The sequence below is a fragment of the Methylobacterium sp. 1030 genome (assembly GCF_040544715.1).
Classification (GTDB): Bacteria; Pseudomonadota; Alphaproteobacteria; order Rhizobiales; family Beijerinckiaceae; genus Methylobacterium.
Genome location: NZ_JBEPKM010000003.1, coordinates 220,030 through 332,034, shown reverse-complemented (window position 1 = coordinate 332,034; position 112,005 = coordinate 220,030). Strand labels below are relative to the sequence as shown.

The following is a 112,005-nucleotide window of genomic DNA, read 5'->3' as shown; positions in this document are numbered from 1 at the left end:
AGGTGCTGGACGGTGCGCTCGACCTCAATCGCCGGACGCCCCATCGCGGCGGCGCGGGCGCTCACATCCTCGAGCTGCTCCAGCAGGGCGAGGAGATCACCGGCCACGGTCACAACTTCGCAGCGAGCGAGGCGGGTGACGGTCGGGCGCGGACGGAAGGGCAAGACGTTGCTCATCGCGGAGGGTTGTCGCCCGAAACGACCGGGATTCGCCAGGGGGAGGGGGCCGAACTCAACACGATTGGCCGGCCCTATCCGCCGCAATCCGGGTCTGTGGTGGATTTTCCGTGGCCGGCGCGCATCGGAGGCGGCAGAACGGATTTACATCTTGCGCGCGACCTTGACGGAGGCGCCTCCGCGCTGACCATGCCGCGAGACGTCCCGTGAGGGCCGCTCCGGCCGTGGCCGGTCGCGGGCCGGCCACGGCCCGCTTTCAGGATACGCGATGCGCTTGACCCTTCTCGCCCTCTCCGCGCTGACGCTCGGCGGCCTCTGCGCCTGCAGCACCAGCGACGGCCCGGATTCCCGCAGCGGCCTCGCCGAGACCTTCAACCTCGACAACTACCGGGCCTCGGGCAACACCAACGGCACCCAGACCCGCCGCGACGTGAACCGCGCCTACACCCAGCCGACGCTGCCGACGATCGGCAACCGCGGGATGTGAGGCGCGCGCGGCGCGTCACCGCTTGGTGAGTGCGTCCGCGAAGGTGGCGATCCGGTTGCGGGCGTAGACCGGCAGGCCGGCGCTGATCGAGTTGCCGGTGTTGAAGCTGGAATTGCCCATCAGCACCTGCGCGGGCAGCAGATTCTTGAGTACCGGCACGCGGGCGTACTCGGCCTTGCGGTCGAGGACGTCGCCCTTGATCGCCAGCGCCATATAGGTGGTGACCACCGTCTTGGTCGGGTCGTTCGGCATCGGCTGGAACACGGCCAGGAACTTGCCGAAGCGCAGGATCTGGTTGACCCAGAAGATCGTCTGCTCGAGGCCGCCGGTCACCGCGGTGTCGATCTTGGTCAGCGCCTTGAGACGGTCGCCCTGGTCCGGCCCGAGCACCCGCAGCTCGCTCTGGAACGAGACGAACTCGGCGATCTTCTTGGTCGAGCCTTCCTCGAGCTTGTTGGCGAGCTTCACGCCGAGCGGCAGCTTGCCCTCGAGGTCGTAGCGCGACTCGATGCAGGCGCCGGCGCCCTCGCACCACGGACGGTCGGGACGCTTGGCGAAGGCGGCGGCCGGGTCCTTGTTGGGCGTCACGTCGGCGACCGCCAGGGTGCGGTGCTTGATCGCCGGATCCATCTTCTGCACGAAGGCGAGGTTGGCGAAGGCCTGGAGGTCGATCGCCTCGGGCGGCCGTGAGACGACGAAGCGCCCCTCGGCGACGTAGACCTTCAGGGTCTCGTGCCGCGGCTTGGTCACGCCGTTCACCGTGACCGTGTAGTCCGGCTCCTTGTAGCCGGGATACGGGGCGAGCGCCGCCGCCTCGGCCGGCCGCGCCTTCAGCCAGTCGAGGTACGGGATCAGGCCGTTCTCCGGCGCCGATGGGTTGTCGCGATGGTCGGTGAACAGGATCTGGCCGGGCTTGATCGCGGCCGGATCGACGGCCGTGACCGAGGGCACCTCCTTGATCCGCTCGGGCCCCGGCGCCGGGGCGGTGTTGGCGGCGGGCGTCTGGGCGCGTGCCGGGAGGGCCGGGAGCGCGGCCGTGAGGGCGGCCGCCAGGGCCGCGGGAAGCTGCTGGCGCAACGGGATTCTCGTCTGTCGGGGAGGGCTGTCAGTAACCGGGGTCTTCGCCGAACAGGTAGTCGGGATCGCGGCGGCGCGGGCGGCGCGCGTCGTCGTCCCCGCCGAAGGGCGAGCGATTCGTCTGGCCCGGCCAGGGCTTGTAGGGATCCTGACCGTAGAGATCCACGTCGCCCTGCGCGCGGCGGCTGCGCGGCGCGGGACGCTCGCCGAACGGGTCGAGGAAGTCGGATCGCGGCCGCTCGCCGGTCATGTTGCCGTAGTAGTCGCCCGCGACGCTCGCGCCGTCGTCGCCGGCGAGGTCGCCGTCCTGCGCGTCGGGCCGCATGGCGTAGAGCGTCTCGCGCGGCACGAGGCGGTACTGAGTGTCCGCCATGCGCCCGTCGCCGCTGGTGCGGAAATGCTCGAGGAAGCCGCCGCCGGCGATCCGCACGCCGCTGCGCGGGTCGATCGGCAGGTCGGCGATGAACGGGCGCGCCTCGGGGGAGGGGCCCCGCAGCGGCGTCTTGGCGACACCGTTCGCCCAGGCCGCCTGCAGGATCGCCGAGGCGATCGGCACCGAGACGTGGCCGCCGGTCTGGCCGCGGCCGAGCGTCTTGCGGGTGCCGTCGGCGTTGTCGTAGCCGACCCAGACAACCACGCTGATCTCATTGGTCAGTCCGGCGAACCACGCGTCGTTCTCGTTCTCCGAGGTGCCGGTCTTGCCGGCCACGTAGGCCGAGACCTTCGCGAGCGCCGCGGCCGTGCCGTGCTGCGTCACGCCCTGCAGCATGGTCTTCAGCTGGTAGAAGGCCACGCGGTCCGCCGAGGCGATCCGCACCGGCTCCTTGGCGGCGTGCGTGTAGAGCGGCTTGCCGTCCCGCTCGACCGATTCGAGCGCGTAGGGCGCCGGGCGGGCGCCCTCGTTGGCCACCGCCGCGTAGAAGCCCGCGAGGTCGAGCATCCGCACCGGCTGCGCGCCGAGGACGAAGGGGTAGTAGGGCTCGCACTCGGCGTAGATCTGCGCCTCGAGGGCGATGTCGCAGACCCGCTTCAGGCTCGCCGGCGCCTTCGGGGCGATCCCGCCCTGGAGGAGCCGGGCGGTGACGAGGTTCTTGGAGAATTCCAGGCCGCGCCGCAGGGTCGTCGGCCCCGAGCCGCCGCCCTCGTAGTTCTTCGGCGACCAGGAATCGCCGGCCCCGCCGATCGGCGGCAGGGTCACGGCGGAATCCATCACCAGGGTGTTCGGCTGCAGGCCGGCGTTGAGCGCGGCGAGGTAGGTCAGCGGCTTCAGCGTCGAGCCGGGCTGGCGCACCGTCTGGGTGACCCGGTTGAGCTGGCTCAGCGGGTAGGAGAAGCCGCCGGCCATCGCGAGGATCCGGCCGGTCTGGTTCTCCAGCACCAGGGCCGCGCCCTGGACGGTCGGCCGGACCCGGAGCTGCGCGCGCGGGCCGCCCTTGCCGGCGCTGACCTTCACGCGGATCACGTCGTAGGGCTGCAGCTTGCCGCGGGCGATGCCGGGGTCGAGGGAGGCGGTGCGGCCATCGGCGAGGCCGACCTTCACGCCGCCGCGGCCGGTCTCCAGCACCACCGCCATCGGCCAGTGAACGTCGTAGAGGACCGGGCGGGCGCTCTCGAGCGCCAGCAGCCACGCCGGCTTCTTCTGCGGCACGGCCGCGACCCTCTCGCCGCGGCGCGGCTTCGCGGCCGGCCCGGCCTCCGGCCTGGCGTCGGATTTCGCGGTCTCCGGCCGCGCGCCGGTGACGGCGGGCGCGGCCGAGGCGGAGCCCTCCGGTGCCGGCGTCGCCGCCTGGATACGCCGGACGCTGTCGGCGAGGTTGAGTTCCGGCCCCGTGAAGGCCTGACGGCCGGTGCCGCGCTCGTAATTGGCGAGGCCGTCCTGCAAGGCGTCCTCGACGGCGCGCTGCAGCCCCGCGTTGATCGTCGAACGGACGGTCAGCGAGCCGGAGGTCAGCGAATCCACGCCCGCGAAGGTGCGGGCCTCGCGATTGAGGAAATCCACGACGTAGAAGCCGGAATCGCGGCGCGCGGTCTCGATCGGCTTCAGACCGAGATCGGACTTGATCGCCGCGCTCATCTCGGCCTCGGTGATCGTCCCCTCTTCCTTGAGGCGGGCGAGCACGTAGGCGCGCCGCTCCCGCGCGCGGTCGGGGTACTTGTCCGGGCTGTAGAAGTTCGGCCCCTTGGGCATGCCGGCGAGGAGCGCCGCTTCCGGCAGGGTCAGCTGCCCCACCGGCTTCCCGAAATAGCTCTGCGCGGCCATCTCGATACCGTAGGCGCCGCGGCCGAGATAGATGCCGTTGAGGTAGAGCCCCAGGATCTGCGGCTTCGTCAGGATGCGCTCCAGCCGCGACGCGACGATCATCTCGCGGATCTTGCGCTCGTAGGTGACGTCGTCGCCGACCGAGAGGTTCTTGACCACCTGCTGGGTGATGGTCGAGCCGCCCGCCGGCCGCCCCGGCGAGGCGAGGTTGGCGATGAAGGCGCGGATCACCCCGCGCTCGTCGATGCCGTGATGGGTCTCGAAGCGCTTGTCCTCGGCGGCGATGAAGGCCTTCTGGACGAGGTTCGGGACCGCCGTGATCGGCACCACGATGCGGCGGCCGTTCGGCTCCGACGCCTCGGCGAAGGGCTTGCCGGCGCCGTCGAGGATCCGGGTCATCCCCGGCAGGGCCTTGTCGCGCAGGGCCTCGGCGCTGGGCAGATCCTTGGTGGCGTTGTCGTAGAACTCGATCACCGCCTTCGCGTCGAAGGGCGAGTTCGCGGGGTTCTCGCCCTTGCAGAACTGCTTGTAGCTCGTGTTCAGCTCGGTCAGGTCGAGACCGTGCAGGATCTTCGGCGCGGCCGGACCGGCGACCGTGGACGGATCCTCCATCGCGGTGGTGATCAACTCGTCGAGATTGATGTCCTCGATGTCGAAGGCCTTGCGCATGTGGGCGCAGCCGTCGCGCAGCAGGCGCACCACCTCCGGGCCGTCCGTCGCGGGATCGAACTGCGTCCGGACCGCGTCCGGCCGTGTCGTGACTTGGCTGAGCGTCAGGGCGGTCGCGAACAGCTTGATCAGGATGGCGTTCATACGGGCCGGATTCGGGGGACGCGACGGGGCGAGCGCGGACCTTTCGGGAGCGCGCCTGAACAGGGCGTGCACAACGCGGCTGATTTAAGGAGACGCCGCACGGCAACGCTTTGGCCGACTCCCACGTTCGTGAGGCGCGACGACGCCGGGGGGTCCATGATCAACGACCTGTGGTACAAGAACGCGATCATCTACTGCCTGTCCGTCGGCACGTTCATGGACGCCAACGGCGACGGTATCGGCGATTTCGCCGGGCTGGAGCGCCGGCTGGACTACATCCAGGGCCTGGGCGCGACCGCGGTCTGGCTGATGCCGTTCCAGCCCTCGCCCAAGAAGGACGGCGGCTACGACATCGCCGACTATTACGGCGTCGATCCGGATTACGGCTCGCTCGGGGACTTCGTCGCCTTCACGCACGCCGCCAAGCAGCGGGGCCTGCGCGTCCTCATCGACCTCGTCGTCAACCACACCTCGGACCAGCATCCGTGGTTCCAGTCGGCCCGGTCCGACCCCAAATCGCCCTACCGCGACTGGTTCGTCTGGTCGAAGGAGCGCCCCGCGAGCGCCGACGAGGGCATGGTCTTCCCGGGCGTTCAGGAAACCACCTGGACCTACGACACCAAGGCCAAGGCCTGGTACTTCCACCGCTTCTTCAACTTCCAGCCGGATCTCAACACCGCCAATCCGGAGGTGCTGGCCGAGATCCTGAAGATCATGGGCTTCTGGATCCAGCTCGGCGTGTCCGGCTTCCGCATGGACGCGGTGCCGTTCGTCATCGCCGAGAAGGGCGCCGATGTCGGCGGCAAGCCCCGCGAGCAGTTCGAGATGCTGCGCGACCTGCGCGAGTTCCTGCAGTGGCGCCAGGGCGACGCGATCATCTTGGCCGAGGCCAACATCCTGCCGAAGCAGGACCTCGATTATTTCGGCGACGACGCCGACCGCATGCACATGATGTTCAACTTCCAGGTCAATCAGGCGACCTTCTACGCCCTGGCGGCCCACGATGCGCGGCCCCTCGTCAAGGCGATCGAGCGGACGAAGCCGCGCCCGCTCTCCTGCCAGTGGGGCATCTTCCTGCGGAACCACGACGAGCTCGATCTGGGACGCCTCACCGACAAGCAGCGCCAGAGCGTGTTCGACGCCTTCGGACCCGAGAAGGGGATGCAGCTCTACGACCGCGGCATCCGCCGCCGCTTCGCGCCGATGCTGGCCGGCGATCCCCGCCGGATCCGCCTCGCCTACTCGCTGATGTTCACCCTCCCGGGAACGCCGGTGCTGCGCTACGGCGACGAGATCGGCATGGGCGACGAGCTGGCTCTGCCGGAGCGCGACTGCGCCCGCACGCCGATGCAGTGGACGAGCGAGCACCAGGGCGGGTTCTCGACGGCCAAGCGCACCGTGCTGCCGCTGATCGACCACGGCCCCTACGGCTACGCGCACGTGAACGTCGCCGACCAGCGCCACGAGGAGGGCTCGCTGCTCAACTGGATGCAGAGCATGATCCGGCAGCGCAAGGAGGCGCCGGAGATCGGCTGGGGCGACGTCGTCGCGATGGAGACCGGGCGCCCGTCGGTCCTGGCGCTGCGCTACGCGTGGCGCGGCAATGCCATCCTGTGCGTCCACAATCTCGCGCCGGAGCCCGTCGAGGTCGCGATGGCGTCGGGATCCGAGGATCGCGAGCACGACATCCTCGTCGACCTGCTTACCGGCGCCCGCAGCGAGGTCAAGGACGACGGCCGCCACTGCCTGTTCCTGGAGGGATACGGCTACCACTGGTTCCGCGTCGGCGGGCTCGACGCGCTGCTGAAGCGGCGGCCGACGTGAGGAACACCGGGGCCCGGCTCGCCCTCGGCCGGCCGACACGGTAGGACAGGCCGGAACGAGGTGGGACATGGCCCGGACGAAGCATCATCCCCCGGACGCGACGATCGCTGACGTCCTGCCGGATCTCGCCGACGGCGAGGCCTACCTGCGCCAGGTCCTGAGCACCATGCGGATGTGCCAGAAGCATCACGGCGACGCCTGGGTGCGGATCGGCGTGACCGGCCGTTCCCCGACGCCGTCCTACCGGATCGACCGGCCGGACGAGACGGCGCCCGGCGACGGTGCCGTCGAGGCGGGCAGAGCCCTGTTCGGCGCCTATGGCGGGCGGTCCCACGACCGGTTCACCCAGGTCAACGCCGCGGAGACCCGCTGGAGCTCGCGGGCGCTCGGCATGGCCGAGATGCTGGCGCTTCACGACAGCCTGCGCCGCCCCAGGGGCGACGCGGCCTGAGCGTGCCGCGCAGGGTGCCGCCCACCCGCGTTCTACGCTAAACTGGGGCGGAGGGCGTCCGGAGCGGCGCCACCAACACGCGGGACGACATGCCAGGTACGCCACGCGCCGGGATCATCCCGGTCACGCCCTTCCAGCAGAATTGCACCCTGATCTGGGATGACGCCACCAAGGTCGGCGCCGTCGTCGATCCCGGCGGCGACCTCGATCGGATCGAGGCGGCGATCCGCGAGCAGGGCGTCACCGTCGAGAAGATCCTGCTGACCCACGGCCACGTCGACCACGCCGCCGGCGCCGACGAGCTGCGCGAGCGCCTCGGCGTGCCGATCGAGGGCCCGCATCAGGCCGACAAGTTCCTGCTCGATTCCCTGCCCGAGACGGCGGCCAATTACGGCCTCGGCGCCGCCCGGCCGGTCACGCCCGACCGGTGGCTCGACGAGGGCGACGCCGTGACGGTCGGCGGGCTCGGCTTCGACATCCTCCACTGCCCCGGCCACTCGCCCGGCAGCGTCGTGTTCGTGAGCCGGGACGCGCGCTTCGCCCTCGTCGGCGACGTGGTGTTCAAGGGCTCGGTCGGCCGCACCGACCTGCCCGGCGGCAACCACGAGCAGCTCATCCGCGCCATCAAGGACAAGGTCCTGCCGCTGGGCGACGAGGTCGCCTTCATCCCCGGCCACGGACCGACCAGCACTCTCGGCGCGGAGCGCGTGTCCAACCCCTTCCTGCAGGATTGACGCGCATGGACAGGCGCCGCATCGGCCGCTCCGACCTGACGGTCGCGCCGTTCTGCCTCGGCGGCAACGTCTTCGGCTGGACGGCCGACGAGGCCGCGTCCTTCGCGATCCTCGACCGGTTCGTGGAGAGCGGCTTCGACTTCATCGACACCGCCGACGTCTACTCGCGCTGGGCCCCCGGCCATGTCGGCGGGGAGTCCGAGACGGTGATCGGCAAGTGGCTCGCGGCCCGTCCGGGCGCGCGCGACCGGATCGTCCTGGCGACCAAGGTCGGCATGGACCTCGGCGAGGCCGGCCAGGGCCTCTCGGCGGCCCATATCGAGCGGGCCTGCGAGGCCTCGCTGCAACGCCTCGGGGTCGACCGGATCGACCTGTACCAGTCGCATCTCGACGACGCGGCGGTGCCCCTCGAGGAGACCCTGAGGGCGCACGAGCGCCTGATCGCGGCCGGCAAGGTCCGGGCGATCGGCGCCTCGAACTACACCGCGGCCCGGCTCGCGGAGGCGCTGGCGGTCTCGGCCTCCGCGGGCCTGCCGCGCTACGAGTGCTTGCAGCCCGATTACAGCCTCGCCCAGCGCGGCTACGAGGCCGAGCTTGAGCCGCTCTGCCGGGCGGAGCAGATCGGCGTGATCGGCTACTTCTCCCTGGCGGCCGGCTTCCTGACCGGCAAGTACCGCAGTGCCGACGACGCGGCGGGACGCCCGCGGGAGAACCGGGTCGCCAAGTACCTGAACCCCCGCGGCCTCGCGCTGCTCGACGTCCTCGATTCGGTCGCGCAGGCCCACGGCGCGAGTCCGGCCCAGGTCGCGCTCGCCTGGATCATCGCCCGCCCCGGCATCACCGCGCCCATCGCGAGCGCGACCTCCGTGGCGCAGCTCGACGAGCTGCTCGGCGCCGTCCGGCTGACGCTCGCACCCGGGGCGATCGACCGCCTGGATGCGGCGAGCGCGGGCGGCATCGAGGGCTAACGCAGCGTTAAGCGACGGGCGTCACAAAAGCGACGGGACGGGCCCGCCGCGGACCCGTAAAATCGTGCAATCTCAACGCGGAACCCCTATATCAGGCGGACCAAGCGAGAGTTCAGGCGCGGGCGCCCGAGGGCGCATCTGCCACCGACGCGATCAGGCCCGCCTGCCGAGGAAGTTCATGGCCGACACCCCCCAGACCGAGCCCGCCGATTACGGCGCGGAATCCATCCGCGTGCTGAAGGGCCTCGACGCCGTCCGCAAGCGGCCCGGCATGTATATCGGCGACACCGACGACGGCTCCGGCCTCCACCACATGGTGTACGAGGTCGTGGACAACGCCATCGACGAGGCCCTGGCCGGCCACGCCGACCTCGTCACCGTGACGCTCAACGCCGACGGTTCCTGCACGGTCTCCGACAACGGGCGCGGAATCCCGGTGGACATCCACAAGGAGGAGGGCGTCTCGGCGGCCGAGGTCATCATGACCCAGCTGCACGCCGGCGGGAAGTTCGACCAGAATTCGTACAAGGTCTCCGGCGGCCTGCACGGCGTGGGCGTCTCGGTGGTGAACGCCCTGTCGTCGTGGCTGCGCCTGCGCATCTGGCGCAACGACAAGGAGCACGCGATGGAGTTCCGCCACGGCGACGCCGTGGCGCCCCTGGAGATCATCGGGCCCGGAAACGGAAGGCGCGGCACGGAAGTCACCTTCCTGCCGTCGACCGACACCTTCACGATGATCGAGTTCGACTACGGCACGCTGGAGAAGCGCCTGCGCGAGCTCGCCTTCCTCAATTCTGGCGTCCGCATCGTCCTGACCGACGCCCGCCACGCCGAGAAGAAGCGCGAGGAGCTGTACTACGAGGGCGGCATCGAGGCCTTCGTCCGGTACCTCGACCGCTCCCGCAAGCCAATCGACGGGATGACGAGTCCCGTCGTCGTCAGCTCCGAGCGCGATGGAATTCGCGTCGAGGTCGCGTTCTGGTGGAACGACTCGTTCAACGAGACGGTCCTGCCCTTCACCAACAACATCCCGCAGCGCGACGGCGGCACCCACATGGCCGGTTTCCGCGCCGCCCTGACGCGCCAGATCACCGGCTACGCCGAGTCCAGCGGCGTCGCCAAGCGGGAGAAAGTCTCGCTGACCGGCGAGGATTGTCGCGAGGGGCTCACCGCGGTCATCTCGGTGCAGGTGCCGGACCCGAAATTCTCGTCGCAGACCAAGGACAAGCTCGTCTCGTCCGAGGTGCGCCCGGCCGTGGAGAACGTGCTCAACGAGGGCCTGTCCACGTGGCTCGAGGAGAATCCGAGCCAGGCGCGGTCGGTGATGGGCAAGGTGGTGCTGGCGGCCTCCGCCCGCGAGGCCGCCCGCAAGGCGCGCGAGACCGTGACCCGCAAGGGCGCGCTCGACATCGCCTCGCTGCCCGGCAAGCTCGCCGACTGCCAGGAGCGCGACCCGACCAAGTGCGAGATCCTGCTGGTGGAGGGCGATTCCGCCGGCGGCTCGGCCAAGCAGGGCCGCGACCGGACCTTCCAGGCCGTGCTGCCCCTGCGCGGCAAGATCCTCAACGTCGAGCGCGTGCGCGCGGACCGGATGCTGTCCTCCGCGGAGATCGGCACCCTGATCACGGCGCTGGGCGCCGGGATCGGGCGCTCCTCCACGGACCGGGAGGGCTTCAACCCGGAGAAGTTGCGCTACCACCGCATCATCATCATGACCGACGCGGACGTGGACGGCTCGCACATCCGCACTCTGCTGCTCACCTTCTTCTTCCGGCAGATGCCGGAGCTGATCGAGCGCGGCCACCTCTACATCGCGCAGCCGCCGCTCTACAAAGCCGAGCGCGGGCGCCGGGCGATCTACCTGAAGGACGAGCGCGCCCTCGAGGATTACCTGATCGACCAGGGCACCGACGGCGCAATCCTGCGACTCTCCACCGGCGCGGAATTCGCCGGGGCGCAGCTCAAGAGCCTCGTCGAGGAGGCCCGGACGTTCCGGAGCATCCTGCAGGGCCTGCACACGCGCTACGACCGCTCCGTGGTCGAGCAGGCGGTGCTGGCCGGCGCCTTCGATGCCGAGGCGGCGTCGCGGGCGGGTGAGGCCGAGGTCCTGGCCGACATGACCGCCCGCCGGCTCGACGCGATCGCCGACGAGATCGAGCGGGGCTGGCAGGGCGAGTCGTTCGAGGGCGGCTATCGCCTCAGCCGGACGCTCCGGGGCGTTCGCCAGGTCTCGACCCTCGACGCCGGCCTGATCACCTCGCAGGAGGCCCGGCGCCTCTCCGAGCGGGCCGATGCCTTCCGGGAGATCTACGGCGAGCCGGCCACGCTGATGCGGAAGTCCGACGAGACGGTTCTGCACGGGCCCGTAGCGCTCTTCGAGGCCGTGATGGCCTTCGGCCGCAAGGGCCTTCAGCTCCAGCGGTACAAGGGCCTCGGCGAGATGACCGCCCAGCAGCTCTGGGAGACCACGCTCGACCGCGACGTCCGCTCACTGCTGCAGGTCAAGGTCAAGGACGTCACCGATGCCGACGACCTGTTCGTGAAGCTGATGGGCGACGTGGTCGAGCCCCGGCGCGAGTTCATCCAGGAGAACGCGCTGAGCGTCGCGAACCTGGACGTGTGACGCATACCGCTGCGGGCCGCGCGCCCGCGCGTTCTAGTCCGCTCCGACGACCGCGAAGGGATCGATCAGCCCGCACCGGATGCAGCAGTAGACGAGTTCCACGTCCGAGCTGACGCCGAGCTTCGATTTGATGGCGTAGTGATAGTTCGCGACGGTCTTGGGCGAGAGGCTGAGATCGGCCGCGATCGCGTCCGTGTGCCGTGCGTCGAGGATCATCCGCAGGATCTCGAATTCCCGAGGCGACAGCTGGTCGATCGGCGACGTCTCCTCCGCCAGCCGGCTCGCGGCCAGCAGGTGCGAGATCTCCGCGCACAGGGTCAGCTTGTTGGCGAACACGCTTCGCACCGCTTCGATGAGGAGATCCGAAGCGCTGCTCTTGGTAATGTAGCCGCGGGCGCCGGCGCGTATGGCCTGGAGCGCGTAGCTCACCGCGGCATGCACGCTGAAGACGAGGATGCGGGCGCTCGGATCCACCTGCCGGATCTGCCGGATGGCGTCGATCCCACCGCGGCCGGGCATGCTGATGTCCATTATGACGACGTCCGGCTCCACCATGCGGTAGGCGCGATAGGCCTCCGCGCCGTCCCCGGCCTCGGCGGCGACCTCCATGTCGGGCTGCCGCTCCAGGAGCCGCCGATAGCCCTCCCGCACGACGGCGTGATCGTCGACGAGCATCACGCGTATGCGCCGTTTGGTCATGACACCTCGTCGCCCGCGAGCGCGGCGTGAAAGCGGACCCGCAAGCGGAACCCGCCGCCCGGGGCCGTTTCCGTCACGATCTGCCCGCCGAGCGCGTGGACGCGATCGCGCATGCCGAGCAGGCCGAGACCGGAATGCGGGCGCTCCAGCGCCTCCACGGGGGCGCCGCTCCCGTCGTCCGTGAGGATCAGCTGGACCTCGGCGCCGCCGTCGGTCTCCGCGACGTTCAGCGCGATCGCGACGGTGCGCGCGGCCGCGTGGCGGACGGCGTTGGTGAGGCCTTCCTGGACGATCCGGTAGATATGGGCCGCCGCGTCGGAGGGCAGGCGATCGGCCTGCGCGTCGGCCGCGAGCGTGACGTGGATCCGGCCCCCGGCGCGCTGCGCCTGGGCGGCGATCAGACTCCGGAGCGCGACCCGCAGCCCGAGATCGTCGATCTCGGGCGGCCTGAGTGCGGCGAGGGTACTCCGGAGCGCGCGCACGGCGTCCGACGCCATGGTGGCGAGTTCGGCACTCTCGGCCACGACCGAAGGCGACGAGGAGCGCGCGCCCTCCTGGATCGACCGGGCGAGAAGGCTCAACGCCGTCAGACGCTGCGCGACGTCGTCGTGCAGTTCGAGCGACAGCCACCGCCGCTCCTGCTCCTGGGCATCGATCAGCCGGCGCGCGAGCTCGGCACGTTCCCGCGTGGCGACTTGGAGATGGCTGGCGAGCTGATTGAAGACCGTCGCGATGCGTCGGAGCTCGCGCAGGCGGAGGCTGGGCAGACGCCACGCGAGGTCGCCCTTCGCGACGCGATCGATACCGATCAGGATCTCGTTGGCGGGACGCAGCGCGTGCGCCACCGCGCCGTAGACCAGCACGCACAGGACGACGGTCATGGCCGCGAGAGCGCCGGACACCTGCGTCAGCACGATCCACGCCGACCCGACGACCGCGTCGGGATCGAAGTCCGCTTCGACGATCCCGATCCGCGACCCCTGATGCTCGAGCGGCAGGCTGACGGTGGATCCGGCGAAGAAGAGGAACCGGTAGAGCGTCGCGAACCAGTCGGGTGCGGCGCGCGCGTGCGCCTCGACGCCCAAGCAGCTCGACCGTGTCGGACCGGCCTCCGCCGGGATCAGCTGCACGCACTGGCCCGGTTGCAGAGCGTACCGGGTGATGATCTCCCAATCCGGGAAGCGTTGGGGAATGTCGGCTGCCCGCTCGATTCGCAGGAGCTGGAGGCGGAGCTGCTTATGCACCTCATCGGCCGTCTCGGCGTTCCGCTGTCGGGTCTTCGCCGCGACGTCGTGCATCGCGTAGGCGGCCGCTCCGGCAGCGCAGAGGATCGCGATCAGCGCGATGCGTCCGACGAGGGCCCATTTGAGATCCAGCTCGCGCGCGTCCCAGACGGCCAGGACCTGCTTGAGCCTGAAGGGTGTCACCCGTGTTCTCCCGAAAGGCCGAGAGTACGCGAGCGCGCGACCGTCTTGGAAGGGTCTCCGGCAAGGTCGTGCGATTTGCCCGGGTCGGTACGGGCGTTCTGCCGTAGCGGGTCCGAAGGCGCGCGGTCTAACAGGACGGACCCTGTCGCGAGCGCCGCCGACGGTAGAGTGGGCTCGGCGTCAGCGGACAGGTTCGATCCGGGCTCGCCCCAGCGCCGATCTGGAGATTGTCGATGCGTTTGCGCCAGAGCTGCTGTCTCGTCCTCTTCCTCGCATGCCTCGCGCCGGACGCGCGCGCGGGCGAGATGGTCATGGTCACCGGTGACGAAGCCGTCCAGTGGCGCGCCGCGCCGCCCTCCCTCCCGAAGGGCAGCGAGATCAGCATCATCGCCGGCGATCCGGACAAGCCCGGACCGTTCACGCTCAGGCTCCGGTTCCCGCCGAACTACGTCATCGCTCCGCACACGCACGCGACCGACGAGAGCGTGACCTTGCTGTCCGGCACACTCGTCCACGACATGGGGAAGACGATCGACGCGAGCCGGGGTCAGTCTCTCCGGCCGGGTGCCTTCCTGTATCTGCCGGCCGAGATGCCCCACGCGCTGTGGACGACGCGCGACCCGGCCGTGATCCAGGTCTCGGGAACAGGGCCCTTCGGGCTCGACTACATCAATCCCTCCGACGATCCGAGGAAGACGCGCTCGGACAAGTGATCGTCCACGGGGGTACGATCCGCGCGCGACAGTCGCTCCGACCCGCCGCAGACGCTCTCGAGAGGCCTGATCGCGCGCGGCGCGCCGATATGGCGACGCCGCCGGTCATCGAGGCGAACGACCTGTCCCACCCGGCCGACGTGACGGCGAACGCGGCCCGCGCCGACCTCTGCCGCGCCCGCGGCAGCGCGCGGGCGTTCCGCCCGTCCGGCGCGGCGAGGGCGGACTGAATCCGTGCTGCCGCGGTCACCGACCGGCTCCAGGGCTGCACCGCCCGAGCGGGCCGCGACGTTCGGACGGTCTTCGACGCCTCGATCCTGCCCCGCGCGGCCGCCGGCGACAGCCAGGCGCCGTGCGGGGTGATCGGCGGACGGGCCACCGGCATGCTGGAGCGGGCGCGCGGCCTGTAACAATCGTCGCCGCCGTGAGCACGCCCGCGGGCGGAGCCCATGATCTTCCTCCGCTCTCGCAGTGTAAGCCTTGCTAATCGGCCCTCGACACGCGCATAAGCCCCAGCTCGACGGCCGGAGAGATGCAGTCGTGAGCACGCCGCACACGCTCGTTCGGTTTCTGAAGGCCAACGCGTTCTTCGCTGAGCTTGGTCCGGAGGCGATCGAGACCATTGCCGGGCTCTGCACGACGCGCAGCCTCGCGCGACACGAGATCCTCTTCCAGAAGGGCGATCCGGGCGATGCCCTCTACGCCGTGCGGCGCGGGCAGATCCGGATCGGGGCCGGCTCCGACGACGGGCGCGCGGTCACCCTCAACCTGCTCGGGCCGGGCGACGTCTTCGGCGAGATCGCCTTCCTCGACGGCCATCCACGGACCGCCGAGGCCGTGGCGCTCGAGCCGGCCGACCTGTTCGTCGTCGAGGGGCGGGCCTTCCTCAAACTGCTCCACGGCGATCCCGCCCTGGCGGTCCGGATCATCGGCCTGCTGTGCCAGCGCCTGCGCTGGATGAGCGCGCGCATGGAGGAGGCGACGCTGCTGCCGCTCGACATGCGCCTCGCCCGGCGCCTGATCATGCTGTCGGAGGATTACGGCGCCGAGATCCAGGTGACGCAGCAGGAACTCGCGGCCTTCGTCGGCGCGGCGCGGGAGAGCGTGAACCGCGTCCTGCAGGACTGGCAGAGATCGGGCCTCATCGATCTCGGCCGCGCGCGCGTCACCGTGCGGGCCTCACACCGGCTCGTCGCGCTGGGCGCGCGGGCGCAGACATGATCGGGGCGACAGGGCTTCACCGCATGAGAACGACAGCGCGCCTGGCGGCCACGGCCGCCCTCACCATCGCGGCGTCGAGCGCCGCAGCGCAGACGCGATGTACGGAGACGACGCGCTTCGATCCGCCCTTGCGGATCCTGCACTGCGCCGACGGCCTGACGCTCGAAACCGAGCGCGCGGGCAGCCTGCGCCCTGTGGGACCCGACGGTGACGGACATCTCAAGGGCGCCGAGATCGGCGGCAACGCGGTCTTCGTCACCATCCCGGCGAGCCGCCGCGTCCGCCGCGACGGCTTCCAGATCCTCACCCCCCACGCGGTGGCCTCGGTGCGGGGCACGGTCTACGCCGTCGACGTGACGCGGGCGCGCACCTCCGTCTTCGTGGCCCAGGGACGGGTCGACGTCGCCCGGCGCACCGACCCGCAGGTCGCCGTCACGCTCGGGCCGGGCGAGGGGGTCGACGTCGATGACGGCCGCGACCCTCTGGAGGTCCGGCGCTGGCCCCAGGAGCGCGTCAGGAGTCTGCTCGAGCGGTTCGGGCGTTGAGCGAGGCCGGTCGGCCGGCGGCTCCGACGCCCGACCGGACCTTCCGGCTGGCGCGGCGCGTCTTCCTGCTCGCCGCGTCGCTCGGCGCGCTCGCCTGGGGCGCCTGGCTCGGCCATCTCCATCTCACCGGGCGCGCGACGCCCCTCGATCGTTTGGAATCCGCCCTCACGGACCTGCGCCTGCGGCTCGCCGGCCCGCGCACGCCGCCCGCCAACCTCACCGTGGTGGCGGTCGACGACGCGACGGTGCGGCGCGAAGGCGGCTTCCCGGTCTCGCGGACCACGATGGCGCGGATCGTCGAGCGGGTGGCGGAGGCCCGCCCGCGCGTGATCGCCGTCGACGTGCTCTTCCTCGAGGCGGGGCGGCAGCCGGAGGCGGACAGCGCGCTCGCCGTCGCCCTCGGGAAGACCACAGCGATCCTGGCTTCGGCTGCGGTCTTCGACGGGAGCGCCAGCGAGGACGGCATCCCGTTCGCCACCGCGCTCCACCGGCCGTCGCCGAAGCTCGGCGAAGACGTCGCGTCCGGTGTCGTCAACGTCGCCGAGGACGCGTCCGGCGTACCCCGCCATCTCCCCCTGGTCGTGCGCACGGCCGACGGCGTCGCCGCGTCCTTCGTGCTGCGCGCGGCCGCCCTGGCGGCGCGCAACGACCCCGTGCTCAGCAAGGGGCGCGTCCAGATCGGCGACCGCGCCCTGTCGCTGGACCTCGGCTACCACCTTCCGCTGCGCCCCTACGGTCCGCGACGCACGATCGCGACGGTGAGCGCGGCCGCCCTCCTCGACGGGACGGCGCCGGCCGCGGCGCTCTCGGACGGCATCGTCGTGATCGGCGTCACCGCGCTCGGCGGCGGCGACACCTTCGCCACCGCGTTCGATCCCGTCTTGCCCGGCGTCGAACTCCTCGCTACCGGCATCGCCCACCTCACCACGGGGGACGCCCTCGTCCGGGACGCCGGCGTGCGGCAGCGAGACGCCGCGGCCTCGGTCCTCCTGGCGGTCGGGTCCGCGCTCGCCATCGCGGTGCTGCCGCCGGGCCCGGGCCTGATCCTGGTCCTGCTCGCGACGGCAGGATGGCTCGCCGCGGGCGCCGTCGCGTTCGCCCACGGCATCTGGCTGAGCGCCGCCCTGCCGCTCGCGGCCGTGGGACTGCCGGCGCTGGTCTGCGCGGTCGGCCGCCAGACGCTCGAGCGCCGCCAGAGCGCGCGCGTGGCGCGGTCCGAGCAGGTGCTGCGGCGGATGCAGCCTGCCGCCCTGGCCGAGCGGCTCGCGCGCGACCCGGGTTACCTCGCCGAGCCGATCGCGCGCGACATCCCCGTGCTGTTCGTCGACCTCACCGGCTTCACGCGCCGGAGCGAGCAGCTCGGCCCGGCGCGGACGCGGGCGATGCTCAAGACGTTCCACGATCTCGTCGACGAAGCGGTGACCCTGCGCGGGGGCGTCGTGGTGAACTTCATGGGCGACGGCGCCATGATCCTGTTCGGCGCCCTCGATCCGGACCCGGACCAGGCGGCGCACGCCGTCCAGGCCGCGGAGGAACTCATCGTCCGCACGCGCGCCTGGATCGCGGACAGCCCGGTCCTGCACGGATCCGGGCCGGCCCTCGATCTGCGCATCGGCGCGCATTACGGGCCGGTGATCCTCTCGCGCCTCGGCAGCGACACCAACCAGCACATCACCGCGACGGGCGACACGGTCAACGTGGCGAGCCGCCTGCTGGCGGTCGCGGCGGACGCCCACGCTCGCCTGGCACTCAGCGCCGAGCTGGCGCAGGCGGCCGGGCTCGAGCGGTCGGAGGGAGGATTCGAGAGCCGGACCGCGGCGATCCGCGGCCGCAGCCAGCCCCTTGAGGTCTGGCTGCGCCACCCGCGCGCGACGACGTCCTAGCCGCTCCCCCGAGCGCGTCGCTGACCGGCCGGAGGATCACACTGAAACTGTGACCCGGGTCACAGTCCACCCCGGGCTCTCCGGTGCATCGTCCCCGTATCGCAACGGGAGACATCTCATGACGATCACCTCGACGAAGACCGCGATCCTGTCCTGTCTCGCCCTCGCCGCCCTGGCGACCGTGCCCGGACGAGCCGAAGCGCGCGGCTTCGGGCAAGGAAGCTTCGGGCACCATGGCGGCTTCCATCACGGCTTCCACCACGGGGGCTTCCATCACGGCTTCCATCACCGCTTCGGCGGCCATGGCTGGTGGAGCCCGGCGGGCGGATACGCCGCGGGCGGCTTTTTCGGCGACTGTCGCCTGTTCTTCAGCCCGGTGTGGGGCCGCTACGAGCGGGCCTGCCGATGAACCGTCACGCCGTGGGAGCAGCGGCCAAGCCGATCGGCAGGCGACGGGATGACGACGCGCATCCGGCCGCCCCGGGACGGCCGGACACCTTCGGACCGCTGCTCCGATGATCGCGCCAGTCGGGACTCCGGAGGAGCATCGCTTATGCATCATCACGGCCTGCGCATTCTGCTCGTCGACGATGACGCGGAGGTTCAGCGTGTCGTCTCCGGATACCTCGACGGGCACGGGGTCGACGTCGTCCCGGCGTCGACGCGGGCCGAGGCGCGCGGAGAGCTCGCGGATCCGTCGCAGTTCAACCTCGTGGTGCTCAATCTTCGCCCGGGCGCGGAGAACGGCCTCGACCTGCTGCGGGACCTGCGCGCGGTGAGCGATGTTCCCGTCATCCTGACGACGGCCCATCGCTGCGAGGAGTTCGACCGCGTGCTCGGCCTCGAACTCGGCGCCGACGACTACATCGTCAAACCCTACGGCCTGCGCGAATTCCTGGCGCGCGTGCGCGTCGTCCTCCGCCGCGTCGCGGCGCAGGCCTCGTCCCGTCCGGCGGAGGCGCCGTGCCGGCGCTTCGACGGCTGGGTCCTGAACCGCCGACGCCGGCGTCTGATCAATCCCGACGGAAAAGAGGTCGTCCTGGGCAAGCGCGACTACGCGCTCCTGGCGGCGTTCCTCGACGCACCTCAGCGTCCGCTCACGCGCGAGTACCTGCTCCAGGTCACCCGCGTCCACGACGACGTCTTCGATCGCTGCATCGACGTGCAGATCCTGCGGCTGCGCCGGAAGATCGAGCGCAGGCCCAGCGACCCGAAGCTCATCGTGACCGAGCGCGGGGTCGGCTACGTCTTCGCCGCCGCGGTCGAGAGCACGTCCCACTAGGGCCGTCGCGAGCGGCGACCCCGGTGGAGACAGGGGTGCACGGCCCGCGCCCCCCTGTGAGCGACGAGCCGCGAAGGCGCGCGTCAGCCCTTCACCAGCTTGCACGTGCTCTCGGAGAGCGGCTGGAACGCCTGGTCGCCCGGGATCGTCTTCAGGATCTTGTAGAAGTCCCAGGGCCCCGTCGATTCCGCCGGGGACTTCACCTGGGCGAGGTACATGTCGTGGACCATGCGGCCGTCCGGGCGCAGCGTGGCGTTGCGGGCGAAGAAGTCCTGGATCGGCAGCTCGCGCATCTTGGCCATCACCTTCAGGCCGTCATCCGTGCCGGCGGCTTCGGCCGCCTTCAGGAAGTGGAGAACCGCCGAGTAGTCGCCGGCCTGGACCATGGTCGGCATCCGGCCGCCCATCCGCTCGCCGAAGCGCCGCGCGAAGGCGCGCGTCTGGTCGTCCATGTCCCAGTAGAAGCCCGTCGTCAGGATCATGCCCTGCGCCGCCGGCAATCCGACGGAGTAGATGTCGGTCAGGAAGATGTTGAGCCCGCCCAGCCTCTGGCCACCCTGCAGGATGCCGAACTCGCTTGCCTGCTTGATGGTGTTGATCGTGTCGGCACCGGCGTTGGCCATGCCGATGATCTTCGCGCCCGACGCTTGTGCCTGCAGCAGGTAGGATGAGAAATCCGGATTGGGGAACGGGTGCTTGACCGACCCGAGCACCGTGCCGCCCTTGGCCTTCACGACCCGGGTGACCTGCGCCTCCAGATCGTGCCCGAAGGTGTAGTCGGCCGTGATGAAGAACCACGTGTTCTTCGGATCGTCCGCCAGCGCCGCGGCGGTGCCGGCCGCGAGCGAGTGGGTATCCCACGACCAGTGGGCGCCGGTCGGCGAGCACGCGGCGTTGGTCAGTGCCATGGAGCCGGCGCCGGAGTTGATGTCGATCTTGCCCTTGCTGCGCGCGACCTCGCGCACCGCCAGCCCGGCGACCGAGGAATTGGTGTCGAAGATGGCGTCGACGCCCTCGGTATCGAACCACCGGCGCGCGATCGACGAGGCGATGTCCGCCTTGTTCTGGTGATCGGCGAAGACGAGCTCGACCTTCCGACCGTTGATCGGACGTCCGAAATCCTCGACCGCGAGCTGCGCGGCCGTCACCGAGCCGCGGCCGGCCAGATCCGAGTATCCGCCGGACATGTCGCTCAGGATGCCGATCTTGATGCCGCCATCCGCGTACTGCGCGGAGGCGGGCAGGGCGGTGAGGGCAGCGGCGCCGAACGCGGCGGCCGCCACCCAAGGACGACGGATCATTGTTTCCTCCCAATCTCTTGTTCTTCAGCGGCTGCCCCGTACCGGAAGGCCGCCTGTCCTTCGAAACCGCGTTCCCTCGGTCTCAGAGATAGCTGCGGCCGTCCAGGTAGGCCTTGCGCCAGCGCCGGATCTCGACGCGCTCGAAGAGCCCGACCTTGTAGAACGGGTCCGCGTAGATGAGCGCCTCGGCCTCCGCGCGGGTCTCGACGTCGACGACGTAGAGGCCGCCGCCGGCGTCGCTCCCGTCGTCGTTCAGCTTCGCGCCGCAGGCCAGGAGCCGGTCCTTGATCCGGTCGAGGTAGACGAGATGCTCCGCGCGGTTCGCCCTGCGGACGTCCAGGCTCCCGGCCTTGTCGAAGGTCTCGATCATGTAAGGCATGGCGGTGGTCCGGTCAGTTGGCCGCGATCGCGGAGGGATGCTGCGCCAGCGGCGTCACGCTGATCGCCATATACGGGTAGAGCGGCAGCGAACTCAGGACTTCGTGGAGTTCATCGTTTCCCGCCACGTCGAAGACACTGTAATTGGCGTACTGCCCGGCGATGCGCCAGAGATGCCGCCATCGGCCATCTTGCTGGAGCTTCTGGGCGTAGGCCTTCTCCTCGGCCTTCAGGCGAGCCGCCTCCTCCTTCGGGAGGGACGCCGGAATGTTGACCTGCATGTGGACCATGTAGAGCATGACGTCGAACCTCTGCCGCCGGTCGTGCCGGGGCGTTTGACCTGCGGTCTGCTGCGTCGCGAAGCGCCGGACGACGCCGAGACGCGGCCGAGACCGGCGCGGGGCTGCCGTACGCGCCGCGGCGCCCGATGGCCAGACCGGATCAGGCATCGGCAAGGATCAGGTCGGCGGCCTTCTCGGCGATCATGAACACCGCGGCCTGCGTGTTGCCGGAGACGATGCGCGGCATGATCGAGGCGTCGGCCACCCGAAGGCCGGCCACGCCGCGCACGCGCAGGCTGGGATCCGTCACCGAATCCGGATCGTCGCCCATGCGGCACGTGCCGCAGATGTGGTAGATCGTCTGGCCGTCGCGGCGCGCGAAATCGAGCCAGTCCGCGTCGGTCCGGCAGTCCGGACCGGGGTTGAGCTCGGCCCCGCGGAAGCGCTCCATCGGCGCCTGCGCGACGATGGCGCGGGCGATCTTCATGCCCTCGACCATCGCCCGGCGATCCTCCGCGGTGGCGAGGAAGTTCGGGCGGATGGCGGGCGGCGCGAGCGGGTCGGGCGACGCGGCGTGGATCGTCCCGCGCGATTCCGGTCGCAACTGCGTGACGCCGATCGTCATGCCGGGCAGGCGGTCGAGCTTGCGCTCGGCGGCGTTGGCGTAGCTCGCGTGCATGAAGAAGTACTGCACGTCGGGCCCGTCGAGCCCCGGCCGGGTGCGCACGAAGCCGTGGGCGAGACCGGTCCCCAGCGCCAGGATGCCCTGCCGCGTCGCGAGGTAGCGCGCCGCCGCGAGGCCGAGGCGCAGGCCGCGGGTCTGCTCGTTCAGCGTCACCGGCAGGCGCACGCGCCAGTTCATGCGCGTGCAGTAATGGTCCATGTAGTTGGCGCCGACGCCGGGGAGGGCGCGCCGCACGGCGACGCCGAGCCCTCCGAGGATCGCCGGATCGCCGAGGCCGGACAGTTCCAGGATCTGCGGGGTCTGGGCCGCACCCGCGGCGAGGATCACTTCCCCGCGGAAGCGGAAGAGCCGCTCGCGGCCGCCGACCAGAGCGGCGACGCCGCTCGCCCGACCCGCGTCGAAGGTCAGCCGCAGGACGTGCGCGTCGGTCACGACGGCGAGGTTCGGGCGGGCCAGGGCCGGCCGCAGATAGGCATCGGCGGCGCTGACCCGCCGGCCGCGCCGCTGGTTCACTTGGTAGTAGCCGAAGCCGTCCTGGCTCTCCGCGTTGTAGTCGGGATTGCGCGGGTAGCCTGCCGCCTGCGCGGCGGCGATGAAGGCCTCCGCGATCGCAGGACGTTCGGCCACTTCCGTCAGCGGCAGCGGACCGCCGCGGGCGCGCAACGGTTCGCGGCCGCCCTCGTAATCCTCGAGCCTGCGGAAATAGGGGAGCACGTCCGAGAATCCCCAGCCGCGGCACCCGGCCTGCGCCCAGGCATCGTAATCCTGCGGCTGTCCGCGCACGTAGATCATGCCGTTGATCAGCGTCGACCCGCCGAGGCCCTTGCCCCGCGGGACCGCGATCACCCGGCCGCCGGTCGCCGCCTCGGGCTCGGTCCGGAACCGCCAGTTGTAGGATGGGTGCTGGAGCAGGCGGCTGAAGCCCGCCGGGATCGCGACCCAGGGGCTGCGCGCCCGTCCCCCCGCCTCGAGGAGCAGGACCCGGTGCGTCCCGGACTCGGTCAGGCGGTTGGCCAGGACGCAGCCCGCGGTGCCGCCGCCCACGATCACGTAGTCGAACGCGCCGGCCGCGACGGCGTCGATGTCGGTCGGTCCCACGGTGCGCCCCAAGCTCAGTCCCCGGTTCCCGCCTCAGAGGGCGCCCATGTGGCGGGCCATCAGGGCGATCTGACACTCCAGCATCGGCAGGCCCTTCTGGACGCGGCAGCCCGCCCTCAGCGCGGCGGCGAGCAGCGGCGTAATCTCCGGATCCATGATCGCCTCGGCGACGAACTGGCCGGCGTGGAGGGCGCCCAGGTCGAAGGGGGCGGCGTCCTGCGGGCGCATCCCGAGCGACGTGCCGTTGACGAGGAGATCGTGCTCCGCCTGGACGCCTTCGGCCGCGACCGCCAGCCCGGGATAGGCGGCGCGCAGGCGCTCCGCCAGCGCTTGGGCGCGGTCGGCGGTGCGGTTCAGGATCGTCAGGCGGGCGACACCGGCCTCGGCGAGCGCGAAGGCGATGGCGCTCGCCGCGCCGCCGGCCCCCGCCAGCGCCGCGCTCCGGCCGCGCGGCTCCAGGCCCGAGGCGCGCAGCGCCTCGACGAAGCCGATCCCGTCGAGCATCGTGCCGACCATGCGCCCGTCCGCCTCCCGCCGAACGCAGTTGACCGCCCCGATCTGCTCGGCCTCCCGGGTGAGGGCGTCGCACAGGCCGGTCATCGCGGTCTTGTGCGGGACCGTGGCGATGAAGCCGCCGAAATTGCGCAGGTGCCGCAGCCCGTCCATCACGGCGGCGAGGCCGTCCGCCGTCACGTGCAGCGGGACGAGGACGCCGTCCACGCTGTGGCGGGCGAAGAGCGCCCCCATCACCTCGGGCGCCTTCACGTGGTAGATCGGGTCCGCCAGGATCCCGTAGACCCGGGTCCGCCCGGTGATCCCGGCCGCGGTGACCGCGCTGCTCATGGCCGTCCTCCCGTCCATCGCCTGTCCGACCGGTCCCGGCTCACGTCATGTAGAGGCCGCCGGCGACGTCGACGGTCTGGCCGGTGACGAAGCTGGCCTCGGCGGAGGTCAGGTAGAGGGCGAGATCCGCGACTTCCTCGGGGGCGCCGAGCCGGCCCATCGGGGTCAGGCGCACCTGCTCGTCGTTGACGGCGCGGCCCACCGCCCGGACCATCGGGGTCTCGATCCGCCCCGGCGCGATCGCGTTGACGCGGATGCCGAACGGGCCGAGCTCGGCCGCGAGGTGCTTGGTGAGCCCGATCAGGCCGGCCTTCGAGGCCGCGTAGTGGCAGGCGACGATCGGGGAGTGGGTCTTGGCCGCCACCGACGACATGTTGACGATCCAGCCGCGCCCGGCCGGGCACATCGCGGGCGCCAGCGCGCGGACGGTGTTGAACGCCCCCGTCAGGTTGACCGCGACGACGCGGCTCCACTCCGCCGGGTCCATCTCCCAGACCCGGTGGGCCGCCCCGTCGTGCTTGGGCGAGATGCCGGCGTTGTTGACCACCGTGTCGAACGCGCCGCCCATCGCGGCGGCGGCCTCCGACAGGGCCGCCTCGACGGCCGCGTAGTCGGCGACGTCGAGGCGCAGCGGCAGGGCGCGACCGTCTCCGCCCTCGATCGCCGCGACGGTCGCCGCGACGTCGTCCGGGTTCACGTCGGCCACGCCCACCAGGGCGCCCCGCGCGCCGAACCCCTCCGCGATCGCCCGGCCGATCCCGCGGCCGGCCCCCGTGACGAGGACGCGCCGTCCGGCGTGGCTCGCGCGCCGGACGATCGCCTCGGGGTTCGTCTGCCGCTCGGTCATCTCAGATCCCCAGATAGGCGCGTCGGACGTGGTCGTTGTCGAGCAGGGCCGCGGACGCGTCGGCGAGGACGATCTCGCCGTTCTCCAGAACGTAGCCCCGGTCGGCCACCTGCAGCGTGTGGAACACGTTCTGCTCGACGATCAGGACGGTGGCGCCGGTCTTCACGATCCGGTCCACCACCGCGAAGACCTGCGCCACCACGATCGGGGCGAGGCCCAGCGAGGGCTCGTCGAACATCAGGAGCTTGGGACGGGCCATCATCCCGCGGGCGATGGCCACCATCTGCTGCTCGCCGCCCGAGAGGGAGCCGGCATTCTGGTCGAGGCGCTCGCGCACCCGCGGGAACAGGTCGAGCACGTCCGCGAGCGTCTCCGACTGGCGCTCGCGCGCCGCGCGGCGGTAGGCGCCCATCAGCAGGTTCTCCCGCACCGTCATCTCGGGGAAGAGCTGGCGCCCCTCCGGGATCAGGGTGACGCCGCGCGCCACCATCTCGTGGCCCGAGAGCCGGGTGACGTCCTCGTCCTCGAACAGGATCCGGCCGCGGGTGGGCTTCACCAGGCCCGCGATGGTCCGCAGCGTCGTCGTCTTGCCGGCCCCGTTCGCGCCGACGATCGTCACCACCTCGCCGGCGCGCACCTCGAGCGAGACGGCGTGCAGGATGCTGGTCGCGCCGTAACCGGCATCCACGCGCTCAAGCGTGAGCATGGGCGAACTCCTTGCCGAGATACGCCTCGATCACGGCTGCGTCGCGCACCACGTCCTGCGGGCTACCCTGGGCGATGATCTGCCCGGAACTCAGGACGATCACCCGGTCGGAGAGCGCCATCACCGCCTGCATGACGTGCTCGATCGCGATGATGCTGACGCCGGTGTCGCGGATCGACAGCATCAGGTCGATGGCGCGGCGCACGTCGGTCTGGTTGATGCCGGCCATGACCTCGTCGAGCAGAAGCACGCGCGGGCGCATCGCCATCACGCGGGCGACCTCGAGCCGCTTGAGGCCGCCGATGGTGAGGCCGCGCGCCTCGCTCCCGAGCCAGGGCGCGAGCCCCATCCGCTCGGCGGTCTCGCGCGCGACCGCCCGGGCCTCGCGGACGTCGCTGTGGCGGTGGAACGCGCCGACCATGATGTTCTCCTCCACCGTCATGGCCGCGAAGGGCTGCACGATCTGGAAGGTGCGGCCGACGCCGAGCGTCGCGAAATCCGACGGCCGGCCCGGCCGGTGCCACGTCCCGTCCGGCGCGCGGACGCTCACCGTTCCGGCATCGGGCTTGAGGAAGCCCGAGATCATGTTGAAGACGGTGGTCTTGCCCGCCCCGTTGGGGCCGATCAGGCCGAGGATCTCGCCCTCCCGGAGCGTGAAGCCGACATCGTTGGTGACGTGCAGGCCGCCGAAGCGCTTCTGCAGGCCCTCGACCCGGATCAGGTCCGCGCCGACGGGCGGCCGCTCCGGGGCCCGCGGAACGGCCGGAACCGACGCCGCCTGTGCGCCGCGGCCGCCCGCGCGGGCCCGCGCGAAGCGGGACACGAGGCCCATCAGCCCGTTGGGCAGGAACAGGACGACGAGCACCAGAACGAGGCCGTAGACGAGGCCGTGGAGCCCCAGGGCCTGTGCCCCGAGCCAGCCGCGGGCCAGCTCGGTGATCGGCACGAGGAGCAGCGCGCCGAGGAGCGGCCCGAACACCGTGCCGAGTCCGCCGATCAGCGCGAACATCGCGATCTGGATCGACAGGGTCAGCGAGAACATCGCCGCCGGCTCGATGAAGGTCAGGTACATGGCGTGGAAGGTGCCGACCATCGCGGTGAGCGCCCCCGACACCGCCACGGCGACGAGCCGCACCCGCACCGTGCGCACGCCCGCGGCGCGCGCGGCCGATTCCCGCTCGCGGGTGGCGACGAGATAGAAGCCGATCCGGTGGCTGCGCATCCACCACGCGACCGCCAGGGTCAGCAGGAGGAGCCCGAAGGCGATGGCCAGCGGCGGCCAGCGGTCCCGGAACACCATCCACGTCCAGCCGAACTTCAGCGGGATCATCAGACCGGTGGCGCCGCCGGTCAGGTCCCGGAAATGCAGCGCCAGGACGCGGAAGACTTCGAGGAAGGCGATGGTCGCCAGCGAGAAGAACGGCCCGTGCAGCCGGAAGCACGGGTAGCTGATCGCCAGCGCCACCAGCACGGCGAGGGCGGCGCCGGCCACCATGCCGATCCACGGGCTGATCCCGGCGCCGACGAGCAGCATCCCGCAATAGGCGCCGAGACCGTAGAAGATGCCGTGGCCGAGGGAGAGCTGGCCGGCGTAGCCGCCGACGATGTTCCAGGCGGTCGAGAGCGCGGCGAAGACACAGATCGTGATGAAGACGTGGTAGATGAACGGGTTGCCGACCGCGACCGGCACCGCCACCAGGGCCGCGAGGACGAGCGCCAGCGCTGCCGCGCCCCGGCGCGGGAAGGCGGACGATGCGGCGGACGGTGCGGCGGACGGTGCGGCTGTCGGGGCCGCGGACGGTGCTGTGGCGAGCGGGATATCGGTCATCGCGGGCTCCCTCACGGCGAGACGTGGGACAGCCGCAGCTGCCGCCCGAAGAGGCCCGAGGGCTTCAGGATCAGGATCGCCAGGAACACGCCGAAGACCGCGACCTCGCGCATGTCGGCGCCGACGTAGAAGCCCGTGACGCTGTCGATCAGGCCGATCAGGATCGCCCCGACGAAGGCGCCGCGGATGGAGCCGAGGCCGCCGAGCACGACGACCACGAAGGCGATCAGCACGAAGTAGGTGCCGCTGTTGGGCGAGGTCGGGTAGAGCGGCGCGATCAGCACCGCCGCCACCCCGACGCAGGCCGCGCCGATGCCGAACGTCAGGGCGTAGATCCGGTCGACGTCGATGCCCATCAGCTCGGCCGCCGCGCGGTTCTGGGCGACCGCGCGGATCGCCCGGCCCGTGCGGGTGCGCGCCAGGAACATCTGGAGCCCCGCCACCAGCACGATCGCGGAGCCGAGGATCACCACCTGCCCGAGCAGCACCCGGACCGGGCCGATCTCCAGCGGCTGGCGCAGGCCCGACGGCGGCGTGTTGGCGATGTCGGCCCCGAAGACGAGGAGGGCGAGGTTGATCAGCACCGTCGACAGGCCCACCGTGGCGAAGATCTGGATGTGATGGTCGCCAGCGGCGAGCAGGGGCTGGATCAGGAACCGCTGGGTGAGGGCGCCCAGCAGGAACAGGACCGGCACGACGAGGATCACCGCCGCGAAGGGGTGCAGCCCGAGCCCGGTCACCGCGAGATAGGTCAGGTACATCCCGACCATCAGGAACTCGCCGTGGGCGAAGTTCACGACCTTCACGATGCCGAAGATCAGGGTCAGCCCGACGCTGACGATCGCGAACAGGCCGCCCAGCATCACCCCGTTGGCGAGCACTTGGAGGAAGACGTCCATCCCCAATCTCCGTGGACCTGCATGACGGCGGCGCTGTTACCTTCGGAGACCTGCGGTTACTTGCGCATCTCCATGGGCGCGACGGCGGCGCTGTCGGGATAGACCGTGACGAGCTTGCCGCCCTGCCACTGCATGCCCATCATCGCGGCGCGCTCGTTCTGGTTGTTCTTGCCGAACTTGAACCCGTAGCCGACCGCGGTGACGCCGTCCTTCACGTCGATGGCCTGGACGGCCTTGACGATGGTGTCGGGCTCGAAGCCCTTCGCCTTGCCGATGGCCTCGAGGATGAGCTTGGCGCCGACGTAGTTGTTCAGGGAGTGCCCGGAGCGCGGGGCGCTCCCGTACTTCTTCTGATAGGCCGCGACGAAGTTCTCGATACCGGGCGTGTACTTCGTGTTGACGAGGTACTGTGTGAAATCCGTGTCGAGCACGCCCTCGATGACCTTGTGGCCGACCGCGTCGGCGGTGGGCTGCATCGAGTAGCCGCCGCCGCCGCCGATGATGGCGCCCGGCTTGAAGCCCGCCTCGTTGGCCTGCTGCAGGAACAGCACGGAATCGTTCTGGTAGGACGTCTGGAGCAGGACGTCGATGCCGCGCCCCTTCAGGTCGAGGACGAGGGAGGACATGTCGACCGTCGAGGCGGGATAGCCCTGCGCGGTCACCACGTTGAGCTTGGCCTGGGCGGCGAACTTCTTCTGGAAGCCCGCCACAGAGGTGCCGTAGCTCGAATCCTCGTAGATGATGCCGATCTTCAGGTCCTCGGGCTTCTTGCCGAGCCCGGCGGCGACCTTGTTGACGATCATCTCCACCGCGAGCTTGGCCATGTCCTCGGCCGTCGGGTTGGTGCGGTAGAGGTATTGCAGCCCGCGCCCGGTGACCTCCTCGGCCACCGCGCCGAGCTCGAAATACGGGATGCCGGACAGCTCGGCCACCTGGCTCGCGGCGATGGAGCGGGCGGACGAGTAGGAGCCGAAGATCGCCGCCACCTTCTCCAGGGAGATGAGGCGGCGTGCCTCGCCGATCGCCTGGTTGTTGTCGACGGCGTCGCCGCGGGCGAGCACCACCTTCTGCCCCTGGACGCCGCCGGCGGCGTTGATCTCGTCGACGGCGATCTCGACGCCGCGGGCGCTCTCCTCGCCGAGCAGGGCGAGCTGCCCGCTGAACGGGAAGAGCGCGCCGAACTTCACGTCGGCGGCTCGGGCCGTCGTCGGTCCCGCCGCCTGGGCCGCGGCGCCCAGCACGAGGGCGGCGGCGAGTGCACGCGCCAGAACTCTCATCGTTTCCTCCCGTGTCAGTCGTCGACCCGGCGCTTCGCGCGCCTTTCGGTCGGGTCAATCGTCGGCGTCAGTAGGCGAGGGCGTCCTTGCCCTCGAAGCTGGTGATCGGCGGGTAGGCGCGCTGGTCGGTGATCACGTCGATCACCGTCACGGCGCCGCCGGCGAGCGCGTCGCGCAGCGCCGGTGCGAGATCCTCGGGGCGCTCGACCCGCGTCCCGGCACAGCCGCAGGCCCGCGCGATGGCGGCGTGGTCGACCGCCTCGAAGTCGCAGACGTCGGTGAAGTCGCCGAACAGGCTCAGCTCCGCGTGCTTCTGGTAACCGAGGATCTGGTTGTTCAGGACGACGACGGTGACCGGCAGCCGCATCCGCCGCGCCGTCTCCAGCTCCGACCAGACGTGGCCGAAGCCGCCGTCGCCGGTCACGCAGATCACGGGCGCGTCCGGGCGGGCGGCCTTGGCGCCGAGGGCGAAGGGCAGGCCCCAGCCGAGGCCCGCGATGCCGCGCGGCGTCAGGAAGCGCTGGCCGGCCTTCCGCGCCGTCAGGAAGTTGGCGATCCAGATCGAGGCGTAGCTCGCGTCGGCGACGACGACGGTCTCGGCGGTCGTCACCGCGTCGATCTCCGCCATGATCCGCTCCGGCCGGATCGGCGCGGCCTCCATGTCGACGAGGCGGGCCATGTCGCCGGCCTGGGCCTCGCGTGCGCGGGCGATCGTGTCGGCGAGCGGCGCGCGGCGGCCCTCCAATCCCGCGAGGTCGCGCTGCCGGAGCGCCTCGGCGAGGGCGGCGAGGGTCAGCTTGGCGTCGCCGACGAGGCGCAGGGCCTCGTAGTTGCGGCCGACCTCGCCCCCGTCGACGTCGAGATGGATGAAACGGGCGTCCGCCGGGTAGAGCGACCAGCTGTCGGTGCCGTTCTGGTTGGTGCGATTGCCGACGAGGAGGACGACGTCGGCCTCCGTGACGAGGCTGCGCAGGTGGGACGAGCGCGCCCGCGGCGCCATGAAGTACCCGACGACACCGACGGAGAGCGGGTCGGTCTCGGCGACGGCCCCCTTGCCCATCACCGTGGTGGCGACCGGCAGTCCGAGACCCTGCAGGGCGGCGAGTTCCGGGTAGGCCCCGGAGGAATGGACGCCGCCGCCCGCGATCACGAGGGGACGCCGCGCGCCGGCGATCAGGTCCGCGGCCTCGGCGATCCGGGCCGGGTCGGCGACCGTGCGGTCGAGGGGGTAGGTGCCCAGGCTCGCCGACCGGCGCGGCGCGGCGGCCTCGAAGTCCGGCCGCTCGTCGAGGAGGTCCAGGGGCACCAGCAGCACCGCCGGCCCGGGCCGCCCGGAGGCCGCGGCCGCGAAGGCCATGTCGACGTAGTCGTCGATGCGCTCGGCGACCGCGACCCGGCGGACCCACTTGGCGACGCCCGCGAACAGGGCGAGGTGGTCCAGTTCCTGGAAGGCGTTCCGGTCGGTGAAGCGGCGGTTGACGTCCTGGACGATCGCCACGACCGGAATCGAGGCCTTCAGGGCTTCCGCGAGGCCCGGCACCAGCAGGGTCGCGGCGGGCCCGTTCTGGGCCGCGACCACCGCGACCCGGCCGGAGATCCGCGCGTAGGCGTCGGCCATGGCGGCGCCCGCGTTCTCGGTGCGGTAGCCGATCTGGCGGATGCCGTGGTGCGGCGCGGCCAGGAACAGCGCCGAGGGGATGCTCTGGCCGAACACGTCGCGGACGCCGTGCCGGTGGAGCGCGGCCGCGAGGGCGTGGGCACCGGTCATGTTGGCGCGCTCGGACATCTCGGACATCAGCGGCTCCCCTGCGCGGCGTCGCCCATCGACAGGACGATCTTCCCGATATGCTGGCCCGCATCCATGCGGGCATGGGCCTCCGCGACCCGCTCGAACGGGAACACGGAATCGATCGGCGGCCGCGCGCGGCCCGCCGCGAGCAGCGGCAGGACGTGCTCGGCGAGGGCCTCGGCGAGGCGCGCCTTCAGGGCCACCGGCCGGGCGCGCAGCGTCGAGCCCGTGAGCGTCACCCGCTTCATCAGCAGCGGCTGGAAGTCGATCTCCGCCACCCGCGAGCCCTGCTGGAAGGCGATCTGCGCGATGCGCCCGTCGACCGCCACGGCATCGAGGTTGCGGGCGATGTAGGGGCCGCCGACCATGTCGAGGATCACGTCGGGCCCGCTCCCGCCGGTGGCGGCCCTGGCCGCGGCGACGAAATCCTCCCGCCGATAATCGATGGCCGCGTCCGCGCCGAGCGTCAGGCAGGCCGCGCATTTCTCGGGCGAGCCCGCGGTGACGATCACCCGGGCGCCCCGGGCCTTCGCCAGCAGGATCGCCGTGGTGCCGATACCCGAGGAGCCGCCGTGGATCAGGAGGCTCTCGCCCGCCTGCAGCCGGGCGCGCTCGAACACGTTGCTCCAGACGGTGAAGTAGGTCTCGGGGATCGCCCCCGCCTCGACCGCCGGGAGGCCCTCCGGCACGGGCAGAGCGACCGCCTCGTCGACGACGGCCCACTCGGCGTAGGCGCCGCTATGGACCAGCGCCATCACCCGGTCCCCGATCCGGAAGCGGCCCGCGCCGGGCCCGAGCGCCTCGACGATCCCGGCGAGTTCGAGCCCGAGCACGTCCGAGGCGCCGGAGGGCGGCGGGTAGCGGCCCTCGCGCTGCATCACGTCCGGACGGTTGATGCCCGCGGCCTCGACGCGCACGAGCACCTGGCCCTGGCCCGGCTCCGGGCGCGGACGCTCGACGATCCGGAGGACGTCGGGACCGCCCTGTCCGTCGGCGATCACGGCTCGCATGCCCATGCTCATCGCTCCGTTTCCCGGCTCGCCGCCGCTTCCGGGAGAAGCAGCACCTTCATGGCCTGCCGGCTGCGCGCCAGCTCGAACGCCGCCCCGGCTTCCGCGAGGGGGCGTCGGTGGGTGATCAGCGCCTCCAGCGTCCCGGCATGCGCCGCGAGGAGCGCGAGCGCGGCGTCGAAGGCGCGCGCCGTCGTGTCGTGGGCCGCGCGCAGCTGCTTCTTGCTGCGCACGAAACCCGTCAGGTCGAGGTCGAGGGAGCCGGAATGGATGCCGGCCACCACCATCACGCCGCCCGAGCGCAGGACGGCCAACCCGTCACTGACCGACCGGGCGGAACCGGTCGCCTCGATCACCCGGTCGGCCTCCCCGTCGAAGGCGCGCCGGACGGCGTCGTCCAGGCCGATGTCGGCGAGATCGACCGTGTGGCGGATGCCGATCCGCCGGGCGAGGTCGAGGCGCGCGGCGTCGTCGAGCCCGGCGAGCAGCACGTCCGCGCCCCGCTGCTGTGCCACGAAGGCGATGCAGAGGCCGATCGGGCCCGGCCCGAGCACCGCCACGCGGTCGCCGGGACCGACCTCCGCGACGTCCACCGCGTTGACCGCGACCGCCAGCGGCTCGGCCAGGGCCGCGACGGTCAGCGGCAACCCGTCCGGCAGGCGGCGGCAATTGTCGGCCGGGACGACGACCTGATCGGCGAAGGCCCCGTCGGCGTGCAGGCCGACGATGCGGCGGCCCTGGCAATCCTGCGGCCGCGCGGCGGCGCAGGCCGCGCAGGCGCCGCACGGCACCGTCGGCCAGCAGGTGACCCGGTCGCCGACCGCGAGCGCGGTCACGCCGTCCCCCACCGCCCGGACCGTCCCGGAGAACTCGTGACCGAGAGTGACCGGCATGAACGCGGTCATGAACCCGTAGCCCGGGGTCCACTCGAAGGCGTGGATGTCGCTGCCGCAGATGCCGGCCGCGGCGACCGCGACGGTGACGCGTCCCGTGCCCGGGGCAGCGGGCGCATCGACGTGGACGAGGTCCGCCCCGAAGGCGGCGGTCGCCTTGCGCAACGCAAGCATTTCCGTCCCCTGTCTCCCGCCGAGCCTGCCGGCCCGGCGGCCTGCCTCGCGGCACGTGCCGTCGACGCTAGACGTAATTTGTTATAACAAACATCGGACGAAGGGGAGGAATATGTCAAGCGCTTCGGCGTCCGAACCGGAAACAGGCGATATCGTGCCGGACTGGGTCCGTCCGATCGTCAAGGAGAGCCTGAGCGAGCGGGCCTACCGCGAGCTGCGCGTCGCGCTGATGCGCGGGCAGTTGCGACCCGACACGCGCCTGCGGCTCCGGCCGATGTCGGCCCGGTTCGGCATCAGCGCGACCCCCATGCGCGAGGCCCTTCTCAGGCTCGTCGCCGAGAAGGCCCTCGCCCTCGACGCGCGCGGCAGCGTCGTCGTGCCCCGCCTGACCCTGGATCAGCTCTTGGAGATCCGGGCGATCCGCACCGATCTCGAGGGGCGTGCCGCCGCCGCTGGGGCAGCTAGCCGCGCGGCCGAGGTCGACGACCTCGAGGCGATCCACGCGCAGATCTCGCACTGTCACGCGAGCCGCGACTTCGCGCGGGCGGTGAACCTCAACACCGAGTTTCATCTGACGCTGTGCAGGCTCGGGCAGATGCCGATCCTGTACGAGATCGTGGAGTTGCTGTGGGTGCGCTGCGGCCCGATCCTGTCGCACCTCTACGATGACGGCGTCCCCGACTGGGAGCCGCACCCCCATCGCCGCATCATCGACGCCCTGCGCCGCGGTGACCCGGAGGCGGCCCGGGATGCCGTGCGCGAGGACATCGAGCGCGGTGGGAGCGGCCTGTTCGCGCATGTCCGCGCGACCGCCACAGGGTGATGACCGGCTCGCGGAGAGTCCACGAGCGATCGATCGATGGCCGAAGCACGAGCCGACCTCGGCGGCCACGGCCCTAAAGGCGCCGGCGTCGATTGGCCCGCGGTTGCGGAACGCCGGAGCTCGATTATCGTGCGCCCATGCGCGCCGATCTCGCCGTCCTCGCTCTGGTCTTCGCCGCCACGGGCGCGCGCGCCCAGCAGCAGCTTCCGACGGTCCCGGAATTGCTGACGGCCGAGGCGAACGCCGCACGCGCCTGCGAGAGCACCGGCGATCCCGCCATCACGCGTGAGCAGTGTCAGCTGCGCGATCGGCTGAGCGGACGCCTGGCGCAGGCGGGCTATTGCTGGGGCCGCAAGGGGCAGGCGGACGAGAAGAAGGAATGGCACGCCTGCCAGCCGGACTCGATCTACGAGGATGATATCGAGGCCGTGCAGCGCTGAGCGGCAGGCTTCGTCGTCGAACGCGGCTCCGCCACCCGAAGGTCTGTACGCCGAGCTACAGCAGGACACCGTTCCGCAGAACCGACGGCGCTGTGCGCGAGTCGTAGCTGTGGTGCTGCGCGGCGTTCACAGAGCCGCCGGCATCGAACTGGACGCATACCTGAGCGCCCGGGCTTTAACCTCCATCAGAGGAACAGAATTAGCATTGCTCGCACGAGCGAACCGATGAACAAATCTTGATCTCAATAAAATTGTCCATTTTTCCGAGAAAACAGACCTTACGTGGTGAAAACTCCACGGTATCGCCGTCTCGAAGTACACAAAATTTCTTGAAACGCTCATGCAGAGTGTTAGACCGCCATCGTTGCTCGAGACTCCGACTACGATACGGTCGCCATCGATGATTCACACGATCAAAGGTAGGCTTTTCGCGCTTCTCGGGGTGCTGGGTACACTCCTCGTAGGATCAGCAGCGCTCAGCAATTACGCGCTCTACAAAGATTTCCGGGGCCTCGAATCGATCTACGCCGACAGGGTCATGCCGCTCAGCCAGTTCGGCGCGATGCGCGATGCCTTCGATGCCATGCTGACCGCGACGCGGGATTTCGAGTTCCACGCGATTCAGGCGGCCGAAGCCGTGACGATCCTCGATCGCCAGCTGGCACGGGCGAAGGAAGCCTGGTCCGCCTACCTGACCACGTACCTCACGCCCGAGGAGGCACAACTCGTCGCGAGCCTGACGACGCAATTCGATCGGGACGTGGCGATCGTCACCGACCTCGTCCGCGCCTTGACGAAGGGGGACCTCAACGCTGTGACCGCGACCCGGATCGATCTGCTCCGCGCGATGGGTCCGACGACGGCGACCATCGGCGAGTTGTCCGACCTGCAGGTCCGCGAGGCCCGCGCCGAGTTCGAACGCGCGGACGCGATGGCGCGGCGCCTGCGAAACCTGCTCTTCGCGACACTCGCCGGGGCCGCGCTCGCGGTCGGGTACGGCATCCGCGTGATCCTCGTCCAAGTCACCCGCCCGATCGCGCGGACCACGGCGACGATGACCCGTCTCGCCGCGGGCGACCTCGACGTGCGGATCGACGGCGCGGACCGCGGCGACGAGATCGGCGCGATGCTCAAGGCTGTCCAGATCTTCAAGGACGCGCTCGTCGCGAAGCGCGCGACGGATGCTGCCGCCGCCAACGAGGCGGCCGCGAAGGCGCGCCGCGCCGAGACGTTGGACAGCGCCACCGCGGCGTTCCGTGCCCGGATGGATCGCCTGACCGAGGCGCTGTCCGCCAGCGCCTCGTCGATGGAAGCCGCCGCCGCGACGATGGACCGGAGCGCCGGCGAGACCGCGACGCAGCTGCTCCAGGTGTCCTCGGCGGCCGAGCAGACAGCGGTCAACGTTCAGACCGTCGCGGCGGCCGGCGAGGAACTGGCGACGTCGATCGGGTCCATCAACGGCCAGATCACGCGCTCCTCGGACATGGCCCGGCGCGCGGCCACTGAGGCGTCGGAGACGAACACCCTCGTGATGAGCCTCGCCGACGGCGCCGAGCGGATCGGGACCGTGGTCAGCCTGATCGCCGGGATCGCCGCGCAGACGAACCTGCTCGCGCTGAATGCCACCATCGAGGCGGCCCGCGCCGGGGAGGCGGGACGCGGCTTCGCCGTCGTCGCCACCGAGGTCAAGGCGCTGGCGGCGCAGACCGTCCGGGCGACCGAGACAATCTCCGAGCAGGTCGCGACCATTCAGAAGGAGACCCACCGCGCGGTCGACGTCATCCAGGCGATCACCGCCGCTGTCCTGGACCTTCGGACCATCGCCACGGGCGTCGCGGCCGCGATGGAGGAGCAGGAGGCGGTGACGCAGGAGATCGTGCGGAACGTCAGCCAGGCCGCCGACGGCACCCAGGCGGTCACGGTCACGATCGGGCGCATCACGCAGGCCGCGGGCGAGACCGGCCGGACCGCGGCCGCGGCCCTGGACGCGGCCACCGCCCTGTCGCGACAGTCGGAGACCCTGAACGCGGCGGTCGCGGAGTACCTGGCGGCAGTGCGGGCCGCCTGAGGCGACACGCTCAGCGGCCGGGCGATCCGGGAAGCGGTGGCAGCCGCATCAGGGGCTCGCCGACCCGCAGGATCGATCCGACGGCGAGCCCGGGGCAGAGCGCGAAGCCCGGAGGCGTCAGCACCACGATGGTGGAGCCGTGCTCGAACCAGCCCATCTCGGCGCCCTTCGCGAGGCGCGCCGCGGTGGGCAGGGTCCGTCCGCCCGTCTCGCGCAGGGCGAGACCCTCGGGCAGGAAGCCGAGCCGCAGCCCGGCAACGAGGATGGCCGCCACCGGCACCAGCGTCACCGCGTGGCCGCCCTCCGCGAGGCGCAGGCGCAGGACGGCGCGCTCGTTCCGGCAGAACAGCGCCTCGACGCGTTTCAGGGCGATCGGGTTCACGTTCCAGGTGTCGCCCCAGATATGCCGCACCGACTCGACCCGCAGGTCGTGCGGCGCGTGGAATCGGTGATACATCCCGGCCGTCAGGCGCAGGGTGGCGTAGCTGCCGCCCTCGTGGGCGCGCGCCAGCGCGACGTCCCCGCCGAGCAGGTCGGCGAGCGGGTAGGACAGGCCCTTGATCTGGAACAGGCGTCCGGCCTCGACGCGCCCATGGGCCCCGAGGATCGCGTCGCTGGGGCTCGTGAGCACGGCCGGATCGTCCGCGATCGGCCGGGCACCGGGGCGCAGGACCCGCACGAAGGCGGCGTGGAGGCTGGGGAAGCGTGTCTCCCGCGCGTCGCGGAGGTCGACGTCGCAGAACAGCCGCCAGGTCGCGATCGAGAGGTCGCGGATCAGCGGCTGCTCGATCCGGCTGAACCAGCCCATGAAGCGGGTGGCGAGACGGCGCGGCAGCCGGTTCGTCAGCAGGAAGTTGAGATCCTCCTGCGCCCCGACACGCGCCAGGACCGTCCGCAGCCGGGATCCGGAAACCGTCATCATGCCGTGAACCGCCTCCGGTAGGGCGCGGGGCGATGTCCGCGCTCCTCGTCACCCTGTCCGCCACCACCGTCGCCGCGGTGCTCGCCCTGCCGCGGGCGGCCGAGCGCCTGCAGCTCTCCCGGGCGAAGCATCGCTCGCTCACCGGCCACGCCCGCATGGCCCGGCGCGTCGCCGGGCTGATCCCGAACTACGCCTACTCGGAGCGCGCCTTCTTCCGGTCGGACGATCCGGACGAGGCAGTGGCGCGCCGGCGCGAGGCCGGCTTCGCGCGGCTCTCCGACCTGTTCCGGGCGCGCTTCGCCCGGACACGCGCCGAGACCGAGGCGGTCCGCGACGGGCTCTCGGATCTCCAGTTCACCGGGCTCTACCGGGTGCCGTTCCAGTACGCCCGGCACGTGCGCGCCCATCTCGGCACCGGCGCCTTCGCGGCCGCCGCCGCCGGCGTCACCGTCACGGACCTCGACGGCAACGTCTTCTACGACCTCGCCGGCTCCTACGGCGTGAACCTGTTCGGCGTCGACTTCTATCGGGCCTGCCTGGAGGAGGGCGCGGCGCGGGTCTCGGCCCTCGGTCCCGTGCTCGGGCCGCTCCACCCGGTCGTCACCGGCAACGTCGCGCGGCTGAAGGCGATCTCGGGCCTCGACGAGGTCTCGTTCCACATGTCCGGGACCGAGGCGGTGATGCAGGCCGTGCGGCTCGCCCGCTACCACACCGGCCGCCGCCGGATCGTCCGCCTGTGCGGCGCCTATCACGGCTGGTGGGGCGAGGTGCAGCCGGGCATCGGCAACCCGGTCCCGACCCGCGACACGCTCACCCTGGCCGACATGTCCGAACGGACGCTGCGGGTGCTCGCCGGCCGCCGCGACGTCGCCTGCGTCCTGGTCAACCCGCTCCAGGCGATGCACCCGAATGCCGGCGCGCCGGCCGATTCCGCGCTGGTCGACAGCGGCCGCAGGGCGTCCTTCGACCGCGCCGCCTACACCAAGTGGCTCCACGACCTCCGGGCGGTGTGCAGTGCCCGCGGCATCGTGCTGATCCTCGACGAGGTCTTCCTCGGCTTCCGGCTCGCCCGCGGCGGCGCGCAGGCGTATTTCGGCCTGCGCGCCGACATGGTCACCTACGGCAAGACCCTGGGGGGCGGCCTGCCGGTCGGCGTCCTCTGCGGGCGCGCCGACCTGATGCGCCGGTACAGGGAGGACCGGCCCGTCGACATCTGCTTCGCGCGGGGCACCTTCAACGCCCATCCCTACGTGATGGGAGCGATGGGCGCGTTCCTCGACCGGCTGGACAGCCCGGCGGTGGCCGCACTCTACGCCGACCTCGACGCGACCTGGGACGCGCGCGCACGTCACCTGAACGCCCGGCTGGCGGAGGCCGGCCTGCCGGTGCGGGTCGCCAACATGTCGACGGTGTGGACGGTCCTGTACACCGAGCCGTCGCGCTACAACTGGATGCTGCAATTCTACCTGCGCGCCGAGGGGCTGGCCCTGTCGTGGGTCGGGACCGGCCGGATGATCTTCAGCCTCGCGTACGACGACGCGGCCTTCGAGGCCGTGGCGACGCGCTTCGAGGCGGCGGCGCGGGCCATGCGGGCGGACGGCTGGTGGGACGGCGGCGCGCCGAGCGACAGGGCGATCCGCCGGTCGATCCTGCGGGAGGTCGCGGCCATCCGTCTGGGCGGCCTCGGGGCCCGCCTGGGCCTGCGGGCACCGGATCAGGGTTGATCCGGCGCGCCGGGGAACGGGCCCGGCGCGCGCCCCCCGCTCAGGCGCCGCGCTCGTGCGGCTCCCGCTCCTCGACCAGCTCGCCGTGCAGCAGGGCCAGCGGCGCCTTGTGGTAGAGCTTGATGTCGTGGAACGGGTCGGTGAGGATCTTGGTCACCCAGACGAGGCCGGTCTGGACGTCGCGCTGGACGAAGAGCTGCACCATCCGGAACAGCAGGCCGGCGAGCGCCAGCCACAGCCAGATCCAGCCGACGTTGCGGATCAGGTCCGCGGTGCTCTGGTGCGGCGCGATCAGGCCGAACAGGCTCGGGTCGAAGTAGAGCGGCAGGGGCGACAGGGCCCAGATCGCCAGGAGCACGACCTTCCGCTGCAGGTTGTAGCCGACCTTGATCTCCTCCTTGTGCTCGTGGGTCGCGTCGTTGACGTGGTCGTAGCCCTTGGGCTCGAAGAACAGGTGGCCGGCCTGCCGCGAGGTCATCGCCACCAGCCAGCCGATCAGGGCCGCCGTGGCCGGATCCCTGAACGCCAGGGCGTAGGCGACCAGGAAGCTGATCGCGCTCACCACGTGCAAGCTCTGATTGACGCGGTTGTGGTGATAGTAGCGGTGGTCGTCCCAGCGCTGAACGCGCAGTGCCTCCCGAAAACTCGCCATGATGTGGGTCCCCGATCGATGGTGGTGGGTTGGTCGAAGCTGATGCGCGTTCAGGCGGCGCGCTTGCGCAGGCGCAGCAGGGAGAAGTGGCCGAGCGGCGGGAGCGCCCGGCGCTCGACGATCTCCACCGGCGCGCCGGCGGCCCAGGCCGCGTAGCGCTCCCAGGCGAACTCGGTCCGCCATCCGAGGCGGCTCGTCACCGGAGCGAGGGTGCGCTCCACCGCGCGCCGCAGGCCGGCCTCGGCGCCGATCCGCGTGGTGATCACGATCTCGCCGCCGGGGCGCAGCACCCGGGCGAACTCGTCCAGCGCCGCCTCGGGATTGGGGACAGCCGTGACGACGTACTGCGCCACCACCACGTCGAAGGCGGCGTCCGGGAAGTCGAGCTGCTCGGCGTCCATGACGGCGAGGCGCTCCACGTTGCGCAGACGCAGCCGCGCCACGCGCTGACGCGCCTTCTCGAGCATGGGGGCCGAGATATCGATGCCGACGATGCTGCGGGCGCGCCTGTAGGCCGGCAGCGACAGGCCGGTGCCGACGCCGACTTCCAGGATGCGGCCGCCGATCCGTTCGGCGGCGGCCGCCGCCAGGGTACGGCCCTGCGCGAAGACGGGCCCGAAGACCAGATCGTAGACCGGGGCCCAGCGGCCGTAGGCCTTGGCGACGCCGTCGCGGTCGAGATCGGGCCCGAGCGTGCCCGCGCGCGAGGAACCGGTGTCGTGCATTCCGAGGGCCATGGGCGTCCTGTCTCGTTGTCGGCTAGGTCGGCCCGACGGCTCGCCTCGACCGTGGGCTGCAGGTCTGAGGCAGGCGTTCACCAGCTCAGTTCGCGTCACCGCGCGTCCGTCGGTCAGACCAAGATCCAGCCAAGGGCTCGCGCTTGTCCGCCTCGAGAGCGCCGAGCGGCGTCGCGACAAGGCAGGGGGCGGTCACAATGGGCGAGGGAGGCGGGATCTCGATCGTGCCACGCCGCCCGGATCATCAACGACCCCACCCCGCCTCTCCGCAGAAGTCTTTCCGCCGGCAAAGCTATGTCGTTCGTTTGACAAGCTTGTGACATGTCCGTCAAACACGCCAACGGCCATTCCATTTGCTGGCAAAATACTGATGTGCCACGCGTCACATCTATGCACGAGGGGTGATATGCGACCCTTCGAGCTACCTGATCTTGCCCGGTGACGAACGCCTCGGCCGCGCATCGGCCGCGCGTCGGCTTCTCGCACACGCGGTGTTCACGATGCTCCGAAGACCCTGCCGTTGCGGTCTCGTCGCAGATCCCGAGATGCGCGATGATTTGAGGGCGGGAAGCCTGCAGGTCGCGCCTTCGACATTTTCTCGCCCTGATATCGACGAGATGTGACCCGGTATCCCCAGCAGGACAGGGCGCGACGACGCGCCGAAGGAGTGTTTCGCGTGATCGAGAATTTGCGGCGTCAGACCATCGCGGTCGCGGCCTTCGCCGGGATCGCTCTCAGCGCCGGGCAGGCGCAGGCCGCGCAGTGCGGCAACACCGCGGCCGGCTTCGATGCGTGGAAGCGGCAATTCGCCGAGGAGGCGCGCGGCCGGGCCAGCGCGGCCAGCCTCGCGGCGCTGCAGAACACAACCTACTCGACCGCCACCATCTCGGCGGACCGGGGGCAGCACAGCTTCAAGCTGTCGCTGGAGCAGTTTCTCGCCAAGCGCGGCGGCCCGACCATCGTCAAGCGGGGCCGCGCGCTGAAGCAGCAGAACGCGGCCCTCTTCGACTCGATCGAGCAGCGCTACGGCGTTCCGCCGGGCCCGCTCCTGGCGATCTGGGGCATGGAGACCGGCTTCGGCGCGGTGCGCGGCAACGTCAACACGCTCTCCGCGGTGGCGACGCTCGCCTACGATTGCCGGCGTTCCGAATACTTCACGGACCAGCTCTACGCTGCGCTGACCCTGGTCGATCGCGGGCTCCTGACACCGAATACCCGCGGCGCGGCGCACGGTGAGGTCGGGCACACCCAGTTCCTGCCGAAGAACGTGCTGGCCTACGGCACCGGCGACCTCAACAACGTCGGCGCCGCCCTGTCGTCCACGGCCAATTTCCTCAAGGCGCATGGCTGGCGGGCCGGCGCCGGCTACCAGCCCGGCGAGCCGAACTTCGCGGCGATCCAGGGCTGGAACGCGGCGCCGGTCTACGAGAAAGCGATCGCCATTCTCGGGCGCCAGATCGACAACAATTAGCAGTATCTCGGCCTCGAATAGACCGAGACGTATTGCGAGAACTGCGGCGGCGCGCCCGAAAATGGTCCCGATCGAGCCAAGATCGACCATCGCATCGCCCCAGAAAAGCCGGCCCGACCCCGCTGTCTCACGCTGAGCGGGGCCGGTCCGCCCGCCGCGGATCCGTATCCTGTGCGGAAGGCGGCAGCCGGCAAGCCCCGCCTCGCGACGAGGAGCATGGGCAACCGCGATGGCTGTCGAATCCGTGCCGCTGGACGGCCTCAAGACCCGGAACGCGCGCAGCACTTGGCTCGCGCCCCTGACGGTGCTCACCGGCGCGGTGACGCTCGCCGCCCTCGGGGGCAGCGTCCTGCATCGCGCCCCGGTCCCGATAACCGGCATCGAGAACGCCCGGACGGAAGCGCCGGTGCCCGCACCGTCCGCGGAGGACAGGGCCGAGACCGCCGCCGCCGAGCCGGAGGCCGCCGAATCGCCCGAGCCCGGTCGCGACGCCCTCGGCAATTCGCAGTCACGATGGGCCTGGAATCAGATCGCCCCACCCTCGCTGACGCCCGAACCCGTCCCCGAAAGCGCCGATGCCGGCGCCGACGCGCAGCCCGGAACGCAGGTCACCGAGACACCGCTCAGCGCGATGGTGGTCCCGCTGCCGATCCCCCGTCCGCCCGAGTTCCGCGGGCCCGCGGGCACCGCACTCGCCCGGCGGTCCGACCGGCGCATGGCGCGCCGCGAGATGCCGCAGGCGGCTCAGCCTATCCCCCAACCCGAAGAGCGCTCGTTCATCGAGAAGCTGTTCGGCATCGAGCGCGGACCGGCGCTGGCCTACACGGCGCTCGAGAGCAAGCCGGCTGACGTCGCGCCGCCGCAGCAGCGCGTCTCGCCGCCGCTGGCCCCGGCCCGGGATCCGGGCCCCTCGGCCGGCATCGCGGTCTACAACATCGCAGCCCGGACCGTGACCCTTCCGAACGGCGAGCGCCTGGAGGCGCATTCCGGCCTGGGCGAGGGGCTGGACGAGCCGCGCCTCGTCAACGTCCGGATGCGCGGCCCGACTCCGCCCGGCACCTACGATCTCACCGAGCGCGAACGGCCCTTCCACGGCGTGCGGGCGATCCGCCTCACGCCGGTCGGCGGCAACGAGGCGGTCTACGGCCGTGTCGGCCTGCTGGCACACACCTATATGCTGGGCCCGCGCGGCGACTCGAACGGCTGCGTATCGTTCCGCGACTACGACCGGTTCCTCCAGGCCTTCCTGCGCGGCGAGGTTCAGCGGCTGGTGGTCGTCAGCGGCACGCAGGACCCGCTGCCGAGCCTCGCCGCCGGCACGGTCACGACCCGCATGGCCCGCAACGGCGGCTGACGACGGCTCGCCCGCGGCAACGGCCGCAAGCGCGCAGACGGTCTACCAGCACTGCTCGCGCGGCGCTTGGAACGCGCCGTGCCGGCCCGCAGAACGCGGTGGCGGCGCGTTCCGGCGCCGCGACACGCGAGTCCCCGGTCCAGACCATGCCCGCACAACGATCGGCCGCCGCGGCCGTCCGAATCCTCCTGGCGCTCTCCGGTGTCCTGGCGGCCGACTTGGCCTGGAGCGCCTCCGCGCCGGACCGCGTCGGCGCGGCGGTGGTCGGGGCGCGCTTGGCGGACCGGATCGTCGGCACCTGGGAACTCGTCTCCTACAAGGTCGAGGACAAGGAGACCGGCACGCTCGTCGACGCCATGGGCGGCACGCCGCGCGGTCGCGTCATCTTCACCAAGGACGGCTGGGTCGCCTTCAACCTCGAGGGCAGCGCCCGCACGCCGGCGACCACCGACGCCGAGCGGGCCGCGCTGATGAAGACCCTCGTCGCCTATATCGGCCGCTACCGGATCGAGGGTGACCAGTGGGTCACCAGCGTGCAGACCGCGTGGGCGCCCGAATGGGTCGGCACCGAGCAGCGCCGCACCATCCATATCGACGGCGACTACGCCGACGTCACGACTCCCTGGCGCGTGATGCCCAACTGGGATGACGGCCGCCTGTCGCGCAGTATCATCCGGTTCAAGCACATCCCGTAGCGGCGCGCCTTCGCCACGCCGTCGCGTCGAGCGACGGACCGGGCGACGGACCGGGCGACGGATCGGGCGACCGATCGCGGCCAGTCTATCGGCGGGTCGCCGCCATGCGCGCCGGTCGTCGCGACGGACTGACAGGATGGCGGCGATTGCAACCCTGGCAGTAATTGTCCTTTCAGGCCCCGTCCTCTATGAGGCCACCATCAATCTGCTGAGCCAAGCCAGCCAGCATCTTCCCGCCCACCCGGCAATCGCGCCACCGCGCGAGCGAGGTCTTGAACCGGTGATCCGTTCTCCGGCGAGATCGCGCGCCTAGGCGGAGGGAAGGCCTCTGCGTCGCGCGAGCGCGCCCCGTCGTCCCACGATCCGTGCGGCTCGGGGACGACGGACGCGATGCGGGCCAGGGCAGGACCGTCGTGCCGGGTTGAGCGAGACCGCGAGCGTGCCGCGACGGGAACGGGGAAACGATCCGGAAGGCCGGACGGGCGGGATTCGCGCCCGTCGCATCGAGTGTCTTCCGTACGCGCGGCGGCCGATCGGGCCGTGCGGTACGCAAAAGCGGGATCTGCCCATGCGTGGCGACGACGAGACCCAACACCGGCGCGACCGCCGGGCCGCGGACGTGCTGCCCCTGAGCCGGCGGCGGCTCCTCGGCACGGCCGCCACCGGCCTAGCGCTGGCGGCCCTGCCGGGCGCGCTGGCCCTGGCCGAGGGCGCGGACAGCAAGGTCGACGTGCTGCTGATCGGCGGCGGGATCATGAGCGCGACGCTGGGCGTCTGGCTGAACGCGCTGGAGCCGAACTGGTCGATCCAGATGGTCGAACGGCTGGATCAGGTCGCCCTCGAGAGCTCGAACGGCTGGAACAACGCCGGCACAGGACACTCGGCCCTGGCGGAGCTGAACTACACGCCCGAAAAGAAGAACGGGCAGATCGAGATCGCCAAGGCGGTGGAGATCAACGAGGCGTTCCAGGTGACCCGGCAGTTCCTAGCCCATCAGGTCAGGACCGGCGTGATGACGGACCCGCGCGCCTTCATCAACTACACGCCCCACATGAGCTTCGTCTGGGGCGACGACAACATCGCCTACCTGAAGAAGCGCTGGGAGGCCCTGAAGGCGAGCCCGCTCTTCGCCGGCATGGAGTACTCGGAGGATCCCGAGCAGCTCCGCAAGTGGGTGCCGCTGATGATGGAGGGCCGCGACCCGAAGCAGAAGGTCGCCGCGACTTGGTCGCCGCTCGGGACCGACTGCGAGTGGGGCGAGGTGACCCGCCAGTACGTCGCCCACCTGAAGAAGCAGCCGAGCTTCAACCTCCGGCTCTCCACCGAGGTCGAGAGCATCACCAAGAACGGCGACGGCTCGTGGCGGGTGACCGCCAAGAACCTGAAGGACGGGACGCGCCGGACGACCGACGCCAAGTTCGTGTTCATCGGCGCGGGCGGCGGTGCCCTGCACCTCCTGCAGAAATCCGGTATCCCCGAGGGCGACGAGTATGCCGGTTTCCCGGTGGGCGGCTCGTTCCTGATCAACGACAATCCCGACGTCGCCACGCTCCATCTTGCCAAGGCGTACGGCAAGGCGTCCGTGGGCTCCCCGCCGATGTCGGTGCCGCATCTCGACACCCGCGTGATCAACGGCAAGCGCGTGATCCTCTTCGGGCCGTTCGCGACCTTCTCGACCAAGTTCCTGAAGGAGGGCTCGTACTTCGACCTCCTCAGCTCCACGACCACCAGCAACATCTGGCCGATGATGAAGGTCGGCGTCGACGAGTTCCCGCTGGTCGAGTACCTGGCGGGGCAGCTGATGCTGTCGGACGACGACCGGATCGCGGCGCTGCGCGAGTACTTCCCGAAGGCCAAGAAGGAGGAGTGGCGCCTCTGGCAGGCGGGGCAGCGCGTGCAGATCATCAAGCGCGACCCGAACAAGGGCGGCGTGCTGAAGCTCGGCACCGAGATCGTCAACGCCAGGGACGGCAGCATCGCGGCGCTCCTCGGCGCCTCGCCCGGCGCCTCCACGGCGGCGCCGATCATGCTGCAGGTGCTGGAGAAGGTCTTCGCCCAGAAGGTCGCCACGCCGGAATGGCAGGCGAAGATCCGGGAGATCGTGCCGAGCTACGGCACGAAGCTCAACGACGATCCCGACCGTGTCGCGCGCGAATGGACTGACACGAGCGCGCAGCTCCAGCTCCCGACCCCGCCGCAGATCGACCGGGCCGTGCTGAAGCCGGTCTCGACCGGCAGCACCGTGCTGAACAGCAGCGCCACGCCGGTGAAGGAGCCGGTCCACGACCTCGCGCCGTGAGCGGCGCATCCCGGGGCGCCGACGGTCGCGCGCCCCGGGAGCGCGTCGGCGCTCAGAGCCCGACCCGACCCAGAGCCGGCAGCTTGAGACCGGGCCGGCGCAGGTCGATCCCGGCGACGCCGCCGAGCAGGTTCAGCTCCAGGCCCTCGACCCAGCCGAGGGTTACCCCGGCATAGCCACCGAGGTTGATGCGGATCCCGGTCCGCGACGGCGTCAGGCCGATCCAGCGCCCGTCATAGGGGAAGTCCTTGCCGATCGCGGTGGTGGGCAGGCTCTCGCGGATCTCCGGCACCGCCGCCATGACGGCGGCCACGAAGGTGTTCGAGTTCGGGCCGGGCCACACGACGTAGTCGCCGGGCCGGCTGAACCGGTACTCGGCCACGGCCTGCCGGATCCGCGGCAGCATCGCCTCCGCCTCGGCGCCGTCGGCCGCGAACACCACCGTCGGCGGGTTCCCGAACCAGCGTCCGTCCGGCACGAACCGGTCGACCCAGATCGGCTGGCCCCAGGCGGTGTAGTCGAACCGGCTGTAGGCGCGGGCGCCGCGCTCCTTGACGACGATCCAGCTATGCGTGGCCACGATGCCGCGCCAGCTCACGGTCCGCGCCGAGAAGATGCGCAGCACGGCGCCGGGATGCGCGTCCGCGCGCGGCAGCAGGCCGGCGCTGGACCGATCCGCCAGACGCCAGTCGCCGCTCGCCCGCGTCGCGTAGAGCAGGGCGGAGATCGCCACCGGCACGAGGAAGAGCGCGGCGAGCGCGAGGAGGGCGATCCTGAACAGGGTCACGGGCGGTCCGGGGGGGAGGGCGGGATAGAATCCGCATGTAGGAAGAGCCCGCATCCGCGAAACTGCGACCGACGCGCCCCGGGGCTGCGCGCGCGTCAGGGTGGGGAGGCGACGGCGTCCAGCAGCAGCGTCGCGGCGAGGAGATCGGCGCAGCCGCCGGGGCTCAGGCGCGCGGCTACGAAGGCGCGGTGGATCGCCGCCGCGCGCGCGCGCCAGTCGGGGGCCGCGATGCCTCCGGCGTCGAGAAAGGTCGCGGCGGCCGCGCGCGCGCCGACGAGGCCGTCGGCACCGCCGCGGTGCAGGAGGTTCGTGTCGTCGACGACCGCCAGGAGGGCGAAGAAGCAGTGCACGCGGGCCGCCTCGGCATCGTGGGGGGCGCACGATCGGCCGACGCGGAGAGCGGGCAGGGCGACGGCGCGGATGGTCGGAAAGCCCGCCGCGGCCTCGGCGCTGGCGCCACCGACGCCGAAGCGCCGCGCCGCGCGGCCGCCGTGGCTGACGGCCGAGACCGGCGCCCGGGTGATCGCTGTCCCCCAGAGATGACCGACCGCCTCCGCCAGCCCTTCGGCGCTCGCGCGCTCCGCACCGGGCCCCACGCCCCGCGCTCCCGCCGCGGCACAGATCAGCCCCAGCGAGAAGATGGCGCCCCGATGCGCGTTGACGCCGCCGGTCGCCCGCATCATCGCGGTCTCGGCGGCCAGACCGATTGCCCGGAGTTCCGCCATTCCCGCATCGCGGGCGCCCGCCGCGACCAGTTCCGCGAAGAACGGCCGGAGCGCCGCCGCGCTCCGGCGGAGCGTCTCCGCATCCATGTCGTCGTGGCTGCCGGAATCGACCGGGCTCACGAGGCCGGGCTTGGGCCAGGTCTCCAGTTCGCCGATGAGCGCCGCGTGCGCGAGAGCCGCGACGCGTTCGGCCCAGGGCGCGGCGGCGTTGCTCCGGTCCGCGCCCGGCGCGATGAGGCTCTGATCGTCGCGCAGGGTCGAAGCTCCCCAAGGGTTCGCCGGCGTGGCCGAAGCGGCGTCGGGCGGCCCGAGATATACCGGATGGCCGTGCCGGCACAGACGCGGCGTTCTCCGAGCCGGTTCGACTGTCCTGCCCTAGAAGGATCCGACGAAGCGCTCGGGCAGCGTCCAGAGGTCGGGCGCCTGGATCGCGCTCTTGCGCTCGATCGCGTCGGCGAACAGCCGCTTCGTGGTCTCGAAATGGGCCTCACCCGGACGCATCTGAACGGGGCGGCGCGGGACGCGACCGATATCGGCCTTCACGAAGGCCAGGAACTCCGTCGGGTCGATGGCGTGGTGGGAGTTCGGGATGCCGATCGGCGCGGCCGCATTCCGCTTCTGCTGACGCCTGAAGAGGATGTCGTGGTCCAGATACGCCAGGTGGAACAGGAACAGGTCGCGGAAATCGGGGCGGTGATCCTGGATCAGGCAGTGGAAGCCGACGTGCCAGTCGACCCGCTCCGACACGATGGTCGCCTTGCACAGGGTGGATATCGGCCGGATGTAGCCCCGCTGGCCGGAAATCGGCGCCGCGACGTCGATAGGAGCCTCGTCCCCGACGTGCATGACGTCGGCCCCGAACAGATCGAGGATGGGGGGCAGCGGCCGCGCCGCGATGTAATCGGAGAGAGTAGACGATACGTCCGGATCGGGGAGGATCAGCTCGTCGCTATCCGCATAGAGAACATATTTGAAGCCGATGAACAGCGATGCGCAGAAATCCCTGACCGTGTGGGCGCGCTCCCACTCGTTCAGGGGCAACCGCGGCAACCGGACGACGTTCGCGCGCAGTCCGGTCGTCGAGCCGTCGTCGGAACCGTGGTCGAGGATATAACAGTTTTCAGCCCCGACTTGTCGCTCGTAGTGCTTCAGCCAGAGCGGAAGCATGGTCTTCTCGTTGTAGGCCATCGTGACGGCGGCGAGCGGCCTCTTGTGCAACGGTATTCCTTCCCGCCAACGCGGCATTCACCGCGCGTCTACAGCGCATTCGCGAAGCGTTTGATCGGAGCTTAGTGGCAATGGATCGTGCGCAGCAACTCCTGAGGTCGTTGACCAAGGACGCCCGCATCGTGGAGATTGGCCCGAGCTTCAGCCCGCTCGCGCCGAAGCGCGACGGCTGGAACACATTCGTCATCGATCACGCGCCGCGCTCGGAGCTCATCGAGAAGTATCACGACCAGACGGTCGACCGCATCGAGGAGGTCGATTTCGTCTGGACAGGCGGCTCGATCGCGGACGCGGTCCCGGTCGACCAGCACGGCACCTTCGACGCGTTCATCGCCAGCCACGTCATCGAGCACACGACCGACATCGTGACCTTCCTGCGCGCCGCCGAGACGCTGCTTCGGCCGGACGGCGTGGTGATCCTGGCCGTGCCCGACAAGCGCAAATGCTTCGATTTCTACCGTTCCCTCACCGGGACGGCGGACGCGGTCGCGGCGTTCCTGGAGAAGCGGAACCGGCACACGGTCCGGACCCACATCGACTACGCCCTGAACATGGCGCTGAAGGACAACGGCACGGTCGGCGCTTGGTCGGGCCAGGACACGCGGCCGGCCATTCCCGCGAATCCGCTCACCGACGAGCCGCAGTGGCTCGGCGCCGCGCAACTGCCCTACTACGCCGACGCCCATGCCTGGGTGTTCGTGCCGGCGAGCTTCAATCTGATGATCCTGGAGCTGGCGCAGCTCGGCTACATCGATCTGCGCGTCGAGGATTTCCTCGACCGGGACGCGACGGAATTCTTCGTGTGGCTCCGCAAGGGACGCCAGCAGCTGGCGCCGGACGAGATCCGCGAGCAGCGCACCGCGCTGATGCAGCGCGCCATCGTTGAGCTGGCGGAACAGGTGCAGCAACTGCCCGAGACGTCCTTCGTCGAGATGGCCTCGGCGCGGGCGCTGCGGGATCAGCTCCTCAAGGCGACCTACCGGACCGAGGCGCTCCGCACCGTGCTGGCGGCGCTGCGGGCCAGCATCGGCCGTTTCGGGCTGGATCGGGCCAAGTTCAAGCGCCTGATCGGCGCAGCGAGCCAGAAGGTTCCGGGGAACCTCTCGGCGGCGGTCCAGCACAAGATCCTGCTGACCGAGGCGACCAAGATCCTCGACGGCATCACGAATTCTGCGGTCGAGACCGACGACCGGGATCCCGCCGTTATCGACGGCGCCGTCTTGGTGGCGCCGCTCGGCGCGGCCCAGTTCGGGGATCCGCTGCTTGCCGCCGAACTGGAGCGCGAGCGCCAGCGCGCCCGGGCCGTCCGCATGGTGCTGGACGCCGTGCTCGGAAGTCTGCGCGGCCGCGCCCTCGACAAGAAGCGGTTCCGGGACCTCGTCACGCAGGCGGCCGCGCGGACGCCGAATGACGGCCCCGAATCGGCGCGCCACGCGGTGCTGTCCGAGGAATCGCGGCGGGTCCTCGGCCTGCCGGTCGCCTGAGGCAGGCCTCGGCACCGACCGCGCCGTGGCGCGAGCGGGGCCCGGCGCGCCCGGAGCGGGCCCGGCCGGCCGTCACGCCGCAGACGCGACCGCCGGGGAGATGCGCTTGCGGGCCTTCTTGTCCTCGGTGCTGCTGACGAAGGCCTGCGCCTCCTCCTTGCGCTCGAAGACGTGCGGCGCGACCCCGCGCTTGTTCAGGGCCTCCTCCATCTTGAGGCGCAGGAAGGCGCTGGTCGCGTAGCGGGTCGTGGTCGCGTAGTAGTTCGCCTGCAGGTACTGGACCATGCCGGCGTAGTCGTCGACCAAGTTCTCGTTGAGCCGGAAGCCGTCGTGATTGATCACGGCGTTGACCCGCTGGCCCGCCTTCCGGCAGGCCTCGACGATGGTCATGCGCAGCTCGTCCATGTCGCCCTTCACCCGGCAGTACCAGCCTTCCAGGTTGACGAAGAGGATGTTGCGCTCGCCGTCGTAGCTGACGCGGGACTTCAGATCGAGGTTGAGCAGATCCGAGATCAGCTCCATCGGCTCCTCGCGGAAGATGCGCGGATCCATTGGCACCGGATTGCGCACGACGGGGGCGAAATCCATGTGGGCAAGGATGTCGCGCTCGATGTCGATCCCCGGCGCGACCTCGATCAGCTCCAAGCCCTCCGGAGTCAGCTGGAAGACGCAGCGCTCGGTCACGTAGAGGACCGGCTGCGACCGCTCGACCGCGTAGGGGCCCGAGAAGGTGTTCTGCTGGACCTGGGTGACGAACTTGCGGGCCCTGCCCTCATTCACGATGCGCACCTGACCGTCGGACACCGCGATCTCGAGACCGCCGGCCGTGAACGTCCCGGCGAACACGACGGTGCGGGCGTTCTGCGAGATGTTGATGAAGCCGCCGCAGCCGTTCAGCTTGCCGCCGAACCGCGAGGTGTTGACGTTGCCGGCCGCGTCGCACTCGGCCATGCCCAGGCAGGTCATGTCGAGGCCGCCGCCGTCGTAGAAGTCGAACATCTGGTTCTGGTCGATGATGCAGTCGGCGTTCGTGGCCGCGCCGAAGCTCGAACCGGACGCCAGCACCCCGCCGACCGCGCCCGCCTCGGTGGTGAGGGTGATGTAGGGGGTGATCTTCTCCTCGTTGGCGACCGACGAGATGCCCTCGGGCGCGCCGACGCCGAGATTGACCACGCCGTTCGGCGGCAGCTCGAAGGCGGCGCGGCGCGCGATGATCTTGCGCTCGTTGAGCGCCATCCGCTTGATGCCGGTGACCGGGACCCGGATCTCGCCGGCGAGCGCCGCGTCGTGCATCACGCCGTAGTTCATCCGGTGCATCTCGGGCTCGGCGACCACCACGCAGTCGACGAGGATGCCGGGCACGCGCACGTCCTTCGGCAGGAGGTAGCCGTCGTCGACGATGCGCTCGACCTGGGCGATGACGATGCCGCCGTTGTTGCGGGCCGCCATGGCCTGGGCGAGGCAGTCCAGGGTCAGCGCCTCCTTCTCGTAGGATAGGTTGCCCGACGGATCGGCCGAGGTGGCCCGGATGAAGGCCACGTCGATCTTGGTCGCCGTGTAGAACAGCCACTCCTCGCCATCGACCTCGACGAGCTTGACGATGTCCTCGGTGGTCAGTTCGTTGACCTTGGCGCCCCCGTGGCGCGGGTCGACGTAGGTCTTCAGGCCGACCTTCGAGAACAGGCCCGGCTGACCCGCCGCGCAGGCCCGGTAGAGCTGGGAGATCACGCCCTGGGGCAGGTTGTAGCCGCGGATCAGGTTGTCCTGCGCGGCCTTGGCGACCTTGGGCATGCGGCCGAAATTGGCCGCGATGACCCGCGTGAGGAGGCCGTCATGGTGAAGGCGGCCGGTGCCGAGCCCTTTGCTGTCGCCGGCGCCGGCCGTCATGATCAGGGTGAGGCCGCGGGGTGATCCGGTCTCGACGAACCGCTTCTCGAGGGCGGCGTGCAGGGCCTCCGGGATGCAGCTCTGGACGAACCCCGTGGTGGTCACGACGTCGTTCTCGCGGATCAGCGCGATCGCCTCTTCCGCCGAGATGACCTTGTTCTTCCTCATGGAGCCCGTGATCCTCCCCGGCACGTGGAGGAGCGGCCGGCCGTGATGCCCGTCGCCTCCGACTGTGCCATGCGCCGCCCCCGTGGTGCCGGGACGTCTCGGCCCCGGAGATCGGCTGAGTTTTGAATACGATCGTTATTGCACCGCATCAATATTTGCGGCATCGCACGAGGGCACATGCCGGCGCTGTGACAGTACTCCGAAAATGAGAGCCGGCGCTCCTGAAAAACTCTTCGGTCCACGATCAGAAAAATTGCGCGCATCGCGGGGCCGTCGGCCGCCTGTGCTCCGCCGCACGCGATTTCCATGGTCCGCGTGCGCCGCCTCACCGCGGCGTCCCGGGATCCGGTGTCTCTCGGTCTGGACACGACAGGAGGCGATCATGAACCGAGATCCGAGAGCCCGGAGCAGGCAGGCCGACGGCGAGGCCCGGACGGCGGAGTCCGACCGCGAGAATGATGCCCGCGCACGCGCGGCGGTGGTGGATGCCTGGCGCCGGGCACTGCTCCGGATGCGCGAGCGGCGCGCGACCGAGGACCGCACCGATCCGGGCCATTGAGGCCCGGGGAGAGCCGAGCGGACCGGTCCGGCGCCCGGCGGCGACGCGGGGCCGGCGGTCCGGATCGGGCCCCGACGTCGCCCGAATGGGGACGGGGACCGACCCTTTTTCTCTACTTGGCGCGACGCGGCGGGAGCGGCACAGCGTGAGCAACGAACGGGGAGTATGTGAGCCGATGGACGACGACGTCGCAGACGGCATGGACGGCGGCGACGCGAGTTCCGCGGCGGCTCAGGAGGCGAACGGGATCGCCTTCCTGCTGGCGAGCGCCGCCTACCTGACGCTCGCAGACGCGCATCTGCGGCGGGAAGGTCCGGAGGGGCTCGCCCTGATGGACGAGATCGAGGACCGGATCACGGAGGCCCTGCGGAGCTTCGTCGAGGAGACGTCCTACGAGGATGCGCGGCCGGACATCCTCCAGCACGCGACCCGCAAGGTCCGCGCCCTCCTCGAAGCGGGGCGCTCGCTGGCGCCGGAGATGCGGCGATTCCAGTGAGCACCGGCCCGGGCCGGACCGCGTGGCGGCGCGCTCGGGCCGGCGGGGCTCAGGCGCCCGGCGGTGAGGGCTTCGCGAAGCCGATATCGGCCGCGACACCGGCGAGCCGGTCGGGATCGCGCTCCTTGCGCTCGCTGTAGCGGTCCACGAGGTAATCGGCGCATCCGCGGGTCAGCAGCGTGAACTTCATGAGTTCCTCGCACACGTCGACGACCCGGTCGTAGAGCGGCCCGGGCCTCATACGGCCCGCCTCGTCGAACTCCCGGTAGGCCATCGGCACCGAGGACTGGTTGGGGATCGTGATCATCCGCATCCAGCGGCCGAGGAGGCGCAGGGCGTTCACGGCGTTGAAGCTCTGGGACCCGCCCGAGACCTGCATCACCGCGAGGGTCCGGCCCTGCGTCGGGCGCAGACTCCCCTCGGACAGGGGCAGCCAGTCGATCTGGCTCTTCATCACGCCGGTGAGCGCGCCGTGCCGCTCGGGCGAGACCCAGACCTGCCCCTCGGACCAGGCCGAGAGGGCGCGGATCTCCCGCACCTTCGGATGGTCGGCGGTCGCGTCGTCGGGCAGCGGCAGGCCGTCGGCGTGGTAGATGCGGACCTCGCCGCCCATCGCCTCCAGGAGCCGCGCGGCCTCATAGGCCAGGAACCGGCTGAAGGAGCGCTCGCGGAGCGACCCGTACAGGATCAGGAAGCGCGGCGCGTGCGCGAGCGGGGTCCCCCGACCGGCCCCGTCGGTCGGCGTTGCGAATTGCGCCGCGCTGAGATTCGGCAGGCCGTCACGGACCGAAGGGGCAGGGGCCGGGCTCTTGCTCACCGGGACGCTTTCTCATACGTTCAAACAACCGTTTGAAGATTGTCGGGAAAATGGACGACGCGCAAGCCCTGGCGGCCTTCGCGGCCCTGGCGCAGGAGCACAGGCTGCGGCTGGTGCGGGCGCTGGTGAGAGCCGGTCCGGAAGGCCTCGCCTCCGGGACGCTGGCCGGAGGCGGTCGGCGTGTCGGCCGCCACGGTGTCGCATCACCTGAAGGAACTGAGCCGCGCCGGGCTGGTCGGTTCGCGGCGCGACGGTCGCTCCATCCTCTACAGTGCCGCCTACCCGGTGCTGGCCGATCTGATCGCGTTCCTGATGCGCGATTGCTGCCAGGGCCGCGCGGAGATCTGCACGCCGGCGGCGGAGACCCTGGCCGCCTGCCTCAGCCCCTCGGGAGATGCAGCACATGTCTGAGCCGTTCGACGTCGTGATCTACCACAATCCGGCCTGCGGCACGTCGCGCAACACCCTCGCGATGATCCGTAACGCCGGGATCGAGCCCCACGTGATCGAGTATCTCAAGACGCCGCCGGCCCGCGCGCTGCTGCTGCAGCTCCTCGACCGCGCCGGGCTGTCGGTGCGCGACGTGCTCCGGGAGAAGGGCACGCCCTACGCCGAGCTCGACCTCGGCAACCCGGACCTGACCGACGGGCAGTTGCTCGACGCCGTCGCGGCGCATCCGGTCCTGCTCAACCGGCCGCTCGTGGTCACGCCGAAGGGCGTACGCCTGTGCCGCCCCTCGGAGGCGGTGCTGGATCTCCTGCCGCCGCAGCGGGGCGGGTTCGTGAAGGAGGACGGCGAGCCGGTAATCGACGAGCAGGGCCGCCGTGTCGCCACGGCCTGAGCGCCCGCGGGCCGTGGCGGCGGCGGTCCGGACATGAGCGAAGCCAGCCGCTGGCCGGTGATCGCCGCACTCGGCGTCGTGGAGATCCTCGCCTGGGGCTCGTCGTTCTACCTGCCGGCGGTGATGGCGGCCCCCATCGCCGAGAGCACCGGCTGGCCCCTCGCCTGGGTGGTCGGCGGACTGGCCTTCGGCCTCCTCGTCGCGGCCCTCGCCTCGCCGCATGTCGGGGCGGCGATCCACCGGCACGGCGGGCGGCCGGTCCTCGCCCTCGCGGCGCTGCTCCTCGCCGCCGGGCTGACCGTCGTGGCCGTGGCGCCGAACCTGCCGATCTATCTCGCCGGCTGGCTGATCCTCGGCGCCGGCATGGGCTGCGGCCTGTATGACCCCGCCTTCGCGACCCTCGGGCGGCTCTACGGCGCGGCCGCGCGGCCGGCCATCACCACGCTGACCCTCTGGGGCGGGTTCGCCAGCACCGTGTGCTGGCCGCTCTCGGCCTTCCTGGTGGCCCATGTCGGCTGGCGGGGCGCCTGCCTCACCTATGCCTGCCTGCACCTCGCGGTGACGCTGCCGCTCATCCTAGCGATGATCCCGCACGCGCCGGCACTCCCGGTCTCCGACGGGCCACAGGAGGCGGGGTCCGCGCCGCTATCGTCCCGGGAGCGCCGCGCGTTCCTGCTGTTCGCGGGGGTGCTGGTCCTCGGCGGCGCGATCATGTCCCAGGTCTCGGTCCACCTGCTCACCCTGCTGCAGGCGCGCGGCGGGTCGCTCGCCGCCGCCGTCTCGTACGGGGCGCTGATCGGGCCCGCGCAGGTGAGCGCCCGCGTCGCCGAGATCTCCCTCAAGGGCCGCCACCACCCGCTCTGGACACTGACGGCCGCCTTCGGCCTGATCGCCCTCGGGCTGTGGCTCCTCGCGGCCGGGCTGCCGGGCGTGGCGCTCTGGCTGGTGCTCTACGCGGGCGGCAACGGGATCTACTCGATCGCCCGCGGCACGGTCCCGCTCGCCCTGTTCGGCCCCGTGCGCTACCCGCTGGTGGTCGGCCGCCTCGCCCGGCCGGCCCTGGCCGCCCAGGCCCTGGCGCCGCCGGCTGGGGCCGTCGTGCTCACCCATGTCGGGCCGGGGGCCCTGTGGTGGGTGCTCCTCGCGCTGGCGCTCGCCGCCCTGGGCCTGATCGGGGCGCTGTGGCGCGCGCGGTGACGGCGGGCCGGTAGGATCAGCGGATGCCGCCGTCGCGCAGGCGGTACCAGGCGATGATCGCCGAGACGTACAGCCGGTTCAGCCCGTGGAGCGGCAGCGGCCTGATCGGCGTCAGCGGCAGGGGCAGGTTGCCGGCATCTCCGGTCGCGATGTAGGCGGCCATCGCCCGGCCCATCGCCGACTGGAGGCCGACGCCCCGGCCCTGGCAGCCGATATCGATGAGGAGCCCGGGGGCTGGCTCGTGGAGATGGGGCAGGTAGTCCCGGGTGATCGCGACGCGGCCGCACCAGCGATGGTCGAAGGCGATCCCGTCGAGCTGGGGGAAGAGCTTGCCGACGATCCGCTCGAGATGGGCCCAGTCGGCGGGGTCGCGCGGCTCCCGGAACGGACCGCGGCCGCCCATCAGCAGGCGTCCGGTATGGTCGAGGCGGAAGTAGAGCAGGAGCTTGCGCGTGTCCGAGGAGACGTGGCCTTCGGGCAGGATCGAGCGCCGCAGGTTGTCGGTCAGCGGCACCGTGGCGACCTGGAACGAGTTCGCCGCGATCACCGTCCGCGCGAGGTTCGGCCACAGGCCGCCCGTGTAGCCGTTGGTGCACAGCACGACCCGGCCGGTCGTCACCCGCTCGCCCTGGGCCGTGGTGACGGTCCAGCCCGATCCGGTCCGTTCGAGGCCGGTGACCGGGGATCCGCCGTGGATCGTGGCGCCGGCCTTCTGGGCGGCCCGGGCGAGGCCGCGGGCGTAGCTCAGGGGCTGGATCGCCCCGCCGCGGCCGTCGAGCCAGCCGCCGAGATAGCGGTCGGTCCCCAGCAGCTGCTCGGTCTCGGCCCTGTCGAGGACGCGGGTGGGCGCACCGAGATCCGCCCACTGGGCCGCCCGCTTGGCGACCTCGGCGAGCCCGGCCTCGGTGTGGGCGCCCTGGATCCAGCCGGCGCGGGAATGCGGCACGTCCATCCCGTGCCGGGCGATGAGGTCGAACACGACGTCGGCGGTCCCGCCGGCGAAGCGCGCGAGCCGCTCGCCGCGCTCCCGACCGAACCGCGCCACGAGGTCGGCGGGATCGTATTTCAGGCCCGGGATGACCTGGCCGCCGTTGCGACCGGACCCGCCGTAGCCGACCTCCTGCGCCTCGAGCACAACGGGTCGGATGCCGCGCTCGGCGAGATGCAGGGCGGTGGACAGGCCGCAGAACCCGCCGCCGACGATCACCACCTCGGCCAGGCCGGATCGGGCCAGCGGCGGCGTGTCCGGCGCGGGCGCCGCCGTCGTGGCCCAGAGCGAGGGTGCGAGCGGGAACGGTTCGGCCACGGCGTGTCCTAGAGCGGGTGCAGCACGCGCTGCAGGAAGTCCCGGGTACGCGGATTCTGCGGCCGGTTGAGGACCTCGGCGGCCGGCCCCTGCTCGACGAGACGGCCGCCGTCGAGGAAGAGGACCCGGTCGGCGACCTCGCGGGCGAAGCCGATCTCGTGGGTGACCACGAGCATCGTCATACCCTCGTCGGCGAGGGCGCGCATGACCTTCAGCACGTCGCCGACGAGCTCGGGATCGAGGGCCGAGGTCGGCTCGTCGAACAGGATCGCCTCCGGCCGCATGGCGAGCGCCCGGGCGATCGCGACGCGCTGCTGCTGCCCGCCGGAGAGCTCGTTCGGCCGGGCGTGCTCCTTGCCCGAGAGCCCGACCCGGGCGAGCAGGGCGCGCGCCCGCTCCTCGGCCTCGCCCCGGGGCTCGCCCTTCACGTGGATCGGCCCCTCGACGACGTTCTCGAGCGCCGTCCGGTTGGCGAACAGGTTGAAGCGCTGGAAGACCATGGAGACCCGAGTGCGGATCGCCTTGATGCCGCGCTTGTCCCGGTCGACCCGCTGCCCGTCGACGCGGATCTCGCCGCCGTCGTAGGCCTCGAGCCCGTTGATGCAGCGCAGGAGGGTCGACTTGCCGGATCCCGAGGGCCCGATGATGCAGACGACCTCGCCCTTGGTGACCTCGGCCGAGACGCCCTTGATCACCTCCAGCGCGCCGTAATGCTTGCGGACGTCCTCCAGCACGATCATCGATGCCGTCCCTTCGCCTCGAAGTGGCGGACCAGCAGGATCAGCGGCAGGCTCAGCGCGAGGTACATCAGCGCCACCAGCGTGTAGACGCTGGTGTTCTTGAAGGTCGACGAGGCGATCAGCTTTCCCTGGAGCGCCAATTCGGCGACCGTGATGGTCGAGGCCTGCGACGAGTCCTTGAGCATCATGATCATGATGTTGCCGTAGGGCGGCAGCGCAATCCGGATCGCCTGCGGCAGGATCACCCGCCGCATGGTCATGCTCCAGCCCATGCCGATCGACAGCGCCGCCTCGACCTGGCCGCGATCCACCGCCTCGATGCCGGCGCGGAAGTTCTCGGCCTGATAGGCCGAGTAGGCGATGCCGAGCCCGATGATCGCCGCCTGGACCGCGGTGAGCGACAGGCCGAAATCGGGCATCACGAAGTAGATGTAGAACAGCTGCACGATGATCGGGATGCCGCGCAGGATGTTGATCATCACCGCGCTGAAGCCCGACAGGATCGCGATGCCGGAGACCCGCATCACCGCCCAGACCAGCCCGAGCAGCGTCGAGACCACCAGGGACGCGATCGTGATCAGGATCGTGAGCTGCACGCCCTGCAGCAGGATCGGCAGGTAGTCCTGGGCGTCGGCGAGGAACTCGCGCATGAAGGTCAGGACCGGTCGGCCGACGGCGGCAGACCCCACTTGGTCAGGATCGCCTGGAGCGTCCCGTCGGCCTTCAGCTTGGCGAGCGCCTTGTCGATCTTGGCGAGGAGCTCGGTGTCGGTCTTGCGGACGCTGAGGCCGACCGAGGCGACGACGGTCGGCTTGAAGGTCTCGACGAGGCGGACGCCGGGAAACAGGCCCTGCTTGACGTAGTAGGCGAGGATCGGCGCGTCGGCGAAGCCGGCCTTCAGCCGCCCGGAATTGACGTCCCGGATGATGTCGGGGATCGCGTCGTAGATCTTCACCTCGTTGAAGAGGCCCGACTTCTTCAGCGGCTCGACGAAGGCGGTGCCGACCTGGGCGCCCACCGTCTCGCCCTTCAGGTCAGCGAAGGACGTGTAGTCCTTCATGTCGGTCTTCGGGACGATCAGCCCCTCGCCGTAGCTGTAGACGGGCGCCGAGAACGACACGACCTCCTTGCGCTGCGGCGTGATGAACATCGCCGCCGCGATGATATCGATCTTCGAGGCGGTGAGCGCCGGGATCAGCGTCGAGAATTGCAGCGGCTCGACCGCGACCGTGAAACCCGCCTCCTTGCTGACCGCGTTGACGAGGTCGACCATCACGCCTTGAATGCTGTTCGTCTTGGTATCGAGGAAGGTGAAGGGCAGGCCGGTGGGCGTCGATCCCACCTTCAGGGCCTGCGCGCCGACGGGGGCGCCGAGGACGCCGAGGAGCAGCGCCGACGACAGACACAGCTTGGCCAACCGTCTTCCCATGGTGCCGCTCCCGTGCAGTGCCCGGGTCACGCGGCGGAAGCCGGGCCCGATTTCATTCTCGTGAAGAATACCGCACGTTTTCGGTATCGACGCAAGCGACTTTCACGTGCATGAAGAAGCGCACGAGAGGCAGGCTGGCGTGACGGTGAGCATCCCCCGAGGCGAGGCAACGGGTCCGGAACCGGTCGACCGGGCTGTGGGTCAGCGCCTGCGCGGCCTGCGTCGCGCGCGCGGACTCTCGCTGGAGGCGGTGGCGTCCAGCACGGGCCTGTCGATCGGCTTCATCAGCCAGGTCGAGCGGGGCCTGTCGTCGCCGTCCCTGCGAGTCCTGGCGCTGCTCGCCGACACGCTGCAGATCGGGATCGGCGGCCTGTTCGAAGCGGGGCCGGACGCGCCCGACCCGGATCCCATCGTCGTGTTCCGGAAGGACCGGCCGGAACTTCAGCTCTGGCGGGCCGGCATCACCAAGCAGCTCCTGACCCCGCCAGGGGGTACGCAGGGGATGAGCCTGTTCCACATGGTGCTGAAGCCCGGCGCGAGCACCGGCGACGAGCCCTTCAGCCACGACGGCGAGGAAGCCGGCCTCGTCCTCGCGGGGCGCCTCACCCTGATCGTCGAGGCGCGGACGCTCCAGCTCGCGGAGGGCGACAGCTTCCGCTTCGAGAGCCGGCGGCCGCACCGCTTCAGCAATCCCGACCCGCGCAGCCAGACCACCGTCCTGTGGGTCAACGTCCTCGGATCACCGGCGACGACGTGAGCGGGGCGCGGCGCGTCAGTTGCTCAGGCGCACGCTCGCGAGCGTGGTGCTGAAAAGCTTCAGCATGGCGGCGGTGATGTCACCGTTCGTGGTCACCGGAAAATACATGCCGTCGGACGCGCAGGCCTGCAGGGCCGGCCCGATCTTCGACTCGTACGGCCTGACGTAGCTGTTGTAGAAATCGTTATCGTAGATCGGCAGGTACTGCGTGTAGATGATCCCGATCTTGACGTTCTTGTTCTTGAGATTCGTGCAGGTCGAGGGACTCAGCGGCCCGATGAAGCGGTTGCTCTGGATCTGGAAACCCGCGCTCTGGTTGGTGACGCTGCCGCCGGTGTCCTCGACGCCGTCGGTGACCATGAACAGGAACCGGATCGGCTTGTCCGGAGTCAGCCCGTCGCCGCTGGCCGGGATCGTCGCGTTCATCTTCGCGATGGCCCGCTCGAAATCGGTCTGATTGTCGGACTGATTGTAGTAGGCGTAGGCGATATCGATATTCGGGGTCGCGGTCTTGATATTGTTCAAGGTCGGCGTCATCGCCTGCAGCCGCGTCTGCGTCACCGAATCGTTGAAGGTCCACATCTCCATCTGGAACTGTTGCGGCAGCAACATGCTGACATTCGCCTGATCGACGAGCGCCGAGACCGCGTCCCTCAGAACCTGGATGCGGAGCTTGATGTTGTTCCGCGACGCCACATGGTAGAAGTCGTTCTGATCGTCGCCGATGATGTTGCCCTTGTTGTCGAAGGTGTGCTGGTGGCAGGCGAACGCGCACCCGTTGGTCGCGCGCTTCATGTTGCTCACGTCGGCATCGGTCGCCGCGAGCCCCATCGACGGCGAGTTGTCGAGCAGCAGGTAGTAGTTGATGTACTGCGAAGTGTTGCGGGTCGCCGAGGACGTGCCGCTGATGGGCATGGCCGGGATCTGCATCATCGATGCCAGGCTGGTCTTGACCGTCGCCGTGTAGGTGGCGGTGAGGCTCAGCGTCTTCGCGCTGTTCACCGGCGCGCCGGGGACGAACGAGGTCACCGTGACGCCCGGAACCTTGGCGGCCTCGGCGCGGAACTGCGTCTCCATGTTCTGCAAGGTCGTCGCCGGGATCGTGTTGGTCTTCTGCGACATCACCGCGAGCACGGCGCCGTCGAGGGCGGTGTCGAGCTGGGTCTTCGCGGCGTTGCGGCGCCCGTAATCGATCGCCGCCGCCGTGGCGAACATGACCGGCAGCGTCACGAGCGCGAACGTCAGCGCGACTTGACCGGAGCGCGCCCGCGGAAACGCCGCGACGGCCAGCCTGAGAGCGCGGTTCAACCGGATGCGGAACACCGACACGGGCCTTCCCTCGACCATTAGTTGTAGACCGGGCAGGCGGTGCCGCCCGGCATGACGATCTCGCTGGGGGTGCGCTCGGACCACGGGATCTGCCGCGTGAAGGTCAATCCGCGGCCGCCGAAGATCCAGCGGTACAGGGCACTCCCGATGATCGGGGTGTAGGGCATCGTGACTTCCGCCAGGATGTAGCGGGCCCCGTCGAACTGATAGGCGGCCGGCGTGGCGGGGAGTCCGTTGCTCCCGTTGGCCTGGTTGGCCGGGCGCTTCGTGGCGTTCTGCGGCCAGCTGGAGCAGACGAAGCCCTTGAGCGACCCGTTGACCGTTTCCACGCCCATCGCGTTGACCACGATCTGCAGGCCGGACGCGTCCAGCGGGCGCAGGATCGCGGTCGCTGCGCTGGTGATCTTCGTCATCCCGTCCTGCGTCGCCAGAGCCATCCCGTTCTGGGTCGCCAGAGCGTTGTCCACCCGTCCGGACAGATCGCCCAGCGTGCGCGCGAACAGGGTCAGCTTCCGGGTCGCGTCGACGACGCGCGTCAGCTCGGCGGTCCCGAAATACAGGACGATCAGCAGGGGCAGGACGAGCGCGAACTCGACGGCGGCGATCCCGCGCTCATCGCGGCGGAAGCGGCTCAGGCCGATCGGCAGGCCGCCCATCACGAGCACCCCGACGGTGCGGTGTAGGGTTCCACCTTGAACACCGTCGCGGCCTGCAGCACCCGCCGCTTGTTCGGCAGGTTGGGCACGGCGGCACCGAGCAGCGGGAAGAAGACCGGGATGTCGACCGCGGCCTGCACGATCACGATGGCTGAGTTCCCGGCGCAGGCGTAGCTGGCGAAGTTCGGGTTCCAGTCGCTCGCACCGCTGGCGTTGGTCGCGACCGGCGAGACCGGGGTGGCGGACCCGTAATCGGCCACCTTCATCACGCTGACCCGGACGTTGGCGCAGGTGAAGATCGTGACCCGGGGCGTGCCGTTCGGCTGCGTGCAGATCGCCGTCCGGAAGCGGCTCATCAACGTCGCGGGGTCGGTTGTGCCGGCGTTCGTCGTCTGGAACGTGCCCGTGTAGATCTGCCGACTGGCGTCGGACACCGCCTGCTGGAGGATCTCCTGCTCCCAGAACACGATCCCGTTCTCGAGGCAGGCCCCGACCAGCGCGAAGAACGGCAGGGCCACCAGGGCGAACTCCACGGCCGTCGCGCCTCCGCGTGCCCGCGCGAAGCGCGCGGCCCGTTCCCGGAGGTCGAGCAAGCGCGACGCCGCTCGGATTGCCCTGCTCACATCCCAACTCGAAATCGGAACCACCGAGCTCGAGAGAGCATCAAAAGCTTACTTTTCTCCGCGCATCACTGCTCAAAGTCGAGCCGTTCACGCACATGTGCTACCGAGCGGGCGCCGGAATAGTTCGTTAGCATCAACCAACAGTTGAGAGCGCCGCTGTTCCAGCCCTCATCGGTAACGCGGCGAGATCGCACTCTTCGGCCAGGCGGAGATCGTCGCGTCGACGTCGCGCGAAGCGGTCGACAAGACGAAGCGCGGGTTCGGCGCACGTTCGGCGTGCTTTGACGTGTGGATGACGTGGAAATAGGATATTGCACAGTCACGATCGGCCGGAGTGGCACAGAATCGCGTCGAGATAAGTGCCATTAAGCGCGGCTTAAGAGGTCGCCGATAGTTTCACCGGCCAATATAAACCGCATGGCGATTACCGATCATGGCCCGCGCTCTGCCGGACGTTGCCTCCATCGAAGAGGGTGTTGGGCTCCTCCGGACCCAGCTCCTGTCGATCTCCGACGCGATCGCGCGCACGCGCCAGGAGATCGCCGACCTCCGGCAGGAGCAGGAGACGAGCCGCGCGCGGGACGAGCTCCTCGCCGTGGTGCAGGGCACCGAGGACGCCACCAACGCGATCCTGACGGCTTCGGAGAAGGTGGATACGCTCGCGCGCGGCATCGTGAGACGGTCGGGCGAGGACGCCAACCGGGCCGACGCCCAGGCCATCCAGATCGAGATGCAGACGATCTTCGAATCCTGCAATTTCCAGGACCTCACCGGCCAGCGGATCTCGAAGGTCGTGCGCACGATCGTCCTCGTCGAGGAGCGGATCGGCGAGATGCTGCGCGTCTGGTCCGGTCCCGGCGACCCGCCGTCGCGGCCGAATCCGACGGCCGACACGCGCAGCGAGGAGGCGGCCCTGCTCAACGGCCCCGTCCTGCCCGGCGACGCCTCGGTATCGCAGGACACGGTCGACGCGATGTTCCCGTAAGGCGCGGTCCGGAAGGCGTGCCGATGGGCCGGATACTCCTCATCACGGACGATCCCGCACGCAGCCAGGGCCTGGCCCAGGACCTGTCCGATGGCCTGTCCTGTGAGCTCCACGATCTGCGCGCCGCGGAATTGCCCCTCGGCGGCGCGACCGCGATCGTCACCGACGTGCACGATCTGGGCGCGAGCTCCGTCGAGCGTCTCCGCCGCCGTCTCGCGGAGGTCCGGCACGGCGCTCCGCTGACCGTCCTGCTCCACACCGACAGCCCGCGAACCCGGCTGCTCGGCGTCGCCCTCGGCGCGACCCACACGCTGTGCGCGCCCTTCGACACGGATCGCCTGCGGGAGACGCTGGGGGCGCCGCGCGCGGCCGCGCGCCTCGCGACCTTCGCGGACGAGCCCCTGCCGGCCTGCGCCGTGCGGACGGCCGCGGCGGTGCGCGGATTCTATGCCTCGGTGTTCGTGCCCGACCAGCCGATCACGCCCGGCGTCATCGACAACGGAACCCAGGCCATCGACCTCGCGATCCGGGACACCGGGATCCGCGACTGGGTCCGGGCGGTCCGCCAGTTCGACGACGCCACGCACCAGCACTGCCTGCTGGTCGCCGGTCTGGCGGCGGCCTTCGCGGCGAGCCTCGGCCTCGGCGAGCAGGAGCGCCACCGCCTGACCAAGGCGGCCCTGCTGCACGACGTCGGCAAGATCCACATCCCGGCCGCCATCCTCAACAAGCCGGGCCGGCTCGACGACGCCGAGCTGGCCGTCATGCGGCTGCATCCGGAGAAGGGCTACAGCATGCTCGTCGATCAGGGCTTCGAGCAGCAGATGCTGCACGTCGTCCGGTCGCACCACGAGATGCTCGACGGGTCGGGCTATCCGGACCGGCTCAAGGGGGAGGAGATCCCCGACCTCGTCCGCCTCGTCACCGTCTGCGACATCCACGCGGCCCTGATCGAGCAGCGGCCCTACAAGCAGCCCATGGCGAGCGAGGCGGCCTACGCGATCCTGGAGGGCATGGCGGGGCGGCTCGACCCCGCGATCGTCGGCGCGTTCCGGCCGGTCGTCGCCGCCTTTGCGCCCCACACCCTCGACGCGGCCTGACAGCGTTCGGCGGCGTCGGGCCGCGGCTCCGTCGCGTTCCTTCGGCCGCGTTCCTTCGGCATGCGAGAGCCGCGCCGCGGTGGGATCCGCGGCGCGGCGTGCGTTTTCCACCGTCACGGCGTCGCGCGCTGCGCCGTGCGCGGCCCGCGACGCCGCGGGCTCACTCGGCCGGCTGGAGAGCCGGCGCGGGCGGAAGCGGCGCCATGGTCTGGCCGGACAGGGCCGCGGCGAGCTTGGCCTCGTCGACCTCGTTCTCCCAGCGCGCCACCACGATGCAGGCCACCGCGTTGCCGATGAAGTTGGTCAGCGCGCGGCACTCCGACATGAAGCGGTCGACGCCGAGGATCAGTGCCATGCCGACCACCGGCACGGAGGGCACCACGGCGAGCGTCGCCGCCAGGGTGATGAAGCCCGAGCCGGTGACGCCGGCGGCGCCCTTGGACGACAGCATGGCGACGAGCAGCAGCAGCGCCTGCTCACCGTAGCTCAGCGGCGTGTCGGTCGCCTGCGCGATGAACAGCGCCGCCATGGTCATGTAGATGTTGGTGCCGTCGAGGTTGAACGAGTAGCCCGTGGGCACCACGAGGCCGACGACCGGCTTCGAGCAGCCGGCCCGCTCCATCTTCTCCAGCAGCGAGGGCAGTGCCGACTCGGAGGACGACGTGCCGAGCACGAGGAGCAGCTCTTCCTTGATGTAACGGATGAGCTTGATGATCGAGAAGCCGTTGTAGCGGGCGACCGCCCCGAGCACGACCAGCACGAAGATCGCCGACGTCAGGTAGAAGGCGCCGACGAGGTAGGCGAGGTTGGCCAGCGAGCTGATCCCGTACTTGCCGATCGTGAACGCCATCGCGCCGAAGGCGCCGATCGGGGCGACCTTCATGATGATGTTGACGACGCCGAAGATCGCCTCGGACAGGACCTTGATGATGTCGAGCACCGGCTTGCCGCGGTCGCCCAGGAAGGCGAGGCCGAAGCCGAACAGCACCGAGAAGAACAGCACCTGCAGGATCTCACCGCCCGCGAAGGCGCCGACCGCCGTCGTGGGAATGATGTTCATCAGGAAGTCGACGATGCTCTGCTCCTTCGCCTTGCCGGCGTAGGTGGCGACCGCCTTCGGATCGAGCGACTTCGGATCGATGTGCAGGCCGTTGCCCGGCTGGAGCACGTTGGCGACGACGAGGCCGACGATCAGCGCCAGCGTCGAGAACGTCAGGAAGTAGATCAGCGCCTTGCCGCCGACCCGACCGACCTTCTCGAGGTTGGTCATCCCGGCGATGCCGGAGACGACGGTCAGGAAGATCACCGGCGCGATGATCATCTTGACGAGCTTGATGAAGGCGTCGCCCAGCGGCTTCAACTCGGCGCCGAGCTGCGGGTAGAAATGGCCGAGCAGGATGCCGATCGCGACGGCGACCAGGACCTGGAAGTACAGGGTCCGGTACAGCGGCTTCGATTTGGCGGGCGGATGCGGGGCGGTGAGTGGTGACGGTACGGCAGCCATCGGGCGTTCTCCCTGTCTCGGGTTTCGGGCGGGGCGGCTCGCGTCGGGGTGTCCCGGCGGTGTCCGCGCTTGCTGTTGGCCTTCCGGCGCGCAGCCGTTCTCTGACGACATGGCTGCGTTTCGCGACGAGAATGGCAACCGGCATGCCAATTGACCGACGGCCGCTACATTTCTTTAACGACTTGCAGAAGATAGCTTTTTTCAAGCAGGCTCCCGGCAGGGCCGCGGGTGGTCTTGCGGATTCCCGCACGCCGCCGGCCGGGACGGTCCGGATCTCCGCACTGGCCCGCCGTCGGTGAGCGGGCACTCGCCCTCCGGTCACCGCCCGCCTTCGCGCCGGGGTGTCGCCGTCGTGGTCGGGCTCTGCGCGATCCTCGTGACGGCGTGGCTCGCCGGGCGCGCCGCGGAGCGCTGGGCCCTCTCGGACCTGCGGCGCGGCGCCCGTTCGGCGATCGGCCTTCAGGTCGGCGTCCTGCTCGCGGAGATGCAGAAGCAGGCGTCCCTGCCGCTGGCGCTCGCGGCCGACCCCGAGGTTGCCGCCGCGGTCGGTCCCGATCCCGGGCGCGACCTCCTCGACCGTGTCGACCGGCGGCTCGCCCAGGTCGCCGCCGCCACGGGTTCGGCGGTCATCTACATCATCCGCGCCGACGGACTCACGGTCGCGGCGAGCAACGCGGGCGAGGATCGCAGCTTCGTCGGCCGGGACTACGGGTTCCGCCCGTATTTCAAGCAGGCCCTGGCCGGCGGCGCCGGCTCCCAGTTCGCCCTCGGGACGGTCAGCGGCCGGCCGGGCCTGTACCTCGCGCGCCGGATCGGGGCCGGGAGCGGCGTCGTCGTGGTGAAGGTCGAGTTCGACGCCGTCGAGTCGGCGTGGCGGGCCGCCCGCGAGGTCACCTTCGTCACCGACGCCCGTGGCATCGTCCTCGTCACCAGCGAGCCGGGCTGGCGCTTCGACTCGCTCAACGCCGTCGACGCGGCCGAACGCGCCCGGATCGAGGCGGGACAGGAATTCGGCAACGCCCGCCTGGAGCGCCTGCCGCTCCATCCGGTCGCGGGCGAGCCGGACGTGGTGCGGGTCGGGCGCGGGTCGCTGCCGGCCTGGAGCGCGATCCTGTCGCAGGCGCCCGTACCGGGCACGGACTGGCAGCTGCGGACGCTGACGCCGCTCGGCACCGCCGTCGAGCGGGAACGCCTGCAGGCCTGGATCATCGCGGCCCTCGTCACGGCATTCGCCGGGTACGGGATCTTCGCGCTCACCGATCGCGGCCGCCGGACCCGGGCGCGGCTCGCCGAGGCCGCGGCGCGCCGGGCGGAGCTGGAATCGAGCGTCGAGGCGCGGACGCGGGCGCTGCGGGAGACCAATGCCCAGCTGCGCGCCGAGATCGCGGAGCGGCAGCGCGCCGAGGCCGAGCGCGAGCGCCTCGGCCGCGAACTGGCGCAGGCCGGCCGGCTCGCGGCGCTGGGCCAGTTCGCGGCCAGCATGGCCCACGAGATCAACCAGCCGCTGGCGGCGATCCGCTCCTACGCGGACAATGCCGCGATCCTGATCCGCCGCGGGCGGGGCGAGGACGCGGCCGAGAATGCCGCCGCCATCGGGCGGCTCACCGACCGCATCGCCGGCCTCACCCGGCAACTCAAGGGCTTCGCCCGCCGCGCCTCGCCGCGGCGGGAACCGGTTTCCCTGCGTGAGGTGGTGGCGAACGCGCTGGAGCTCGTGGCGGCGCGCGCCGCCGCGCTGCACGTCCCGCTGGAGGCGGACCGGCCCGCCCCGGATCTGCGCGTCCTCGGGGACGGCCCGCGGCTGGAGCAGGTCCTGGTCAACCTGCTGCAGAACGCCGTCGACGCCGTGGCGGGTCGGGCCGAGGCCCGCGTCAGCCTGCACCTCGTCGAGGGCGACGAGCGCGTCGCGATCGAGGTGACCGATACCGGGCCCGGGATCCCCGCGGAGGTGCGCGGCCAGATCTTCGACGCCTTCTTCACGACCAAGGCGGACGGCCTCGGCCTGGGCCTCGCCATATCCCGCGGGATCGTGGAGGATTGCGGCGGGAACCTGATCCTGGCCGGCGGCGACGGCGCCGGGACGGTCTTCCGGATGGAGATGATCCGGGCGGCGGACGCGGTCCCGAACGTGGGCAAGCCCGTGGGAGCGACACCGTGAGCGGACCGGCGGACGCGCAGGCGGGGACCGAGCGCGTCGTCTTCATCGACGACGAGGCCGACGTGCGCCGGGCCAACGGCCAGAGCCTGGAGCTCGAGGGTTTCGCCGTCGAGGCCTTCGCGGCCGCCGAGCCGGCGCTCGCGGCGATCCTGGCCGCGCCGCCCGGCGTGGTGGTCACCGACGTGCGGCTGCCGGGGCTCGACGGCGTCGCCCTCCTGACGCGGCTGCGCCGGGTCGACCCCGACCTGCCGGTGATCCTGATCACCGGCCACGGGGACATCCGCATGGCGGTGGCCGCCATGCAGGACGGGGCCTACGACTTCCTGGCCAAGCCCTATCCCGCCGAGGCGCTCGTCGTGTCCGTGCGCCGGGCGCTGGAGCGGCGGCGGCTCGTGATCGAGAACCGGGCGCTGCGGGCCCGGCTCGACGCGGCGATCGAGGAGGATCCGGCTTTCCTCGGGACCTCCCCGGAGATCGTGGGCCTGCGCGCCCTGGTGCGCGAGGTGGCGCAGGCCGACGTCGACGTGCTGGTTTTCGGCGAGACCGGGTCCGGCAAGGAGGTCGTGGCCGGCGCCCTGCACCGGTGGAGCCGCCGCGCGGAGCGAAACCTCGTGGCCATGAATTGCGGGGCGCTGCCCGACAGCGTCGTGGAGAGCGAGCTGTTCGGGCACGAGGCCGGCGCCTTCACCGGGGCCCTCAAGCGCCGGGTCGGCCGCATCGAGCACGCGCAGGGCGGCACGCTCTTCCTCGACGAGATCGAGAGCATGCCGCTGCCGCTGCAGGTCAAGCTCCTCCGCGTGCTCCAGGAGCGCACCGTGGAACCGCTCGGCACCAACGAGGTGCGCCCGGTCGACATGCGCGTGGTCGCCGCCACGAAGGTCGATCTCGGGCAGGCGGCCGCGCAGGGCACCTTCCGCGACGACCTCTATCACCGGCTCAACGTCATCACGATCGCGATCCCGCCCCTGCGCGACCGCGGGGAGGACGTGCTGCTGCTGTTCCAGCACTTCCTGCGCCGGGCCGCGGAGAAGTTCGGGCGCCCGGTGCCGCCCGTCACGCCGGCGATCCGCGAGCACCTGCGCCGCCACGCCTGGCCCGGCAACGTCCGCGAGCTCGGCCATTTCGCCGAGCGCTGCGCGCTGGGCCTCGCGGCGGCGGCGCAGCCCGCGGCCGAGAGGGCCGCCGCCAGCCTCACCGATCAGGTCGATCGCTTCGAGCGGCAGCTGATCCGCGACGAGCTGATCATGGCCGGCGGCGATGTCCGCGCCGCCGCGGAAGCCCTCGGCCTGCCGCGCAAGACCCTCTACGACAAGATGGCCCGGCACGGTCTGACCCCGGGCGACTACCGCTAGGGCCGTCGCCCGGCCCGTCCCGAGCCACCGCCGGTGCCGGCGCGATCACGGGAGCGCCGCGACGGCGACCTGCCGAAAAGGGGTACGCGGGCCGGTGCGGAAACTGCTTAGCGTAGCGGACGGATCCCCCCGCCGAGCCGCCCATGCCCCGCTTCTTCATCGACCTGCACGACGGAACCGAGCTCGTCCGCGACAAGGACGGCTACGACCTGCCCGGTCTCGAAGCCGCCCGGTCGCAGGCCGTGAAGATCATGACGCGGATCGCGCAGGGGCTCTCCGACCGGCCCGGGCGCCAGGATTACATCGCGGCGGTCCGCGACGACACGGGCGTGGTGCGGATGCGCTTCCGCGTGTCGCTCGATGCCGGCCCCGTCGGCTGACGTGCCGAGACGCCGAGCGGCCCCGGCGCGCGCGCGGCCGGGACAGGTCCACCTGGCGTTCGCGTCGATTTGGCGTAGGCTGGCGTTCCCTAGCCGAGGAGGGACGACATGGGTCTGATCGCCTTCATCCTGATTGGTGGCCCCTGGGTGGCGGCAACGGCGTGGCTCTGGCACCAAGCCGGGGGCGCGGAGGCATGGCGCAACGCCGTCCACGGCACCGTGCCTGGCAGGCAGTGACGCGGCCCGCGTCCACCGTACGCCTCCGACGCTCCTGACGGGCGCGGCTCTCCGGATCCGGTCCGCGGTATCACCGCCGACACGACCGGGGGCGGCCACGCTGTCGACCGCGCTGCGAGCCGGGGCGAGATCGCGTCCCGCGCTGCGCGGCGGCTCAGAGCCGGCTCGGCGCTCGGGTGCCCGCGCCCGACACCCCGCTCACGCCCGCGCTGCTCGAACGGGCCGCCGTGCCACCGTCCAGCCCCCGGACGAGCAAGCTCAGCGCCAGGAGGGCGAGAAGAAGGCCCGCGGCCGTGTTCATCCGATTCAGGACCTGGCTGGTCACGCAGCGCCGGAGCAGGGACACCGCGGTGTTGAGCACAACCCACCAGCCGAACGAGCCGACGAAGACACCGGCCGCCAGGACCGGGAACGGTGCGGTCCCGCGCTCGAGGAAGGCCGGCATCGCGGCCAGGAACAGCACGGGGGTGACCGGATTCGTCAGGGCCAGCACGACCGCGCTGCCGTAGCTCACCGCCAGGGTGTCGCAGCACGCGCGGCCCTCCTGCAGCACCGAGACGCTGCGAAGCACCCGGACCGCGAGGGCGAGAAGCACCGCCTCCGAGATCAGGGAGAGAACGGCGCCGTTCGACCACACCGCGGCGAGCTCCGCGCCCCAGCGCATGACGAGACCCCCGTATGTCAGGTGCACGGTGGCGACACCGAGCCCGGTGGCGAGGCCGGTCGACAGGCCGCCTGACAGCGTTCGCTGAACGCACAGCAAGCTCGTCGGCCCGATCGGCGCGGCGATGGACAGACCGAGACTCGCGCCGGTGAGCAGTGCCGTGGCGACGACGCTCATGGCACCGGGAATCCGGTCAGTCGTCTTCCGCGCGGTCGAGGGGCGAGGCGGCCGCCCGGGACCCCGCGGCCGCCCTGTCGGTGCCCGGGCACCCGATGTGATCGCGCTCCACGGCGGACGACGCTTGGGCACACGCGATGTCCGGCATGTCGTTCAGCTCGTCGGCGCGGGCGCCGGCGCAGAACAAGACGACCACGGCGGTGGCGACGACTGTTTTCATGGCTGTTCCTCCCTCGCGTCGACACACTAGGGAGGGCGGGAACCCTGGCATCCTCTGTTCGGCGGATGGCGCTGCCAGCGCCGCGCCGCGCTCGCCGCCGGCGTCCCGGTCGGGCGACAAAGCACCGTGGCGCCAGGCACTTACACAGCCGCGCCGGCGCTCCGGGCGGCCGTGTCGACGCCGCGTGTCCGGGGCCGGGGGGCGGTGAGTCCGTCGAAACGGCCCTCGGCGCACCGTCCCTGCCGGACGGCATCCTCTGTTTGAAGGATGCAAATGTCGGTTTTGGACTGATATTGGTATTACCGCGGTCAGAAGAATCGTCGCGGGACGTGCCAATGCGGGAAGCGCTTATCGACCGGATCTACGAGGCTGCGGGCACGCCGGAACTCTGGCCCGACGTCCTCCAGTCCATCGGCGATATGGCGAACTCGGACGGCGCTGTGCTCACGGTGCTCCCGCCCGTCGGGACCTCCCGCTGGATCGCCTCACCGGCCCTGGAGCAGCGCCTCGGTCACCAGACCGGCGCGGGGCGCAGCAGCGGTCGGATGGCGCCGTGGCGCACCGACGCCCAGGCGGGCTTCACGCGCGACGTCGACCTCGTGCCGGCCTCCTACGAAGGCTGGCCCCGCGAAGGCGACAGGCCGTTCTGGCAGGTGGGCACAACGATTCCCCTTTCGACAGGCGACATCGCGATCGTCACCGCCGAACGGCGGGCTCAAACCGGCCCCCATGAGGCCTCCGTCCTGCCCGGACTTGACGCCTTGCGACCACACCTCGTGCGCGCCTGCGAGCTCAGCGCCCAGTTCAGCTGCGAGCGCGGCCGCGTCACGACCGCGACGCTCAGCCAGATCGGACTCCCCGCCGCCGTTCTGTCGGCCTCGGGTCGGGTGCTGACCATGAATGCCCGGCTGCAGGAGCGGGAGGAGGTCCTGCCCCCCGGCCAGCACGGCGGCCAGCTCTTCAAGAGCCTGATCAACAGCAAGCTGCTGCAGGACGCGATCGGCAACGTCGTTGGCGGCCGGCGCCCGGCGCAGACCATGCCGGTGCGCAGCTACTCTGATCACCGTCCTCAGATCGCTCATGTCATGCGCCTGAAGCAGCGCCCCGGCGACGTCTTCGGTGCCTCGGCGGTGCTCCTCGTTCTCGTGCATGTCGGCGCGCGGGCGGTTCCGGACGACGGCCTGCTGAACATGCTGTTCGACCTGACCCCGGCGGAGGCGCGGTTGCTCCAGGCGCTCGCCGGAGGCTTGCGTCTGCAGAGCTACGCCGAGAGCGTCGGCGTCCAGACAAGCACCGTCCGCACCCAGCTCAACTCGATCTTCAACAAGACCGGAACGAAGCGGCAGGCCGATTTGCTGAGCATCGTCACGTCGCTCGCGCTCTTCAGCGGGCAGACGACGAAGCGCCTGGGCGCGGCGTGACTCACATATCGGCGTCGCGGAGGAAGGCGGCCAGCACCTGCGCGGTCGGAAAGGCCTCGAAAGCCCCGAACTGGCAGGTCGTGAGCGCACCGCAGGCCGCGGCCTGCCGCAGGATCGCGTCGAGGGGCTCTCCCGCGAGCAGGCCCGCGATAAGCCCGGCCGTGAACGCGTCCCCCGCGCCGACCGTGTCGACCGCCGCGACCGCGAAGGCCGGCTGGCGGAGGGGGGACAGTCCGGGGCGGAACGCCACCGCGCCGCGCTCTCCCAGGGTCACGATCAGCAGTCCGAGGCCTCCGGAGAGCAGGGCGGCGATCCCCGGCGTCGCTTCCGTGGCGTCCGCGATGGCGTCGGGAGTCCCCAGGCCGAGGTCGGCGGCCTCGACCGCGTTGACGACGAGGATCGCGGTATCGGCCAGGATCGCCGGGTCGATGGGGCGCATCGGGGAGGGATTCAGCAGCGTGGGGATGCCCGCCTGCCGAGCGAGCGCGAACGCCGCTCGGATCGAGGCGTCCGGCGATTCGAACGTCGCCGCCACGAGGTCCGCTCGCTCGAGGCGGGCGGCGACGGCTCGGACGTCCTCCGCACCGAGGGCGAGGTTGGCCCCGAGGCAGACCGCGAGACAGTTCTCGCCGGCCGCGTCGACGAACGCGACGCCGGCGCCCGTCGAGCCGGCATGCGGCACCAGCATGTCCTCGGCGAATCCGACCCGCGCGAAGGTGGCGCGGACCATAGGGGAGAACACGTCCGTGCCGACGGCGAAGAGTCCGTCCACCTCGACGCCGAGCTGGTGCGCGGCGAGCGCGAGGTTGAAGCCCTTGCCGCCAGGCTCGGCGAGGAAGGCCAAGCCATCGAGGGACTCGCCCGCCTGCGGCAGCCGCGCGACCTTGACCGAGCAGGCGATCACGAAGCTTCCGACGACGAACAGGCGCATGGAGCGCTCCGAACCTGTACACTGCGAATAGCTGTACCGGAGGCCGATCGGACGTGCGCCCCAAAAATCGGACGATCAAGGGTGATGTCGAGGCGGACCTCGCGGAGGGCGAGCGTCCCTCCGTGCTCTCTCTCCTCCGCCTGCGCGCCGACACGGCGATGCCGCTGTACCGGCAGATCGAGGGTCAGCTACGCGAACTGATCCTGTCGGGCTCGCTGCCGCCGGGCGTCACCTTGCCGGCCGAGCGCCAGCTCGCCGACAGCCTCGGGGTCAGCCGCGTGACGGTCCAACGCGCCTATGCCGAACTCAGCGACAACGAGCTGCTCGTCCCGCGCGGGCGCTGCGGCTTCCTCGTGCGCCGTCCCCCCGAGCCCGTGCGCCCGGGTATGGACCGGCTCAAGGGCTTCACGGAGGAGATGCGGGAGCTGGGGAAGATCCCATCCTCGCGCATCCTCGATCGGGCGGTCACCGAGGACCGCTCGATCGCATCGATCTTCGGCCTGCCCTCGACGGCCCCGTTCCTGCGTCTGACGCGCGTTCGCTCCGGCGACGGCGTGCCGATGTCGCGCGAGGTCGCCTGGTACAACATCCGCGCCGTGCCCGCCCTCGAGACCGGCGACCTCTCCGGTTCCGTCTACGCCTTCCTGAGCGGGCACCCGGGCGGCCGCCTCGTGCGCTGCGAGCAGACGGTGGAGGCGACCATGCCGACGGCTGACGAGTGCGAGATCTTCGCCTTCGAACAGCCCCTCCCGTGCCTGCTGATCAAGCGCCACAGCTACAATCAGGACTCGGTGATGATCGAGTACGTGGAAGGCCTGTTCCGAGGCGATGCCTATCGCTATCGGCTGAATCTGCGCGCGTAGTAGGCCCGGCTGACCGAACCGGACTCGCTTCCGTACGGTGCGCGCGACGGGCTGGGCGATGCCCCGCTCGAACCGCTTCCGGTCCGCGCCGGGGACCCGCCTCCTTCAGGAAAGAGCTCTCCACGCTCGCCGGGCAAGGCGATTCCGCCAAGGCCGCCATCCGTCGCCCACCGCCGCCACGGCACGGGAGCGACGGCCGAGCTTCGCCGTTTTAACGGACGAGAACGCTCCGATGCCTCGCGTGGAACAGCGAGAAGCGCCGTGGTACACCTGATGTCTCGCGAGCGATCAGCCGGCGCAGCCAGCCATCCCGCTTCGGTCCGGAGCACACGATGAGCGAGTCCTCGACGGCGCCGACCCTGGCGACCCTGGCGACAGCCCGGGCCGGCCGGACGCAGCGTCGGCTCGCGGTCGCCGTCAGCCTCCTGTTCGGGGCGGTCACCCTCGCGCTGCTGCCGTTCGCCAACCGCCCGATGCCGCCGATGCCGGGCTTCGTGCCCGTCTACCAATCGGCGCTGATCGTGGTCTACGGCCTGACCACGTACCTGTTCCTCACGCAGTACCGCCGCATCGGCTCGGCGCCGCTGCTCGTGCTCGGGGCCGGCAGCCTCTACGTGACGCTCGTCGTCTTCCTGCAGATGCTGTCGTTCCCGAACGTCCTCGCGCAGGGTCGGCTCCTCGGCGACGGGCCGGACACCACGACGTGGCTCTGGACCTTCTGGCATCTCGGGCCGCCGCTCTTCGCGCTGCCCTACGCGCTCCTGGAGGGCGACGAGCGTCCGCCGCAGGCCCCGCGCGGAAAGGCCGGACGGATCGGCTGGGCCACCGTCGCCGGGACCGTCGCGGCCGCCGCGCTCACCGGCGTGGTGGCCGTCCGCTACGTCCACCTCCTGCCGAAATGCGTCGAGGGCGACGATTACTGGCTGCTCACCACCTCGGGCATCGGGCCGGGCGTGGTCGCCCTGACCGTCATCGCGCTGGCCGTGCTGTGGTGGAAGACCCGCCTGCGGACCGTGCTCCAGCTCTGGCTGGCCGTGTCGCTTCTGCTGCTCGTCTTCGACAACATGGTCACGCTTCCGGGCGCCGCCCGCGGCACGGTCGGCTGGTTCGCGGGCCGGATGGAAGCCCTGGTGGCCGGCTTCATCCTGCTCGGCGTCTACCTGCGCGAGGTCGACTTCCTGTACGCGCAGGCCGCGGCCGCCGCCGAGGACCGGGAGGCCCGGCGGGCGGAGCTGCAGCGTGCCCGCGACAACCTCGCCCTGGCGCTGGAAGCGGCCGAGATGGGCGACTGGGAGCTCGACCTCCGTGGCAACACGGCGCGCCGGTCGCCGAGGCACGACGCGATCTTCGGCCACAGCGCTCCGGTCGCGGCATGGGACGTCGGGACCTTCGTCGATCACGTCGTCCCCGAGGACCGAGACGCCGTGCGGGCGGCGTTCGATGCCGCCATCGGGACGGGCCGCCTCGACATCGACTGCCACATCCGGAGGGCCGAGGACGGGGCCGCCCGCTCGGTCACGATGCGGGGCAAGGTCTACCGCGACGGGAGCGGCCAGCCCCGGTCCATGGCGGGCGTCGTGATGGACACGACGCGCCAGCGCGAGGCCGAGGAACGCCTGAACCAGGCTCAGAAGATGGAGGCCATCGGCCAGTTGACCGGGGGCGTGGCGCACGACTTCAACAACCTGCTGACCATCATCGTCGGCAACCTCGACATGATCGTGCGCAAGCCCGACAACCCGCAGCGCGTCGAGAGGCTGGCCACGTCGGCGATGACGGCGGCGCGGCGCGGGGCCGAGGTCACCGAGAAGCTGCTGTCGTTCTCCCGGCGCCAGGTGCTCCGGCCCGAGACCGTCAACCCCAACCGGCTGCTCAAGGACTTCCAGGCCCTGCTGAAGCGGGCCGTCGGCGAGACCGTCGAGATCCGGTTCGACCTCGACGCGGTCCTCGATCCGGTCCGGCTCGATCCGGGACAGTTCGAGAGTGCGGTGCTGAACCTCGCGGTCAACGCCCGGGACGCGATGCCGGACGGCGGCGTCCTGACGGTCAAGACCTGCAACGGGCACCTCGATGCCGCGGAGATTCCCGACCGGCCCGACCTGCGGCCGGGCGCGTACGTGCTCGTCTCGGTCACCGACACGGGCCAGGGCATGGACGCCGCCACGCGCAGCCGCGCCTTCGAGCCGTTCTTCACGACCAAGGATGTCGGCAAGGGAACGGGCCTCGGCCTCAGCCAAGTCTACGGGTTCGTGCGGCAGGCCGGAGGGCACGCGCAGATCAAGAGCGAGCCCGGCGCCGGCACCTCCATCGAGCTCTACCTGCCGCGCTCGGCCGAGAGGGCCGTCGAGGCCCGGCCGGACAACACCCTCCCGCTGCGGCGGGCGGCCTCCGGCGAGGTGGTGCTCGTGGTCGAGGACGAGCCGGCGGTGCTGGAGATGGCGGTCGAGAGCCTGGGCGAGCTCGGTTACCGGACCCTGACCGCGACCCGGGCCTCGGAGGCCCTGGAGCGGCTGGGCGGCCCCGAGCGCATCGATATCCTGTTCTCGGACGTCGTCATGCCCGGTGGCATGAACGGCGTGCAGCTCTCGGTCGAGGCCCGGCGCCTGCGTCCCGGCCTGCGGGTGCTCCTGACGTCCGGGTACACGGGCACGGCGCTCGACGAGCACGCGGTGCCGGCCGACCTGCCTCTCCTGAGTAAGCCCTATCAACGGGACGAACTCGCCAACAAGCTCCGGGTCGTCCTGGGCTGAACCCCCGGGCCCACGGCATTCCGCCCCGCGATCGCGCGGCGTCGCGGACAGGTTGTCCGTCAACAGGCCTGAAGGCTTAACCCGGCCTTAACCGACCGGTTCAGCCCGCAGCAGCGGCATGTCGGCATGCTCCGTCCGTCCTCAACGGCGCCGACACGCGCAAGGAGCTGTCCCATGCCCATCATGCCCTGGATCCACGATGCCCTCTCTGTCGGCGGCCTCGCCGCCCTCGTCCTCGTCGCGCGGCAGGCGCTCGTGCGGCGCGATCTCGGTCTGTCCGGCCTGCCGGGCCTCGAACGCCTGCGCCGGTCCCTCGGGCCCGGCACCGGGTTCCGTGAGCGGCCCCGGTTCACGTCGCCCCGGACCAGCGGCAACACCGCCTTCGACACCTGGCGCGACGGCGAGATCGGCCGCATCGAGGGGGAGCGCCGCGCGCTCGGAACGCGTCTCCGGGACTTCGAGGGTTTCGTCGACGCGCTGAAGCGCGCCAAGGATCGCGCGACCTTCGAGCGCTTCGTGGCGGAACATCCCGCGGGATCGGGGGCAGCGGTCGACATCGCCGGCACCGCCGATCAGGCCGAACATCGAAAAGGCTAGGTCGCCTGAGGGTTGCACCGGAGCGTCGGGGCCACGCCGTCGAGGATCAGGATCCTCGTCTCCTCTACGCCGCCCCGCGCGACGCTTCGAAGACCGCGGTGAAACCTCCGAAGATCATCCGCGCCCCGTCGAACGGCATTGTCAGATCGCGGAAGCGCGGATCGGTCCGCATCGCGGCCTCGCACCGGTCTGCCGTTTCCCGGTCGGGCCAGAGGATCCACCCGAGGACGACGCTCTCGCCGTCGCGAAGGGCGACGGACCGCCGGAAATCGGTCCGCTCGACCTCCGGAACGTTGTCGCCCCAGGCCTCCATCTGGTGGAGCGCGCCGTACTCCCGGAACAGCGCCCAGGCCGCCCTGGCCGACGCGACATAGGCCTCCCGGTTCGCGTCGGGAACCGGCGTGACGAACCCGCTCACGTAAGTCATGGGTTGCCTCCTCGAGTCGGGGTGCGCGCGGAAAGGCTTCAGGCCGGAGCCTGCCCTCGCGTCATGGCCTCGGGGTCCATCCACATCAGCTCGACGACGTGGCCATCCGGATCCTCGATGTTCCGGCCGTACATGAACGTGCCCATCTCCTGCGGCGGCCGCAGGTCGGCGCGACCGCCGGCGGCGACGGCGCGCTCCACGCTCGCATCGACCGCGGCCCGGCTCTCCTCCGACAGGCAGACCAGCACCTCGTTGGCGGCGCGGGCATCGGCAATGGCGCGCGGCGCGAAGTTCGCGAATTGGGCGTGGCTGAGGAGCATGACCACGATGGCGTCCGAGAAGACCATCGCGGCGACCGTCCCGGCCTGCGAGAACCGCGGGTCGCGCTGGGCGCCCAGGGCGACATAGAAGCCGGCCGCGTGCTCCACGTCGGCGACGGGCAGGTTCACGAAGATCATCTTGGGCATGGCGACCTTCTCAACGGCTTGCCGAGCTTGACCGTATCAGTTACCTAAGTCAACCATGAAGTTACAAAAAGATACCAATATTGCGGCTGCGAGACCGCGCTGGTACGATGACGCCTGCGGCGCCGCCCACGGCCTGGAGATCCTCGGCGAGCGCTGGGCGCTCCTGATCGTCCGCGAGTTGATGTTCGGACCGCGCCGGTTCGGGGCGATCCGAGGGGCGCTCAGCGGCATCAGCGCGAAGGTGCTGACCGAGCGGCTGCAGGGTCTGAAGCAGGCGGGCATCGTCGCACAGCGGACTCTGCCACCGCCGGCCTCGACGCCGGTCTACGAGTTGACCCCATGGGGCTACGAGGCCGAGCCGATCTTCTCGGTGCTCGGGCGCTGGGCGGCCCGTTCGCCCTCCCACAACCCCGCTCTGCCGCTCTCGGCGGCCTCGCTCATGCTGTCGTTTCGCACGATGTTCGACCCCGCACAGGCCTCCGGCTTCGAGGCGACGATCGGCTTCCGGTTCGACGAGGACGCCTTCCGCGTCACGGTGAGCGAGGGCGAACTTCACGCCGCCCGCGCCGACCCGCTCGGGGCGCACGCCGTCGTCGGCGCCGCACCGCCGGTCGTTGCGGCCATCGTCTACGGCGGCCTGCCGCTCGCCGACGCGGAGGCGTCGGGGCAGGTGTCGCTGGAGGGGGACCGGGACGTCGTGCAGCGGTTCGCCGGACTGTTTCCCCTGCCGGGGAAGGCGTTCTGATCGCTTTGGAGGGTGCAGACCGGATCACGACCGACCGTCACTCGACCAAGCCGAACTCGCTCTCGAAGCCGAGTCTTCCCCTCTCGGTCACGCGGATGGCGCGCCCGTCGCGCTGACGCTCGATCCACCCGAGATCCTCGCAGCGGCGGCACAGGGCGGCTCCGAGACGGCCGGCGAGGTGAGGTCTCCGCTCGCTCCAGTCTAAGCAGGGGCGGCAGAGCAGGCGGCGGGTTCGTCCGGCCGGTTCGACTTCGACACCGAACGCGGCCAGCCACGCACTGCCGGATGCGGTCACTTCACCCGCCTCCTCGCCCAGGAGGATCAGTCCCCGTGCGACCAGCGCATCGGCGATCCCGACGCCGAGCCGTCCGGCGAGGTGATCGTAGCAGGTGCGGGCCTCGCGCAAGGCTGGATCGATCCGCGGCGTCGCTCGGCGCGACGCTTCCTCCGGCTCGCCCCGGTTCGCGATCACCATCATGGCCTCGAGCATGCGGGCGACCTCGACGGAGGCGAGGCGGAAGTATCGGTGCCGACCTTGGCGCGACACGGTGAGCAGGCCGCCGGCCACGAGCTTCGTCAGGTGATCGCTCGCGGTGGCTGGCGCGACGCCGGCCGTCCAGGCCAGTTCGGTCGCGGTCAGCGCTCGCCCGTCGATCAAGGTCGACAGGATATTGGCGCGGCTGGGATCTCCGACGAGCGCGCCGATCTCGGAGAGTGCAGGACCCTGCGTCATGAGCTGAACCTACACGCGCTCAACGCCCGCCGCATCCGACGACGCTTCGGTTTGGACCGAAGCGTTTACGGCTGACTCGGCCGGGATCCACGGATCAGAGTGGGAGCGTGAAGCTGGTGAACCGCGCCACGTCTGTGCCCAGGGTTCGCCAGCCACGGCAGGAGGTAACGCCCATGACGCCCGATAAGATGGACGACAGGCTGGAGCATCATCGGATCGAAGATCCGCGATCCGGGCTCAAGCTGTTCCTTCGTCGGCTGTCTCCCCAGTTCCGGGGTGAGCGGGACGGTCTGACGACCGACGCCGCGTGGCTGCTCGATGCCTTCTCCGGCACCCCGGACCGGCGTGACACCAAGCTCAGGCGCGGCACGCATTTGATGCATCTCGAAGCCGGGCGGAGGGTCCTCTGGCGAGCCTCCGCCGCATGTCTGAGTGAGCCGGTCCCGGCTTGAACCGTATCGACAGACAGGGAGGAGCCCATGTTCTCCGTCATCTTCGAAGTCCGACCCGGCGACGGTCGCAAGGACGCCTATCTGGAACACGCGCGCGTGCTGAAGCCTGAGCTCGAGGGCATCGACGGCTTCATCGACAACGAGCGCTTCACGAGCCGGACGCGGCCGGGCTGGGTCCTTTCGCACTCGACGTGGCGGGACGAGAAGTCGGTGATCCGCTGGCGCACCCATGCCGGTCATCACCTGATCCAGGGGAAAGGCCGGTCCGAGGTGTTCGCGGACTACCATCTCCGCGTCGGCGAGGTGACGGCTGACACCCACCCGCCGGCGGGACATCGGGTCCGCGAGCAACGCCTCGATGAGACGGAAGTCGGCCAAGCCAAGGCCTGTACACTGTCGGAGGCGATGTCGGCGGACCGGCCCACGCCCTTCGATGTCGACCTCATGGCCATGCTCGGTCTCGACCAGCGGACCGAGGGGCTGGTGAGTTGGGACGCGTTCGATTCCTTCACCAATCCGGGAAAGGTGCTGGTGCTGCTGTCGTGGAGAGATGCCGGCGCGGCGAACGCCGTCTCATCGGTCGCCGGCACGCGCCTCCGAGCTGTTCGGATCATTCGCGACTACGGGATGTTCGACAGGCGTGAGAGCCCGCAATATCACCCGGCCGTGCAAGCCCCGGGATAGGGCCCGACGACGAGAACCGGGCATCAACACCTTCGGCGTCGCTCCGTCATCGGTCTCGCGAATGCGGACCCGGTGGCACGACGCGGTCGTCCCGCGGCCTGCCCTGCGATCATGTGCGCGACCGGCCCGGGGAACCGGATCACGGACGAGGCGACCGATCCACGAGGCGGTCACCTCGCTGGCGGCACCCCAGGGCTCGCCCGCTCCCGTTGCACGAGCAGTCGGCTGCCCTCTGGGGGCGCGGCCCTTTCGGACGAGGGGGTTCAAGTCTCGGCGATGAGGTCCTTGATGCGGGAGGCGAGGGTCTCCAGCACGAACGGCTTGGTCAAGACCTGCATCCCGGGCCGAAGGTAGCCGTTCCCGAGCACGGCGTTCTCCGCGTACCCGGTGATGAACAGCACCTTCAGGTCCGGTCGCCGCTCGCGGCCGGCGTCCGCCATCTGTCGCCCGTTCATGCCCCCCGGCAGGCCAACATCCGTCACCAGCAGATCGATGCGCACGTCCGACTGCAGCACCTTCAGGCCGGCGACGCTGTCGGCGGCCTCGATGGCGGTGTAGCCCAGGTCCTCCAGCACCTCGGTGACCAGCATGCGCACCGAGGGCTCGTCGTCGACGACCAGCACCGTCTCGCCCTGGCCCGCTTGCTCGACCTCGGAAAGCCTGCGCGCGACCGCGTCCTCGTCGGCCTCGCCGTAGTGCCGCGGCAGGTAGAGGCAGACCGTCGTCCCCGCGCCGACCTCGGAGTAGATCCGCACCTGCCCGCCGGACTGCTTGGCGAAGCCGTAGACCATGGACAGGCCGAGGCCCGTGCCCTCGCCGGTGGGCTTTGTGGTGAAGAACGGCTCGAACACCTTTCCGATCAGGTCCGGCGCCATGCCGGTGCCGGTGTCGGTCACGCAGACGCCGAGATACTGGCCGGGCGCGAGGTCGTGCTGGCGGCCGCCGACCTCGTCGATCCACCTGTTGGCGGTCTCGATGGTGATGCGACCACCGTCCGGCATCGCGTCGCGGGCGTTGATGCACAGGTTGAGCAGCGCGTTCTCCAGCTGGCCCGGGTCGATCAGCGCCGGCCACAGCCCCGCGAGACCGACGACCTCCAAGTGGACGGCCGGACCGACGGTGCGCCGGACCAGCTCCTCCATGTCGTGGACGAGGCGGTTCACGTTGGTGGGTTTGGGGTCGAGGGTCTGGCGGCGGGAGAAGGCCAGCAGGCGATGCGTCAGGGCGGCGGCCCGCTTGGCCGCGCCCTGGGCGACGCTCATGTAGCGGTCGAGGTCACCCATCCGCCCCTGGCTCATCCGCGTCTGCATCAGTTCCAGGGAACCGGAGATGCCCGCGAGCAGGTTGTTGAAATCGTGTGCGAGGCCGCCGGTCAGCTGGCCGACCGCCTCCATCTTCTGCGACTGCCGCAGAGCCTCCTCCGTCTTGGCCAGCGCCTCGGCCTGCTGCTTGATCTCGGTCACGTCGCGCACGGACGAGTAGATCAGCCCGTCGCGGGGCACCGCGTTCCAGGACAGCCAGACATAGCTGCCGTCCTTGCGGCGGTAGCGGTTCTCGAACGTGAGCTGGGCCTCCCCGCGCGACAGTCCCCCCGCCGCCGCCACGGTCGACGCGACGTCGTCGGGGTGGACGAAATCGAGGAACGGCCGCGCCTTCATGTCGGCGTCGGTCCACCCGAGGGTTCGCGACCAGGCCGGGTTGAGGCCGACGAAGTAGCCGTCGAGGTTGGCCACGCAGAGCAGGTCGGACGAGGCCTGCCAGATCTGGTCGCGCTCGGCGGTCCGGACGGCGACCTGGCGGGCGAGGTCGGCCTCCGTCTGCACCCGGACGGTCACGTCCTGCACGAAGACGTGGAAACCGTCGACGCGGCCGCCGGCGGTCCGTCGCGGCAGGTAGCGGATCTCGGCGACGCGGTGGCGCCCGTCGCGGTGCGGCCAGTCCGTCTCGAAGGTGACGGGCTCACCCCCGAGCGCCCGATCGATGAAGGGTCGCCGCACGGCGTAGGCGGCCGGGCCGAGCAGCGCGTGGACATCGCGTCCGACGACATCGCCGGGCGGGGCGGAAAACCAGTCCTTGTAGGCCTCGTTGGCGAAGCGGTAGACGTGGCCGGCGTCGATGAACGCGATCAGCACCGGCAGCGCGTCGGTGATGAGCCGGAGCTCGCGCGCGCTGGCCTCCGCCAGCAACTCGGCGCTCCTGCGCGCGGTGATGTCGCTGAAGAAGACCGCGACGCGGTGGTCGCGCGGGTCCCCGACCCGATGCGCACGCACGTCGAACCAGCGCCCGAACACGGCGGCGTAGTTCTCGAAATGGGCGGGTTCCCCGGTCAGGGCGACGCGGCCGTAGCTGTCGAACCAGTGCCGTTCGAGGTCGGGCGCGAACGTGCTGACCCAGCGGCCGGCGACGTCGGCCCCCGTCTGCCGGGCGAAGGCCGGATTGGCCTCCTCGATCAGGTAATCGACCGCCCGTCCGTCCGCGTCGAACCGCATCATGAGGATGCAGAACCCGACCTCGACCGTCTCGAACAGCGTCCGGTAACGGGCCTCGCTCTCCTGCAGCGCCGCCTCGGCCAGGCGGCGGTCGTGGATGTCCTCAACCACCCCGTACCAGGCCACGATGGCGCCGGCTCCGTCGCGGCGGGGACGCGCGCGCGCCCGCATCCAGCGGTACGTGCCGGTCGCCGCGATGTTGATGCGATAGTCCACGTCGACCGGCTCGCCCGAGGCGAGACAGGCCGAGAACACCGCGACCGTGTGGGGGACGTCCTCCGGATGCAGGGCCTTCATCCAGCCCGCGCCGTCGGGTTCGCCGGGTGCCTGGCCCGTCAGTTCCAGCCAGCGGTTCGAGTATGAGGTGATGTTGCCCGCCGGGTCGCAGGTCCACGGCACCTGGGGATTCAGTTCGACGGTATGCCGGAGGTGGGCCTCGCGCTCCCTCAGCGCCCTCGCGGCCAGATGCTCGGCCGTGCGGTCGCGGACAATCTTGGTGAACCCGCGATGCGCACCGGCCTCGTCGAGCAGCGGCATCATCTCGCCCGACGTCCAGACGCGACTGCCGTCCTTGCGGAGGTGCCAGCGCTCGACGGAGGCGCGCGCCTCGCTCGTCGCGAGCCGCATCTCGGCCTCAGGGCGCCCCTCCGCACGGTCCTCGGGCGTGAAGATCCGGTCGGCGGGCTGCCCGCGCATCTCCTCCGACGTCCAACCGAAGATCCGCTCGGCGCCGGGGTTCCAGTCGATGACCGAGCCGTCGCGGTCGGTGACGACGATGGCGAAGTCCCTGACGTTGTCGAAGACGACCCGGTGGCGCCATTCGCTCGCTGGCGCGTCCTGCCCGGCGGTCCGATGCACCGGGCGCACCTCCCGGCCGACGGTCTCGCCCCCTGCTTCCGGCAGCCTCGAGCGCAGGCGCAGCACCTCCGCCTCAAGTTGCGCGCGCGACATCGCGCCGACGTCCGGGCCGATCGATTTCACCGTCTCCCGAATGGCCGGCGTCTCTTCGAAGTCGTGCATCAGGAGGCCAAGCCATCCAGTCCCGGCCGGTTCCGTTTGGAGAGATCACGGTCGCCCGCCGGTCCGGACCGGCAGCCGCGGTCCGCCCGGCAATCGTGGCCGCCGCGTCATGCGATGGACGGACACCGTCCTGAACTTTCAAGACGGGACGGTGTTCGCCGGCATCAACCTTCGCCTGCCTTAAAGGGTCGCGACCCGATCAGCTGTCGGGCCGGCCGAGATCGAAAGGTCGGTAGCGCTCGACGCGCCGATCTCCGTCCTCGAAAGCAAGCCGTACAAGATCCTGAAGCAAGTCCAGACGTCCATTGCTTCGCGGCAAGCGAGACGGGATTGAAAAGTGAGTGGCTTCGCGTGCGACCGAAGTGCTCGAGCGAAGAACTGATTGTGCTAGAGACCGGCCGCTCGCGGAAGGATTTGCGATCCTCAGGATCAGCGTTCCGGCTGCGGCCCAGATCCGACACAGAGGTCGGCACGCTCAGATGAGACTTGAAATTTATAGACGTCGACTAATGAAACTGTTGGTAGCGAGGGAGGGATTTGAACCCCCGACACAAGGATTATGATTCCTCTGCTCTAACCAGCTGAGCTACCCCGCCACGAGCCGCGACCGTCCATCGAGACGATGCGTGCAGTGGCGGCGGTATAGGAAGAGCGGGCGCTCCGTGTCAACGTCTTCTGGTGAGCAAATCGCGCCTCCGGAGGTCGGGCAGGCCGCGTGCCGTCGCGCGCGGGAGGGAGACGCTTGGCTGTCACCGAGAATCGCTCGGCGACAGCCCGTCCGCCATGTCCGATCCGTCCCGGCCCGCTAGGTTTGGCACGGGCCGCTCGACGGCCCGTCAGATCGCGGAGCGTTCGATGACAGCGCGCAAGAGCCATCGCTGGACCACCAGCCTCGCCGCCCTTCTCGTCCTCGGGGTGCCGCTCGCCACGGGTCCGGCATTCGCCGCGGGCAAGGTCGTCACCTACCGCGCGGCGCTCACCGGCGGCAGCGAGGTGCCGGCAACCGCGTCCTCCGGCAAGGGCGAGATCACCGCGACCTTCGATCCCGCCACCAAGCGCCTGAGCTGGTCGGGCCAGTACAGCGGCCTCACCGGGCCGGTCACGGCCGCCCATTTCCACGGGCCGGCCAAGGCGGGCGAGAATGCCGGCGTGCTCGTGCCGGTGACGGCGGCGAGCAGCCCCTTCACCGGCGAGGCGACCCTCGACGACGCCAAGGCCGCCGATCTCGAGGCGGGGAAGGTCTACTTCAACCTCCACACCGCCGCGAACCCGAAGGGCGAGATCCGTGGCCAGATGGAGCGCGCACCCTGATCCGGAACGCCGGGAGCCTCGACGTACCCGGCCGCGCCCGGTAGGCGGATCCCCGTCCACCTGCCGGAGCCTTCGATGAAGCACACCGACGCCATCATCGCCTGGACGCCCGTCCGCTGGGCGGATCTGAAGCCGGAGACCGCCGGGCAGGTCGTCGTCCTGCCCGCGCCAGACGCGGCCGGAGAGGCCAAGCGCTACATGATGCGCGCCGGCGCGAGTTCGTCCGCCCTGGCCACCCTGACGGAGGAGGCCCGCGTCGCGCGCCTGTTCATCGACTTCCAGACCCTGGTCGTCCGCGACGGGATCGATCCGCAGGTCGCCCACCGGGCGTTCCTGGCGATCGACGAGTACCGGTTCCGCATCGCCCCCGATACCGACGGCGCGGAATTTGAGGACCCGCCCGAGGAAGATTAGACCGAGCCTCGAAGGTGCGGCGCGCATCCCTCGCGGAAGCGTGAGAATTAAGAATACACAGAGCGCGGACGCGCCCTATCTCCCGGCGGGTCCTGAATCCGTCGGAGGCCGGCCATGCCCGTATCCCGTCGCGCCGTCATCGCCGCAGCCGCTATCGCCCCGCTCGCCGGCCGCCTCGCCGCGGCGGCCGAGCCGCTGATCCGCCGCCCGATACCCTCCAACGGCGAGACGCTTCCAGCCATCGGGATCGGCACGTCCCGGCGCTACGAGGTCGAGCCGACGCCCGAGGCGGTGGCGCCCCTGAAGGAGGCGGTGAAGACCTTCGTCGCACTCGGCGGATCGGTGATCGACACGGCCCCGAGCTACGGCACCGCCGAGGACGTCCTCGGCCTGATCCTGGCGGAGCCCGGCCTGCGCCAGAAGATCTTCCTCGCCAGCAAGGTCGACACGACCGGCCGCGACGCGACGCTCGCGGAGTTCGACCGATCGCTGAAGCGCATGAAGGTCGACACCCTCGACCTGGTGGCGGTCCACAACCTGATCGACGTGACCGGGAATCTGGCGGTCCTGCGCGATCTGAAGGCGCAGAAGCGCGTCCGGTACGTCGGCGTCACGGTCTGGCGCGACAACCAGCTCGACGCCCTGGAGGCCGTCATGAGGCGCGAGAGCCTCGACTTCATCCAGGTGAACTACGCCATCGACAACCGTGCCGCCGCGGAGCGCGTACTCCCGCTGGCTGCGGATCGCGGCGTGGCGGTGATGACCAACGTGCCGTTCGGCCGCGATCGCCTGTTCAAGGCGGTCCAGGGCAAGGAGTTGCCGGCGGTCGCCAAGGATCTCGGCTGCGCGAGTTGGCCGCAGTTCTTCCTGAAATACGTGCTCGGCAACCCGGCCGTGACCTGCCCGATCCCCGGCATGGCGAAGGCCGCCTATGTCGAGGACAACCTCGGGGCCGCGCGGGGCAAGCTGCCCGACGCGGCGCAGCGCAAGCAGATGGAGACGTTCATCGATGCGGTTTGATCTCATCTCGCGCCGCGCGGCGCTCGCCCTCGCGGCCGGCCTCGCCGTGGCCGCCGCTCTTCCCGCTTCCGTGCCCGCCGCAGCCCAGGACGGCGCGAAGAAGATCCGGATCGGCGTGATCGGCGCCGGGAACATCGGCGGCACGATCGGGTCGCTCTGGGTCAAGGACGGCCACGAGGTCATGTTCGCCTCCCGCCACCCGGAGCAGCTCGCCGCGATGGTCTCGGAGCTCGGGCCCAAGGCCAGGGCCGGCACGCCCGAGGAGGCGATCAAGTTCGGCGACGCCGTGTTCATCGCCGTCCCCTATAAGGCCTATCCGGATCTCGCGAAGGAGATCGGCCCGTCCCTCAAGGGGAAGGTCGTCCTCGATGCCGGCAACGCCACGCAGAAGCGCGACGGCGCGCTCTACGACGAGGTCCAGGCCAGCGGGATCGGCGCGACCTCGGCCAAGTACTTCCCCGGCGCCAAGATCGTGCGCGCCTTCAACGCGGCCAATTACAAGATCTTCGCCAAGGAGGGCGCGGACGGCGGCAAGGGTCGTGCGGGCGGGCGGATGGCGATCCCGATCGCCGGGGACGACCCGGAGGCGCTGAAGGTCGCCGAGGGCCTCGTCCGCGATGCCGGGTTCGACCCGGTGGTGGTCGGCCCGCTCAAGGATGCCGACAAGTTCGCCATGGGCAGCCCGGGCTTCGGTCACGACGTCACCGCGCCGGAGATGCGCGAGAAACTCGGACTGGCGAAGTAGGCGCGTCGCCCGGCCCCTCGCCGGGCCCCGCAACGGCGAGGGGTCCGACCGAGCCTTCCCCGAGGGAGGCCCGTCCGGGGAAGAAGCCCATTCCGGTGAGATCGGCCCATGCCTGAACCCGTCCCCGCCCGCGGCACGCTCGCGCGCCTGATCGACGTTCAGCCCGGCGAGGGCCGCGCTCTGGCCTGGTCTTGGGCCTACATCTTCTCGATCCTGGCCGCCTACTACGTGCTGCGCCCGATCCGGGACCAGATGGGCGTCGCCGGCGGCATCGAGAACCTGCCCTGGCTGTTCACCGCCACCCTCGTGGGGATGCTCGCCCTCAACCTGCCCTTCGCCTACCTGGTGAAACGGATGCCGCGGGCGCGGTTCGTGCCGATCACGTACCGGTTCTTCGCGGCCAACATCCTGGCCTTCGCGCTGACGCTCTACCTCGCGCCCGCCGAGTGGGGCGTGTGGATCGGCCGGGTGTTCTTCGTCTGGCTGTCGATCTTCAACCTGTTCGTGGTCTCGATCTTCTGGGCGACGATCGTCGACGTGTTCTCGAACGCCCAGGGCAAGCGGCTGTTCGGCTTCATCGCGGCCGGCGCGACGCTCGGCGCCATCGCGGGCTCGGCGACCACCGCGATCCTGGCCAAGAACGTCCCGACCTGGGGCCTGATGCTCTGCGCGGTGGTGCTCCTCGAGGTCGCGGTGTTCTGCATGCGCGGGCTCGCGGCGCTGTCGACGCAGCTGCACGAGGTGCCGGGCCGGAACGGGGGCCCCGAGGACGGGCAGGACCGGACGATCGGCGGAAGCGTGCTCGCCGGCGTGACCCGGACTCTCGCATCGCCCTACCTGCTCAACATCTCGCTGTTCCTGCTGCTGTTCTCGGTGACCTCGACGTTCCTGTACTTCGAGCAGGCGGGCATCGCGAAGCGGAGCTTCCCGGACCGCGGCGCGCAGACGGCGTTCTTCGCCAGCGTCGACCTCGCGGTGAACGTCCTCACGCTGGGCATCCAGCTGTTCCTCACGGGCCGGATCGTGAACCGAATCGGCGTCGCCCTGACGCTGGCGATCCTCCCGGCCTTCAGCATCCTCGGCTTCGCGGCGCTCGCGCTCTGGCCGACGATCGGCGTCATCGTGGCGTTCCAGGTGCTCCGCCGGGCCGGGAACTTCGCGATCGCCCGGCCGGTGCGCGAGGTGCTGTTCACCGTCGTCCCCCGGGAGGACCGCTACAAGGCGAAGAGCTTCATCGACACGGTGGTCTACCGGCTGGGCGATCAGGTCGGTGCGTGGTCGTTCACCGGCATCCAGGGCATGGGGCTCGGCAGCGCCAGCGTGGCCGGCGCCGCGATCCCGCTGTCGATGGCGTGGCTCGTGAACAGCGTCTGGCTCGGGCGCGCGCAGGAGCGGCGGCGGGCCGAGCAGGCGGCGGAGCCGGGCATCGAGCCCGAACGGGCCGCGCCGGTCGGCCGCGCGGCCGCTGCGCCCGGCGGGTGAGTGCCGTTTCGCCCCGCCTATCGATGCCGCATGAAGTCCCAGACCAGGTAGGCCGGGAACGGCAGCATGATCGCGAAGAAGATCCAGTCGAACATCTGAGGCATCAAGCCGTCTCCCGCTCGGTCCCCCCTGGTTCTACCGGCGTCCCGAGGTGAAGTTCCGCGCGGCCGCGGCGGCCGTTAAGAGGCGGTTTACCCTGACGGGTGAGGTATCGCGCTCGATCCGGGCGGGAGAGTGACATGGCGGGACCTGCATGGTCGGCGCCGCGGCGCCGGTGGCGTGCCGCCGATCCCGCGATGGCGCTGCTCGGGCTCCTCGCCCTGACACCGGCACCCGTCGCCGCGCAGGAGCCGCTCTTCATCCGCATCCGCCCGCTGCCGGACGCCGAGGCGGCGCGCCTCGCCCGGGAGATGCTCTGGGCCCGTCGGCAGGCCCATGCCCGCGCGGTGATCGAATCGGTCTGCACCGGCTGCCTGGGCGCCTGGAAGGCCGAACCGGTCCCGCCACCGACGCCTGCGCCCGCGCAGGACAGGATTGCGAACCTCACCGTTCCGATAGGGGTTGAACTCGACCCCGGCTCCGGGGCATCCGAGCCCGGTCCCGATCCATCGACCTCCGAGAGGCATCCATGACGCAAGCGCATCCGACCAGCGGCGCCGAGCCCGAAGTCGATTGCCCGGTGACCCTCGAGGTTCTGGGCTCCGTGTACCGGGCTGACGACTTCGACCTGCCGCTGATCCTGGAGCAGATCCCGCCGCTGAAGCGCGCGCAGCTCGCCGCCTACCTCTACGGCAAGAGCCACATGCACAAGCTCGGGCTGAAGGTCGCCCGCTCCTGCGAGCGCGACGACCTGATCCGCGTGGCGGGGGAGATCGGCTCGGTGATCCACGGCCAGGCGCACTTGAAGCCGTCGCGACCGACGCCCGAGCCCGCCCCGCAGCTGCGCGCCAAGACCCCGCCCGGCCAGAAGAAGGTGAGCCTCGCCGGCGCCGCCGCGAAGCCCGCGATCAGCCTCGGTGGCTCGGCCAAGGTCCGCAACTTCGACTGAGAACTGGCGCGCGTAGGGCCAGCCGAGACCGCCGCGCGCGGCTGGCCGCGCCGGCACCGACGGGGCGACGGCGACGCGCGGGACCTGACGGCCGGGTCCGGCATTCCATCGGTGACGGCACGTCGGAAGGCCGGACAATCCGGACTTGTGCGTTGCACGCGCCGCGGGCTTCGGATAATCGCCCGCGATGAACACCGACCACGACAAGATCCTGATCGTCGATTTCGGCTCTCAGGTGACGCAGCTCATCGCCCGCCGAGTGCGCGAGGAGGGCGTCTACTGCGAGATCGTGCCCTTCACGAAGGCCGAGGCCGCGTTCCGCGAGCAGAAGCCCAAGGGCGTGATCCTCTCCGGCGGCCCCGAATCGGTGACCGTCGAGGCCTCGCCCCGCGCGCCCCAACTGGTGTTCGATTCGGGCGTCCCGGTCTTCGGCATCTGCTACGGCCAGCAGACCATGGCGGCCCAGCTCGGCGGCGCCGTCGAGGGCGGCCACCACGCGGAGTTCGGCCGCGCCGAGGTCGAGATCCTGGCCGACTGCCCGCTGTTCAAGGGCGTCTGGCACAAGGGCGAGAAGTACCCGGTCTGGATGAGCCACGGTGATCGCGTCACCAAGCTGCCGGACGGCTTCACCACCGTGGCGATCTCCAGGAACGCGCCCTTCGCGGCGGTGGCCGACGAGGCCCGCAACTACTACGCGGTCCAGTTCCACCCGGAGGTGGCGCACACGCCCCACGGCGCCCTGCTGATCCGCAACTTCGTGCGCGACGTCGCGGGCTGCTCGGGCGACTGGACCATGGGCGCCTACCGCGAGGAGGCCATCGCCAAGATCCGCGAGCAGGTCGGCTCCGAGAAGGTGATCTGCGGCCTTTCGGGCGGCGTCGATTCGGCCGTGGCGGCGGTGCTGATCCACGAGGCGATCGGCGATCAGCTGACCTGCGTGTTCGTCGACCACGGGCTCCTGCGCCTCGGCGAGGCCGAGCAGGTCGTGGCGCTGTTCCGCGACCACTACAACATCCCGCTGGTCCACGTGGAGGCGTCGGGGATGTTCCTCGCGGCTCTGGAGGGCGTCAGCGACCCGGAAATCAAGCGCAAGACGATCGGCCGCCTGTTCATCGACGTTTTCGAGGCCGAATCGAAGAAGATCGGCGGGGCGAAGTTCCTCGCGCAGGGCACGCTCTACCCCGACGTGATCGAGAGCGTGTCGTTCACCGGCGGCCCGTCCGTGACCATCAAGAGCCACCACAATGTCGGCGGCCTGCCCGAGCGCATGAACATGAAGCTCGTGGAGCCGCTGCGCGAGCTTTTCAAGGACGAGGTCCGGGTGCTCGGCAAGGAGCTCGGCCTGCCCGAGGGCTTCGTCGGCCGCCACCCGTTCCCGGGCCCGGGCCTGGCGATCCGCTGCCCCGGCACGATCACCGGCGAGAAGCTGGAGGCCCTGCGCAAGGCCGACGCGATCTACCTCGACGAGATCCGGCAGGCCGGCCTCTACGACACGATCTGGCAGGCCTTCGCGGTGATCCTGCCGGTGAAGACCGTCGGCGTGATGGGCGACGGGCGCACCTACGACCACGTCTGCGCGCTGCGCGCCGTCACCTCGGTCGACGGCATGACCGCCGACTTCTACCCGTTCGACATGGCCTTCCTGGGCCGGGTCGCGACCCGGATCATCAACGAGGTGAAGGGCATCAACCGGGTGACCTACGACATCACCTCGAAGCCGCCTGGCACGATTGAGTGGGAGTGAGCCGGCGTCCGACCCGATTCCCGCGCCGTCATCGCGAGCGGAGCTAAGCGACCCAGAGCAGCGTGACGCTTCGATCCGTGTCGCGCTCCTGGATTGCTTCGCTCCGCTCGCGATGACGCGGCGCCGGTCCTCACGGGGTGCAGAGCGCCGGCTCGACCGCCTTCAGCGCCGGCCGGAACGCCGCGAGGTGCAGCCCGTCGCGCAGGGCGCCGGGCTTGGCGTAACCCGTATCGCCGTCGCGCAGGGCGGCGAACGGATCCGTGAAGACGCAGCCGAGCCGCCCGCAGAGGTTTTGCAACCGGCGCGAGTAATCCGCGACCGCGCCGGCATCGACCAGCTTGCCGATCTCGCGACCGACCGGGGGGAGGGCGGTCACCACGACGCGCGGGCTGAGGGTCTGCAGCCGCTTGACGATCGTCTCGGTGGCGGCCTCGAACTGCTCCGTCGGCTTGTGCAGCTGCGGGTTGTTCTTCACCAGGATGTCGTTGGTCCCGATGGTCAGGACCGCGAGCCGCGGCTGCACCTTGAAGGTCAGGCGCGCGAGGTAGTCCGCGTAGCTGCCCGCGGTCGCGCCGCTGATCCCGCCGTTGAGGAAATCGAGCCCGCAGGGCCGCTGGCTCCCGGGCTGCAGCTCCACCTGGGAATCGCCGGCCCAGAACACGTAGTCCGGCGGCGCCTCGTCGAGGCTGACCTGCACGGCGATCAGGCGCATCTCCGCGTAGGCCCGTGCGTCGGCCCCCGGCCGGTGCAGGCGCCACCCGGCGAAGCCGCCGATCGCCAGGAGGGCGAGCCCGCCGAGAACGAGGGAAACGACGCGCTTCACGGCTCGGCCCCGGCCCGGTCGACCCGGGCGTCGGGCCGCGCGTCCGTCGAGGCGTAGTAGGGCTTGATGTCGAGGAGCGGCGTGCCGTCTAGGCAGTCGAGCCCGCGCACGCGAAGCGTGTCGCCGACGCGGCCGAGCAGTTCCACGACCGACAGGGCGATCGGGTTGGGACGGGCCGGCGAGCGCAGGGAGAACGTGCCCCTGGGGCCGTCGGCGTGGCGCGGCCGCTGGATCACGAGGCCGCGGGTCGCCCGGTCCATCCAGTAGAGGAGGATCAGGTGCGTGCACCCCGTGACGTTGCGCAGGCCGGGGGCGTAGGCCGGGTCGACCTCGACGGTGCAGATTGCGTCGGTCTGCAGGCCATTCTTCGGACAGTCGGACCGCGCCAGCCAGGGCGTGCGCAGCCGGCCGATGAAGTGGAGGCCCGCGTCGAAGGTCGCGGGCAGGGCGGCCCTCTCTTCACCGGGACGGGTCCCGAACTCATCCGCGTCCAGCCCCGTGTCCATGCCCGCGTCCTCGCCGCCGCGCTCCGCGCCGGCCGGCTTGTCGGCCATGTGTCCGCGGCTCGCAACCCCGCATCTCGCCCCCGGATGGCGCGGGGTGTAGATCCGGCAGCAGGAACGGAGGCGACATGATCGAGCGGGAATTGCGGCCGATGCAGGCGGTGGCGGATGCCGCGACCGCCATCGACCGGCTGGTCGAGCTCTACGACGACGCGGCCGGCGCCCTGCGGACCGCGCTGGAGCGCTACCTCGCCGGCGGGCCGCCGCCGGACGCCACGGAGCGGCTCGCCTTCCGCTACCCGGAGCTGCGGATCAGCTACCGCCCGGACGGGCCGCTGCCCCGGGTCCGGCGCGCCACCGCCAAGCTCCAGGCCGCCGGCACCTATGCCACCACAATCACGCATCCGGGATTCTTCCGGACGTACCTGACCCGCCAGCTAGAGCCGCTGATCGCCGACTACGGCATCGCCCTCGAGGTCGGTCTCAGCGCGCAGGAGATTCCCTATCCCTACGTGCTGGAGGCCGGGCTGGACGCGCGCGGGCGGACCGTCGACGGCGCTGACCTCGCCACCTACTTCCCGGTGCCGCTCCTGTCGCTCGTGGGCGACGAGATCGCGGACGGGCTGTTCGACCAGATCCCTGGCGAGCCGCTGCCCCTGGCGCTGTTCGACGCGGTTCGGGTCGATTACTCGCTCCGGCGCCTCGTTCATTACACCGGCTGCGACTGGCGCGACGTCCAGCCCTGGATCCTGCTCACCAACTATCACCGCTACGTCGACCAGTTCGTCCGCCACGGCTTGGAGCGGCTCGCCTCGGGCGCGGAGGGGTTCGAGCGGCTGGTCCTGCCGGGTGGCGTGTCCGTGACCCGTGCCGAGGCGGCCGATGCAGACCCGGCCGCTGTGATCGCCGCCTCGCCCTGGCACCGCCATCAGATGCCGGCCTACCACTTGGTGGCGCGCGATTCCGACGGGACCCAGCAGGGCACGACGCTGGTCAATATCGGCGTCGGCCCCTCGAACGCGAAGACGATCACCGACCACCTCGCGGTGCTGCGCCCGGATTGCTGGCTGATGGTCGGCCATTGCGGCGGCCTGCGGCAGTCGCAGACCATCGGCGACTACGTGCTGGCGCACGCCTACCTCCGCCGCGACCGTATCCTCGACGAGCTCGTGCCGCCGGACGTGCCGGTGCCGGCCCTCGCCGAGGTGCAGGTCGCCCTTCAGGACGCCGCCGCCGCGGTGACGGGCGAGCAGGCTGACGCGCTCAAGCGGCGCCTGCGCACCGGCACGGTGGTGACCTACGACGATCGCAACTGGGAACTGCGCTTCAGCCAGGAGCGGCGTCGGATCAACCAGTCCCGCGCCGTGGCGGTGGACATGGAGAGCGGCACGGTCGCCGCCCAGGGCTTCCGCCTGCGCGTTCCCTACGGCGCGCTGCTCTGCGTCTCAGACAAGCCGCTCCACGGCGAGATCAAGCTGCCGGGTGCCGCCAACGCCTTCTACGATCGGGCCGTCTCGGAGCACCTCCGGGTCGGGCTGGCGGCCCTCGACGTTCTTCGGGCCGATCGGCAAGGTCTCCACTCGCGCAAGCTGCGCAGTTTCGATGAACCACCCTTCCGGTGAGACTTCGTGAAGTCCAGGGTGACGTTCGAGCCCGACGTACATATCGCCAACTCAGCGACCGACTGCCACGCCATCGGTCATACTCAAGCTTGGATACAGCCGCCTTGAAGCCGGGTTGAGTGGTTAAAGCACCACACATCAGGCTGAGCTTTCCCATGACTCGTATCGCACTCGTCTCCACCGCCCTCCTGGCGGCCGTCGCGTTCGCGCCGACCGTCGCCGATGCCCGCGGCTTCGGCGGCGGTGGCTTCCACGGCGGCGGATTTGGCGGGGGCGGCTCCCGCGGCGGCAGTGTCGGCGGCGGAGCGTTCCGGAACGGCGGCTTCGGCGGCGGCGCCTTCCAGAACGGCGTCGGCGGGGCGCGGGCCGGCGGACTGGGCGGCGACTTCCGCGGGGCCGGGCTCGGCGTGGCCGGCGTCGGCGGCGTCCGGACCGGCGGCCTGCGGGCCGGCGGATATAACCAGGCCGGCCGGTTCGGCGGGGTCGGGAACCGCGGGATCGCCGGTCGCGGCTTGGTCAACCGCGGCTATTACGGCCACCGCTACGGACGCGGCGTCGGCTACGGACTCGCCGGCCTCGGGCTCGGCCTCGGCGTCGGTTACGGCCTGGGCGGTCTCGACTACGGCTACGACAATTGCGCCTACACTTACGGCTACGGCGCCTACGACCCGGCTGCCTGCAACGGCTACTACGGCTACGGCTACTGAGTCAGGCGGCGCGGGTCTCGTCCCCGCGGCGCATCCTCGAAACCGCGCGACGCCCGGCCGGCCTTCGCTCGGGCAATGTCGTGAGGACCCCTGGGCCAGATCGGCCCACCGGATCCACAGCCTTCGCTGCAGGCGAAGGCTCGCTCAACAAGTCCCGAATTGCGAACCGTTCCAATCCGATGAGGATGCCGCTTCCGGCGTAGCGTGGTGCGGGGACGATCGCGGTGAGCGGCGAGGGACTGGTTGCGGCGACGGCGGGGCTGCTCGTGCTGTGCATGGGCCTGTGGGCGACCGCGCTGCTGCCCGAGATCGTCACGGCACTCGCCTTCTTCGGACTGGCGATGCTGCTGCGTCTCGGCTCGGCCGCGACGGTGTTCTCGGGCTTCTCGTCCTCCGCGTTCTGGCTGGTCCTGTCCGGCATGGTAGTGGGGCAGGGCATGACCCGGACCGGCCTGGGCGCCCGGATGGCGCGCACCCTCGCCCTGCGGCTCTCCGGCTCCTACGGCCGCTTCATCGCTGGGCTGGTGACGCTGAGCTTCCTCATCGCCTTCGTCATGCCGTCGAATCTGGGCCGCATTGCCCTGATGATCCCCGTCACCCTCGCACTCTGCGACGCCTTCGGCCTCGCGGCCGGGCGCCCGGGGCGGACGGGTGCGGTCCTGGCCGTCGGCCTCGCCACCCCGATCCTCTCTGCGGCGATCCTGCCCGCCAACGTCCCGAACCTCGTGATGGCCGGCTCGGCCGAGCACCTGCTCGGCCTGCACCTGTCGTACCTCTCTTACTTCCTTCTGCATGCCCCGGTCCTGGCGCTGTTGAAGGGCGTGCTGCTCGTCGGCCTCATCGTCCGGCTGTTCCCGGACAACCTCGGCTCCGCCGCTCCGGCCCTGCCGGACCTTCCCCCGCTGTCCGCGCCCGAGCGGCGCCTCGCGGTGATCCTCGCCTGCACGCTGATCCTCTGGATGACCGACAGCCTCCACGGCCTTGCCCCCGCCTGGGTCGGCCTCGCCGCCGCGGTCGTCTGCCTGCTGCCGCGGATCGGGGTCCTGCCGCCGGAGGCGTTCCAACAGGTGAACCTGCGGACCTGCTTCTACATCGCGGCGCTGCTCGGCCTCGTCGCCCTCGTCAACGAGACCGGGCTCGGCGAGCGCCTCGGCCATCTGCTGCTGACCGTCGCCCCCCTGGCGCACGACGCGCCGACGCAGAACTTCGCGGTGCTCACCGGCATCGCCACGGTGCTGACCCTCCTCGTCACCGCCAACGGCGCCCCGGCCCTGTACACGGCGCTCGCGGGCGAGATGTCGGAGGCGAGCGGCCTGTCACCCTTCGCGGTCGTCTCGCTGCAGGTGATCGGCTACTCGACCCTGTTCTTCCCCTATCAGGCGCCCCCGATCGTGTTCGCCAGCGAGCTCGGGCGGGTCCGTCTCCGGGACGCGACCCGGCTCACCCTGAGCTTCGGTTTCCTGTCGCTCCTCGTGGCGGCGCCGCTCGACTACGCGTGGTGGCGCCTCCTGGGACAGCTGAAGTGACAGAATCGGCAAAGTGTCGCCCCAGAGGGCACATTGCGCCGCACCATGACGGATTGCGGGTTGCCCGCTCAGGCTCTAGCGCTACCAGATTAGAGACGGTCCAGTTCGCAGCTGCGAGGCTTCAACACGATGGCACCCACCGCCCGCCCGACAGTGGCTCAGCCCATGTCGCCGCATCTCCAGATCTATCGCTGGACCTGGACGATGGCGATGTCGGTGTTCCACCGCATCACCGGCACCGCGCTCTACGGCGGGACTGCTCTCGTAGGGATCTGGCTCGTGGCTCTGGCCTCGGGACCGGCCGGCTACTCTTACGTGGCCGGGTTCTTCGGCTCGATCTTCGGGCGCCTGATCCTGTTCGTCTACACGTGGATCCTGATGCACCACATGCTCGGCGGCATCCGGCACCTGATCTGGGACACCGGCGTCGGCTTCGACCGGGAGAAGCGCCTCTCGATGGCCCGGCTGACGCTGATCGGCTCGGTGGCCCTCACCCTCGTCATCTGGGCGGTCGCCCTTCTGGTCCGCTGAGGAGGACGACATGGCTAAGGAAGAGGTCCGGCAGGACACGCGCGTCTCGATCCGCACGCCGCGCGCCCGCGTACGCGGCCTCGGCGTCTCCCATCACGGCGCCGGGCACTGGTGGCTGCAGCGGCTGACCGCCGTCGCCAACGTCGTGCTGATGCTGAGCTTCGTGGTGATCATCGCCAAGATGGCGAGCCGCGGCTACCCGGAGGCGCGGCTCCTCGTCGCGACCCCTCTGGTGTCGATCCTCCTGATCCTGGCACTACTGTCGGTCACGGTCCACATGCGCCTCGGCATGCAGGTGATCATCGAGGACTACGTGCACGCGCCGGCGACGAAGATCGCGGCGGTGTTCGCCAACAACGCCTACGCGGTCGTCGTGGCCGTCGCCTGTCTCTACGCGGTCCTGCGCATCGGCTTCGGACAGCCGGCCTGACCCCGCCAACATCGATCTCGAGGAGCCGAACATGGCCGCCAACGGCACAAACGGCAGCGGGCCTGCCTACACCATCCACGATCACGCCTTCGACGTCGCGATCGTCGGCGCGGGCGGCGCAGGACTGCGCGCCACGGTGGGCTGCTCGGAAGCGGGCCTGCGCACCGCCTGCATCACCAAGGTGTTCCCGACGCGCTCGCACACGGTGGCGGCGCAGGGCGGCATCTCGGCCTCGCTGGGCAACATGGGCCCGGACGACTGGCGCTGGCACATGTACGACACCGTGAAGGGATCGGACTGGCTCGGCGACCAGGACGCCATCGAGTACCTCGTGCGCAACGCGCCCGCCGCCGTCTACGAGCTGGAGCACTGGGGCGTACCGTTCTCCCGCACGGAGGAGGGCAAGATCTACCAGCGCCCGTTCGGCGGCATGACGACCGATTACGGCAAGGGCACCGCCCAGCGCACCTGCGCGGCGGCCGACCGGACCGGCCACGCGATGCTGCACACCCTCTACGGGCAGGCGGTGAAGAACCAGACCGATTTCTTCATCGAGTACTTCGCCCTCGACCTGATCATGGACGACGAGGGCCGCTGCCGCGGCGTCATCGCCCTCGATCAGGCCACTGGCGAGATCCACCGCTTCCGCGCCCAGATGACCATCCTGGCGACCGGCGGCTACGGCCGCGCCTACTTCTCGGCGACCTCCGCCCATACCTGCACGGGCGACGGCAACGCCATGGTGCTGCGCGCCGGCCTGCCGCTGCAGGACATGGAGTTCGTGCAGTTTCACCCGACCGGCATCTACGGCGCGGGCTGCCTGATCACCGAAGGCTCCCGCGGCGAGGGCGGCTACCTCACCAATTCCGAGGGCGAGCGCTTCATGGAGCGCTACGCGCCGTCGGCGAAGGACCTCGCCTCGCGTGACGTCGTCTCGCGCTCCATGACCATGGAGATCCGCGACGGCCGCGGCGTCGGCAAGAACAAGGACCACATCTACCTGCACCTCGACCACCTGGACCCGAAGATCCTGCACGAGCGCCTGCCGGGCATCTCGGAATCCGCGCGAATCTTCGCGGGCGTCGACGTGACCAAGGAGCCGATCCCGGTCATCCCGACCGTCCACTACAACATGGGCGGCATCCCCACGAACTATCACGGCGAGGTACTGACGCTGCGCGACGGCAACCCCGACACGGTGGTCCCGGGGCTGATGGCGATCGGCGAGGCGGCCTGCGTCTCCGTCCACGGCGCCAATCGCCTCGGCTCGAACTCGCTGATCGACCTCGTGGTCTTCGGCCGCGCCGCCGGCAAGCGCTGCGCCGAGATCGTCGAGCCGAACGGCCGGGCCATGGAGCTGCCCAAGGGCGCGACCGACAAGGCCCTCGAGCGCCTCGACCGGTTCCGCTACGCCAACGGCTCGACGCCGACCGCCGAACTCCGTGCCGAGATGCAGAAGACGATGCAGAACAACTGCGCCGTGTTCCGCACCGGCGAGGTGCTGGAGGAGGGCAAGGGCCTGATCCACAAGGTCTGGAACGCCGCCGCCGACGTGAAGATCACCGACCGGTCGCTGGTCTGGAACACCGACCTCCTGGAGACTCTGGAGTTCGACAACCTGATCGGCCAGGCGGTGGTGACGATGGAATCGGCCGCCAACCGCACGGAGTCCCGCGGCGCCCACGCGCGCGAGGACTTCCCGGACCGCGACGACAAGGACTGGATGAAGCACACGCTGTCCTGGCTCGACGAGGGCCAGCACCAAGTGGTCATCGATTACCGCCCGGTCCACACCTACACGATGTCCAACGAGATCCAGTACATCGAGCCCAAGGCGCGCGTGTACTGATCTGCAACTCTGCACAACGACTGCGGCGGCGGGGCCTCACCCCTCCGGCCGCCGCGTCCTGCTCCAGCGGAAGCCGTCGAGAACCATGGCTCAGTTCAACCTTCCGAAGAATTCCCAGATCACCCAGGGCAAGTCCTGGCCGGCCCCGCCCGGCGCCAGGAACCTGCAGACCTTCAAGATCTACCGCTGGAACCCGGATGACGGGGCCAACCCGCGGATCGACACCTATCAGGTCGACCGCGAGGATTGCGGCCCGATGGTCCTCGACGCGCTGCTGTGGATCAAGAACAAGGTCGACTCGACGCTGGTCTTCCGCCGCTCCTGCCGCGAGGGCATCTGCGGCTCCTGCGCGATGAACATCGAGGGGCAGAACGCGCTCGCCTGCACGATGGGCATCGACGAGTGCAAGAGCCCCGACAACGCCCTGCCGGTGATGACCCGCAAGGACAAGGACGGTGCGATCCGGATCTACCCGCTGCCGCACATGCCGGTCCTCAAGGATCTCGTGCCGGACCTGACGAATTTCTACGCCCAGCACGCCGCCATCGAGCCCTGGCTCCAGACCGAGACGCCCGCGCCCGAGAAGGAGTGGCGCCAGACGCCGGAGGACCGCTCCCGCCTCGACGGCCTCTACGAGTGCATCCTGTGCGCGTGCTGTACCACGTCGTGCCCGAGCTACTGGTGGAACGGCGACAAGTTCCTCGGCCCGGCGGCCCTGCTGCAGGCCTATCGCTGGCTGATCGACTCGCGCGACGAGAACACGGGCCACCGCCTCGACGGCCTGCACGACCCGTTCCGCCTGTATCGCTGCCACACGATCATGAACTGCGCCAACACGTGCCCGAAGAGCCTGAACCCGGCGAAGGCCATCGCCGAGATCAAGAAGATGATGGTCGAGCGCACGCTCTGATCGCGCAGTCGAGTCGGGTGTTGAGGCCTGAGGGCCACACCCGGCCGAAAAGGCCGGCTCTCCGCAGCAGAGTTGGTCCGGGCTGAGAGGGCTGCCTTGCGGACAGCGCAATTGCCACGGAGTCAGGATCGAAGCGCCTCCGCGCCGTGAATCCTGACCCGAAGTGGACCGATGCTGCGCCCGAGCCTGTCGACGTTCGCCGTTCTCTGTCTGGCCGCCAGCCTCGGCGCCTGCGCCTCCAGCCGCCTCGACGGGCCGCGCACCCGGGGGCCGTCGCCCCAGGCGTCCCTGGACACGGTGCCGGCCATGCCGTCGGGCACGGTGACGGCGGCCCCGCTGGCGCCGCCGCCCGGCGTCGCGGCGAGCCCCGACGCGCCGCCCCCGCCCGGTGCCCAGGCGGCCGCGCCGCCCGCCGGCGGCCCCACCGTGATCGCCGAGCCGGTCGCCCCGCCGGCGCCGCCGCCGCCGGTCGCCACGGGCGGCCGCTCGTCGGTGGTCGGAAGCTGGGATGCGCGGGACGCGACCGGTGCGAACTGCAAGGTCACGCTCTCGAGCACCCCGGCCCTCGACCTCTACCGGGCGACGGCCTCGGGCTGCGCCAACAAGGATCTCGCGCGGGTCTCGGCCTGGGACTTCCGCGACGGCGAGGTCTACCTCTACCAGCCGGGCGGCTCGGTGGCGGCGCGGCTGCGTCAGGGCGGCGGCGGCCTGGAAGGCGCCCTCACCAAGTCCGGCGCGGCCCTCGCCCTGAACCGCTGAGGCCGGGCGGCGCGACCACGCCGCGCGGTTGGCGCGCGGCGGGAGGCGCTTACATGAGGGGCTCCCGCCGCGTCACGCCCCCATCAACATGTTCCTCGATTGGCTTGAACGCCGCGTCGACCCCTTCGCGCCCTTCGACGAGGCGCGGATGCCGCCGCGGTCGGTGCTCGGCTTCGCCTGGTTCTACCTGCGCCCGATCCGCGCCGCCCTGGCGGCGCTGTTCGTCATCGCGGTGATCGCCGGCACGGTCGAGGCCTCCCTCTACCTCGTGATGCGCTGGTTCATCGACCTGCTCGGCTCGGCCGACCGGGCGACGGTGCTGTCGGACCACGCGGTCGAGCTCGGGCTGGTGGTCCTGCTGATCGCCGTGGTGCGACCGCTGTCGATCTGGGCCCACGAGGTGCTGTCCAACCAGCTGGTCGTGCCGCAATCGACCAGCCAGATCCGCTGGCGGGCGCATCTCTACACCCTCGGGCACGCGCTCTCGTATTTCCAGGGCGACTTCTCGGGACGGCTCGCCAACCGCGTCGTCCAGGTGGGCCCGGCGGTGCGGGAACTCGCCGTCGTCTTCATCGACACCCTCCTATACGTGGCGATCTACGCGATCACCGCGGTCGGGCTGTTCAGCGCGATCTCGCCGTGGCTCGCCGTCCCGGTGCTGCTCTGGATCGCCGCCTACGCGGCCCTGACCGCGTGGTTCGTGCCCCGGGCCCGCGCGCGCTCGCACAAGACCGCCGACACCCGCTCGACGCTGATCGGCCGCATCGTCGACAGCTACACCAACATTCTGACGGTGAAGCTCTTCGCCCGCGACCGCGAGGAGCGGGCCGCGGTGCAGGACGCCGTGGAAGTCCACACCGCCGCCTATCTCCACCAGTTCCGGCTGGTCACCCTGACGACGAGCCTCCTCGGCCTGCTCAACAGCGGGCTCCTGATCGCTACCGGCGCGGCCTGCCTCGTGCTGTGGCGCGACGGCGGCATGACGACCGGCGAGGCGTCGGCGGGGCTCGCCCTGGTCCTCAGGCTCATCGCCATGTCGGGCTGGGTCATGCAGACCGTGCGCGGCGTCTTCGAGAATGTCGGCGTGGTCCAGGAGAGCATGCAGACGATGGCCCGGCCGCACGCCCTCGTCGACGCGCCGGACGCGCGGACGCTCGCCGTCACCGGCGGCGAGATCCGGTTCGAGGAGGTCGGCTTCCACTACGGGCGCGGCGACGCCACCGTCATCGAGGATTTCTCCCTGACGATCCGTCCGGGCGAGAAGGTCGGGCTGGTCGGCGTCAGCGGCGCCGGCAAGTCGACCCTAGCGGGCCTGCTCCTGCGGCTCTACGACGTGGAGAGCGGGCGGATCCTGGTGGACGGCCAGGACATCGCGACGGTGACCCAGCAATCCCTGCGCGAGGCCATCGCGATGGTCAGCCAGGACACTTCCCTGCTGCACCGCTCCATCCGCGACAACATCGCCTACGGCCGCCCCGGCGCCACCCAGGCGGAGATCGAGCGGGCCGCGCGGCTCGCCCACGCGGACACGTTCATCGCCGACCTCGTCGACCACAAGGGCCGGCGCGGCTACGACGCCCAGGTCGGCGAGCGGGGCGTCAAGCTGTCCGGCGGCCAGCGCCAGCGCATCGCCATCGCCCGCGTCATGCTGAAGGACGCGCCGATCCTGATTCTCGACGAGGCGACCTCGGCGCTCGACAGCCAGGTCGAGGCGGCGATCCAGGAATCGCTCGACACGCTGATGGCCGGCAAGACCGTGCTGGCCATCGCGCATCGCCTGTCGACGATCGCGGCCCTCGACCGGCTGGTCGTGATCGACCGAGGCCGGATCATCGAGGAGGGGACTCACGCCGAGTTGGTCGCCGCCGGCGGCGTCTATGCCGGGCTGTGGTCGCGGCAGTCGGGCGGTTTTCTCGACGACGGGACGGCCCGATACGACAGCGCCGTCGCCTGAGCGTCGGAGGAGCGAGATTGCCGGCAACATACCGCTACGATCGAGGGGCGACCTTATCGCCGCGCCGCACACTGCGGCTTGACTCGGGGGCGGCAGACGGTCTCATTGCTCAGATTAGAACCATAATGCTTTGTTCCCGGGACGAGCCGGGACGAGGGCACCTGCGGCCCTGACGCCGACGCATGGAGTTCCGAACCTTGGCGAACACATCAGCCGCCGCTGCCGCGGTCTCTGGTCATGAGGGCAGCCGCCGTGACTTCCTGTTCCTGGCGACCGGCGCCGGCTTGGCGGTCGGGGCGGGAGCCGTCGTCTGGCCGCTGATCTCCTCTATGGCGCCCGACGCCGACACGATCGCCGCCGGCGCGCCGATCGAGGTCGACCTGACACCGATCCAGGACGGTCAGATCATCAACGTCTTCTGGCGCGGCAAGCTGATCTTCGTGCGCAAGCTGACCGCCAAGGAAGTGACCGACATGAAGGCGGTCCCGCTCTCGGCCATGATCGACCCGGCCGCCTTCCCGACGCGGGTCAAGAGCGGCCACGACCAGTGGCTGGTGGTCTACGGCAACTGCACGCATCTCGGCTGCGTGCCGATCGGCCACCAGGGCAATTTCGAGGGCTGGGCCTGCCCGTGCCACGGCTCGCAATTCGACGCGGTGGGTCGCGTGCGCCACGGACCGGCGCCCATCAACCTGCCGATCCCGCCCTACGCCTTCCAGACCGATACCAAGATCCGGATCGGCGAAGGCGGCAAGGAAGCGGCCTGAGGAGGACGGAAGCATGAGCGGAACAGCCAGCACCTACGTCCCGAAGAGCCGCGTGGCCAAATGGTTCGAGGCGCGCCTGCCCATTGCCGGGCTGGTGCACTCGTCCTTCATCGCCTACCCGGTTCCGCGGAACCTCAACTACTTCTGGACCTTCGGGGCGATCCTCGCCGCCTTCCTGGGAATCCAGATCGTCACCGGCATCTGGCTGGCGATGCACTACGAGCCCTCGGCGACAGGTGCCTTCACCTCGGTCGAGAAGATCATGCGCGACGTGAACTACGGCTGGCTGCTGCGCTACGCGCACGCCAACGGCGCCTCGATGTTCTTCGTCGCCGTCTACGTCCACATGTTCCGCGCCCTCTATTACGGGTCGTACAAGGCGCCGCGCGAGGTGCTCTACATCCTCGGCGTCGTCATCTACCTCCTGATGATGGCGACCGCCTTCCTCGGCTACACGCTGCCGTGGGGCCAGATGAGCTTCTGGGGCGCGACCGTCATCACCAACATCCTGGCGGCGATCCCGGTGGTCGGCGACACGATTCAGACCCTGCTGTGGGGCGGCTACTCGGTGGGCAACCCGACCGTGAACCGCTTCTTCTCGCTGCACTACCTGCTGCCGTGGATGATTGCCGGCGTTGTCGTGCTGCACGTCTGGGCCCTGCATGTCACCGGGCAGAACAACCCGGCCGGCATCCCGATCAAGTCGGGCAAGGACGCGGTGCCGTTCACGCCCTACGCGACGGTCAAGGACGTGTTCGCGACCTGCGTGTTCATGATCCTGTTCGCGTGGTTCCTGTTCTACCAGCCGAACTATCTCGGCCACGCCGACAACTACATCCAGGCGAACCCGGCGGTGACGCCCGCCCACATCGTGCCGGAATGGTACTTCCTGCCGTTCTACGCGATCCTGCGCGCGGTCCCGAGCAAGCTCGGCGGCGTCATCCTGATGTTCTCGGCGGTGATCATCCTGGCCTTCGCGCCGTGGCTCGACACGTCGCGGATCCGCTCGTGCAACTACCGGCCGATCTACCGCCAGTTCTTCTGGGTGTTCATCGGCGCGACCCTGCTCCTCGGCTGGCTCGGCTCGCAGCCCCCGGAGGGCGGCTACGTGCTCGCCGCCCAGGTCTGCACCGCCTACTACTTCGCCCACTTCCTGATCGTCATGCCGCTCTGCGGCCTGTTCGAGACGCCGAAGAAGTTGCCGGGCTCGATCCTCGAGAGCGTGACCGGACCGGGCAAGCAGGTGACCGGATCCGGCATGCCGGCGGGCGCCGCCGCCGCTCCGACCACCAAAGGCTGACGGGCTGACGACAGGACCATGATGATGACCCGCGTCCTCTCGACGACCGCCGCGGCCGCCCTGGCGGCCCTGCTGATCGGCGCCGTGCCGGTCTCCGCCCAGGAAGGGCATGGCGGGCCGATCCCGGCCCGCGTGAACTGGAGCTTCGCCGGCGTGTTCGGCCGCTTCGACACCGCGCAGCTGCAGCGCGGCTTCCAGGTCTACAAGGAGGTCTGCTCCGCCTGCCACTCGATGAAGCTGGTCTCCTTCCGCAACCTCGCGCAGGAGGGCGGGCCGCACTTCTCGGCCGGGCAGGTCAAGGCGCTGGCCGCGACCTACCAGGTGAAGGACGGGCCGAACGACGCCGGCGACATGTTCGAGCGGCCGGGCCGCCCGGCCGACACCTTCCCGCCGCCCTTCCCGAACGATCAGGCTGCGGCCGCGGCCAACGGCGGCAAGGCCCCGCCGGACTTCTCGGTCATCGCCAAGGCGCGGACCTTCTCCCGCGGCTCGCTCTACTTCCTGACCGACTGGTTGCCGCTCGTCGGCTACTCGGAACAAGGGCCGGACTACATCCACGCCCTGATCAACGGCTACCAGGATCCGCCGAAGGACTTCGCGCTGCCGGAGGGCGGCCACTACAACAAGTACTATCCGGGCCACATCATCGCGATGCCGCCGCCGATCACCGACGGGCAGGTCTCCTACCCGAAGAACGATCAGGGCCAGCCGGTCGTGCCCGAGACACTGGACCAGTACGGCAAGGACGTCTCGGCCTTCCTGATGTGGGCGGCCGAGCCGCACATGATGGACCGCAAGGCCCTGGGCTTCCGGGTGATCCTGTTCCTGATCATCCTGTCGGGCCTGCTCTACTACGTGAAGAAGAAGATCTGGGCGGATGTCGGCGGCGAGGTCCACGGCCTCCAGCCGGAGCTGCACAAGACCTACTGAGGCGGGCCGGATCGGTTCGCAGTTCGGATGGGCCTCCCTCGCGGAGGCCCATCTTTTTTTCGGCCGGCGCTCCATGCTACCGCTTGCCCGCCGCGACGGTCCGCCTCCCGAGACTGGCCGCCCCCTGCACCACCTCATCCTGAGGTGACCGCGTCAGCGGGCCTCGCAGAAGGGCTTCAGGGATCAGAGAGGCGTCCGGAGGTCTCCGTCGAGGCCTACGCATGGCTCCGGCACCCGAGGACGAGGTGCCGGGTGGGATAGGCCGCGCTGCCGAGGCGTCGCGCGTTGAGGGAGTCCGGCATGAGCGCCGCGGTACTGGGTGTCATGGGTGGGTCCGGCGTCTACGACCTGCCGGGTCTCGAGGACGTCCGCGAGGAGCGCGTGGCGTCGCCCTGGGGCGAGCCCTCGGACGCCCTGCGGATCGGGCGCATCGGCGACACCAAGGTCGTGTTCCTGGCGCGCCACGGGCGGGGGCACCGGCTGTCGCCGTCGGGCATCAACTACCGCGCCAATATCGACGCCCTGAAACGGGCCGGGGTCACCGACCTCGTCGCCCTCTCGGCCTGCGGCTCCTTCTGCGAGGACCTGCCGCCGGGCCTCTTCGTGCTCGTCGACCAGTTCGTCGACCGCACCCACGGCCGGGCCTCGTCGTTCTTCGGCGACGGCTGCGTCGCCCACGTCTCCCTCGCCCATCCGGTGGGCCCCGGCCTGCAGGCGCGGATCGCCCAGGCCGCTAAGGCCGAGGACATCGCGGTCCATCGCGGCGGCACGTACGTGTGCATGGAGGGGCCGCAATTCTCGTCGCTGGCCGAATCCCGCGCCTACAAGGCCCAGGGCTTCGACGTGATCGGCATGACCAACATGCCCGAGGCCAAGCTCGCCCGCGAGGCGGAGATCACCTACGCGACCATCGCGATGGTGACCGACTACGATTGCTGGCACCCGGGCCACGACGCCGTCGACGTCGCCGCGGTGATCGCCGTCGCCCGGGCCAACGCCGACAAGGCGGCGCGGCTCGTCGCCCGTCTCGCCCGCGATTTCCCGACCGAGCGGGAGCCGTGCCCGGCGGGTTCGCACCGGGCCCTGGACGGCGCGATCATGACGGCTCCCGCCGTCCGGGATCCGGCGCTGCTCGCCAAGCTCGACGCCGTCGCGGGGCGGGTTCTCAACGGCTAGCCGGCCGGCCTTTCCATTCGGCGACGAGTCCCTCTAGAAGGCGCGGGCGGCCCGGGCCGCCCCCGACGCGAAGTCCAGACCGAAATGCGCAGCGCCTCCATCAGCCGGAAGACCGCGGAGACCGATATCGCGGTCACCGTCAATCTCGACGGGACCGGGCGGTCGAAGATCGCCACCGGCATCGGCTTCCTCGACCATATGCTGGATCTGCTGGCGCGGCACGCCCTGTTCGACCTGGACGTGAAGGTCGACGGCGACCTGCACATCGACCAGCACCACTCGGCCGAGGATTGCGGCATCGCCCTGGGGCAGGCCTTCGCCAAGGCGCTCGGCGACAAGCGCGGGGTCACGCGCTACGCCGACATCCACCTGCCGATGGACGAGGCGCTGACCCGGGTCTGCGTCGACATCTCCGGCCGGCCCTTCCTGGTGTTCCGCACGACGTTCCGCGTGGAGAAGATCGGACAGTTCGACACCGAGCTGGTGCGCGAGTGGTTCCAGGCCTTCGCGATGAATGCCGGCCTGACGCTCCACGTAGAGACCCTCTACGGCGACAACGCCCACCACATCGCGGAGAGCTGCTACAAGGGGCTGGCCCGCGCCTTGCGGAAGGCCGTGGCGATCGATCCGCGGGAGGAGGGGCGCGTTCCCTCAACCAAGGGCTCCCTGTAGACCCGTTGTCGTCGGGCGCCCGGATCGGCCACACGGCCGTCGCGGCGCGCGCTGTCGGAGTTTCGCGATGCGGATGCGCAGCTACACGCTCCACCTGCCGGCCGATGCGCGGCCCGGCGAGACGGTCGGGCTCGACCGGGCTCTCCTGGTACGTGACGGCTTCTCCTGGCCGGCCTTCGCCTTCACGGTGCTGTGGTTCCTGTTCCACCGCCTCTGGCTCGCCGCCCTGCTCGTCCTCGTCGGCCTCGTGGCGCTGGCCGCTGCCGGCATCGCCCTCGGGCTCCCGGCCGGTGCCGGCCTGATCGTCACCCTGCTGGCCGCCTGGCTGATCGGCCTCGAGGCCTCCAGCCTGCGCCGCTGGACCCTGGCGCGGCGCGGCTGGCCGGCGCGCGACGCGGTGGTCGCCGCGACGCCCGAGGAGGCCGAGGCCCGGGCGCTGAACCGCTGGATCGAGGCGATCCCGAGCGCCCCCAGGGCCCCGTTCCCGAGCGGCCCCAGCCGGCGGGCCGAGCCGGTGATCGGGCTGTTCCCTGCCCAGGAAGGCGCCCGGTGAGTTACCGGGCGAGACGCGCATGACCACCGAGACCGTCGCGATCATCGATTACGGGTCGGGCAACCTCCACTCCGCCGCCAAGGCCTTCGAGCGCGCCGCCCGCGAGAGCGGGCGCGACGCGCGGATCTGCCTGACCTCGGACCCGGAGGTGGTGGCCGCGGCCGACCGCGTCGTGCTGCCCGGCGTCGGCGCCTTCGCGGATTGCCGCCGCGGGCTCGATGCCGTCCCCGGCATGGTCGAGGCGATGACGCGGGTCGCCCACGGGGCGGGCCGCCCGTTCCTCGGCATCTGCGTGGGGATGCAGCTCCTGGCGAGCCGCGGGCTCGAGTACACGACCACGCCGGGGCTCGGCTGGATTCCCGGCGACGTCGGTCCGATCCGGCCGTCGGATCCGGCCCTCAAGGTTCCCCACATGGGCTGGAACACCCTGCGGACCGAGCGCGACCACCCGCTGCTCGGCGGCATTCCCACCGGCGAGGACGGGCTGCACGCCTACTTCGTGCACAGCTACGCGCTGCAGGCGGAGCGTCCGGACGACGTCGTCGCGCGCGCCGAGTACGGCGGCCCGGTCACCGCCCTCGTCGCCCGCGGCAACGTCGCCGGCACGCAGTTCCACCCCGAGAAGAGCCAGCGGCTGGGCCTCGCGCTCATCGCCAACTTCCTGAACTGGCGCCCGTGAGCGCCGTTCGGCCCAGGCAAGAAGGACGGAAGCGCCCGTGATCCTGTACCCGGCGATCGACCTGAAAGAGGGGCGTTGCGTTCGCCTCATCCAGGGGGACATGGCGCAGGCCAAGGTCTTCGGCGACGATCCGGCCGCGCAGGCCGCGATCTTCGAGGCGCAGGGCTTCTCCTGGCTCCACGTCGTCGATCTCGACGGCGCCTTCGCGGGCGCCCCGCGGAACGCCGAGGCCGTCGACGCGATCCTCGCGCGGGTCACGATCCCGGTCCAGCTCGGCGGCGGGATCCGCGAGATGAAGACGCTGGAGGGATGGCTGAGCAAGGGCGTCGCCCGCGCGATCATCGGCACCGCGGCGGTGCGCGATCCCGGCTTCGTCCGGGAAGCGGCCCGCAAGTATCCCGGGAAGATCGCGGTCGGAATCGACGCCAAGGACGGCCGCGTCGCCGTCGAGGGCTGGGCCCAGACCTCCAGCATGACCGCGGAGGAGCTAGGGCGCCGATTCGAGGACGCGGGCGTCGCGGCGATCATCTACACCGACATCGCCCGCGACGGGATCCTGAAGGGCCTCAACGTCGAGATGACCCTGGCGCTCGCCCAGGCCGTGCGCATCCCGGTCATCGCCTCGGGCGGCCTCGCGTCGATCGACGACGTCCACCGGCTGCTGCAGCCCGACTGCGCCCTGATCGCGGGCGCGATCACCGGCCGGGCGCTCTACGACGGCCGCATCGATCCGGAGGCGGCCCTGGCGGCGATCGCTGCGGCGCGCGGCCCGACGGCGTGATATCCAGA

The 112,005-nt window shown here is 70.6% G+C and carries 108 protein-coding genes, 1 tRNA gene and 1 pseudogene (1 of these 110 only partly in view); 66 read left to right on the top strand and 44 right to left on the bottom strand.

The genetic code is table 11. From position 1 onward, the window contains the following. Positions 1–176, bottom strand: partial view of a hypothetical protein gene (locus ABIC30_RS06125; RefSeq protein ID WP_012317333.1) — the 5' portion only. Its footprint begins 73 nt before the window's first position; 176 of the gene's 249 nt are visible here — the first part of the coding sequence; it begins with the start codon at positions 174–176; the stop codon falls past the left edge of the window. Between the two features lie 268 nt (positions 177–444). On the opposite strand from ABIC30_RS06125, the gene ABIC30_RS06120 reads away from it, so the two are divergent. Further along, positions 445–663: a hypothetical protein gene (locus ABIC30_RS06120; protein WP_020091673.1), complete on the top strand. Its 219-nt coding sequence runs from the start codon at positions 445–447 to the stop codon at positions 661–663. 15 nt (positions 664–678) lie between these two features. On the opposite strand, the gene ABIC30_RS06115 is transcribed toward ABIC30_RS06120, so the two are convergent. Together ABIC30_RS06115 and ABIC30_RS06110 are read right to left on the bottom strand one after the other, a co-directional pair. Then, complete coding sequence (locus tag ABIC30_RS06115) at positions 679–1,740, bottom strand: hypothetical protein (RefSeq protein WP_020091674.1); 1,062 nt, start codon at positions 1,738–1,740, stop codon at positions 679–681. 28 nt (positions 1,741–1,768) lie between these two features. Further along, complete coding sequence (locus tag ABIC30_RS06110; RefSeq protein WP_331327757.1) at positions 1,769–4,813, bottom strand: penicillin-binding protein 1A; 3,045 nt, start codon at positions 4,811–4,813, stop codon at positions 1,769–1,771. Positions 4,814–4,969: 156 nt separating this feature from the next. Between ABIC30_RS06110 and ABIC30_RS06105 the strand changes: the two genes are divergently transcribed. From ABIC30_RS06105 to gyrB, 5 genes are all read left to right on the top strand, one after another. Next, positions 4,970–6,637 carry an alpha-amylase family protein gene (locus ABIC30_RS06105; protein ID WP_354454399.1) on the top strand — a complete coding sequence of 556 codons (1,668 nt, stop codon included), beginning with the start codon at positions 4,970–4,972 and terminating at the stop codon, positions 6,635–6,637. 67 nt (positions 6,638–6,704) lie between these two features. Beyond that, positions 6,705–7,088 (top strand): hypothetical protein, encoded by a 384-nt coding sequence (locus tag ABIC30_RS06100; protein WP_091978009.1) that lies wholly within the window; start codon positions 6,705–6,707, stop codon positions 7,086–7,088. A gap of 89 nt (positions 7,089–7,177) precedes the next feature. Further along, on the top strand, positions 7,178–7,822 hold the full coding sequence (locus ABIC30_RS06095) for an MBL fold metallo-hydrolase (RefSeq protein ID WP_354454397.1): 645 nt from the start codon (positions 7,178–7,180) through the stop codon (positions 7,820–7,822). Positions 7,823–7,827: 5 nt separating this feature from the next. Next, the gene (locus ABIC30_RS06090) at positions 7,828–8,790 is read left to right on the top strand and encodes an aldo/keto reductase (RefSeq protein WP_354454395.1); all 963 of its coding nucleotides are present in this window, start codon (positions 7,828–7,830) and stop codon (positions 8,788–8,790) included. Positions 8,791–8,968: 178 nt separating this feature from the next. Next, entirely contained in the window at positions 8,969–11,413 is a 2,445-nt protein-coding gene (gene gyrB / locus ABIC30_RS06085; RefSeq protein WP_354454393.1) for a DNA topoisomerase (ATP-hydrolyzing) subunit B, read from the top strand. 33 nt (positions 11,414–11,446) lie between these two features. Here gyrB and ABIC30_RS06080 read toward each other — a convergent pair whose 3' ends face one another. Both ABIC30_RS06080 and ABIC30_RS06075 read right to left on the bottom strand, forming a co-directional pair. Next, positions 11,447–12,112, bottom strand: a complete 666-nt coding sequence (locus ABIC30_RS06080) for a response regulator (protein WP_026604713.1) — start codon at positions 12,110–12,112, stop codon at positions 11,447–11,449. Next, positions 12,109–13,539, bottom strand: coding sequence for a HAMP domain-containing sensor histidine kinase (locus ABIC30_RS06075; protein ID WP_354454391.1), 1,431 nt, complete (start codon positions 13,537–13,539; stop codon positions 12,109–12,111). The genes ABIC30_RS06080 and ABIC30_RS06075 overlap by 4 nt, the downstream gene beginning before the upstream one ends. Before the next feature lie 233 nt (positions 13,540–13,772). Between ABIC30_RS06075 and ABIC30_RS06070 the strand changes: the two genes are divergently transcribed. The 7 genes from ABIC30_RS06070 to ABIC30_RS06040 all read left to right on the top strand — a co-directional run bounded on the left by ABIC30_RS06070 (position 13,773) and on the right by ABIC30_RS06040 (position 19,183). Further along, the gene (locus ABIC30_RS06070) at positions 13,773–14,252 is read left to right on the top strand and encodes a cupin domain-containing protein (RefSeq protein ID WP_042675771.1); all 480 of its coding nucleotides are present in this window, start codon (positions 13,773–13,775) and stop codon (positions 14,250–14,252) included. Positions 14,253–14,341: 89 nt separating this feature from the next. Next, complete coding sequence (locus tag ABIC30_RS06065; RefSeq protein ID WP_020091684.1) at positions 14,342–14,482, top strand: hypothetical protein; 141 nt, start codon at positions 14,342–14,344, stop codon at positions 14,480–14,482. A 310-nt stretch (positions 14,483–14,792) separates the two neighbouring features. Further along, complete coding sequence (locus ABIC30_RS06060) at positions 14,793–15,473, top strand: Crp/Fnr family transcriptional regulator (protein WP_020091685.1); 681 nt, start codon at positions 14,793–14,795, stop codon at positions 15,471–15,473. A 23-nt stretch (positions 15,474–15,496) separates the two neighbouring features. Then, positions 15,497–16,018, top strand: a complete 522-nt coding sequence (locus ABIC30_RS06055; protein ID WP_020091686.1) for a FecR domain-containing protein — start codon at positions 15,497–15,499, stop codon at positions 16,016–16,018. Further along, positions 16,015–17,901, top strand: coding sequence for a CHASE2 domain-containing protein (locus tag ABIC30_RS06050; protein WP_020091687.1), 1,887 nt, complete (start codon positions 16,015–16,017; stop codon positions 17,899–17,901). Before ABIC30_RS06055 ends, ABIC30_RS06050 begins: the two co-directional genes overlap by 4 nt. A 118-nt stretch (positions 17,902–18,019) precedes the next feature. Next, positions 18,020–18,310, top strand: coding sequence for a hypothetical protein (locus ABIC30_RS06045; protein WP_020091688.1), 291 nt, complete (start codon positions 18,020–18,022; stop codon positions 18,308–18,310). 144 nt (positions 18,311–18,454) lie between these two features. Further along, positions 18,455–19,183, top strand: coding sequence for a winged helix-turn-helix domain-containing protein (locus tag ABIC30_RS06040; protein ID WP_020091689.1), 729 nt, complete (start codon positions 18,455–18,457; stop codon positions 19,181–19,183). An 83-nt stretch (positions 19,184–19,266) separates the two neighbouring features. Here ABIC30_RS06040 and ABIC30_RS06035 read toward each other — a convergent pair whose 3' ends face one another. From ABIC30_RS06035 to ABIC30_RS05975, 13 genes are all read right to left on the bottom strand, one after another. Further along, positions 19,267–20,484, bottom strand: coding sequence for an ABC transporter substrate-binding protein (locus tag ABIC30_RS06035; protein ID WP_354454387.1), 1,218 nt, complete (start codon positions 20,482–20,484; stop codon positions 19,267–19,269). 82 nt (positions 20,485–20,566) lie between these two features. Beyond that, a complete protein-coding gene (locus tag ABIC30_RS06030; protein ID WP_354454385.1) occupies positions 20,567–20,863 on the bottom strand; it encodes a YciI family protein in 297 nt (98 codons plus the stop codon). A gap of 13 nt (positions 20,864–20,876) precedes the next feature. Next, a complete protein-coding gene (gene catC / locus ABIC30_RS06025; RefSeq protein ID WP_020091692.1) occupies positions 20,877–21,161 on the bottom strand; it encodes a muconolactone Delta-isomerase in 285 nt (94 codons plus the stop codon). 142 nt (positions 21,162–21,303) lie between these two features. Then, positions 21,304–22,926, bottom strand: a complete 1,623-nt coding sequence (locus tag ABIC30_RS06020) for a GMC family oxidoreductase (RefSeq protein ID WP_020091693.1) — start codon at positions 22,924–22,926, stop codon at positions 21,304–21,306. A gap of 33 nt (positions 22,927–22,959) precedes the next feature. Then, entirely contained in the window at positions 22,960–23,769 is an 810-nt protein-coding gene (locus tag ABIC30_RS06015) for a shikimate dehydrogenase family protein (protein WP_354454382.1), read from the bottom strand. A gap of 40 nt (positions 23,770–23,809) precedes the next feature. Beyond that, positions 23,810–24,616 carry a 3-oxoacyl-ACP reductase FabG gene (gene fabG / locus ABIC30_RS06010; protein ID WP_020091695.1) on the bottom strand — a complete coding sequence of 269 codons (807 nt, stop codon included), beginning with the start codon at positions 24,614–24,616 and terminating at the stop codon, positions 23,810–23,812. A 1-nt stretch (position 24,617) separates the two neighbouring features. After that, complete coding sequence (locus ABIC30_RS06005) at positions 24,618–25,322, bottom strand: ABC transporter ATP-binding protein (protein WP_020091696.1); 705 nt, start codon at positions 25,320–25,322, stop codon at positions 24,618–24,620. Further along, the gene (locus ABIC30_RS06000) at positions 25,309–27,150 is read right to left on the bottom strand and encodes a branched-chain amino acid ABC transporter ATP-binding protein/permease (protein WP_354454379.1); all 1,842 of its coding nucleotides are present in this window, start codon (positions 27,148–27,150) and stop codon (positions 25,309–25,311) included. Before ABIC30_RS06000 ends, ABIC30_RS06005 begins: the two co-directional genes overlap by 14 nt. An 11-nt stretch (positions 27,151–27,161) precedes the next feature. Continuing rightward, positions 27,162–28,049: a branched-chain amino acid ABC transporter permease gene (locus tag ABIC30_RS05995; RefSeq protein ID WP_020091698.1), complete on the bottom strand. Its 888-nt coding sequence runs from the start codon at positions 28,047–28,049 to the stop codon at positions 27,162–27,164. A 56-nt stretch (positions 28,050–28,105) separates the two neighbouring features. Further along, the gene (locus ABIC30_RS05990) at positions 28,106–29,326 is read right to left on the bottom strand and encodes an ABC transporter substrate-binding protein (RefSeq protein ID WP_056521413.1); all 1,221 of its coding nucleotides are present in this window, start codon (positions 29,324–29,326) and stop codon (positions 28,106–28,108) included. Positions 29,327–29,393: 67 nt separating this feature from the next. Continuing rightward, positions 29,394–31,121 carry an acetolactate synthase catalytic subunit gene (locus tag ABIC30_RS05985; protein WP_354454377.1) on the bottom strand — a complete coding sequence of 576 codons (1,728 nt, stop codon included), beginning with the start codon at positions 31,119–31,121 and terminating at the stop codon, positions 29,394–29,396. Then, positions 31,121–32,137, bottom strand: coding sequence for an NAD(P)H-quinone oxidoreductase (locus ABIC30_RS05980; RefSeq protein ID WP_132366334.1), 1,017 nt, complete (start codon positions 32,135–32,137; stop codon positions 31,121–31,123). The genes ABIC30_RS05985 and ABIC30_RS05980 overlap by 1 nt, the downstream gene beginning before the upstream one ends. Then, on the bottom strand, positions 32,134–33,192 hold the full coding sequence (locus ABIC30_RS05975; RefSeq protein ID WP_331327032.1) for a zinc-dependent alcohol dehydrogenase: 1,059 nt from the start codon (positions 33,190–33,192) through the stop codon (positions 32,134–32,136). The genes ABIC30_RS05980 and ABIC30_RS05975 overlap by 4 nt, the downstream gene beginning before the upstream one ends. 112 nt (positions 33,193–33,304) lie before the next feature. Here ABIC30_RS05975 and ABIC30_RS05970 point away from each other — a divergent pair, with 112 nt between their 5' ends. The 3 genes from ABIC30_RS05970 (at position 33,305) to ABIC30_RS05960 (ending at position 36,523) form a co-directional block, all read left to right on the top strand. After that, positions 33,305–34,015, top strand: coding sequence for a GntR family transcriptional regulator (locus ABIC30_RS05970; protein WP_091678709.1), 711 nt, complete (start codon positions 33,305–33,307; stop codon positions 34,013–34,015). Between the two features lie 137 nt (positions 34,016–34,152). Beyond that, positions 34,153–34,455: a hypothetical protein gene (locus tag ABIC30_RS05965; protein ID WP_354454374.1), complete on the top strand. Its 303-nt coding sequence runs from the start codon at positions 34,153–34,155 to the stop codon at positions 34,453–34,455. A gap of 400 nt (positions 34,456–34,855) precedes the next feature. Further along, entirely contained in the window at positions 34,856–36,523 is a 1,668-nt protein-coding gene (locus ABIC30_RS05960) for a methyl-accepting chemotaxis protein (protein ID WP_331327030.1), read from the top strand. 10 nt (positions 36,524–36,533) lie between these two features. On the opposite strand, the gene asd is transcribed toward ABIC30_RS05960, so the two are convergent. After that, complete coding sequence (asd, locus tag ABIC30_RS05955; RefSeq protein ID WP_331327029.1) at positions 36,534–37,445, bottom strand: archaetidylserine decarboxylase; 912 nt, start codon at positions 37,443–37,445, stop codon at positions 36,534–36,536. Positions 37,446–37,477: 32 nt separating this feature from the next. Here asd and ABIC30_RS05950 point away from each other — a divergent pair, with 32 nt between their 5' ends. Continuing rightward, positions 37,478–39,169 (top strand): aminotransferase class III-fold pyridoxal phosphate-dependent enzyme, encoded by a 1,692-nt coding sequence (locus ABIC30_RS05950; RefSeq protein ID WP_020091708.1) that lies wholly within the window; start codon positions 37,478–37,480, stop codon positions 39,167–39,169. A 40-nt stretch (positions 39,170–39,209) separates the two neighbouring features. Here the strand turns inward: ABIC30_RS05950 and ABIC30_RS05945 are convergent, their stop codons facing one another. Then, on the bottom strand, positions 39,210–39,821 hold the full coding sequence (locus tag ABIC30_RS05945) for a membrane protein (protein ID WP_020091709.1): 612 nt from the start codon (positions 39,819–39,821) through the stop codon (positions 39,210–39,212). A 50-nt stretch (positions 39,822–39,871) separates the two neighbouring features. Beyond that, positions 39,872–40,558, bottom strand: a complete 687-nt coding sequence (locus ABIC30_RS05940) for a class I SAM-dependent methyltransferase (protein ID WP_020091710.1) — start codon at positions 40,556–40,558, stop codon at positions 39,872–39,874. A 676-nt stretch (positions 40,559–41,234) separates the two neighbouring features. Here ABIC30_RS05940 and ABIC30_RS05935 point away from each other — a divergent pair. From ABIC30_RS05935 to mqo, 4 genes are all read left to right on the top strand, one after another. After that, the gene (locus ABIC30_RS05935; protein WP_020091711.1) at positions 41,235–42,029 is read left to right on the top strand and encodes a lytic murein transglycosylase; all 795 of its coding nucleotides are present in this window, start codon (positions 41,235–41,237) and stop codon (positions 42,027–42,029) included. Positions 42,030–42,258: 229 nt separating this feature from the next. Beyond that, complete coding sequence (locus ABIC30_RS05930) at positions 42,259–43,383, top strand: DUF2778 domain-containing protein (RefSeq protein WP_020091712.1); 1,125 nt, start codon at positions 42,259–42,261, stop codon at positions 43,381–43,383. A 146-nt stretch (positions 43,384–43,529) separates the two neighbouring features. Further along, a complete protein-coding gene (locus ABIC30_RS05925; protein ID WP_234081041.1) occupies positions 43,530–44,078 on the top strand; it encodes a lipocalin-like domain-containing protein in 549 nt (182 codons plus the stop codon). Between the two features lie 568 nt (positions 44,079–44,646). Then, positions 44,647–46,377, top strand: a complete 1,731-nt coding sequence (gene mqo / locus ABIC30_RS05920) for a malate dehydrogenase (quinone) (protein WP_331327028.1) — start codon at positions 44,647–44,649, stop codon at positions 46,375–46,377. Between the two features lie 52 nt (positions 46,378–46,429). Here the strand turns inward: mqo and ABIC30_RS05915 are convergent, their stop codons facing one another. From ABIC30_RS05915 to ABIC30_RS05905, 3 genes are all read right to left on the bottom strand, one after another. Further along, the gene (locus tag ABIC30_RS05915) at positions 46,430–47,164 is read right to left on the bottom strand and encodes a DUF3750 domain-containing protein (protein ID WP_331298416.1); all 735 of its coding nucleotides are present in this window, start codon (positions 47,162–47,164) and stop codon (positions 46,430–46,432) included. A gap of 95 nt (positions 47,165–47,259) precedes the next feature. Next, the gene (mdcB, locus tag ABIC30_RS05910; RefSeq protein WP_331327042.1) at positions 47,260–48,123 is read right to left on the bottom strand and encodes a triphosphoribosyl-dephospho-CoA synthase MdcB; all 864 of its coding nucleotides are present in this window, start codon (positions 48,121–48,123) and stop codon (positions 47,260–47,262) included. A gap of 141 nt (positions 48,124–48,264) precedes the next feature. Further along, positions 48,265–49,107: a glycosyltransferase family 2 protein gene (locus ABIC30_RS05905; protein WP_020091717.1), complete on the bottom strand. Its 843-nt coding sequence runs from the start codon at positions 49,105–49,107 to the stop codon at positions 48,265–48,267. A gap of 80 nt (positions 49,108–49,187) precedes the next feature. On the opposite strand from ABIC30_RS05905, the gene ABIC30_RS05900 reads away from it, so the two are divergent. Next, a complete protein-coding gene (locus tag ABIC30_RS05900; RefSeq protein ID WP_331327026.1) occupies positions 49,188–50,600 on the top strand; it encodes a class I SAM-dependent methyltransferase in 1,413 nt (470 codons plus the stop codon). Positions 50,601–50,672: 72 nt separating this feature from the next. Here the strand turns inward: ABIC30_RS05900 and ABIC30_RS05895 are convergent, their stop codons facing one another. Further along, positions 50,673–52,655: an acyl CoA:acetate/3-ketoacid CoA transferase gene (locus ABIC30_RS05895; RefSeq protein ID WP_091678679.1), complete on the bottom strand. Its 1,983-nt coding sequence runs from the start codon at positions 52,653–52,655 to the stop codon at positions 50,673–50,675. 382 nt (positions 52,656–53,037) lie between these two features. On the opposite strand from ABIC30_RS05895, the gene ABIC30_RS05890 reads away from it, so the two are divergent. Both ABIC30_RS05890 and ABIC30_RS05885 read left to right on the top strand, forming a co-directional pair. Then, complete coding sequence (locus tag ABIC30_RS05890) at positions 53,038–53,214, top strand: hypothetical protein (protein WP_331327025.1); 177 nt, start codon at positions 53,038–53,040, stop codon at positions 53,212–53,214. A 175-nt stretch (positions 53,215–53,389) separates the two neighbouring features. Then, entirely contained in the window at positions 53,390–53,710 is a 321-nt protein-coding gene (locus ABIC30_RS05885) for a hypothetical protein (RefSeq protein ID WP_020091721.1), read from the top strand. 49 nt (positions 53,711–53,759) lie between these two features. On the opposite strand, the gene arsH is transcribed toward ABIC30_RS05885, so the two are convergent. After that, complete coding sequence (gene arsH, locus ABIC30_RS05880) at positions 53,760–54,527, bottom strand: arsenical resistance protein ArsH (protein ID WP_419512054.1); 768 nt, start codon at positions 54,525–54,527, stop codon at positions 53,760–53,762. A gap of 50 nt (positions 54,528–54,577) precedes the next feature. On the opposite strand from arsH, the pseudogene ABIC30_RS05875 reads away from it, so the two are divergent. The 3 genes and pseudogenes from ABIC30_RS05875 to ABIC30_RS05865 all read left to right on the top strand — a co-directional run bounded on the left by ABIC30_RS05875 (position 54,578) and on the right by ABIC30_RS05865 (position 56,565). Beyond that, positions 54,578–54,938: pseudogene (locus ABIC30_RS05875) on the top strand (ArsR/SmtB family transcription factor). Further along, positions 54,931–55,368: an arsenate reductase (glutaredoxin) gene (arsC, locus tag ABIC30_RS05870; RefSeq protein WP_331327023.1), complete on the top strand. Its 438-nt coding sequence runs from the start codon at positions 54,931–54,933 to the stop codon at positions 55,366–55,368. Before ABIC30_RS05875 ends, arsC begins: the two are co-directional and overlap by 8 nt. Positions 55,369–55,401: 33 nt before the next feature. Continuing rightward, on the top strand, positions 55,402–56,565 hold the full coding sequence (locus tag ABIC30_RS05865) for an MFS transporter (RefSeq protein WP_331327022.1): 1,164 nt from the start codon (positions 55,402–55,404) through the stop codon (positions 56,563–56,565). Positions 56,566–56,581: 16 nt separating this feature from the next. Here ABIC30_RS05865 and ABIC30_RS05860 read toward each other — a convergent pair whose 3' ends face one another. Genes ABIC30_RS05860 through ABIC30_RS05845 form a run of 4 tightly spaced genes read right to left on the bottom strand, consistent with a single transcriptional unit; the run spans position 56,582 to position 60,040 of the window. After that, a complete protein-coding gene (locus ABIC30_RS05860) occupies positions 56,582–57,871 on the bottom strand; it encodes an NAD(P)/FAD-dependent oxidoreductase (RefSeq protein WP_331327021.1) in 1,290 nt (429 codons plus the stop codon). Positions 57,872–57,879: 8 nt separating this feature from the next. Continuing rightward, the gene (locus ABIC30_RS05855; RefSeq protein WP_020091727.1) at positions 57,880–58,611 is read right to left on the bottom strand and encodes an amino acid ABC transporter ATP-binding protein; all 732 of its coding nucleotides are present in this window, start codon (positions 58,609–58,611) and stop codon (positions 57,880–57,882) included. Beyond that, entirely contained in the window at positions 58,608–59,261 is a 654-nt protein-coding gene (locus tag ABIC30_RS05850; RefSeq protein ID WP_331327040.1) for an amino acid ABC transporter permease, read from the bottom strand. The genes ABIC30_RS05855 and ABIC30_RS05850 overlap by 4 nt, the downstream gene beginning before the upstream one ends. Before the next feature lie 5 nt (positions 59,262–59,266). Continuing rightward, complete coding sequence (locus ABIC30_RS05845; RefSeq protein WP_331327020.1) at positions 59,267–60,040, bottom strand: ABC transporter substrate-binding protein; 774 nt, start codon at positions 60,038–60,040, stop codon at positions 59,267–59,269. A 139-nt stretch (positions 60,041–60,179) separates the two neighbouring features. Between ABIC30_RS05845 and ABIC30_RS05840 the strand changes: the two genes are divergently transcribed. After that, complete coding sequence (locus ABIC30_RS05840) at positions 60,180–60,797, top strand: helix-turn-helix domain-containing protein (protein ID WP_026604724.1); 618 nt, start codon at positions 60,180–60,182, stop codon at positions 60,795–60,797. A 15-nt stretch (positions 60,798–60,812) separates the two neighbouring features. On the opposite strand, the gene ABIC30_RS05835 is transcribed toward ABIC30_RS05840, so the two are convergent. The 3 genes from ABIC30_RS05835 to ABIC30_RS05825 are packed head-to-tail and all read right to left on the bottom strand — an operon-like array spanning position 60,813 to position 63,315. Continuing rightward, positions 60,813–62,126 (bottom strand): TadE/TadG family type IV pilus assembly protein, encoded by a 1,314-nt coding sequence (locus tag ABIC30_RS05835; protein ID WP_331327018.1) that lies wholly within the window; start codon positions 62,124–62,126, stop codon positions 60,813–60,815. 17 nt (positions 62,127–62,143) lie between these two features. After that, complete coding sequence (locus ABIC30_RS05830; RefSeq protein WP_056522208.1) at positions 62,144–62,782, bottom strand: TadE/TadG family type IV pilus assembly protein; 639 nt, start codon at positions 62,780–62,782, stop codon at positions 62,144–62,146. Beyond that, positions 62,782–63,315, bottom strand: coding sequence for a TadE/TadG family type IV pilus assembly protein (locus tag ABIC30_RS05825; protein ID WP_331327017.1), 534 nt, complete (start codon positions 63,313–63,315; stop codon positions 62,782–62,784). The genes ABIC30_RS05830 and ABIC30_RS05825 overlap by 1 nt, the downstream gene beginning before the upstream one ends. Before the next feature lie 523 nt (positions 63,316–63,838). Here ABIC30_RS05825 and ABIC30_RS05820 point away from each other — a divergent pair. Beyond that, complete coding sequence (locus ABIC30_RS05820) at positions 63,839–64,390, top strand: protein phosphatase CheZ (RefSeq protein WP_091678650.1); 552 nt, start codon at positions 63,839–63,841, stop codon at positions 64,388–64,390. A gap of 23 nt (positions 64,391–64,413) precedes the next feature. Then, positions 64,414–65,490 carry an HD-GYP domain-containing protein gene (locus tag ABIC30_RS05815; protein WP_331327016.1) on the top strand — a complete coding sequence of 359 codons (1,077 nt, stop codon included), beginning with the start codon at positions 64,414–64,416 and terminating at the stop codon, positions 65,488–65,490. Positions 65,491–65,650: 160 nt separating this feature from the next. On the opposite strand, the gene ABIC30_RS05810 is transcribed toward ABIC30_RS05815, so the two are convergent. Continuing rightward, complete coding sequence (locus ABIC30_RS05810; protein ID WP_331327015.1) at positions 65,651–66,994, bottom strand: dicarboxylate/amino acid:cation symporter; 1,344 nt, start codon at positions 66,992–66,994, stop codon at positions 65,651–65,653. A gap of 352 nt (positions 66,995–67,346) precedes the next feature. Between ABIC30_RS05810 and ABIC30_RS05805 the strand changes: the two genes are divergently transcribed. From ABIC30_RS05805 to ABIC30_RS05790, 4 genes are all read left to right on the top strand, one after another. Further along, positions 67,347–69,152 carry a sensor histidine kinase gene (locus tag ABIC30_RS05805; protein WP_354454363.1) on the top strand — a complete coding sequence of 602 codons (1,806 nt, stop codon included), beginning with the start codon at positions 67,347–67,349 and terminating at the stop codon, positions 69,150–69,152. Further along, entirely contained in the window at positions 69,149–70,504 is a 1,356-nt protein-coding gene (locus ABIC30_RS05800; protein WP_056521335.1) for a sigma-54-dependent transcriptional regulator, read from the top strand. The genes ABIC30_RS05805 and ABIC30_RS05800 overlap by 4 nt, the downstream gene beginning before the upstream one ends. 143 nt (positions 70,505–70,647) lie before the next feature. Continuing rightward, positions 70,648–70,884, top strand: coding sequence for a DUF6894 family protein (locus ABIC30_RS05795; RefSeq protein ID WP_020091740.1), 237 nt, complete (start codon positions 70,648–70,650; stop codon positions 70,882–70,884). Between the two features lie 108 nt (positions 70,885–70,992). Then, positions 70,993–71,121 carry a hypothetical protein gene (locus ABIC30_RS05790; protein ID WP_020091741.1) on the top strand — a complete coding sequence of 43 codons (129 nt, stop codon included), beginning with the start codon at positions 70,993–70,995 and terminating at the stop codon, positions 71,119–71,121. Positions 71,122–71,275: 154 nt separating this feature from the next. On the opposite strand, the gene ABIC30_RS05785 is transcribed toward ABIC30_RS05790, so the two are convergent. Together ABIC30_RS05785 and ABIC30_RS05780 are read right to left on the bottom strand one after the other, a co-directional pair. Next, positions 71,276–71,962: a LysE family translocator gene (locus ABIC30_RS05785; protein WP_354454361.1), complete on the bottom strand. Its 687-nt coding sequence runs from the start codon at positions 71,960–71,962 to the stop codon at positions 71,276–71,278. Between the two features lie 16 nt (positions 71,963–71,978). After that, positions 71,979–72,182 carry a hypothetical protein gene (locus ABIC30_RS05780; protein WP_020091743.1) on the bottom strand — a complete coding sequence of 68 codons (204 nt, stop codon included), beginning with the start codon at positions 72,180–72,182 and terminating at the stop codon, positions 71,979–71,981. Positions 72,183–72,511: 329 nt separating this feature from the next. Here ABIC30_RS05780 and ABIC30_RS05775 point away from each other — a divergent pair, with 329 nt between their 5' ends. Continuing rightward, positions 72,512–73,603 carry a helix-turn-helix transcriptional regulator gene (locus ABIC30_RS05775; RefSeq protein ID WP_158684198.1) on the top strand — a complete coding sequence of 364 codons (1,092 nt, stop codon included), beginning with the start codon at positions 72,512–72,514 and terminating at the stop codon, positions 73,601–73,603. 1 nt (position 73,604) lies between these two features. On the opposite strand, the gene ABIC30_RS05770 is transcribed toward ABIC30_RS05775, so the two are convergent. Beyond that, positions 73,605–74,534 carry a PfkB family carbohydrate kinase gene (locus ABIC30_RS05770; protein ID WP_020091745.1) on the bottom strand — a complete coding sequence of 310 codons (930 nt, stop codon included), beginning with the start codon at positions 74,532–74,534 and terminating at the stop codon, positions 73,605–73,607. A 53-nt stretch (positions 74,535–74,587) separates the two neighbouring features. Between ABIC30_RS05770 and ABIC30_RS05765 the strand changes: the two genes are divergently transcribed. The 3 genes from ABIC30_RS05765 (at position 74,588) to ABIC30_RS05755 (ending at position 78,744) form a co-directional block, all read left to right on the top strand. Then, positions 74,588–75,397 carry a GntR family transcriptional regulator gene (locus tag ABIC30_RS05765; protein WP_020091746.1) on the top strand — a complete coding sequence of 270 codons (810 nt, stop codon included), beginning with the start codon at positions 74,588–74,590 and terminating at the stop codon, positions 75,395–75,397. A gap of 332 nt (positions 75,398–75,729) precedes the next feature. Beyond that, positions 75,730–78,147: an MASE4 domain-containing protein gene (locus tag ABIC30_RS05760; RefSeq protein ID WP_091978049.1), complete on the top strand. Its 2,418-nt coding sequence runs from the start codon at positions 75,730–75,732 to the stop codon at positions 78,145–78,147. Positions 78,148–78,321: 174 nt separating this feature from the next. Continuing rightward, positions 78,322–78,744 carry a DUF2852 domain-containing protein gene (locus ABIC30_RS05755; protein ID WP_091978050.1) on the top strand — a complete coding sequence of 141 codons (423 nt, stop codon included), beginning with the start codon at positions 78,322–78,324 and terminating at the stop codon, positions 78,742–78,744. A gap of 64 nt (positions 78,745–78,808) precedes the next feature. Here the strand turns inward: ABIC30_RS05755 and ABIC30_RS05750 are convergent, their stop codons facing one another. After that, a complete protein-coding gene (locus ABIC30_RS05750) occupies positions 78,809–79,171 on the bottom strand; it encodes a DUF1428 family protein (protein ID WP_331326580.1) in 363 nt (120 codons plus the stop codon). A gap of 38 nt (positions 79,172–79,209) precedes the next feature. Next, positions 79,210–79,638 (bottom strand): VOC family protein, encoded by a 429-nt coding sequence (locus ABIC30_RS05745; RefSeq protein WP_331326579.1) that lies wholly within the window; start codon positions 79,636–79,638, stop codon positions 79,210–79,212. Positions 79,639–79,693: 55 nt separating this feature from the next. Here ABIC30_RS05745 and ABIC30_RS05740 point away from each other — a divergent pair, with 55 nt between their 5' ends. Then, the gene (locus ABIC30_RS05740; RefSeq protein WP_331326578.1) at positions 79,694–80,383 is read left to right on the top strand and encodes a winged helix-turn-helix transcriptional regulator; all 690 of its coding nucleotides are present in this window, start codon (positions 79,694–79,696) and stop codon (positions 80,381–80,383) included. A 37-nt stretch (positions 80,384–80,420) separates the two neighbouring features. Here ABIC30_RS05740 and ABIC30_RS05735 read toward each other — a convergent pair whose 3' ends face one another. Further along, a complete protein-coding gene (locus tag ABIC30_RS05735) occupies positions 80,421–81,116 on the bottom strand; it encodes an ArsR/SmtB family transcription factor (protein WP_331326577.1) in 696 nt (231 codons plus the stop codon). Positions 81,117–81,289: 173 nt separating this feature from the next. Here ABIC30_RS05735 and ABIC30_RS05730 point away from each other — a divergent pair, with 173 nt between their 5' ends. Together ABIC30_RS05730 and ABIC30_RS05725 are read left to right on the top strand one after the other, a co-directional pair. After that, the gene (locus ABIC30_RS05730; protein WP_331326576.1) at positions 81,290–81,568 is read left to right on the top strand and encodes a hypothetical protein; all 279 of its coding nucleotides are present in this window, start codon (positions 81,290–81,292) and stop codon (positions 81,566–81,568) included. A gap of 27 nt (positions 81,569–81,595) precedes the next feature. Beyond that, positions 81,596–82,252: an antibiotic biosynthesis monooxygenase family protein gene (locus ABIC30_RS05725; protein ID WP_020091752.1), complete on the top strand. Its 657-nt coding sequence runs from the start codon at positions 81,596–81,598 to the stop codon at positions 82,250–82,252. Positions 82,253–82,515: 263 nt separating this feature from the next. Here ABIC30_RS05725 and ABIC30_RS05720 read toward each other — a convergent pair whose 3' ends face one another. Then, entirely contained in the window at positions 82,516–85,761 is a 3,246-nt protein-coding gene (locus tag ABIC30_RS05720; RefSeq protein WP_020091753.1) for a PAS domain S-box protein, read from the bottom strand. A gap of 519 nt (positions 85,762–86,280) precedes the next feature. After that, a tRNA-Met gene (locus ABIC30_RS05715) sits at positions 86,281–86,357 on the bottom strand. Positions 86,358–86,616: 259 nt separating this feature from the next. On the opposite strand from ABIC30_RS05715, the gene ABIC30_RS05710 reads away from it, so the two are divergent. The 8 genes from ABIC30_RS05710 (at position 86,617) to guaA (ending at position 93,525) form a co-directional block, all read left to right on the top strand. Next, entirely contained in the window at positions 86,617–87,072 is a 456-nt protein-coding gene (locus ABIC30_RS05710) for a CHRD domain-containing protein (RefSeq protein ID WP_331326462.1), read from the top strand. A 75-nt stretch (positions 87,073–87,147) separates the two neighbouring features. After that, the gene (locus ABIC30_RS05705) at positions 87,148–87,486 is read left to right on the top strand and encodes a hypothetical protein (protein ID WP_331326461.1); all 339 of its coding nucleotides are present in this window, start codon (positions 87,148–87,150) and stop codon (positions 87,484–87,486) included. Positions 87,487–87,600: 114 nt separating this feature from the next. After that, a complete protein-coding gene (locus ABIC30_RS05700) occupies positions 87,601–88,506 on the top strand; it encodes an aldo/keto reductase (RefSeq protein ID WP_331326460.1) in 906 nt (301 codons plus the stop codon). Next, the gene (locus ABIC30_RS05695) at positions 88,496–89,251 is read left to right on the top strand and encodes an NADPH-dependent F420 reductase (RefSeq protein WP_354454355.1); all 756 of its coding nucleotides are present in this window, start codon (positions 88,496–88,498) and stop codon (positions 89,249–89,251) included. Before ABIC30_RS05700 ends, ABIC30_RS05695 begins: the two co-directional genes overlap by 11 nt. 108 nt (positions 89,252–89,359) lie before the next feature. Then, the gene (locus tag ABIC30_RS05690) at positions 89,360–90,733 is read left to right on the top strand and encodes an NTP/NDP exchange transporter (protein ID WP_091978056.1); all 1,374 of its coding nucleotides are present in this window, start codon (positions 89,360–89,362) and stop codon (positions 90,731–90,733) included. Positions 90,734–91,029: 296 nt separating this feature from the next. After that, on the top strand, positions 91,030–91,365 hold the full coding sequence (locus tag ABIC30_RS05685; protein ID WP_091978057.1) for a hypothetical protein: 336 nt from the start codon (positions 91,030–91,032) through the stop codon (positions 91,363–91,365). Next, positions 91,362–91,781 carry a hypothetical protein gene (locus ABIC30_RS05680; protein WP_020091761.1) on the top strand — a complete coding sequence of 140 codons (420 nt, stop codon included), beginning with the start codon at positions 91,362–91,364 and terminating at the stop codon, positions 91,779–91,781. The genes ABIC30_RS05685 and ABIC30_RS05680 overlap by 4 nt, the downstream gene beginning before the upstream one ends. Positions 91,782–91,968: 187 nt before the next feature. Then, entirely contained in the window at positions 91,969–93,525 is a 1,557-nt protein-coding gene (guaA, locus tag ABIC30_RS05675) for a glutamine-hydrolyzing GMP synthase (protein ID WP_012317458.1), read from the top strand. Between the two features lie 130 nt (positions 93,526–93,655). Here the strand turns inward: guaA and ABIC30_RS05670 are convergent, their stop codons facing one another. Together ABIC30_RS05670 and tsaA are read right to left on the bottom strand one after the other, a co-directional pair. After that, positions 93,656–94,348, bottom strand: a complete 693-nt coding sequence (locus ABIC30_RS05670) for an SGNH/GDSL hydrolase family protein (protein WP_091978058.1) — start codon at positions 94,346–94,348, stop codon at positions 93,656–93,658. Further along, positions 94,345–94,854, bottom strand: coding sequence for a tRNA (N6-threonylcarbamoyladenosine(37)-N6)-methyltransferase TrmO (gene tsaA, locus ABIC30_RS05665; protein WP_091978103.1), 510 nt, complete (start codon positions 94,852–94,854; stop codon positions 94,345–94,347). The genes ABIC30_RS05670 and tsaA overlap by 4 nt, the downstream gene beginning before the upstream one ends. 125 nt (positions 94,855–94,979) lie before the next feature. Here tsaA and ABIC30_RS05660 point away from each other — a divergent pair, with 125 nt between their 5' ends. From ABIC30_RS05660 to hisA, 17 genes are all read left to right on the top strand, one after another. After that, on the top strand, positions 94,980–96,473 hold the full coding sequence (locus tag ABIC30_RS05660) for an AMP nucleosidase (RefSeq protein WP_091978059.1): 1,494 nt from the start codon (positions 94,980–94,982) through the stop codon (positions 96,471–96,473). 155 nt (positions 96,474–96,628) lie between these two features. Next, positions 96,629–97,180 (top strand): hypothetical protein, encoded by a 552-nt coding sequence (locus tag ABIC30_RS05655; RefSeq protein WP_354454352.1) that lies wholly within the window; start codon positions 96,629–96,631, stop codon positions 97,178–97,180. A 275-nt stretch (positions 97,181–97,455) separates the two neighbouring features. Beyond that, a complete protein-coding gene (locus ABIC30_RS05650; RefSeq protein WP_502915823.1) occupies positions 97,456–98,706 on the top strand; it encodes an SLC13 family permease in 1,251 nt (416 codons plus the stop codon). 129 nt (positions 98,707–98,835) lie between these two features. Beyond that, positions 98,836–99,237, top strand: coding sequence for a succinate dehydrogenase, cytochrome b556 subunit (gene sdhC, locus ABIC30_RS05645; RefSeq protein WP_331326455.1), 402 nt, complete (start codon positions 98,836–98,838; stop codon positions 99,235–99,237). A gap of 10 nt (positions 99,238–99,247) precedes the next feature. Next, the gene (sdhD, locus tag ABIC30_RS05640; protein WP_331326454.1) at positions 99,248–99,667 is read left to right on the top strand and encodes a succinate dehydrogenase, hydrophobic membrane anchor protein; all 420 of its coding nucleotides are present in this window, start codon (positions 99,248–99,250) and stop codon (positions 99,665–99,667) included. Positions 99,668–99,698: 31 nt separating this feature from the next. Further along, complete coding sequence (gene sdhA, locus ABIC30_RS05635) at positions 99,699–101,516, top strand: succinate dehydrogenase flavoprotein subunit (protein ID WP_331326453.1); 1,818 nt, start codon at positions 99,699–99,701, stop codon at positions 101,514–101,516. Between the two features lie 85 nt (positions 101,517–101,601). Beyond that, positions 101,602–102,426: a succinate dehydrogenase iron-sulfur subunit gene (locus ABIC30_RS05630; RefSeq protein ID WP_024831121.1), complete on the top strand. Its 825-nt coding sequence runs from the start codon at positions 101,602–101,604 to the stop codon at positions 102,424–102,426. A 171-nt stretch (positions 102,427–102,597) separates the two neighbouring features. Continuing rightward, positions 102,598–103,185 (top strand): protease inhibitor Inh/omp19 family protein, encoded by a 588-nt coding sequence (locus tag ABIC30_RS05625; RefSeq protein ID WP_056521266.1) that lies wholly within the window; start codon positions 102,598–102,600, stop codon positions 103,183–103,185. 88 nt (positions 103,186–103,273) lie between these two features. Beyond that, positions 103,274–105,139 carry an ABC transporter ATP-binding protein gene (locus ABIC30_RS05620; protein WP_331326452.1) on the top strand — a complete coding sequence of 622 codons (1,866 nt, stop codon included), beginning with the start codon at positions 103,274–103,276 and terminating at the stop codon, positions 105,137–105,139. Positions 105,140–105,336: 197 nt separating this feature from the next. Next, a complete protein-coding gene (petA, locus tag ABIC30_RS05615) occupies positions 105,337–105,906 on the top strand; it encodes a ubiquinol-cytochrome c reductase iron-sulfur subunit (protein ID WP_091678874.1) in 570 nt (189 codons plus the stop codon). Positions 105,907–105,919: 13 nt separating this feature from the next. Beyond that, a complete protein-coding gene (locus ABIC30_RS05610) occupies positions 105,920–107,206 on the top strand; it encodes a cytochrome b (RefSeq protein ID WP_020091775.1) in 1,287 nt (428 codons plus the stop codon). Positions 107,207–107,224: 18 nt separating this feature from the next. Continuing rightward, positions 107,225–108,136 (top strand): cytochrome c1, encoded by a 912-nt coding sequence (locus tag ABIC30_RS05605; protein ID WP_020091776.1) that lies wholly within the window; start codon positions 107,225–107,227, stop codon positions 108,134–108,136. 300 nt (positions 108,137–108,436) lie between these two features. Next, the gene (locus ABIC30_RS05600) at positions 108,437–109,312 is read left to right on the top strand and encodes an S-methyl-5'-thioadenosine phosphorylase (protein WP_331326451.1); all 876 of its coding nucleotides are present in this window, start codon (positions 108,437–108,439) and stop codon (positions 109,310–109,312) included. 84 nt (positions 109,313–109,396) lie between these two features. Next, on the top strand, positions 109,397–109,984 hold the full coding sequence (hisB, locus tag ABIC30_RS05595; protein ID WP_020091778.1) for an imidazoleglycerol-phosphate dehydratase HisB: 588 nt from the start codon (positions 109,397–109,399) through the stop codon (positions 109,982–109,984). Between the two features lie 73 nt (positions 109,985–110,057). Then, positions 110,058–110,537 (top strand): DUF2628 domain-containing protein, encoded by a 480-nt coding sequence (locus ABIC30_RS05590; protein ID WP_419511807.1) that lies wholly within the window; start codon positions 110,058–110,060, stop codon positions 110,535–110,537. A gap of 19 nt (positions 110,538–110,556) precedes the next feature. After that, entirely contained in the window at positions 110,557–111,216 is a 660-nt protein-coding gene (gene hisH, locus ABIC30_RS05585) for an imidazole glycerol phosphate synthase subunit HisH (protein ID WP_056521252.1), read from the top strand. Positions 111,217–111,253: 37 nt separating this feature from the next. Beyond that, positions 111,254–111,997 carry a 1-(5-phosphoribosyl)-5-[(5-phosphoribosylamino)methylideneamino]imidazole-4-carboxamide isomerase gene (hisA, locus tag ABIC30_RS05580; RefSeq protein WP_020091781.1) on the top strand — a complete coding sequence of 248 codons (744 nt, stop codon included), beginning with the start codon at positions 111,254–111,256 and terminating at the stop codon, positions 111,995–111,997. Positions 111,998–112,005: the final 8 nt, after the last annotated feature.

Coding starts and splice junctions, on each gene's coding strand:
- tsaA (WP_091978103.1), bottom strand. CDS start 94,854: ATGGACACGGGGCTGGACGCGGATGAGTTCGGGACCCGTCCCGGTGAA.
- ABIC30_RS05960 (WP_331327030.1), top strand. CDS start 34,856: ATGATTCACACGATCAAAGGTAGGCTTTTCGCGCTTCTCGGGGTGCTG.
- gyrB (WP_354454393.1), top strand. CDS start 8,969: ATGGCCGACACCCCCCAGACCGAGCCCGCCGATTACGGCGCGGAATCC.
- ABIC30_RS05740 (WP_331326578.1), top strand. CDS start 79,694: ATGAAGTTACAAAAAGATACCAATATTGCGGCTGCGAGACCGCGCTGG.
- ABIC30_RS05895 (WP_091678679.1), bottom strand. CDS start 52,655: ATGAGGAAGAACAAGGTCATCTCGGCGGAAGAGGCGATCGCGCTGATC.
- ABIC30_RS05690 (WP_091978056.1), top strand. CDS start 89,360: ATGCCTGAACCCGTCCCCGCCCGCGGCACGCTCGCGCGCCTGATCGAC.
- ABIC30_RS05890 (WP_331327025.1), top strand. CDS start 53,038: ATGAACCGAGATCCGAGAGCCCGGAGCAGGCAGGCCGACGGCGAGGCC.
- ABIC30_RS05980 (WP_132366334.1), bottom strand. CDS start 32,137: ATGAGCATGGGCATGCGAGCCGTGATCGCCGACGGACAGGGCGGTCCC.
- ABIC30_RS05925 (WP_234081041.1), top strand. CDS start 43,530: ATGCCCGCACAACGATCGGCCGCCGCGGCCGTCCGAATCCTCCTGGCG.
- sdhD (WP_331326454.1), top strand. CDS start 99,248: ATGGCTAAGGAAGAGGTCCGGCAGGACACGCGCGTCTCGATCCGCACG.
- ABIC30_RS05605 (WP_020091776.1), top strand. CDS start 107,225: ATGATGATGACCCGCGTCCTCTCGACGACCGCCGCGGCCGCCCTGGCG.
- ABIC30_RS05745 (WP_331326579.1), bottom strand. CDS start 79,638: ATGCCCAAGATGATCTTCGTGAACCTGCCCGTCGCCGACGTGGAGCAC.
- ABIC30_RS05700 (WP_331326460.1), top strand. CDS start 87,601: ATGCCCGTATCCCGTCGCGCCGTCATCGCCGCAGCCGCTATCGCCCCG.
- ABIC30_RS05940 (WP_020091710.1), bottom strand. CDS start 40,558: ATGGCCCTCGGAATGCACGACACCGGTTCCTCGCGCGCGGGCACGCTC.
- ABIC30_RS05720 (WP_020091753.1), bottom strand. CDS start 85,761: ATGCACGACTTCGAAGAGACGCCGGCCATTCGGGAGACGGTGAAATCG.
- ABIC30_RS05820 (WP_091678650.1), top strand. CDS start 63,839: ATGGCCCGCGCTCTGCCGGACGTTGCCTCCATCGAAGAGGGTGTTGGG.
- ABIC30_RS05600 (WP_331326451.1), top strand. CDS start 108,437: ATGAGCGCCGCGGTACTGGGTGTCATGGGTGGGTCCGGCGTCTACGAC.
- ABIC30_RS06005 (WP_020091696.1), bottom strand. CDS start 25,322: ATGCTCACGCTTGAGCGCGTGGATGCCGGTTACGGCGCGACCAGCATC.
- ABIC30_RS05975 (WP_331327032.1), bottom strand. CDS start 33,192: ATGCTTGCGTTGCGCAAGGCGACCGCCGCCTTCGGGGCGGACCTCGTC.
- ABIC30_RS05790 (WP_020091741.1), top strand. CDS start 70,993: ATGGGTCTGATCGCCTTCATCCTGATTGGTGGCCCCTGGGTGGCGGCA.
- ABIC30_RS06095 (WP_354454397.1), top strand. CDS start 7,178: ATGCCAGGTACGCCACGCGCCGGGATCATCCCGGTCACGCCCTTCCAG.
- ABIC30_RS05965 (WP_354454374.1), top strand. CDS start 34,153: ATGCGCGCCGATCTCGCCGTCCTCGCTCTGGTCTTCGCCGCCACGGGC.
- hisH (WP_056521252.1), top strand. CDS start 110,557: ATGACCACCGAGACCGTCGCGATCATCGATTACGGGTCGGGCAACCTC.
- ABIC30_RS05650 (WP_502915823.1), top strand. CDS start 97,456: ATGGGCCTGTGGGCGACCGCGCTGCTGCCCGAGATCGTCACGGCACTC.
- ABIC30_RS05590 (WP_419511807.1), top strand. CDS start 110,058: ATGCGCAGCTACACGCTCCACCTGCCGGCCGATGCGCGGCCCGGCGAG.
- ABIC30_RS05950 (WP_020091708.1), top strand. CDS start 37,478: ATGTCCGCGCTCCTCGTCACCCTGTCCGCCACCACCGTCGCCGCGGTG.
- ABIC30_RS06055 (WP_020091686.1), top strand. CDS start 15,497: ATGAGAACGACAGCGCGCCTGGCGGCCACGGCCGCCCTCACCATCGCG.
- ABIC30_RS05855 (WP_020091727.1), bottom strand. CDS start 58,611: ATGATCGTGCTGGAGGACGTCCGCAAGCATTACGGCGCGCTGGAGGTG.
- ABIC30_RS05695 (WP_354454355.1), top strand. CDS start 88,496: ATGCGGTTTGATCTCATCTCGCGCCGCGCGGCGCTCGCCCTCGCGGCC.
- ABIC30_RS06120 (WP_020091673.1), top strand. CDS start 445: ATGCGCTTGACCCTTCTCGCCCTCTCCGCGCTGACGCTCGGCGGCCTC.
- sdhC (WP_331326455.1), top strand. CDS start 98,836: ATGGCACCCACCGCCCGCCCGACAGTGGCTCAGCCCATGTCGCCGCAT.
- ABIC30_RS06015 (WP_354454382.1), bottom strand. CDS start 23,769: ATGAGCAGCGCGGTCACCGCGGCCGGGATCACCGGGCGGACCCGGGTC.
- hisB (WP_020091778.1), top strand. CDS start 109,397: ATGCGCAGCGCCTCCATCAGCCGGAAGACCGCGGAGACCGATATCGCG.
- ABIC30_RS05725 (WP_020091752.1), top strand. CDS start 81,596: ATGTTCTCCGTCATCTTCGAAGTCCGACCCGGCGACGGTCGCAAGGAC.
- ABIC30_RS05735 (WP_331326577.1), bottom strand. CDS start 81,116: ATGACGCAGGGTCCTGCACTCTCCGAGATCGGCGCGCTCGTCGGAGAT.
- ABIC30_RS06040 (WP_020091689.1), top strand. CDS start 18,455: ATGCATCATCACGGCCTGCGCATTCTGCTCGTCGACGATGACGCGGAG.
- ABIC30_RS05795 (WP_020091740.1), top strand. CDS start 70,648: ATGCCCCGCTTCTTCATCGACCTGCACGACGGAACCGAGCTCGTCCGC.
- ABIC30_RS05685 (WP_091978057.1), top strand. CDS start 91,030: ATGGCGCTGCTCGGGCTCCTCGCCCTGACACCGGCACCCGTCGCCGCG.
- ABIC30_RS05655 (WP_354454352.1), top strand. CDS start 96,629: ATGACTCGTATCGCACTCGTCTCCACCGCCCTCCTGGCGGCCGTCGCG.
- ABIC30_RS05930 (WP_020091712.1), top strand. CDS start 42,259: ATGGCTGTCGAATCCGTGCCGCTGGACGGCCTCAAGACCCGGAACGCG.
- ABIC30_RS06065 (WP_020091684.1), top strand. CDS start 14,342: ATGGCGACGCCGCCGGTCATCGAGGCGAACGACCTGTCCCACCCGGCC.
- ABIC30_RS05755 (WP_091978050.1), top strand. CDS start 78,322: ATGCCCATCATGCCCTGGATCCACGATGCCCTCTCTGTCGGCGGCCTC.
- ABIC30_RS05730 (WP_331326576.1), top strand. CDS start 81,290: ATGACGCCCGATAAGATGGACGACAGGCTGGAGCATCATCGGATCGAA.
- ABIC30_RS05705 (WP_331326461.1), top strand. CDS start 87,148: ATGAAGCACACCGACGCCATCATCGCCTGGACGCCCGTCCGCTGGGCG.
- ABIC30_RS06105 (WP_354454399.1), top strand. CDS start 4,970: ATGATCAACGACCTGTGGTACAAGAACGCGATCATCTACTGCCTGTCC.
- ABIC30_RS05990 (WP_056521413.1), bottom strand. CDS start 29,326: ATGAGAGTTCTGGCGCGTGCACTCGCCGCCGCCCTCGTGCTGGGCGCC.
- ABIC30_RS06000 (WP_354454379.1), bottom strand. CDS start 27,150: ATGACCGATATCCCGCTCGCCACAGCACCGTCCGCGGCCCCGACAGCC.
- ABIC30_RS05770 (WP_020091745.1), bottom strand. CDS start 74,534: ATGCGCCTGTTCGTCGTCGGAAGCTTCGTGATCGCCTGCTCGGTCAAG.
- ABIC30_RS05660 (WP_091978059.1), top strand. CDS start 94,980: ATGATCGAGCGGGAATTGCGGCCGATGCAGGCGGTGGCGGATGCCGCG.
- fabG (WP_020091695.1), bottom strand. CDS start 24,616: ATGACCGAGCGGCAGACGAACCCCGAGGCGATCGTCCGGCGCGCGAGC.
- ABIC30_RS05830 (WP_056522208.1), bottom strand. CDS start 62,782: ATGGGCGGCCTGCCGATCGGCCTGAGCCGCTTCCGCCGCGATGAGCGC.
- sdhA (WP_331326453.1), top strand. CDS start 99,699: ATGGCCGCCAACGGCACAAACGGCAGCGGGCCTGCCTACACCATCCAC.
- guaA (WP_012317458.1), top strand. CDS start 91,969: ATGAACACCGACCACGACAAGATCCTGATCGTCGATTTCGGCTCTCAG.
- ABIC30_RS06035 (WP_354454387.1), bottom strand. CDS start 20,484: ATGATCCGTCGTCCTTGGGTGGCGGCCGCCGCGTTCGGCGCCGCTGCC.
- ABIC30_RS05750 (WP_331326580.1), bottom strand. CDS start 79,171: ATGACTTACGTGAGCGGGTTCGTCACGCCGGTTCCCGACGCGAACCGG.
- ABIC30_RS05810 (WP_331327015.1), bottom strand. CDS start 66,994: ATGGCTGCCGTACCGTCACCACTCACCGCCCCGCATCCGCCCGCCAAA.
- ABIC30_RS05970 (WP_091678709.1), top strand. CDS start 33,305: ATGTCAAGCGCTTCGGCGTCCGAACCGGAAACAGGCGATATCGTGCCG.
- ABIC30_RS05610 (WP_020091775.1), top strand. CDS start 105,920: ATGAGCGGAACAGCCAGCACCTACGTCCCGAAGAGCCGCGTGGCCAAA.
- ABIC30_RS05865 (WP_331327022.1), top strand. CDS start 55,402: ATGAGCGAAGCCAGCCGCTGGCCGGTGATCGCCGCACTCGGCGTCGTG.
- ABIC30_RS06100 (WP_091978009.1), top strand. CDS start 6,705: ATGGCCCGGACGAAGCATCATCCCCCGGACGCGACGATCGCTGACGTC.
- ABIC30_RS05995 (WP_020091698.1), bottom strand. CDS start 28,049: ATGGACGTCTTCCTCCAAGTGCTCGCCAACGGGGTGATGCTGGGCGGC.
- ABIC30_RS05680 (WP_020091761.1), top strand. CDS start 91,362: ATGACGCAAGCGCATCCGACCAGCGGCGCCGAGCCCGAAGTCGATTGC.
- ABIC30_RS05710 (WP_331326462.1), top strand. CDS start 86,617: ATGACAGCGCGCAAGAGCCATCGCTGGACCACCAGCCTCGCCGCCCTT.
- ABIC30_RS06110 (WP_331327757.1), bottom strand. CDS start 4,813: ATGAACGCCATCCTGATCAAGCTGTTCGCGACCGCCCTGACGCTCAGC.
- ABIC30_RS06045 (WP_020091688.1), top strand. CDS start 18,020: ATGACGATCACCTCGACGAAGACCGCGATCCTGTCCTGTCTCGCCCTC.
- ABIC30_RS05845 (WP_331327020.1), bottom strand. CDS start 60,040: ATGGGAAGACGGTTGGCCAAGCTGTGTCTGTCGTCGGCGCTGCTCCTC.
- ABIC30_RS06080 (WP_026604713.1), bottom strand. CDS start 12,112: ATGACCAAACGGCGCATACGCGTGATGCTCGTCGACGATCACGCCGTC.
- ABIC30_RS06030 (WP_354454385.1), bottom strand. CDS start 20,863: ATGCCTTACATGATCGAGACCTTCGACAAGGCCGGGAGCCTGGACGTC.
- ABIC30_RS05620 (WP_331326452.1), top strand. CDS start 103,274: ATGTTCCTCGATTGGCTTGAACGCCGCGTCGACCCCTTCGCGCCCTTC.
- ABIC30_RS05785 (WP_354454361.1), bottom strand. CDS start 71,962: ATGAGCGTCGTCGCCACGGCACTGCTCACCGGCGCGAGTCTCGGTCTG.
- arsC (WP_331327023.1), top strand. CDS start 54,931: ATGTCTGAGCCGTTCGACGTCGTGATCTACCACAATCCGGCCTGCGGC.
- ABIC30_RS06070 (WP_042675771.1), top strand. CDS start 13,773: ATGCGTTTGCGCCAGAGCTGCTGTCTCGTCCTCTTCCTCGCATGCCTC.
- ABIC30_RS05885 (WP_020091721.1), top strand. CDS start 53,390: ATGGACGACGACGTCGCAGACGGCATGGACGGCGGCGACGCGAGTTCC.
- ABIC30_RS05630 (WP_024831121.1), top strand. CDS start 101,602: ATGGCTCAGTTCAACCTTCCGAAGAATTCCCAGATCACCCAGGGCAAG.
- catC (WP_020091692.1), bottom strand. CDS start 21,161: ATGCTCTACATGGTCCACATGCAGGTCAACATTCCGGCGTCCCTCCCG.
- ABIC30_RS05780 (WP_020091743.1), bottom strand. CDS start 72,182: ATGAAAACAGTCGTCGCCACCGCCGTGGTCGTCTTGTTCTGCGCCGGC.
- ABIC30_RS05985 (WP_354454377.1), bottom strand. CDS start 31,121: ATGTCCGAGATGTCCGAGCGCGCCAACATGACCGGTGCCCACGCCCTC.
- mqo (WP_331327028.1), top strand. CDS start 44,647: ATGCGTGGCGACGACGAGACCCAACACCGGCGCGACCGCCGGGCCGCG.
- ABIC30_RS05815 (WP_331327016.1), top strand. CDS start 64,414: ATGGGCCGGATACTCCTCATCACGGACGATCCCGCACGCAGCCAGGGC.
- ABIC30_RS06090 (WP_354454395.1), top strand. CDS start 7,828: ATGGACAGGCGCCGCATCGGCCGCTCCGACCTGACGGTCGCGCCGTTC.
- ABIC30_RS05760 (WP_091978049.1), top strand. CDS start 75,730: ATGAGCGAGTCCTCGACGGCGCCGACCCTGGCGACCCTGGCGACAGCC.
- ABIC30_RS05625 (WP_056521266.1), top strand. CDS start 102,598: ATGCTGCGCCCGAGCCTGTCGACGTTCGCCGTTCTCTGTCTGGCCGCC.
- ABIC30_RS05850 (WP_331327040.1), bottom strand. CDS start 59,261: ATGCGCGAGTTCCTCGCCGACGCCCAGGACTACCTGCCGATCCTGCTG.
- asd (WP_331327029.1), bottom strand. CDS start 37,445: ATGATGACGGTTTCCGGATCCCGGCTGCGGACGGTCCTGGCGCGTGTC.
- ABIC30_RS05945 (WP_020091709.1), bottom strand. CDS start 39,821: ATGGCGAGTTTTCGGGAGGCACTGCGCGTTCAGCGCTGGGACGACCAC.
- ABIC30_RS05900 (WP_331327026.1), top strand. CDS start 49,188: ATGGATCGTGCGCAGCAACTCCTGAGGTCGTTGACCAAGGACGCCCGC.